A 114,853-nucleotide genomic window follows, 5' to 3' on the forward strand; every position below is an offset into this window, starting at 1 on the left:
CTGGAAATTCGGAGGAAGAAGCTGTTTCGCGCCTGGTTTATCTGTAGGTAGCGCAGAGGTACGACGATGCTGTTTTCCCCAGCGATGAAAAACCCGTCCGAAGCTACAACCGCGTAGTCCCACCGATCCTTCGTGCCGATCACCACGTTGCGCACTTCACCCACAATCTTGTCATCTGAACTGCGAACCTCGGAGCCCACAATCTCATCCACGCGCAGGCCGGGTCCAAGTTCATCGATGCTGGTGCGTTAGGATTTGCCGCGGGCAGATCGCACCGGGTCGACAACTTGTCGATCGCACACACCGCGCGGCTTTGAGCACTATATACTGGGTTAGCGGACGAGGCCGCGTCAGTGGAGGATGGATGCCGAAGATCAAGGGCCAGAATGCTCGCGACAAAGAGCAGGCAAAGACGGCGAAGCTGCTAAAGAAGGTGGGATATACGACCCTGAAAGAGGCCGGGATCAAATCGACGCGGCCCAGCATGCCGAATCTGAAGGTCGAGAAGCGAGGCAAGTAGGCGGCTATGCGCAATGCGTTGCCACGGGACCATGGCTTGCCGTTGAGCAAGGACGCTCATTGCGCCTTTGCTAGCGCGCATTGAACCTTCACGACGTCTCTTCATGCGCAGTGACTGATGCGGAGTTGAACAAGGAAATGATCGTGATTGAACCGAGCCGCGAGGCAACACTGATCGCCTTGGGCTGGTCCAGCTTCTTTGGTGACCAAGTCAGCGAGGAAGAGGCCGGCCTCGTGCCCGTACGTATCACCCATATTCACCGCACACGAATAAGCGGAGACTCCGCCAATGGTCCGGTCGAACTCATGCTGTCGCCCAGCAGCACAAGCGGCGACTATGCGGTTGGCGACTTCGTCCTTGCAGAGCCCGACGATTTCCTTGTACGGCGGCGCCTCGCGCGCACCTCGCTGCTCGTACGGCGGATGAGTGACCGTAGCACTCAGCTTTCCGGCGCCAATATCGACGCGCTGTTTATCGTCACTTCCTGCAATGGTGATTTCAACGTTCCGCGGCTCGAACGCTACCTGGCCATGGCAGCACAGTGCCAGATCGCCCCGGTTCTGATTCTGACCAAGGCCGATGCAACGAAGGATTTGGGTTCCTTCATCGCGCAGGCTGCCGCGCTGGCGCGCGACCTGCCAGTGGTTGTGGTCGATCCGCGCCAGACCGACGCGCTGACCAAGCTGCGGCCCTGGTTTGGCTTGAGCAAGACCGTGGCACTTACCGGTTCCTCGGGCGTGGGCAAGTCTACTCTCGTCAACACGCTGGCGGCCAATGGCGCCGGCACCGCACAGCTCACCGGCGCCATTCGCGCCAGTGATTCCACGGGGCGGCACACGACGACCGCCCGCTCCCTGCATCGGGTCGCCGGCGGCGGCTGGGTTCTGGATTCTCCCGGCATACGCTCATTGCATCTGGGCGAGATGGCCGACGGTCTCGACGTGGTTTTTGCCGAGATCGCCGAACTCGAGTCCCAGTGCAAATTCCGCAATTGTACGCACACCCACGAACCATCCTGTGCCGTGCTCACCGCAGTCGGAGACGGGCGTATCGATTCCGAACGCTTCTCGCGTTGGCGCAAGCTGCACAGTGAGAACGCAGCTCTCGGCGCACTCAGGCCAAGCCGCCGCTGAGTCTTGCCTCATTGCTGCGCAGCCGCATGGCATATGGGGGAGGTTGTCGAGCTGACCACCTAAGCTTCTTACAAGAAACGCGGATCGCCGGGATGATGGCCTGCCTGCCGGGTCGCCGCCAATAATGGAAAATGCGATTGCGGCGCTTGAAACCATCCAGATAATATCCAAATACCATCCATATGGATGGAGAATAAGATGTCGGATCATGCAGGCAGGCTCCGGGACCGAGGCGGCGAGACGGAGAAGATCACCATCAATCTCGGCTATGTCGACCTCGGACGCGTCGACCTTCTCGTTCAGGAAGGGTTTTACTCCAACCGGACCGATTTCATACGCACCGCGATCCGAAACCAGCTTGCAGTGCAAGCCGATGCCGTCTCGCAGTCGATCGTCAGGCATACACTGGAACTGGGGCTTCGCGACTACAGCAGGGCTGACCTGGAGGCGGTGAAGGCCGCCGGCCAAAGGCTCCAGATCAAAGTCGTCGGGCTTGCTCGCATAGCGCCGGACGTTTCTCCCGAACTCGCACTGGCCACCATCGACTCCATCACCGTCCTGGGAGCACTGCAAGCCAGCGCGGAGCTGAAATCGGCGCTTGCCGGACGCATCCGATAGGGCAGTCTGCCCGACAAAAGGAAATGAACATGAACGAAAAATTTGTCGCAGCCATGCGCCGTGCGACGCTCTCCACACGCGCCTCGAACCTAGCCGAGGCCACGCGTGTGATCCAGGGCGCCCTGTTAGGGCATGCGATCTCGGAAGAGCGGGATGCTGGTACCGCCGACATCGTGCCCCCACCGGCGCGATCTCAGTCGAAGACCTTTCTCCTTGATCCAGATGCCGAACTTGTCGAGCCGTCCGAAACGTCACTGAAGGCGTCGGGCCGGCGAGAAATACCGCCCACATCGGACCGGTTGCGCAAGCCGTTGGGGGAAACCATCGGCATCCTGCGCCAGGGTCGCTTCTCGACCGACGCGCCGGCGTCTCTTGCCGGTATGGGGCTGACAGGTTTAGCCGGACCGGCTGCTCTTTCCGCGGTGCCGGAGGGAGCTCGGTTCGAGGCGCGATCCTTCACCTGCGCGGCGGGAACGCGAAGCTTTCGCCTTTACATACCCTCCTCGGCGCCCAGACCCCCGCTGGGCCTGATCGTCATGCTCCATGGGTGCAAGCAGAACCCGGACGACTTCGCGGCGGGTACCGGCATGAATGCAATCGCCGAGGCAAACGGGCTGCTGGTCGCCTACCCGGGACAGACGGGCGCGGACAACGCCTCGTCCTGCTGGAACTGGTTCCGACCCGGCGATCAGGCGCGCGACCGTGGCGAGCCATCGATCATCGCCGGCATCACGCGGGAGATCATGTCGGAGTTCCGCCTCGAGCGTGGCCAGGTTTATGTCGCAGGTCTGTCGGCCGGCGGTGCCATGGCTGCTGTCATGGGCGAGACCTACCCGGATATCTACGCTGCAGTCGGAATTCATTCCGGGCTGCCCTGCGGCGCGGCCAATGACGTCATATCAGCCTTTGCCGCCATGCGGGGAGAAGCCGGTCTTCCGCCCCAAAAGCCCTTGCGCACGGCAGCCAGTGCTTCAGGCAAGGTTCGCACGATCGTCTTTCACGGGACCGCAGACCGTACGGTCCATCCCTCCAATGCCAAAAGGATCGTGGCTGCTGCCTCACCGAACCGCGCTGACCTCACTGTCAGCGAGAAAGCAGATTGTACTGCTGGGGGGCGAACCTATACTCGAACGGTCATCGCGGACCCAGCGGGCTCGACGATGGTTGAATACTGGATGGTCGACGGCGCTGGTCATGCCTGGTCCGGGGGGCAGTCAGCCGGTTCCTACACCGATCCGAAAGGTCCGGATGCGTCCAGCGAGATGGTGCGCTTTTTCCTCGGCCAACAGAGCTGATTACTCCCCAAGTGTCGAAGCGCTCGACGCGAAGCTCCTAGGCCTGTGGAAGCGAAGAGCAGCATTTTCAATCAGTCAGAAGTAGGATCGGCACGCGCGATCATGACGTTGCGCTCAACTGTCGGACTATTGAGTGCCGCGATGTGATGCTCATCAAAGCGGCCGCTGCCGTAGGATAGACGGTCTTGCGCCGACGGCGATATCGAGAGCATCGAGCCTCAAGACATCGCATCGCTTCGGGTCGCTGCCACGATCTGTGGCGGCGAGATCACCTATGAACGCAGCACTGCGTAGTCAGCTTTTATCGTCGCGCGATACGACTGAGGCACATACCGAGGCGTCATAGGAATGAATCTGGTTGAACTGACCTCGTTTTGAATTTCTGGCGAGTCTTCGGCTTCGGTCGAGCCAGGCAGAAACCATTCGACGCCCAACCCTCGCTGCTGGACAACGAGCCGACCTGATCCGCGTTCTCGCGGATGGCGCATCGGCGTATGGACGCCGGAGTATGCGCTGTGGGCGAATTCTGGCTCAGTGAACGGGAATGGAGGCCGAAGACTTGTCAGGTCGGTGCATCCGGCGCCCTGCGCGCGGGCAGAATGCGATCGAGAACAAGCCTCGCCTGTTCGTTTCGCAGGTCTCGCCGTAGCACCTTTCCGTACGCGTTCTTGGGCAATTCAGGAACAAAGAAGATGTGCTTGGGTTTCTTGAACGAAGCAAGGTTGGCCCTGCAATATGCAAGGATTTCGGTCTCGCCAAGGTTCGCATCCTCGACAACCAACGCAACAGCCACACTTTGCCCCCACTCATCGTCTGGCAAGCCAAACGCGATCACTTCGCGAACGCCAGGACAAGCAGCGAGAACGTCCTCGATTTCCTTTGGATAGATGTTGGTTCCACCCGAAATTATGGTGTCGTAGCGACGGTCAAGGATGCGCAGTCGCCCCGCCGGATCGAAGCGGCCAATGTCGCCGGTACGAAGCCAGCCGCCACGCAGCGCACTCGCGGTCGCCTCCGGATTGCGCCAGTAGCCCTTCATAACGACGTCACCGCGTACGCAAATCTCGCCATCTTCACCATCTTGCACATCATTGTCCGCCTCATCGATAATGCGGACTTCGACGCCCGATCGTACATATCCCGCTGAGCCAAGCGTCTCATCGTCCGCATCAAGATGGTCAGGGCCCGGCAGGTAGGAGATGGTCATGGGTGCTTCCCCTTGCCCGTAAAGCTGGTGGAAGATCGGGCCGAAACGCGCGACGGCCTCTCGAATGTGCTCGAGGTGGATCGAGGCGCCACCATAAATGACGCCCCGCAGGCTTGCGATATCGATGCGCGGGCTGGCCTCGAGCAATCGGACGATCATCGTCGGCGCAACGAACGGGATTACCGAGATGGACATGTCAGCCACAGTCTCGAACACTTCATCCGCACGAAACCCGTCCCGGTCGTAGATAATGTTTTCCGCGCCGCGGACGAGCGAGGGGATCAAGTAGAGACCGCTGCCGTGAGACAAGGGTGCCACGTGCAGGACGCGGTCGCAGCCCTGAAATGAAAATACGTCAGCAAGACAGTTCACCGTCGCCGCGATCAGATTGCGATGACTGAGCATCGCCCCCTTCGGTTTGCCAGTTGTGCCAGAGGTGTAAAAGATCCACGCAGCATCATCGGGGTCAACATTCGCCGTAATTGAGCGCGCGGCTTCCGGCTGCGGCAAAGCGAAATCCTCTATCGCGATTATCGCGCAGGAATGACCCTCCGGCAGGTTTGCCCTCAGTTCGGCAACATGTTCGCGATGCGTGAATATCAGGCGCGGCTCTGCATTGCCCGCGATCCAGGCCACCTCGCGCGGATGCAGTTTGGCGTTGGTCGGCACGACCACCAACCCCGCCCGCATCGGGGCCAGCAGGAGCACCGGAAACTCGAAGCAGTTGCGTAGAAACAAGAGCACGCGATCGCCACGCGCGCACCCTTGTTGCATGAACCATTCCCCCAACGCAGCGCACACGCCATCCAGGCCGTTATACGCCATCGCCTTGTCGCCGCAGCGAACTGCAGTCGCATGTCCGCGACGGCGGACCGCGTCGGTAAGCATGGAGTAGATGTTCATGTTCGCAACCTGCGCATGAAACGGCCGGGGCGCATCGCGCCTTCGACCATCTAAGAACCGATTTTCGCTATGATGATTTTCTGGTCAGCACGCGATTGCGAAGAATACCGATGCCTTCGACCTCCAGCTCGACGACATCCCCATGCGCAAGGAATCTCATCTGTTCCAAGCCACAGCCATTGCCGACCGTGCCGGAGCCGAAGAACTCGCCCGGAAAGATCGTCTCTGACTGCGAGATGTGGGCCAGCAGGTCCTCAAATTTCCAGTGCATGGTCGAAGTGTTGCCGCGGCCCCATTCTTCGCCATTCACGCGGCACACCATCGTAAGATTGTAGGGATCCTTCATCTCGTCGGCGGTCACAAGGCATGGCCCCATGGCGTTGCCGGAGTCGAAATCCTTTCCCTTGGCCGGACCGAGTTGACCGCCCATCTCCTGCGTCTGCGCATCTCGAGCGGAAAAGTCGTTGAATATCGTGTAGCCGTAGATGTAGTCGCGTGCATTGTCGCGGGCGATGTCGACGCCCTTCTTGCGCACGTAGAAGCCGAACTCCAGTTCGAAATCCATCAGCTTAGAATAGCTCGGCCACAACACATCATGGTCGGTGCCGATGACCGAAAAGCGGTTGGCTTTGTAGTAGATCGGTTGCTCGTAGAAAGTCTTGGGAACTGCAAAGATGCCTTTCTCCTCGAATTCTTTCATTGCCGCCTCAGGGTCGGCCGTCGCATTGGCGCGAACGCGTCGCACGGCGTTGAACGACTGCTTGAGATGCGTTTCAAAGCAAAGGCAATCGCGCATCTGGATCGGCACTGGCACGGGCGCGAGGAGGCGCACGTCGTCTTTGGAAAAAGCGTTCTTGGCGCCTTTCTTTACCGTCTCGTAGGCGCGGTCGAGCGTGGCGTCTCCGCCTTCGATCATCGCCTGCACAGAAGAAAAGGCGGCATGCCTTTCGCCAAACACCTGTTCGTGGGCGCCTGCCAGATCAACGATCCTGCCGTCGCCGTCGACAAGTGCGCCAGAACGCTGTTTTCCATTCTGTTCATAGGTGACGAGCTTCATCGGTGTCCTCCCTTGGATTGGCTCACTCCGGCTCCTCTTGCCGGTCAGGCTGTTTCGGCGTCGACGGCACGCGGCCATAAAGAAGCGCCGCTTTCATCAGCGAGACCAGATGGGTTGACGTCACCATCTCGTCCTCTGGATCGCACAGCCCCCCGGACAGCCGACTGATGCGGCCGGTATCGGCCATCGTGTAGACCATCACCCCGAGCATCGCCTGGTAGCCCCAGTTGATCTCTTCAAGCGACCTGTCTGGCAGTGCTGCATGCAACGCCTCCATGACCTTGTAGGCGACGGGGTCGAAGAATTCGGCAACGACCATGCGGTTATGCGATTTCGGGTCGGAGACCTCGCGTGCAAGAATTCGTGCATAGCTGGAATTCTTGTCCGTGCTGCGCATGTGCAGGCTCGGCACCAGTACCGCCTTCACGATCATCTCCACCTTGCGCTCGGCGTCCGGCTCCATTTCCGCCAGCCTCAATCCTGCAATGCGCTGGTCGATGATCATCGGTGCGCGCATTTCAAAGATGGCGCGATAAAGCCCTTCCTTGCTGCCGAAATGGTAGTTGACCAGGGCGACCGGCACTTCGGCACGCAGCGCGATCTGGCGCACCGTCGCACCATCGAAACCGTGATCCGCGAACTCGGCCTCGGCTGCATCCAGAATGCGTGTGCGCGTCAGCGCCGCGTTTCTTTGCGTCGGCTCGATCGCTACGACCTTCTGACCCTGCTCTGTCTTTCTAGCTCTGCCCATGTCTGTCGCCAGCTGCGGGAAGCACATCTGCGCGACCCTATGAGCGTCGAGTTGAACGACATATCAAAACTCTTGTCAACATGTTCAAATCCCGCTAGCGTTTCCCTATCGAGCACGAGGCGTAGGAGTGAGCCTCTAGTTCAAAAAGGGAGGAACGACATGTATCGCAAGGCTATTTGGGCTGGCGTCGCCGTCATGGCGCTTGGCTGTGGAACCGCACCGGCACTATCGCAGGAAACCCTCAGTCTCACCGCAGCGACGGGGCACCCCGAAGTGTTTCTCTGGGTGAAGCACATCAAGGAGACGCTGATCCCGACGGTTGATGCTGAGCTGGCCAAGACCGGAAATTTTGAAATCAATTGGACCGAAGGCTATGGCGGCACCATCGTCAAACTGGGGTCGGAGACGGAAGCCTTCCAGCAAGGCATCATCGACGTCGGCCAGATGAGCGGTGTCTTCAATCCCTCGACCATGGGACTTCTCAACCTGACTTACGCCATGCCGTTCGGTCCGGCCGACGCACGCGGCGTGACCGAGGCAGTCGAAAAGGCGCTGAGCGAAACACAAGGCGCCTTGGCCGCACTCGAGGAAGCCACGGGCGTCGTCTATATCGGCGGCGGTATCGCCATCGACGATTACAATATCGGCTCGACCAGAGAATTCACCACAGTTGCCGACATGGATGGGGTGAAGCTTGGCGGCGCCGGCCCGAACCTCGCCTGGCTGGCTGGCACCGGCGCAGTTGGCGTGCAGGGGTCTTTCGTCACGTTCTACAACGACATCAAGACCGGGGTCTATGATGGCTATATCGGCTGGATGACCGCCGGTGTTCCGGCCAAGCTCTACGAAGTCGCGCCGAACTGGAATCAGACCCATTTTGGCGCGATGTATATTGGTGGTCTGGGCGTTTCCAAAATGCAGTGGGATACGTTCGACGACGAGGTGAAGCAGGCCTTTCGCACCGCAGCCACGGCTTACACTGTAGCCTATTTCGATGAGCAGGAAGCCCGGTATGAATCGGCGAAGAAGACCATGCTCGACGCGGGCGGGAAGATCGTCGAGTTCGATCCTGCCGAGCGTTCGGCCTGGATCGAGGCGCTGCCCAACCCGACGACGGCCTGGGCCGACGCTGCTGAGGCACGTGGCGAGCCGGGCCGCGCGGTGCTGGAGGCCTATCGCGATAACCTCGAATCTTCCGGCTTCACCTTTGAGCGCGATTACCTGACGGAGTGATCCTCCCCGGCCTTCGCCGGACCGCCGCTGGGTCTTCGCCGCATAGTGCGCGGCGAAGACCCAGAATGAAGAAATGCCGCATCACCGGAGTCTTCCGTCATGGCCGACGACGCTGCAATACCGCGCGAAGACGCGCCTCCTCCTCCCGTACCCAGCGGTCCATTTGCCCGCCTCATCGGCGCGATGAACGCGGTCGGAACACTGTGGATCATCGGTCTGATGATCCTCATCAATGCCGATATCGTCGGCCGCAGCTTCCTTAGCCGCCCTATCGCGGGCGTGCCCGAGCTCGTCGCGTTCTCGATCGTCGGGATCGTGTTCCTCCAGCTCGCGCACACGCTGCGCTCCGGCTCGATGACGCGATCGGACGTGCTGCTCAATGTCCTGGAGCGTCGCGCGCCGCGCGCACGCTTTGCACTACTGACGCTCTTCCATCTCATCGGCGCCCTGCTGCTCCTCATGATCGCCTGGAAGTTTTGGCCGAGCGTCGTCGGCGCGTGGCAGCACCCGGAACGCAATTTCATGGGCAATCCAGGCTTTTTCACTGTCCCACAGTGGCCGCTCTTTATCCTCATCTTCCTCGGCATCATTGCCACAGCAATCCAGTTTCTGCTGCTCTCCTGGAGCGATCTTGGTGCCGCACGGGGTATCGCGCGATGAGCGGCGTTGAAATTGCACTCCTCTCCATCGTGATTATGTTGCTGCTCATCTATTCGGGCGTGCATGTCGCGATTGCGCTCATCCTGCTCTCGTTTGGCGGCGTCTGGCTTATCCGCGGCAATTTCGACATCGCGTCAAACATGCTCGTTCTGGCCTTCAAGGACTCCATCAGCGACTACATATTCGGCGTCGTGCCGCTCTTCGTGCTGATGGGCCTGCTGGTTGCCATCGCCGGTATCGGGCGGGATACGTTCGAAGTCGCCGCGCAGGTATTCCGCAAAGTGCTGGGCGGCCTTGGCATTGCCACGGTGGCAGCCAACGCCGTGTTCGCAGCGATCACCGGCATCTCCATCGCCTCGGCCGCCGTGTTCACCAAAGTGGCCGTGCCGGAAATGATGCGCCATGGCTATACACCGCGATTTTCCGTCGGTGTCGTTGCTGGGTCGTCTGTCCTCGGCATGCTGCTGCCGCCAAGCCTGCTGTTCATTCTCTACGGCGTTCTCACCGAGCAATCGGTCGGCTCGCTGTTCATAGCAGGCATTATTCCAGGCATTCTTCTGTCGCTGATCTACTGCGCCGGAATCATGGCAATGGGCCGTTGGTGGCCCTCATTCATTGGCGGCGGCGGTGCGGCCAAGGGCGATCCAGTTCATGATATGGGCATCGGCGAAATGCTGAGCAAACTGGCGCCAATCGTCATTCTCATAGCTCTGGTGCTCGGCGGCATTTATGGCGGGTTCTTCACGCCCACCGAGGCTGGGGCGGCAGGCGCTCTGGGGGCGCTTTTGATTTCGCTCGCAAAGCGGCGGCTTTCCTGGGCGAGCTTCTGGCAGGTGCTCGTTCAAACTGGCCACACAACGTCATCGATCTGCTTTCTGATCGTCGGCGCCAGCCTTTACTCCCGCATGCTGGCCATGTCCGGCATGCCCGGGTGGCTCGGCTCCGCCGTTATCGATTCCGGCATGGGCGTCACCGGCATCATCATCGCATTGCTGCTCGTCGTCATCCTGCTTGGAACCATACTCGACTCTGCCTCGATCCTCCTCCTGACGCTGCCAATCGCCGTTCCCATCCTTGTGGGCCTCCAGGTCGACCTGATCTGGCTTGGAGTGCTGATGATCATCGCAGTGGAGATTGGTCTTTTGACCCCCCCCTTCGGCATAGCCGTATTCGTTGTGAAGGCGACCCTCGGTCCTGACAGCGCGGTCACGCTTAACGACATCTTCTTTGGAGCGGCGCCGTTCGCGCTGATGATGCTCCTCGTTCTGGTGCTCATCTTCCTTTTCCCGTGGCTCGCCACGGCACTCGTCTGACTTGAAGGAGTAGTTCCGATGGCCAAATGGCAATTCACCAAAGGCATGCACGACCTCGGCAACGGCTGCTACGCATACCTACAGCCTGATGGAAGCTGGGGCTGGTCGAATGCCGGGCTGATCGTCGACGGCGACGCAACGTTGATGGTCGACACACTCTTCGACTTGAAGCTGACGGCCGAGATGCTTGCCGACTATCGTGCCTCGATCCCGGCAGCAAAGGATATCGGCATCCTGGTCAATACCCATGCCGACGGCGACCACACCTTCGGCAATCAGCTCGTCGACGGTGCACGCATCATCGCCACGCAAGGAACTGTCGACGACTTTGCACGCTTCGATCCCACCGTGGTGCAGAAAATCGTCACCAATGCCGAGGAGTTTGGCAGTGCGGGCGTGTTCATGCGCGAGTGTTTCCGCCCATTCGACTTCGCCGGCATCCAGCTGACGCCTCCGACCGAGACCTTCTCGGGTACAATTGACATCATGGTCGGCGAAAAGAAGGTCCAGCTGATAGAGGTCGGGCCGGCGCATTCGCTCGGCGATGCATTGATCTACGTGCCCGAAGACAAGGTCGTCTTCACCGGCGACATCTTGTTCAACGGCGGTACGCCCATCGCCTGGTATGGGCCGGTGAAGCGCTGGATCGACGTTTGCGACATGGTGATGGACATGGATGTCGAAACCATCGTCGCCGGTCATGGACCCATCTCCACGAAAGACGACGTGCGCGAGATGCGTGATTATCTGCAGCATGTCTCAGATGAGGCGCGGCCGCTCTGGGAGGAAGGTCTCGACTATCTTGCCGCGGCCTACAAAATCGAGCTGGGTCCGTATCGCGACCGCAACGATGCCGAGCGCGTCGTCGTCACCCTTCAGACGCTGTTCGACGATTTCGGCAATGCCCCCGAGCGACCGGTGCACGTACCGATCCCGTATTTCGCGGAGATGAAAAGCTTTCGGCACCACCTCAATCGCGGGCCGGTGCACGAAGCCTATTGCAAGGCTTGCGGGCTGAAGCACGACGCCTACTGACGCCCGGCCCTCCACCACTCGAAAGTACCTCTACAGCTCACCTGAGTTCGAACGTCATCAAACAAGGATGCCGGAATGCTGGTTCTCTATCACGCTCCAATCTCGACCTGCAGCCAGAAAGTTCGGCTCGTGCTCGCTGAAAAGCAGCTCGACTGGGAAGGCAAGTCGATCAATTTCGGCAAGGCCGAACACCTGACCCCTGACTATCTCAAGCTCAATCCAAACGGTGTCGTGCCGACGCTGGTTCACGACGGTGATCCGATTATCGAGAGCAGCGTGATTACAGAATATCTGGACGAGGCCTTTCCCGATCATCCAGTAAGGCCAAAGGATTTCAAGGCGCTTGCACACATGCGCGCATGGCGTCAGTACATTGATGAAGTGCCGACACCCTCGATCCGGCCAATCTCGTTCAACACGTTCTTTGTGCCGATCTGGTCCCGGATGAGTGAAGAAGAATTCTGGGATTACACGGAGCGCCTGCCACTGAGGAAACATTTCTACAGAAAGATGGGGCGCTCTGGCTTCTCCCCTCAGGAGATCGAAGAGTCCCTCGACCGACTCGCCCAGGCGCTTGCAAGAATGGAAGACGCGCTCCAACGCAGCCGCTTCCTGGCCGGAGACCAATACACCCTTGCGGACGTCAACATGACGCCGACCGTCGTGCGGCTGGAGGATTGCGGCCGCACGGATCTTTGGGACCGCTTGCCAAGAGTGGCGGACTGGTATGAACGGATCAAGGCGCGGCAAAATTTCGACATCGCCTACATGCCAGGATCGCGAGATCTCGGTGCACACATCTGATCTGAAACCCACCAGAACGAACAGGCGTGCCTAGAGTTCTGCGGGAAAATTGTTCATGGAGAGACTGCCGCCGTCGGCATGCCGACCGACCTCCGTCAGTTGGTTTGCCGCAAGGAGGACGCAGGTTCTTACTGGTTGATAGTGGAACCATGTGCAACGGCCACTCTCTCCGCCATCGGCATTCGCCGGGCGGCGGCTCTGTCGGCTAGGGGATCGTCATGCGGCGATCCTGAAATACGCTCCTGGGAAGCAGCGTTGGCGGGGCGGGCATGGTGATAGCACCATCGTCGTTCGTGAACGCATGCGGCATTGATGCCGCGATCGCGGGGGTTGGGATGCCCGCTCCATCTATCCTGATACCCGGCGCTTCCAGTCGGCGATGAGAAAAGGTTCACCATCGTCGACCGGTGGGATGATGACGGCCTCGACAATGGCGCGCCTTGCGCTTCCGGTAGCCTCGGCTGCGATCGACACGCGAAAGACGGTCGGCGGGTCGATCGAGAAGAATTGTGCGCTTTCTGCAAGTTGGGAAAGTAGCGCGGTCAAGACGGCCGGGTCGGTCACGTCCCTGGCGCTGTCGATGAGCGCCATCCGGGTTTCGTCCATGCCTTCGAGCGCCGCGACCAGTCGGGGCTCGGCCGCGGTGAGCGACAATCTGCCGAGCGGATTGAAGACGGTCAGCAAGCCGCTCAAAGCCTCGATGTCCGTCACCGACACCCCGAGCACCCAACGCAATTCCTCGATGGAGGCAAAGGCACGGTTGCCGGGCCCGAACGGCAAACCCGCTGCCCCATAGTCCGCCTGCTCCGCGCCGCCGGGCGATGGCGTATCATCTGCATCGCGCCAGTCGATAATGCGTGCTGCAAAAGTCTCCGGTTCCATGGCCTCGAGACCGGAGGCACGATACGCCGCCGCCAGGACCAACCTGTCGGAGCCATTGAGATCCGCCTTGCCTGCATCGGAGCTGACCCCCAACCGGACGACTCCACCGTCAAGACGGATTTCCTGCCCGTCCACGGCGGCAAGAGTTCTGCGCAAGACCACGAGTTGATACCCGGCCATGTGCAGTCCGGCCTGCAGGAGCGCGTTGTCGGCCAGGTCCGCCTGGGTGGTGGCAATGCCTTCGACGCTATTGCGTGCCGCAATGGAAATGGTGACGAAGACCGTCGAAAGAAGGGCCACCATGCCCAGCACGGTGTAAAGTATGAACCCGTCCGATCGCGCATCACTGCGCATAGCGCATCCAGCCTAGCGGATCGTCGGGATCGATGGGTTCAGCGGCATTGCTGTCTGGCGACGCGACCTGCACGGGAGCAAGCGTACAAAAACGACTGCCGGATATGGCACATGCCGGTTCTGCATTTACCCGCAATGGGATGCGAAGCGAGGTCGTGTTTTCCTCTGATGCGAACGAAACCAGCACGGCGTCCGGCATCGCCGCGCCGTCCGACCAGCCATCGCGTATGGCTTCGCCGCCCGCGCTCGCATCCACATAGGCGAAACGCGGCAGCGCCCGCCCGATGAAGAGAGCCTCCGGCTGCGCGAAGCGCAACTCTTCCACACCGCGGGCGGAAGGAAGCAACGGCGCCTCGCTGCGCGACAAGACCGCATTGCTGCCGTCCAGGCGGACCTGGAGGCGGACGACGCGCATGTCGGGCCGTTCGCCGGCCCGTGTGAGCGTTTCCGCGTAGATCAGATCGCCGGGCGTTCCGGAGAAGATCAGCGGTGCGTCCTCGCCTGAGAAGCTGATGCGCGCGGCTCCCTGGATATCGCGCGCCAGCGCAGCCAGCACGCGGCTTTGGGATTCCAATGCTCCGGTCACGGTCGTCGCACGTTCAAGGGCGCGGAATGTAAGGCTGGTTACCGAGGCGAGCCCGAGCAGCAACATGGCACTGATGGCCATCGTGATCAAAGCCTCGACCATCATGAAGCCGGCGTCGTGCCTGCTTCTCCCGCGACAGAATGTGCGGGAAACGGTCATGGCGCCGCGGTCCGGACGAGGCGTATCGTCTCGGCCTCGGCAAGCAGCCTTGGCGTTGCGGCGCGGCGTATCTCGATGGTGACGCGAACGGGCACCCATGGGGGGGCGTTGGACGCGTCCTCTGCCTCCCCGGACAGCGGCTCGAAGCGCATCTCCCAGTCATATCCGTCCATGCTGCCGCGCTGCGGGAACCCACCGGCCTGCCCGAGGGGAGCCTCAAGCAGCGACTGCGCCGCCATCTCGGCGCCGAAACGGTCCTTGGCACGCGCCGCCACGGCCAAAGCTTCCGACATTCCCCGCTGGACCGTCACCGTGATCAGGGCAAGCAGGACGAAGGCAACCAGGACCTCAACCATGGTGAAGCCGGCGCGGCGTGCCCGTGGCTCGCGTCCTGGCATCACCGTGCGATGTCCACGGTCGCGGTTCGACTGTTGACGACGATGCGCAATGCCTGGCTCGACGAGCGCACCGACAGGCCTCCTCCGCTCGACCGCCCGTCGGCGAAGAACAGCAACCCGCCCTGGCTTGCCGGCAACATGTCGATTGCAAGCGTGTCGGGAATGCCCACGACACTGCGCCCCGACAGGACCGCGCGCGCGTCGGCGTCCAATGTGACGGCAACGGTTTCTCCGGAAAGCAGCGCAGAGTTGCGCGCCGACCGCAGGAGCGTCGCGACCTCGACGGTCTTGGTGCGCAACAGCGCCGTACCGCGCTGCGTGGAAAACAGAGGCAGGGCCAATGCCGCCAGCAACGCCAGGATCGTCAGGGCCAGCATCATTTCCACCATGACGAAGCCCGCGCCGGCATTCCTGGCGCGGCTTCCCTGCGCGACACGGTCAGTTGCTCGTGATGTCCGCATCGGAATCCGAGCCTCCGGGCTGTCCGTCCGCGCCAAGAGAGGTGATCGTGTAGGGTGTGCCGTCGCCCGGTGCCACATAGCGGTAGGGGTTGCCCCAGGGGTCCGCAGGTACCTCCGACTGCTGCAGATAAGGCCCCGCCCACACGCCGACACCAGCCGGCTGAACGACGAGTGCGGGAAGCCCCTGAGTGGTGGTGGGATAGCTGCCGGTGTCGAGAAAATACAAATCCAGCGCCGATTTGAACGAGGTGATCTGCAGCGCTGCGGCACGTTCCCGCGAACTCGACAGATATGACAGCACGCGTGGTCCGACGAGGCCCATGATCAATGCAAGAATGACCAGCACCACCAGCAATTCGACAAGCGTGAAGCCGGCATTGCGATCGCGCTTTCGCGTGGCGCGTCGCTGACCCGCAGTGTGTTGTTGCAGCCAATGTTTCATTCGCGCCTCATATCAGTAGATCATTGATGCTCATGAGGGCACCCATCACGGAGATGATGAGCCATCCGACCATGACGCTGACCAGCATCATCAACGCCGGGCCGAGCACTGCGGTCAGTTGCTTGAGCGCAGTGTCGAGCTTGACCTCATAGAATTCCGCGATGCGATCACCGCTCTCCGCCAGATTACCCGCGCCCTCGCCGACGCGAAGCATCTGCACGACATGGGCCGGGAAAAGCGTGCTTCGTGCAAGGGCGTCGGAAAGCCGGGCGCCGCTGCGCACGTCCGCGATGATCTCGTCGAACTTGCGCTCCGCACCCGGCAGCGAAATCGTGTCCCGGATAAGGCCGAGCGACGTGGAAATGTCGACGCCGTTCCGGTTCAGCATGGCGAGCATCGCGCAGAATGTGAGGGTAAGATTGTAACTCACGATGCGGTTGACGAACGGGGCCTTTGCGATCAGCGCCTGTCCGACGGAGGCGCGGCCTGCGATCCGCTTGGCAACGATGAAGACGACGAGCAGCAGCGCCATGCCGATCAGCACGACGTCGAGATTTTCCCGCAGTCCCTCCGACAGGCGGAAGACAAAAAGCGTGGAGGGCGCGAGACGATCCCTGAACCCAGCAATCGCGCCCTCGAACTGCGGAATGATGTAGAGCAGCACGAAGAACATCACGCCTGTCGCAGCCACCGCGAGGAAGCCGGGATAGGCCGTTGCGCTGATCAGCCTGCGGCGCAGGGCTTCCGAGCGCTGGCGCTCGCGGGCAATCGCGGCCAGCGCATGCTGCAGGCGCCCGGATGCCTCCGCTGCCTGCACCATCTTCACATAGAGCGGCGAAAAATAACGTGGATGCTCGGCCAGAACCGACGAGAAGCTCTTTCCCGCCGCCAGTGCAGTTTGCAGGTGTCTGGTGAGCGTGACCAGCCAGCGTCGCGTTTCCATCTTCGCGACCACCGACAGCGCCTCGTCGAGCGAGACACCGCCGCGCAGCAGCATCGCGAGATCCTGGGTGAAACGGGTGATGTCGGAACTGGGCGGTTCCGGTGTCAGCCGCTCTCGCCAGGTCCTGGCGCCGCGAACGATCTGGCGCGCCGACAGCATGATCATTCCGGCGCGATCGAGCTCAATTCGAACGTTCTCGGGCGAGACACCGTCCATCGTCCCGGTATGGACCTGGCCGCTGTCGTCAATCGCTCGGTATTCGAACACGGTCATCCGATCTGCCCGGACCCATCCAGGAAATAGACTTGCTGGAGCCACATCAGCCAACTCGCTGGCGCGAGCAACGCCCCAAACGGTATACGATCAAAACGCATGTTGGGTTTCATCGCGCGCACCACGACGACGACCAGCAGCCCCAGCACGCTGGCCAGCAGCAGGGCCCAGGCGAAGCCGAACGTGCCCAGAAGGAGAGCCGCCGCACCCGCCAGCTTCACATCCCCCAGCCCAATTCCATCCGCGCCCCGCGTCCGGAAATAATATTCGCGCAGAAGCAGCAGGGCTCCGCCGCACAGGACGAAGTCGAGCACGAGAGCCAATGATGCGTCCACCATCATCAACGGCGCGGCCTGCAGGGGAATCCGCAGCAAGATGCCGAGCAAACCGAGAGCGACGACGGCTCCGTCCGGTATCGTCCAGCTTCGCAGGTCCGACACCACGATCCACGCAGCGAGGCCGCCAAGAATAACGGCCAAACAAAAGGCGGAGTTGCCTGGGACGAGGAATATCGCCAGCGCGCCCAGTACGATCGCACCGCACGATCCTATGAGCCCAAGATGCTGCATGAGGCTATTTGAAGGGAACCCGGCGGGAGCCCATCGTCCGCATGTTGGCCCGTATCTCGGCCGCCACATTGCCTGCATCCTGCGCATCCCGGATCACGACCGGTCTGATCAGCACGATCAGTTCCGTGCGGTTCTCGGTCTTCTCGCGCTTGCCGAACAGGTCACGCACGATCTCGATGCGGTTAAGACCTGGAATGCCCTTTCGATCGTCAGCACGTGTCGCGCTTATCAGGCCGGCGAGGAGCACCGTTTGCCCATTCGCCACGGAAATCTCGCTCTCGACGCGCCGCTTCGAAATGGTTGGCGTCAGGGTCTCCGCAGACGACGTGACATTCGAGATTTCCTGCATGATCTCCATGGTCACCTGATCGTTCTGACCGATGCGCGGCGTGACGTTCAGGATGATACCGGTGTTCTTGAATTCAACCTGGTTGATGATCGGCGCCAGCTCGCTCTCGGCGCTTTGCGATTGCCGGGTGGTTATCGGTACCTCGTCGCCCACCTGCAGGGCGGCGGTCTGGTTCTCGACCACCACGACCGAGGGAGAAGACAACACCTCGACATCGCCGATCGCATCAAGGGCGGAGATGACAACATCAGGGTTGGCGGCAGAACCGAGGACGACGTTCAGGCCCGGGATCTGCTTTTGAAGGACGTTTGCGGCGGTATCCATCAGGCTGACGGAGCCATTGTCCACACCAAGCCCCAGCCGCTGCGAATTGACGAAATACTGTACGCCGTATTTCAGTTCGTCGGTCAGCCGCACCTCGGCGATCGTCACGTTGATGGCGACCTGCGCGGGCGTTGCGTCGAGTCGCTTGAGCGTTGCCAGTATCTGGGCTGCTTCTTCGGATCTCGAATAGACGACCACGGAATTGTTGGAGGCGTCCGCACTGATACGCACGCCGCTATCGCCGGTTCCGGACTGCCTGAAATCGAGGACGTTGGGGGACCCGGCGACCCCGATGCCCATGCCGCCAGCCGGCTCGTCGAACGCCGATGCGATGCGCGTATCGGCCGCCGATCGTACAGCGCCGGTGGTGCTTTCGCCATCGACGACGGGGATGGCGTCTGGATCGGTGTCGCCACCGAACCCGCCACCATCTGTTTCAAAGGATGCGGAACTGCCGTTGCTACCCACGAACAGGTCGGAGATCACGCGCGCAAGTTCCGTCGCCTTGCGGTAGCGCGCCTTGTAGACAAAGACGTTCTCGCCGGCGCTGGAATTCTGCTGATCCAGGCGGCGGACCCATTGTTCGGCCCGCCTGAGCAGTCCGCCATTCTTCGAAATGGCCATGATGCCGCGAATACGGTTCACCGGACGGAACTGAATCAGCGTGTCATCGGCCGTGGTCGCGAATATCCGTTCCAGTTCCGGAATCAGCACTTCGGGTCTCGATTGGGTCAACCGGTAGATCGCAACATACTGGTCGGCCATGAAGTCCGCATCGAAGGCGGCTATGGCCTGAACCACCTGGGCACGCTCTGGACCTGAACCACGCACGACGATGGTATTCTTGGATTCCGAGATGCGGAGGTTTTCGCTCTCGCCCACGAAGCCGGAGATGAGTTCCAGCATGGTGGCCGCCGGCACGAAGTACAAAGGCACCACTGAGACGCCATAGCCAGGCGTCGTGCGCGAGCCGCGATCCAGAACCCCGACGCCGGAACCGCCAGGCGCGATGATGTATCCCTCGCCCTGCTGCGACATTCCGAAGCCGAGCGCGTCGAGCGCCGATTCAAGAGACGAAAGCAGCGTTTCGCGGCTGACCGGGTGCGATGAAGCGATCGTGACAGGCCCCGACAAATTGCCGGTGATGGTGTAGTTGATCTGCAAAGCGTCGGTCAGGATCGCGCGCACGACATCCCTGATGTCGGAGTTCTCGAAATTCAGCGCATATTGCGCGGGCCCCGTTTCGGATTGCGCATTGTAGCGAACGATTCCGCCATCAGGGCCGAAATACTGCGTTGAAGGCGCGGAGCCACCCGCTTCGGAGCCGGTGACGCGATACCCCGCATCTTGAACGGTCTTGCCGGACCCTTGCGTGTTCATGTCGCCGAAAACGTTCCAATCGGCGAACAGGGATCCATCACCTTCTGCCGAGGACTGGCAGCCAGCGAAAAGTACCAACGCGACCAACACCAAATGTCTCAAACCGATACGCATAAATCAGCCTAAGCAGGAAACCGGGGGAGTGTCCATTCAACCTGCGGCGATTCAGACGGTTACCCGACGCGCTGTGCGATTTATGCATCGATTGGGGCGCGATCCAATTAATACTCAGATGTCAACCGAAAACCGATGTTAAACCGGCCGGTTTCGCCATCACAATTTTGTTATCCGAAAAGTGATTTTTGTCCGGAACGCGGCGAAACTTATTTGGTCCGGCCCTCGTTCCTTTCACCTGAGTACGAAAATACTGGGCTTCCCGGGAAGCCATCAATTCGCGCTCGGAAACAGTGGACGGGGGAGCCAAGTCCAACTCAACAACACGATTAGTACGCATTTTGAAAATCCTTTTTTTGAGGAGATCTTCGTGCGCGCTGTTCGATCTGAAATAAACCCACGGAGGTTAGAGAAATATGGCTACTATTCAAGGTGTATATCTAGCACTATTCGGGAGGCCGGCTGACCCCTTGGGATTGGAGTTCTTCAATACGCAGACCGGAGGCGGTGAAGATCTCACCGCGATCGGTAACCTCGCGGGAACAGCAGAGTATCAGGCGCGTTTCGAGGGACTTTCCAACACCGAGGTGATCAACAGCATCTACCTTAGTCTTTTCGGGCGCCCTGCTGAAGGCGATGGCGCCGATTTCTGGGCCGGCGAACTCGAAGCGGGCCGCGTGACGATCAACGATATCGCAATCGCCATTCTCGATGGCGCGCAGAACGACGATCTGGTGATCGTGCAAAACAAGCTCGTGGCATCCGACCTCTTCACCACCCGACTCGACCTGCCGGCTGAGGTTGATGACTATGTAGGCTCCTTTGCTGCTGAAGTGGGTCGCGACTTCCTCGATGGCATCACGACTGATGCATCGACGATCCCGAATGCCGAGGTCACAGACCTGCAGATCGCTTTCCTCGACAGGGACGCATCCGAGGTCATGGTCGTCGGCTCAACGTCCGATGCGGACATGTTCTAGAGGCTGACCCGAAAATCTGCCTAAATCATTGATTCCACGAAAGGATTTCCACCGTGAAACTTCCAGAGCAAAAGACCGTCCTCGGCATTACCCCAACCGCGCTCGACAATGGCCGCCGCGCATTCATCCGTTCGGCGGGCCTGATGGCCGCCGGCGCAACCGTTCTCGGTGTCACTGGCTTCCCGGAAGAAGCAGAGGCGCAGGCGATCACCGACCCTGTTGTCCTGAATTTCGCTCTCAACCTCGAATATCTCGAAGCCGAGTTCTATCTCCGCGCCGCCTACGGCCGGGGACTGAACGCCGCTGACACGTCCGGCTCAGGCACGATGGGCGCGGTGACGGGCGGGCGCCAGGTAACCTTCGCTACTCCGCTGGTCGAAGGCTACGCCAAGGAAATCGCCAATGATGAAGAGGCGCACGTCAAGTTCCTGCGCTCGGCGCTGGGCGGGGCACGCGTCGCTCGTCCCGCAATCAACCTCGAGACCAGCTTCACCGCTGCCGCGCAGGCCGCCGGGCTGATCGGCGCCAACGATACCTTCGACGCGTTCGCCAACGAGGACAACTTCCTGCTCGCCGCCTTCATCTTCGAGGACGTCGGAGTGACGGCGTACAAGGGTGCCGCGCGCCTGATTTCGAACAAGGACTTTCTCGAGGCGGCGGCCGGCATCCTGGCGGTCGAGGCCTATCACGCGGGCGAAATCCGCACCCTGCTCGCGGGTGCCGGATTCTTCGCCCAGGCTAATGCCATCTCCGACGCACGCGATTCGCTGGATGGATCGAGTGACCTCGACCAGGGCATCGGCTCGGAAACGGCACCGAACATCATCCCGACCGACGGCAACGCCATTGCCTTCAGCCGTACGCCGCAGCAGGTGCTCAACATCGTCTATCTCGGCCAGAGCGCCAGCCCGGCAAGCTTCTTCCCGAACCAGCTTAATGGCACCGTGAAGTAAGCCTACGCATTCCAGATGGATGCAGTGCGAAGGGATCCATCCCCGGATGGGTCCCTTTTCAATAGAATGTCGCGTATCATGACGCGTCGAGGCACGTTTCGAATGAATGTCGTCGAAGGGAGTTCCGCAAGAATGACGGCGAACGTTGCCACCGTGCACCACGAAGTGATCGTGAACGACTTCGTTGCCCGCTTTCCCCATGCCGATACGGGAAGCCTGTTGCGCGGTGAGGGCCTCATCGGAATCTGGAAGGATGGCATCGTCGGGCCCGATGAACTGGCGGATTTTGCCGCAGATCACTACGAGGTTCCGCGCGGCACGTTGCCGACCATCAAGCAATGCAAGCCGGCGCTTGGCGAACTTTCCCACCGGTACCTGCGTGATTCTCACGTCTATCCCTTTGACCGCGACGGCACGATCTGTCTCGCGCTGGCGGATCCGGGGCGCCGCGACACGATCCGCGCCGTTCGTCTGGCGCTTGGCTCGGATGCGCCGCTCGTCGTTCTTTCCTTCGAGGAGATCGATTTACTGTTTGAAGGGGTTGCGGAAGCTGCACCGCAGGCGTTCGATCCCGTCGTCGAGACAGGGGCTGGCGCGGTCGATGTCGAATCCATCGACAACCTCCAAGATCTCGCGCGTGGCGCGCCCATCGTGAGGCTGATCGACGGCGTTTTCGAACGTGCGGTTCAGGCGGGCGCGACCGACATCCACTTCGAGACCGAACGCGATCATTTGCGTGTGCGCCTCCGGGTCGATGGTTTCCTTCGCCAGGATCAGCGTCTGCCGCTTCATCTTGCCCCGGCCGTGCTGTCTCGCATCAAGATCCTGGCAAATCTCGACATAGCCGACCGCCGCTTGCCCCAGGACGGGCGCTGCAACGTGCGCGTCGGATCCATGGAAGCGGATCTGCGCGTCGCCGTGATGCCCACGATGCATGGCGAAACCGCCGTGCTGCGCATTCTTTCCCGCGACACGCGCTTGCTGGACTTCGCCCGGATCGGGATGGCCGACCATGACCGGCATTCCGTTCATTCCCTGCTCGACGAGCCAAACGGCATCGTCATCGTCACGGGTCCAACCGGCAGCGGCAAGACAACCACGCTTGCCGCAGCACTTTCCATCCTCAACGACCCTTCCCGGAAGATCGTGACAATCGAGGATCCGGTCGAATATCAGATCCCCGGGGTCCACCAGACGCAGCTCAAGTCGTCGATCGGGCTGACCTTCGCGTCCGCTCTTCGGTCCTTTCTGAGGCACGATCCGGACGTGATCATGGTGGGCGAGATGCGCGACCACGAAACCGCAAGCGTAGGCGTCCAGGCAGCGCTTACGGGCCATCTGGTCTTGACCACGCTGCACACGAATTCCGCCGCGGATGCAGTCATTCGCCTGATGGACATGGGCGTCGAATCCTATCTGCTCGGCGCCAGCCTGCGGGGCGTCATCGGCCAGCGCCTGGTCCGACGCCTGTGCGATCGGTGCAAGGCCCCCGACGAAAAGATGACGCAGGATGCACGGCAACTGGCGCAAAGTCGCAATATTCCCGTTCAAGGCGATGCGGTCCATTTTGGACCCACGGGCTGTGACGCATGTGGACAATCAGGCTATCGTGGGCGGATCGGAATCTTTGAAGTCATGCGTGCCGATGAACCGTTGCGCAGCCTGATCCGCGACGAGGCGGATACCCCGGCTCTTGTGGCGGCAGCGCGCGCTGGGGGCATGTCGATGATGCTGGAGGACGGTTTGCGGAAATGCGCGGCCGGCCAGACTTCGCTCGGCGAGGTCTTGCGGGCGACAGGCTAGACGATGGCATCGGCATCGAACCGGCACACCGCTTCGAGCGACGGGCTGACTGGAACGGTGAAGGCCGTCTACGAGGCGTTCATCGACGTCGTCGAACCGGTCTTTTCAGCTCGTTCGAAGCGGCGGCGGCCCATCGTCGTCGAAGATGGTGATGGGAGGCTCGCTCTTCACGAACGAGGCGCGGAGCGGGCCATGCCTCTGGCGGAGCGCGCCGAGGATGGATCAATCAAGACGGCGAAACTGCGCGAGGCCGAGCTGCGCATCTCGCCCGACCATGTGGTATCCGCAACGATCAGGCTTCCAACGGCCGCTTCCAAATATGTCGAGCAGGTCGTCGAGCACCGGCTGGACCAGTTGACGCCGTGGCGACCGGAGAACGCTCTGTTCGGCTTTGCAGTGGTGGACGACAAGGATGAGCAGACGGAAATCAGAATCGTCGCGACGTCGCGTGAACTGGTTGCAGGGCTCACGCATCGAATGGCGGATGCCGGGCTGCGCCCCGTCGCGCTTGGAACCGCGCCTTTGGGAACACCGATCGATATCGATCTCCTGCGTGGCAAGACCCATCGCCCCGGGGAGAATCGCCGGCGGATCATAGGGCGGACGGCGATTGCGATTCTCGTACTGGCAAGCGTTTCCTGGATGGCGTCTGGCTGGTTTTCAACCCGTTCCGAGACCCGTCTGACGACCCTTCAGGCCGATACGGCGATCGCTCGTCAGGCATTGATCGCCGATACCGCCAGCGGCCGGGACGAGCTTGCCGATCAGCTCCTTTCGACCAAACGTCCCGAGGCCGCCGTATTCGTGCTGCTTGACCAGTTGGCGGCAACAATACCGGACACCACCTATCTCGACCGCCTCGAGGTAGGCCCGGCGGAATTGCGCCTCGTCGGAAGCTCGACAGATGCCTCCAGCCTGCCGGAGATCATCCAGTCCAATCTCCTGCTCATCGACGTCAGTTTCGCTGCCGCCGTGGTGCGGCAGGACAATGGGCGCGATCGATTCGAGATCACCGCCAAGCGCCCGGAAACCGGCCCGGCTCAATGAACACCACGCTCAATCGCCTTGTCGGATTGCTGGTCTTCCTGGCCCTGCCAGCATTGCTGCTCGGTTTGGCGACGCTCAATGTTGTCGACGGCATGTCCTTTCGCGAGCAGGCTGCGCAGCAGGCAGCCATTCTCGAACGACTGAACAATGGAGCCCGCTCTGAAGCGGGTAGCGACACCGTCGACCGCAACAGTATCTATGTCAGGGGGGAAACACCGTCGCTCGCCGAGGCCGTGCTTCGCCAACTGGTCGTCGACGCCGTCGCAGCGGCGGGCGGTACGCTGATCGAGACGAGGAATGCCGCGCTACCGCAGGTCGACGGATCGGCGGCGTGGGTGGCGCTGAGCGCCAGTTTCGAGATCCGCAATGAAGGGTTGGGCAAACTCATGCGTTCACTCGAATCCGACCTGCCGTTGCTCGTGGTCGATGGTCTTTCGGTGAGCCGCAACGCCCAGGCGGGCGAAGAGGATGATCCCCTCTTGCAAACCGAATTGACGGTGCGCGGCGCGCGCCGGATAGAAGCCAGATGAAACTGATCTGTACCTGCATCCTGATCGCCGGCGTCACGGCAATACCGTCATCGCCTGCGAAAGCGCAGAACGCGACGCCCGAGACCGAGGCGCTGAACCCGCTTGCTTCGCTCGAGGGCGGGCTGCTGGACGCATTCAACGCGCGACCGCTTTTCGAACCCGACCGAAAACCGCCGGTGCCGGTCGAGGAGACTGTAGTGTCGGTCGCAGAGCCGCAGACACCCGAGATACGGCTGCTGGGTGTCCTGACCACCCCTCGGGAGAGAGTCGCGCAGGTTTTCAGCGAAAGCGACGGAGCGAGCTATTCGCTGCGTGTCGGCGACTACATCGCCAATTGGCGTGTGGCGGAGATAGGCGTTCGTTCGATCGTGATGGAACTCGAAGAGCGTGAAGTGCTCCTCGAACTCGGCGAAGCGGCCGCCGGCTCAAGCGAGTAAGGGCGGCAGCGAGGGTATCCGCCACTTCGGCTTCTGCGGACATAAGAACGCGAGGTGTCCTGGCACGCATCGAAATTTGCGCGATGGGCGGAACCAAGGATGCCGAACTTCGTATCGCGTTATGGTCCAAAGCAAGAAGGGGCGCGATCCATGGCCTATGATCATCCTATCTACGGGAGGGAGCCCGCATTCTACCCCGTTCACGCTGCGCTGCTGGCGTTTCCGGTCGCGTGCTTCAGCCTGACGCTGGTGAGCGACATTGCCTATTGGCGCACCCTCAACCTGCTGTGGCTGCACTTCTCCGAATGGCTCCTGCTGGCCGGCCTGGTGTTCGGCGTGGCGGCGTGGGTCGCACGCATGCTCGACCGCGTCGTGCGCAGGATTTCGCCCTCATGGCCGGCAGCGATCGGCGGCGTCGTCGTGCTGCTGCTGGCGACCCTCAACAGCTTCATCCACACCGCCGACGGGTGGACGGCGGTGGTCCCCTATGGACTCGCGGTGTCCTTCCTCACCGTCATTGCGATGATCATCACCGCGTGGCTCGGACGCAAAGGAGCCTACCATGCGTAATGCAACCCCTCTCGCGATCTCGGTGCTCGCCGGCGGCTGCCTTCTCCTGGCCGGGTGCAGCAACGAGGAATTCGACATCGCGCAGCAGTACGGACCCGACCCCGTGCTGCCGCCGCCGGAAAACAGCCTGTGGCCCGACCTCAAGGTGGCAGAGGTCGTGGGATGGCAGGAGGGGCAGACCCCAACTGTGCCAGAGGGCCTCGTGGTCACGCCATACGCCCAGGACCTGGCCAATCCGCGAACCGTCCACACGCTGCCAAACGGCGATGTCCTGGTGGTGCAGTCCAAGGCGCCGCCCGGCAAGCCGCTGAACAGGCCGAAGGACTTCATCCGCAACTTCATCATGGGGATGGCGTCCGGGGGCGGCGGAGAACAGCCGGAAACGAATCTCATCACGCTGTTGCGCGACACCAACCGCGACGGTGAGGTGGACGAGCGCAGCGATCTCCTGACCGGCCTTACGTCGCCATTCGGCGTTGCCTGGCATGAGGGGACGCTCTATGTCGCGGCCGCCGATGCGATCCTCGCCTATCCGTACGAACTGGGACAGGCGGAAATCGACGCGGAACCAACGATTCTGACGCCGCTTCCAGGCGGCCCGATAAATCATCACTGGACCAAGGACCTGGCACTCAGCCCCGATGGTCGCTTCCTGTATGCGTCCGTCGGCTCCAATTCGAATGCCGGCGAGCGCGGGCTCGAAGCCGAAAAGGGGCGAGCGGCGATCTGGCAGGTGGATCGCGAGACCGGCGCATCACGCGTCTTCGCATCGGGCCTGCGCAACCCCAACGGGCTGACCATCCATCCCGAGACGGGGGAGTTGTGGACGGTCGTCAACGAGCGCGACGAGATCGGCCCCAATCTGGTGCCCGACTATATGACATCGGTGCAGGAGAATGGCTTCTACGGATGGCCCTGGAGCTATTTCGGCCAGCATGTCGACGAGCGCGTCAAGCCCGCCCGTCCCGACCTGGTCGAGACGGCGATATCGCCGGACTACGCGCTGACGAGCCATGTGGCGGCGCTGGGACTGGCCTTCACCAATGACTCGGCGATGCCGGATGCCTACGGCAACGGCGCCTTTGTCGGCAATCATGGCAGTTGGAACCGCAACGCGTTCAACGGCTACAAGGTGATCTACATTCCGTTCGAAGACGGACGGCCGTCGGGAATGGCGCAGGACGTTGTGACCGGATTTCTCGAGGGCGACCAGGCGCGCGGCAGGCCCGTCGGCCTGGCGATGGATGGCACCGGCGCGCTGCTGATCGCCGATGATGCCGGCAACACTGTATGGCGCGTGGCGGCGGCGGACGGCACGGTCACGCCGGAGCCCATCCCCACCGATCGAGTCGAGGCCGGGCCGGAAGACGCCGGCGCCGTGGACGGCGCCACGGCTCCTGCGCCGGCGAGCGAAACGGGCGAAACGGGTAATGCTGCCGCCCCGGGAACGGATGCGCCGGCCGAACCCACGCCATCGGACATCGCGCCGGCAGTCGGACCGGAAGACGGCGCGCCGGCGCCTGAGGCGGACGAGTAGTCGCACTGGAGGCAGGGCGATGAGTAACGCAGGCTCCGTAGTGCACGAAGGCGGTTGCCTGTGCGGTGCGGTGCGCTACGAGGTGCGGGGCGCGCCGGTCCGCTCCGGCCTGTGCCATTGTCTCGATTGCCGGAAGACAAGCGGCTCCCTTTATGCCGCGTTTGCCGTGTGGAAGGCGGACGACTTCAGCAGCCGCGGAGAGATAGCGGTTTATGGAAATCGCGGCTTCTGTCCGCGATGCGGCAGCCGGATCGCATGGGTGAACGACGGCGAGGCGGAGGTAAGCCTTGGTTCGATGGACGACGCGCCGATCGACATCCTCCCTGATTACGAATTGTGGGTCGGCCGACGGGAATCGTGGCTTCATGCATTGCCGTGGGCCGACCAGTTCGGGGGCGATCGCACTGATGCCGGCGGCGAGCCGATCCCGCCATTGGGGGCCCCGCGCGTCAGAAAGCCCGGGTGAGCGTTCTATTTGTCGAGGATCGTTCTGACCTTCTCGGCCAGGTCCTCGATCGTGTAGGGCTTCGACAGAAGCTCGGTACCAAAATCCAGCGTTCCATTGTGGACAATGGCGTTGCGGGTATAGCCGGTGGTGTAGAGTACCTTGAGGTGCGGCTGTAGCTGCATCACGTGCTCGACGAGCTCCCGACCGGACATTTCCGGCATCACCACATCGGTGAACAGCAGGGACGGCACCTGGCCGCCTCGAATGGCCTCCAGCGCCTCGCGGGGACCGCGCATCTCGATCACCGAATAGCCAAGGTCCCGTAGCGCCTCGGATGCCATGGCGCGGACGCGATCCTCATCCTCGACGACCATGATCACCTCGCTCGCCAATCCGCCATGAATGGCGGTACGGACGGGAACAATGTCCTCCGGCGCACCTGAATAGGAACGCGGCAGGTAGACCTTGATGGTGGTGCCCACCCCCTGCTCGGAATAGATCTTGACGTTGCCTCCGGACTGGCGAACGAAGCCATACACCTGGCTCAGGCCAAGCCCCGTGCCCTTGCCGACGCCCTTCGTGGTGAAGAACGGGTCGAAAGCCTTGGCGATGACGTCGGGCGGCATGCCGGCTCCGGTGTCGGTGACCCCGAACAGCACGTATTGCCCCTCCGGGATTGCATATTCGCGGGCGTAGCGGCCATCGACGTGGGCATTTGACGTTTCTATCGTCAGCTTGCCGCCATTGGGCATCGCATCGCGCGCGTTGACGGAAAGATTGAGCAGCGCGCTTTCCAGTTGTGCGGGATCGACCTCGACCTGCCACAGGCCGGCACCAAGCACCGTTTCGACCTGGATCGTTTCTCCCAGTGTGCGGGTCAGCAGGTCGCTCATGCCACTGACCAGCCTGTTCGGGTTGAGGCGCTTGGGCGCCAGAGGCTGCTGGCGGGAAAATGCGAGCAAGCGTTTCGTCAGCTCCGCGGCGCGCTGGGCGCCCTCGACGGCACCCTCGATGAAACGCTGGACGTCGGTCTCGCCTTTGGACAATTTGCGCTGGACGAGATTGAGCCCGCCGATGATGACCGCGAGCATGTTGTTGAAATCGTGCGCGATGCCGCCGGTAAGCTGGCCGACCGCTTCCATCTTCTGCGCCTGGCGCAGATGTTCTTCGGCCTTGGCACGTTCGGCGACCTCTTCCAGCACCCGCTGCTCGAGGGTGGCGTTGAGCGCCTGGAGCGCTTCTTCCGCGCGCCGACGGTTCTCGATTTCCTTCTTTGACGCGGCAAAGAGACGGGCATTGTCGACCGCGGTTGCCGCGTGGCCGGCAATGCCGAGCAGTGCGGTTTCGTGCTCCGCGCGGAAAATGCCTGGCTTGGCATGGCCGAAAAGGAGACCGCCCAGTACCTCGCCCGATCGCGAGATCACCGGAACCGCAAGGTAGGACCGCACCGGCAGGTGGCCATCCGGCATTCCCTTGTGCGGGGCGTTCTTGGCATAGCGAGGATCAAGGAGGATGTCGTCGGACCGCACCACGCCGGTTCCAAGGAATGTCGGCTCGAACACTGCGGTGGCCCGGGGCATCGGGTAGGTCTCGAACGCGGACCGGGGAGCTCCGGACAGGGCGTAGAGCATGTAGCTTGCGCCCTGGTCGTCGAGGACGTTGTAGAAAAAGGCGCCGAACTGCGCGCCTGAAAGCTCGACGCCGGCATCCGTGACGATCTGCACGATTCGGTCGATATCCAGTTCGGCGGCGACAGCCACACCGGTATCGTTCATGATCTGCAGATGGCGTTCGACGCGCTTGCGGGACGTGATGTCGATCACTGTACCGATGAAGCGCACCGCCCGGCCGTCCTCGAAATAGGCGCTGCCCGTCGCCGCGATCCAGCGCTCGACGCCATCGCGCAATCCGATCGTTCGGTATTCGATGTCGAACTCGGACGGAGCCTCGGGCGACAGCGCCTGGCTGACCGCTTGGTGGGCCCGCTCGCGATCGTCGGGATGGAGGCCGGCGAGAAATGCGTCCTCGTAGCTTATCTCTGCGTCCGGCGGCAGGCCGAACAGCGCCTTGCACTTGTCGTCCCAGCGAAGCTGCGTGGTGATGGGATCAAAATCCCAGGTGCCGATCGCGGCCGCATCGGTGGCGAGACGAAGCCGTTCCTCGCTGGCGCGCGCCGCCTCCTCGGAGCGCACCCGTTCGATGTGGGCCCAGCAGCGTTCCGTGACCTCCGCAAGCAGGGCCTGCTCCTGCTGCGTCCACTGCCGCGGCTGGCTGTCGTGGATCGCCATCAGCGCCGTCAGCCGGCGCTGCTTGACCAGCGGCATGCAAACGGTAGCGGCGACACCGATGTCAAGGAAGGCCTGGGCCTCTTCAGGCACCAGGTCGGCGCGATTGTCGCAGATCACCAGAGGCAGCCCGGCACCGAGCCGGGACACGGCGAGGCTGCCGAAATCGGCGAGACTGTAGTACCCGACGATGCTGGGCGCGCCCGCTATGCTCCAGTCGCCGCGAATGGTGAAGTGGTCCCCGTCAGGCTCCATGTCGGCATAGGCGCAGACCGACACGCCGAGATGCTCGCCAAGCAGCCTTGTGGTCGTCCGCATCAGTGCATCGGCGTTGGTCGCCGTGGCGGTTTCCTTCGCCAGACGATCAAGGAATGAAAGGCGCTCGGCGTTCTCGCGCAGCGCTCTTTCCGCGCGCAGCCGCTCCACCGCCGTTCGCGTGCGCTGGGCGACTTCCGAAATCAGCGCAAGTTCGTCGTCGCTCCAGAACCGGGGCGTCGCGTGGTTGAGATACAGCAGCGCGACGAACCCGCCATGTTCAGTGACCGGCATGTTGACGAATGCCTGCGCGCTGATGGCCTTGAGTGCGTCCCCGCCCGGCGCCGCGCGCGGATCCGTCTCCGCGTCGGCGATGACGACGGTGTCGCCCCGCTTCAGATCCTCGATATACGAACCATAGTCTCGGAAGTGGAGCGTTCCGGCCAGACTGGCGATCCCCGGCGCATTCCAGTCGCGCTCGATCGTGATCGTCTCGAGTACGGTATCGATGGTGCCGTAGCCCGCGCGGCTGACATTGAGCGTACGCCCGAGCAGTTCGGCAGCCGCGTAGGCCAGTTCGTCGGGATCGTCGACTTCGCGAATACGATCTCCAAGCGCCACCAATACACTGGCATGCGACAAGAACTCTTGACGTGCAGGATCGATCGTTGCGCTCAAGAAAGCCCCCTCTGCTTTGCGCGACACCCTTAAATGCGTGAGCGACGGAAGGGTTCCATCTGCGCGTGCATATTGCCGGGATCGCGGGTGGCCTTGTCGGCGTCGTTGATGGATTGTGTAGCCGGCGGACGGACGCAACACGTATGGCAGGATTGCGATGGATTCACTGATCACCGCTGCCGCGCATTGCCTGGCAAAGGGCGATCCGCTGGGCGCGCTGAAACGGGTCGCATTGCGCGAGGACCCGCCGGCACTCGCCCTGCGAGGCATCGCCATGGCGCAGCTCGGCGACCGGGGGCGGGCCAAGGATTTGCTCAAGCGGGCCGGGCGGGCCTTCGGGCGGCAAAGCACCGTCGCGCGCGCAAGATGCGCCATTGCCGAAGCCGAAGTTGCCCTGGTGTCGCGCGATCTTGCATGGCCCGCTGCGCGGCTCGACGGCGCGCGCGCCGAGCTTGAACGTCGCGGAGACCGGGCGAACGCCGCGCATGCAGGATGCCTCGTGGCGCGCCGCCTGCTGCTGATCGGCCGCCTCGACGAGGCCGAGCGGGTACTGCGCCGGACCGACCCCAGCCCACTCCTGCCCGCGTCGCGTGCTGCCTACGAACTCGCATCAGCCGGCATTGCGATCCGCCGCCTGGACACGAAGACGGCGCGTGCGGCGCTCGCTCGGGCAGCGCATTCGGCGCGGACTGCCGGCATTCCGGCATTGAGCGCCGAGGTGGAGGGAGTCGCCCTGCTGATGAGCGAGCCCTGCGCGCGGCTCGTGACGCGTGACGAAGAACGCCCGTTGGTACTGGAGGATGTCGAGGCGCTGCTGGCATCCGATGCGCTCGTGGTCGATGCCTGCCGCAACGTGGTCAGGCACCGCAACACCGTCGTGCCGCTGATGACGCGCCCGGTGCTCTTTGCGCTGGCACGGACCCTGGCCGAGGCATGGCCCGGCGACGCATCGAGGGAGACGCTCGTCCAGCGCGGCTTCCGCGCGCGGCACGCCGATGAATCGCACCGCGCCAGGCTCCGCGTCGAGATCGGCCGGCTGCGGTCGGAGATCGCTGCCCTGGCCCAGGTGAACGCAACCGACCGCGGATTCGTCCTGACGCCGCTGCGAGACCATGCGATCGTGTTGCTGGCGCCACCCGCCGACGAGGAACACGCATCGGTGCTTGCCCTGTTGGCCGACGGCGAGGCGTGGTCCAGCTCCGCCCTGTCGATCGCGCTCGGCATCAGCGCCCGCAGCGTCCAGCGGGCGATCGAGCAGCTCGCGCGCAATGGCAAGGTCCAGCCCGTCGGCCAAGGCAAGGCTCGCCGCTGGATGACCCCGCCGGTGCCTGGTTTCCCGACAACACTGTTACTCCCTGGTCCGCCGCCGGGGGGCTAGAGTCCGGTGACTGCAAACATCGGAGACCAAGCAGATGAAACATTCCAAGGCAGAAATTCTTCGCGAATACGGTCCCTTCCCGGATGCCGAGCGGATTCATGGCGTCACCTACGACGGGCAGCGGATCTGGTTCGCCACGGGCGACCGGCTGAACGCCCTCGACCCGGAAAGCGGGGCGATCGAGCGGACGATGGCGGTCGCGGCCCATGCCGGCACTGCCTATGACGGCCGCCACCTATTCCAGATCGCCGAGGATCGCATCCAGAAGATCGATCCCGATTCCGGAACGGTGGTGTCGAGCATTCCCGCACCTGGGGGCGGCGAGGATTCGGGCCTTGCCTGGGCCGAGGGGACGCTGTGGGTCGGGCATTACCGCGCCCGGCAGATCCATCAGATCGATCCGGACACCGGGGCGATCCTGCGCACGATTGAATCCAACCGCTTCGTCACCGGCGTAAGCTGGGTCGACGGGGAACTCTGGCACGCGACGCTGGAAGGCGATGAAAGCGATTTGCGGCGCCTCGACGCCGAGACCGGCGAGGTGCTGGAGACGCTCGACCTTCCGCCCGACGTGATGGTGTCCGGACTGGAATCGGATGGCGGCGCGCAGTTCTATTGCGGCGGCGGCAGCAGCGGCAAGATCCGGTCCGTAAGGCGGCCTCAGCGGTCCGCGTGACCGATAGCGCCGAGCGTCCAGTCAGATGACCGCACGCTCGGCGAAACCACGCAGTTCCGCCTCGCTGTAGCCAATGCCGCGAAGGATATCCTGCGTGTCCTGGCCAAGCGTCGGCGGCGCGTTCGTCGGCGCGATGACCTCGCTGTTGGCCTTGAAGCCAAGCGTGGGAAGGTGAATGTCGTTGGGTTCGCGGGCCCAATGCATCGTGTGTGCAATGCCGCGCGTTCTGGCCTGCCCCTCGGCAAGCACTTCGTCGAGCGAACGCACCTTCGCGGCGGGAACACCGGCTGCGTCCAGGGCAGCTTCCCAGTGAAGTGCCGTGCCGGTGCGGAAGATCGCCACGAACTCCGCCCGCAGCGAAGCCGCGTTCGCCTGGCGCTGCCGCGGTTCGCGCCACCGCTCGTCGGCCAGTATGTCGGGCCGGCCAAGCCCGGCACACATCGCGCGGAACTGCTTGTCGTTGTTCGCCGCGACCATCAACAGCCCATCCTCGGTCTCGAACGCGCCGGAAGACGGGCTCTGGCTCCAGGCCTCGTTGCCGGACTGCACCGGCATCCAGCCGCCGGTGAGATGGCTGGTGACCAGCGACGCCATCAGGAGCATCGACGTGTCGAGCATGGCCACGTCGAGATGCACCGCCTCGCCCGTGCGCCGGGTCTCGTGCAGGGCGGAAACGATGGCGAAGGCGGCATTGAGGCCCGTTGCATAGTCGACATAGGGCGCGCCGACCTTCTGCGGACCCGTATTCGGCGTTCCGGTGGTCTTCATGATGCCGCACATGCCCTGGATCACATGGTCGTATGCCGGACGATGGCTCAATTCGCCGTCCTGGCCGAAGGCCGATATCGAGCAGTAGACGATCTTCGGATTGATCGCGCGGACCACCTCGAAGGGCAGGCCGAGCCGGGCGATCGTGCCCGGCCTGAAATTTTCGATGAAGACGTCGGCGCCTTCGATCAGGCGCTTGATGATGGCGAGGCCTTCCTCGGACTTGAGGTTCAACGTCACCGACTTCTTGTTGGCGTTCTGGGTCAGATAGCTGAGGCCCATGCCCTCGCCGTTGAGGTGCGGAATGTCGCCCTTCTCGCGCGACCAGTCGCCTCCGTCCGGTGTCTCGATCTTGAGTATCTCGGCGCCCATCAGGCCAAGCTGGTAGGCGGCGTAAGGACCGGCGAGGACCTGCGTCACGTCGATGACGCGGAGACCAACGAGGGGTTGAAACATCAGAACGCTCCTGCGGGAAAGGCGGGCATGACGGCTACTTGCTCCTGAACAGGAGCCGGCAATCGCCGATGCTGTTATCGATGGATGCGAGCCAGATGCGCGCGGCTTCGCTGCCACGCAGATGCTCGTCGAGGAAGGCGAGCGTCATCTGCTTCACCGCGTCCTGCTGGCTTGGCACGGTTGCCTGGATACCGCGATCGGTGAAGCCGCCAAGGAAATGGTCGGCTTCCTCAAGCACGGCCAGATATTTTTCGCCGGGCGGGGCAAGTTCGAACGGCTCCGACTTCCAGCGCCAGTCGCCGCCCTTGGCGCCGCGATCAAGCGTGCCGGTGACGTTCAGCATCGGGCACCCGATCGCATCCCATGAGCCGTCGCGAAGGCCCTGCTGGTCGCGCCCCTGGGCACTGAGGAGGACGGCTGCCCGAAAGCGCTCGTCGCGAAACCGATGCGCGCGCCCATCCGGCATGTCAATCTCCGCGCCGGCAAGAAGCTGCGCCGTGTAGGCGCCGAAAGAATGACCGGCGATGGCGGCTGGAAGCGGCCCGACCTGTCGCCCACAGGTGGCCTCGAGGATCTGCGGCAGCGCGGCCATGACCGCACGCACGAGATCGAGGCGGGAAAGCCAGTAGTCGGGAGAATGCAGGATTTCGTGCAGGCGCGCCCGCACCTCCGGCATGGTGGTCCAGCGCGACAGATCGGCCTGCGGCTCGAACCGCTGTAGCGGCTCGTCGCGCGCCACGGCATCGATCGAATCGCGGAATGTCGGATGAACCACCAGATAGCCGTGCCCGGCCCAATGCTGTGACAGAGCGGCATATTCGAGCCCGCTCGATCCCAGTCCATGGCAGAACAGGACGAGGCCCGCGGGTGGCCCCCCAACGGGCCAACGGCAGGTCAGCGGACGCTGGGCGCCCACCACGGGATCGTCGGCGAGAACGTCATGGATCTCCACCGTGTCGCGGCTTCCAGCATCCGAGACGTAGGCTGCACCGGCACTCATGCCGCCCTCCCCGTGCCGTTCTTCGGCGCTTCGACGTGGTCGGCATAAAGGAAGCAACTGGCCGTGCCACCACCGTCGATCTCATAGACCGGTGGCATCTCCGCCTGGCATCGCGGCATGGCGCTGGGGCAGCGGTTCTTGTAGGGGCAGCCCGTGGCCGCCATGCGTGGCATCTCGTGCGCAGGCGCAGCCTTGCGGGCCTCGCGCCGATCGCGCTGCGCTTGCGGATCGAGCAGCGGCACCGCGTCGAGCAGCGCCTTCGTGTAGGGATGGGCCGGCGCCTTGTAGACGCGGTCGGAGGGGCCTTCCTCGACGATATGGCCGAGATACATCACCGCGATTCGATCGGAGATGTGATGCACCAGCGCGAGATCGTGGGCGATCAGCAGATAGGCGATGCCGAGCGCGTCGCGACGCTCGTAGAGCAGGTTGATGATCTGGTTCTGGGTCGAGACGTCGAGCGCGCTGACCGGCTCGTCGAGCACGATCAGCTTCGGCTGCAGCGCCAGAGCCGAGGCGATGGCGATGCGCTGCCGCTGGCCGCCGGAAAACTGGTGTGGGTGGCGCTCGAGATGCTCGCGCGAAAGCGAGACGAGTTCCAGCAGTTCGATCGCGCGATCGCGCCGCTCGCTGCGGTTCATGGCGGTGTGGACCCGCAGCGGCTCGGTGACGATATCCTCCACCGTCATCGACGGATTGAGCGACGAGTAGGGATCCTGGAACACCGCCTGGATCTGGTTGCGGACCGCAGACGGATAGCGCATCCGCAGCGATGCAAGGTCCACATCGCCGAAACGCATCGAACCGCTGGCTGCAGGCACGAGGCCGAGCACGGTGTTTGCGATAGAGGATTTGCCGGACCCCGACTCGCCGACGAGGCCCAGCGTTTCGCCGGCCCTGATCGAGAGGTTGGCGCCCTTCACGGCATGGAATGGCTTGCCCGCCAGGCCGAGCAGAGAACGCCCCCAATAAGTGACCCAGAGGTCGGTGATCTCGAGAAGGGCTTTGTCGCTCACGACGCGGACTCCAGTTCGAGTTGATCGGCGCGAACGCAGCGCACAAGCCTGTGGCTTCCTTCCAGCGGAACCCGCCGGTCGCACATCGCCATGTGGAAATCGCAGCGATTGGAGAAGCGGCAGCCTGCCGGCCACGAACCCGGCCGGGGGACGTTGCCACGAATGGTCGGCAGGGGCGGATTGCGGTCGGACGCATGCGGCATGGCGGAGAGCAGGCCGCGCGTATAGGGATGGCGAGGGTTGGAAAAGAGCGCGTCGACCTGCGCCATCTCCACCATCTCGCCGGCATACATGACGCTGATGCGGTCGCAGATGTCAGCCGCCACGGCGAGATCGTGGGTGACGAACAGGATCGCCATGCCGAACTCGTCCTGCAGGTCGCGGAATAGATCGAGTATTTCCTGCTGCACGGTGACGTCGAGCGCGGTCGTCGGCTCGTCGGCGATCAGCAGCGACGGGTTGCAGCTCAAGGCACGGGCGATGGCAATGCGCTGGGCCATGCCGCCGGACAGTTCGTGCGGATAGGCACGTGCGCGCTCCTCCGGTCTCGGGATGCCGACCCGGTCGATCAGTTCGACAACGCGCGCCCATGCCTGCTTCTGCGACAGGCCCTGCTTGGTGCGCAGCACTTCGGCGATCTGGCTGCCGACCGTGAAGGCGGGATTGAGGCTGGTGGTCGGGTCCTGGAACACCATCGCCACCTCGTTGCCGCGCACCTGCTCCATCTGCCTGCTGGTGAGCGAGCGCAGGTCGGTGCCGTTGAGCATGATCGACCCATGCGTCGTGCGCAGGGGCTTCGACATCAGGCCGAGGATCGCAAGGCCGGTCAGCGTCTTGCCGCTGCCCGACTCACCGACCAGCCCGACGGTCTCGCCGCGCGATATGCCGAGCGAGAGATCGGTGATGACCGGCACCTCGCCGCCCCCTGCCCCCGAGGTGACCATGACCTGCAGACCCTCGACGCGCAGCACCTCATCCTTGAGCGCGGGACGCACCGGCGCGTCGCCGGCAGAAGCGGCAACTCCCGCGTCGTAGCGTATGGCGGGTGCTTCCGGGCTGACCCCGGTGGCAATGCCACGTCCGACGGAATCGCGGATCACGTCGCCGAGCAGGTTGACCGAGAGCACCGTGACGATGATGGCGATGCCCGGCGGGATCGCCAGGAACCAGTTGAGGTCCATGTAGGCGGCGGCCGTGTTGAGCATCGTGCCCCAGCTTGCGTGCGGCGGCTGGACGCCGAGGCCGATAAAGCTGAGGCCGGCTTCCGACAGCAGCACCGCACCCACGGTCAGCGTGACCTGCACGATCAGCGGCGGCGCGATGTTGGGAAAGATGTGGCGCAGCAATATGCGCCGGTCGGATGCGCCGATCACCCGGGCCGAGCGGACATAGACTTCCTCGCGCTCGGCGAGGACAACGCCGCGAGCCAGACGCAGGAAGGACGTCGAAAAGAGGATGCCGAGCGCGATCATCGCGCGGTGCAGGCCGGGGCCAAGCAGTGCGATGATGACGATCGCCACCATGATGCCGGGAATGGACACGATCGCTTCGACCACACGCATGACCGCCCAATCCCACCAGCCGCCGCGATAACCGATGAAGAGGCCGATCGGCACGCCCAGCAGCACGGCGAGCGTCGTTGCTTCGGCTGCAGCGATGACGGCGATGCGGCAGCCATAGATCAGCCGGCTGAGAACGTCGCGTCCCAGATCGTCGGTGCCGAGCCAATGCTCGGCCGACGGGGACTGGAGGGACTGGATGAGATTTTGGCGCAGCGGATCATAGGGCACGATCCAGTCGGCGAATACGGCGAGCAGGGCAAGCGCGACAAGGAAGGTGCCGGTGAACGCCACGATGACGGTCGTGGCGTTGAACTGCCAGCGGACGCGGCGCGAAGGGCGGGCCGGATGGTCTGAGGTCTGAAGGTTCACGACGGACGCGCTTTGGGATTGAGAAGGCCGTAGACCACATCGGTTGCGAGCTGGACGATGACGACCAGCGCGACCATGACGAGCACGAGCCCCTGGAGCATGGGAATGTCCTGCTGGCGCACCGCCGCAATGGCAAGCGTGCCGAGACCGTTGATCGCGAAAACCTGCTCGACGATCAGCGCACCGCCCAGCAGGACCGTGATCTGGAAGGACAGCACCGCGACGACCGGCACCATCGCATTGGTAAGCGCATGCTTGAAGATGACGCGCCGGGCCGAAAGACCCTGGGCACGCGCAGCGCGGATGTAGTCCTGCTGCATCACGCCGACCATCGCCGAGCGAACCTGCCTGGCGATCGCCGCGCTCGACGACAGGCCGAGCGCCACCGCCGGCAGGGTCACGCCGCGCAGCCATTGCCATGGCGACTCCGAAATTGGGGTGAAGCCGGTGGCGGGGAACCAGCGCAGACTGACGGCAAAAACCGCCACGAGGATCAGTCCGAACCAGAAATTGGGGATGGCCTGGCCGATCGTCGCGCCAAGCGTGGCGAAACGGTCGACCCAGGAATGCGGCCGCAACGCCGCTGCTATTCCCGCCGCGACACCGACCACGATGGCGATCAACGCGGAGACAAAGGTCAGGGAAAGGGTGACGGGCAGCCGCTGCAGCACGGCATCCGTCACGCTGACGCTGTTGAAGAAGGAAGTGCCGAGATCCCCGTGCACCGCCCGTCCGAGCCACTGGAAATACCGCACCACCACGGGCTCGTTCAGGCCCATGCGCTCACGCAGCATCTCGTGCTGTTCCTGCGTGCCCGTGTCGCCGAGGATCAGGTCGACGGGATCGCTCGGCAGCAGCGCCGTGAAGGAAAAGGTCAGCACCGATACGATGAACAGCAACGGCAGCAGCGCCAGAAGCCGGTGAGCAATGAGCCTGAACATGGACGATCAGCCGGTCAGTCGTTCGCTGTCAGACCGCGAAGATTGATGGAATCCTCGCCATAGCGATAGACCACGGTGGGATTGGCGTCGGTGCTCTCGCTCGCTCCGATCAGGATCGGCGCGTTGGTCACGAAGATCAGGAACGCCTCCTCCGCAAGCTGCGCGGCCATCTCCTTGTAGACCGGCGCGCGCACGTCGGTCTCGACCGAGGTCAGGCCCTGTTCGGCGAGCGCGAGCAGTTTCTCGCTCGGCTTTGCCTTGAAGGGATTGTAGGCGGCGTCCTCGTAGATGTAGCGCAGCGCCAGGAATTTCGGGTCGGTGATCGTGTTCCATACGAGGTTGGTCGCGGGGAAATCGGTCGTGCGGCTGCGGCGCGCGAGCGTGCCCGGTTCCACCGGCACGATGTTCATCGTGATGCCGATCTCCTGGAAGAACCCGGCGAGCGCTTCCAGCCGCGACTGATAGATCGGAATGGACGGCATGTCGAATGTGAAGCCGTCGGGGAAGTTCGACTCGGCCATCAGCTCGCGGGCCTTGTCGAGATCGTATTCGTAGACACCCTCCAGGGCCGGGTCATAGGCCCAGTCGCCCTTGCCGTATGGTTGGAACGACTGCGCCGCAAGACCGAACTGGATCGCCTTGTTGAAGGCTTCGCGATCGATCGAATGCGCCATCGCCTTGCGCACCAACGGGTCGGTGAACGCGGGAACGACCGTTCCCTCCCGGTCGGAGAGGATGACATGGTAATTCAGGCCGCCATTGTTTCGCACGAGCTTGAGACCGGGCGTGCGGTCGATGATGGCGGCTTGCGGGTTGGACAGCCAGTTGCCGGCGTCGATCTGGCCGGTCTTCAGCGCGTTGAGGCGCGCGGTGTCGTCGGGGATTTCCCACACCTCGTAGCGGGCGAGGCCGATCTTGTCCTTGTCCCAATAGGTCGGATTCGGCGTGTAGACGCGCACTTCGCCTTCACGCGACTCCGCCTTGTCGTAGACATAGGGACCGGTGCCGATCGGATTGCGATCAAGCGCGGGATCGGCCATCGCAGCCGGCGCGAGCATCATCCCGCCGGTGTAACAAAGAGTGGATATGATCGCGGGATCGAACTCCTTCAGCTTGATCCTCAACGTGTACTCATCAGCCGCTTCGGCGCCCTCGACGGTCTTGAGCCCCTCGACGATCCCCAGCTCGACGCCACGGTTGATGTTCGCCGCAGCCACTTCAGCATTGAATGCTTCGCCGTTGCTGAAGCTGACGCCCTCGCGCAGCGTGATGGTCACGTCAAGCCCGTCGACCTCATAGTCCGTGGCGAGCAGCGGCAGGTTCTCGCCATCGGGACCCTTCTCGAAAAGCGATTCGTAGACCGGCCGCAGGAACGGCACACCGCTGCCACTCTGCTGCTGCGGGTCCATGGTGATGAGCTTTACCTGCTCGGCATATCTGAAAATGCCCGGCTCCTGCGCCCAGGCCTGGCTTGCGCCCAGCACAACCGCCAGCGCACACGACAACAATGATCCCTTGAACCACTTTCTCATCTCGGCCCTCCCAGCCTGATTTGAAGGCACGGCACGATAGCCGAAACCCGTTTCCTCCCTCAATCGAAAGCTCGTTTCGATTGTGATTTAGTTCTAGCACTTTATCACTATGATGCTATAGCTACAACGAGTTTTTTGCGACTGGCCTCGACGTGGCGAGCATTGCGTGCGCTGGCCGTCATGCAATAACGGAAAGGTACGAGTCGCGCCAAAGGGGATCATTGCCATTGTCGAACGCTGCCGAAAGCAAGCAGATGCTGCGGGAAGACGGGACGCCCTACTACGTCCAGTTGGCCGCGATCATCCGCCGGCAGATCTCCGACCAGACCTGGCTCGTCGGAGACAGGTTGCCGACGCTGAAGCAGATGGTGGCCACGTTCGGCGTTTCGCCAATGACGGTGCGCCACGCTCTTGCCGGACTCGAGAAGGAAGGGTTGATCAGCGCCGAACGCGGCCGCGGCACCTTCGTCACGGCCAAGCCGGAAATCACCGAGTCGATACCATACATGCTGACCCAGTCGCCGGGACGCCGGGCCAACGAACTCAGCTTCCGTGTCGTTGCCTCGCGCCCGGCTCAGGGCGAATTGCGGATCGGAGCGGAGGATGGCGAACCGCTCGAACCATATCGCTACATGAAGCGCGTCTTCTCGCGCAATGGCGGACCATTCATCGTCGGTGAATACCTGGTCTGCGAGAGCGCATATGATGCCGTCCCAGAGCGGCTATGGGCCACCGCCCTCATCAGCACGCTGCTTTACGACACGAAGCAGATCGGGCTGACAAACGTCCGCCAGACCTTCCGTGTCGTCGCCTCGATGCCCCAGGAAGCAGCCGAACTCGACATTCGCGTGCACGATCCTGTCGTTCGCGTGCGGCGCATCTTCCAGAATGCACGCAAGGAAGTGATCTGCCTGGCGCAGCTCGTCTACCGCACCGACGGCGTCGTCTTCGACATCAACATCGACATCGAGGACCGCAATCGCCTGCTGGAACTGGGCGGTTTCCCCGAATCGTAAGTCTAAGAGGCGCGATTGCGCACGCCGAGGCGAGCGGGTACTTGTCTAGCCGGACGCCGGCTGGCGCGACGGGAAGCGAATGAAAACCTGATGCTCGTGCATGTCGGCAAGGACCGCAGTGTCCGGATCGATCTTGGTCTGGCAGCGCTCCTGGCGCTGATCGCAGGCGCGATCAATGCCGCGGGCTTCCACGCCGTCGGCTATTTCTCGGCCAACATGACGGGCAACGTCTCGGCGCTGTCGGATTACGCTGCGTCGGGCCAGTGGCTGCTGGCGGGGCTTATGATCGCGCTGCTGACCCTCTACATCGCCGGATCGTTCGTCTCTGCCCTGTTGATCGAGATTGGACGCAAGCGGCAGATACGCGCCATCTACGCGATCGCCATCGCCGCGGAAGGGGTGCTGCTCGCGGCGCTCGCGCTGAGCGACCTCGTGCTGGCGCCGGCCCATAGCAGCCCGATCCTCGTCCTCGGCCTCAGCTTCCTGATGGGATTGCAGAACGCGACGACGACCCGCATCTCGGACGCCCGGGTCCGCACCACCCATGTCTCGGGAATGGCGACCGACATCGGCATCGAACTCGCGATCCTCGCAGGCAAGGCCAAGGACGGCGACGAGCGGCCGGTCGTGCGCTCGCGCTTCATGCTGCACGCCCTGACGCTTGCCGCATTCCTGTGCGGCGGCGTGATCGGCGTGCTGGCCTATGTGCAGATCGGCAGCGTCATGCTGCTGATCGTATCGCTGTTGCTGCTGACGATCGCCGTGCCGGAAATCCGCAAAGCGAAACACATCCTGTAACGCGGCAGATCAGGCGACCTTGTCGCCGATCGTCACTGTCAGCGAGCCGAGATTGTCGATGGTGCCGACGAGCACGTTGCCGGGCACGACCGGGCCGACGCCGTCCGGGGTGCCGGTCATGATGATGTCGCCGGGCTCGAGTGAGAAATAGCACGACAGGGTCGCAATGATCTCCGGCGTCCGCCAGATCATCAGGCCAAGATCGGAATCCTGCCGGACGGCGCCGTCGACCTCGAGCCGGATGCGGCCCGCAGACGGATGTCCGACCCGTTCCACCGGGTAGATCGGACCGCATGGGGCAGACTGGTCGAACGACTTCTTCAGCTCCCACGGCAGGCGCGGCGAGTCCGGCGTCTCCAGCAGCGTGCGTCGGGTCATGTCGAGGCAGATGCCGTAGCCGAAGATGTGCGAGAGGGCGTCGTCCTCGGCAATGTTGTAACCGCCGGACTTCATCGCCACCATCAGCTCCAGCTCGTAGTGGAAATTGTCGGTGCGCGGGGGATAGGCAACGGTGCCACCATCCTGCACCACGGAATCGGCCGGCTTCTGGAAGATCAGCGGGAAGTCGCGCGTCTCGTCGCCACCCATCTCGCGGACGTGCGCGACGTAGTTGCGTCCCACGCAGTAGATGCGCCGGACTGGAAACCGCGCGTCGGAGCCGACGATCGGCAGGGTCGATTGCACGGGGGCGGGTACGGCTAGGCTTGCGGCGTGGGTCATCATCGATTCCGTGGTTTCAGTCGAGCAATCATATGCACGATTATGAAGCTGTCCATATTAATATGCAGATTATGCGCGAAAGATCATGAATATGAATTTATGTTGACACCCATTTTGGTTGGTGCATCCTGCCCTGCGTCGCAACAGACGAACCAAGGGGAATCAAGAATGTTGAAGCGTAGAGAGTTCATGGCAGTCGCCGCCGCCGCGGCGCTGTTCGTGTCGTCCTCCGCCGCGTTCGCGCAGGATACGAATCTCACCATCGCGCTCCCAAGCCCCGGCGGGCTGGGCTATTTCGCGATCTACAACGCCATGGGAGAAGGCTATTTCGAGGAGGAAGGCCTTACCGTCGAGACGCAGAGCGTCAACGGCTCGAGCCAGGTTATCCAGGCTTTGCTCGCCGGCCAGGCTGAACTCGGCCACCCGGGTCCCGGACCGCTGCTCAATGCGCGCGAAGGCGGCGCAGACCTCGTCTACATCTTCAATTATTTCAGCCGCAGCCAGTTCAACCTCGTCGTTCCCGAGGACTCCGAATTCCATTCGCCGACCGATCTCAAGGGCAAGGTGATCGGCGTCGGCACGTCCGATGGCGCGGAAGTCGCATTCGTCCGCTCGATCTTCGATGCCGAGGGCATGACGGAAGGCGAGGACTACACATTCGTCACCGTCGGTGAAGGCGGCATGGCCGTTGCCGGCTTCATGCAGGAGGCGATCGACGCCTACGCGTCGGACACGTCGGGCGTGGCGACGCTGCAATTGCGCGGTGTCGACCTGCGCATCCTCACGCCTCCCGAGTTCCGCGGCTATTTCGGCAATGGCTACGTCGTCACCCGTGAATTCATGGAAGACAACGCCGATGTCCTCGAACGTTTCGGCCGGGCGCTGGTCAAGGGGCTGCGGTTCGGACAGGATCGCGACAATCTCGAAGCGACGCTCGAACATGCCAAGCTCGGCAATCCGCAGCAGCTCGAAGACATGGATTTCGCCCGCGCGCTGATGGGTGTCTATTATGACCTGACGGCGGCGACGAACCCGGACATGGGCTATGGCTACATGGATCCGGCGGCGTGGGAGCGCTGGCAGCAGACGCTGGTCGATTCGGGCGATCTCGATGCGCCGCTACCAGACATCACGCAGGCCTACAGCAACCAGTTCATCGAAGCCTGGAACGCCGAGTGATGCCATCGGCAACGCAGACGGCCGGGAGCGATTCCCGGCCGACGCCCATCTACGAATTGACGGGCGTCTCGAAATATTACGCCGCCGGGGATGTGGTCGCCCTGGAAGGCGTCGACCTGACCATCCGCAAGGGTGAGTTCCATTCCGTCATCGGCTCGAGCGGGTGCGGGAAATCCACGCTGCTGAAGATCATGGCCGGCCTGACGCCGCCGTCCAAGGGACGCGTGATGCTGGCCGGCACTCCGGTGATGGGCGCACGGCCCGATATCGGCATGATGTTCCAGCAGGCGACACTGTTTCCCTGGCGCACGACGCTCGAAAACATCCTGCTGCCGATCGAGGTGCGCGAAGGCAAGGCTGCGGCGGCAAGCGCCCGGCCGCGCGCCAACGCGCTTCTCGAACTCGTCGGGCTCAAGGGCTTCGACCAATCCTATCCGTCGCAGCTTTCCGGCGGCATGGCGCAGCGCGCGGCGATCTGCCGGATGCTGGTCACCGAGCCGGAAATGCTGCTGCTCGACGAGCCTTTCAGCGCACTGGACGAGATCACGCGCGACTTCATGAACATGGAACTGCAGCGGGTGTGCGCCGAGCGCAACGCGACTGCCTTCCTGGTGACGCACTCGATCTCGGAAGCAGTCATCCTCTCCGACATCGTCCATGTCATGTCGGCACGCCCGGGCCGCGTGGTCCGCACGGTGGAGATCGACCTGCCCCGCCCGCGCACGCTCGACATGGTGACGCTGCCGCAATTCGGGCAGTATGTGACCACGATCCGCAATCTTCTCGACAAGGGGGCGTTCCTATGAGCGAACTCTCGGCCGCCGGCAAGGCGGTCTCGCCCGAGGGCGACACGATCTGGACCGAGCGGGTATCGCTAGGCTCCAGAATCCCGCGCTGGCTCGCGATGGTGGTGCTGCTCTTCGTCTTCCTCGGCCTCTGGCAACTCGTCACCTCGGCCGGCATCGTCTCGCCGCTGATCCTGCCGACCCCGACCTCGACGATCGCCGATCTCGGCTTCGTCGGGCGCGGGCTCCTGTCTGGAAACTACATGGTCGCCGCGTTCTGGGTCACGACCCAGGAGGTGATCTGGGGCTTCGTGCTGGCCCTGACGATCGGGGTGACGCTTGGCGTCATCGTCGGCGAGACGTCGCTCGGCGAGCGCGCCGTGATGCCTTATATCGTCGCCATCGACACGATGCCCAAGCTGGCCTTCGCACCGCTTTTCGTCGCCTGGCTCGGCTTTGGGATTTCCTCCAAGGTGGCGCTTGCGGCCTTCATCTCCGTGTTCCCGATCGTCGTCGGCACCGCTGCCGGCCTGCATGCGGCCGACGAGAACGCACGCATGCTGTTCAAGAGCATCGGTGCATCGCGGCTGCAGACACTGGTCATGCTGAAGATCCCGACCGGGCTGCCGCAATTCTTCACCGGGCTGAAGATCGCGGCGATCAGCGTCGTGTCCGGCGCCATCGCCGGCGAGTTCCTCGGCGGCGGCCGGGGCTTCGGCGAGCTCATCCGCGTCGCCGCCGCCCAGCTCGACACGCCGCGCGTCTTCTCGCTGATCATCTATCTCAGCCTGCTCGGCCTCTTGATGTTCGGCATCGTTTCCTGGATGCAGTACAAGTTCGTGTTCTGGCATCGTCCGGGCACCAATGCGAATGGCAAGGCAGCAAGATAGGCCTGGATCAGAGACCTGAATGTCCAAACCGAAAGACAAGACCACGCTGGCGACGACGGTCTACCAAAAGCTGCGCTCCGACATCATCCGGGGCGCCTTCCCGCCCGGCGCCAAGCTGCGCATCGAGTCGATCGCGGATCTCTACGAGGTTGGCAGCAATGCAGTGCGCGAGGCGCTTTCGCGGCTGTCCTCGGAGCGGCTGGTGGATCGGCACGAACAGCGCGGCTTCACCGTGCCGCCTATTGCCCTCGACGACTGGCGGGTGCTGGTCGATACCCGGTGCAGGCTGGAGGCACTGGTGCTGCGCGAATCGATGCAGCGGCGTGACGACCGTTGGGAAGAGGCGATTGTTGTCGCTTTCCACCGGTTGTCGCGTCTTAGCTCGGAACGCTCCGAAGACCGTGCTGCCTGGGACGACGCGCATCGCAACTTCCATCGCGCGCTGCTCGCCAACAGCGCGTCGCCATGGCTGCTCGAATTCTGCGACATTCTCGCCGACCACGCGGCGCGCTACATTTCGGTTTCGAACGCCTATCGCAAGATTCCGCGCGATGGGCAGGCCGAGCACGAAGCGCTGATGAAGGCCGTGCTGAACGGGACCGACGACGACGCGTGTGCGCTGTTGGTTGCGCATTACACTAAGACGCTGCGCATGATCGAAAAGACATTCGAGCACGCGCGGGACGCCATGGCATCGGGCGGTGCCTTGGCTGACCTGACCTCCACGCTGCCCCCGCGAGCCACCCCTTGACCTATCAATTCACGCCGAAATACCCGTCGCGACGCTCGCCCGTGATCGCGCGCAACGCCATCGCGACCTCGCATCCGCTGGCAACCGAGGCTGGGCTGAACATGCTGCGCAAGGGAGGCAACGCGCTCGACGCAGCACTTGCCGCGGCCATCACGCTGACGGTGGTGGAGCCGACGGGCAACGGCATCGGATCGGATGCGTTCTGCATCCTGTGGGATGGCAGCGAACTGCACGGCCTCAATGCCTCAGGGCGCTCGCCGGCTGCATGGACGCCGGAACGCTTCGCGGGCAAGACCGCGATGCCGCAGCGCGGCTGGGAGAGCGTGACCGTGCCCGGCGCGGTTTCGGCCTGGGTGACCCTGTCGGAACGTTTCGGCAAGCTTCCGTTCGAGGCTCTGTTCGAGCCGGCGATCGACTACGCGTCCAGGGGCTATCACGTCACGCCGATCATCGCCGAGCTCTGGCGGCGCGGTGCGGAGCTGCTACATGCGCAGCCCGGCTTCGCCGAAGCGTTCATGCCCAACGGGCGCGCGCCGGCCGCCGGCGAACTCTTCCGCAGCGAGGCGATGGCGAACACGCTGCGCCTGATCGCCGAAACGAAGGGCGAGGCTTTCTATCGCGGCGAGCTGGCGCAGAAGATCGCTGCCTTTGCGCAGGAGCACGGCGCGGCGCTGACCGCCGAAGACATGGCCGCACATGCGAATGACTGGTGCGGCACGATCAGCAAGGATTCCGGAAAATCCTCGCTGCACGAAATCCCGCCGAATGGACAAGGCATCGCGGCACTCATGGCGCTCGGCATGCTCAAGGGCAGCGGCATCGAGGCGCTCGACCCCGACAGCCCCGAGGCGCTGCACCTGCAGATCGAGGCGATCAAGCTTGCCTTCATGGACATCCACACCTATGTCGCCGACCAGTTGCACATGGACGACGTCAAGGCGTCGCATTTGCTCGACGACGCCTACCTGGCCTCGCGCGGACGGCTGATCGACCGTGACAAGGCATCGCTGCATCCTGTGGGCGCGCCGAAGAATGGCGGCACGGTGTGCCTGGCAACCGGCGACGCGGACGGCATGATGGTGTCGTACATCCAGTCGAACTATGCCGGCTTCGGATCGGGCGTCGTGGTGCCGGGTACCGGCATCAGCCTGCAGAATCGCGGCTTCGGCTTCACCCTGGAGGACGGCCATCCCAACCAGGTCGGTCCACGCAAGCGCCCCTTCCACACAATCATTCCCGGCTTCATCATGGGCGCGGACGGGCCGGACATGGCATTCGGGCTGATGGGCGGGCCGATCCAGGCGCAAGGCCACCTGCAGATGATGCTGCGCACGCAGGTCTGGGGACAGGATCCGCAGACGGCGGCAGATGCGCCGCGCTGGCGCGTGATCTCCGGCCTCGACGTGGCGATCGAGGATAGTGTCAGCCCGCGGACCATCGCCCACCTGGAGCAGATGGGCCACGTGATCGCCACCGAAAGCCCGGATTCCAGCTTCGGATTCGGCGGTGCGCAGCTCGTGCGCCGCGTCGAGGGCGGCTATGCCGCGGGCTCCGACCCACGCAAGGACGGTTGCGCGGGAGGCTTCTGACGCTCGAACAGAGCGCGTTCGATGCCCCGTGAGGGCCTCGGTGAACCATTGTGGAACATAGTTACGGAATTCATCGGAAAATCAGTAAAATTTAAACTATTGCGGAACACAACTGGAACAGATAGTGTATGTTCTGGTTTTGTTTGCACTCTGATTCTCCGGGGCTTGCCATGCTGACGCGAAAGCAACACGAATTGCTGCTCTTCATCCACGAACGGATGAAGGAGACCGGCATCCCCCCCTCATTCGACGAAATGAAGGAGGCGCTCGACCTCGCCTCCAAGTCCGGCATCCACCGATTGATCACCGCGCTCGAGGAGCGCGGCTTCATCCGCCGCCTGCCGAATCGTGCCCGTGCACTCGAAGTGACACGGCTGCCGGACTCCATCGCGCCCGGGCTCAACCAGGCGCGCAAGTTCTCGCCGAGCGTCATTCAGGGCAGCCTCGGCCGTGCGCCGGAGAAGCCGCGCCTGCAGGCGACCGGCAATGACGACGATGTCGCGGCATCGGTATCCGTACCGGTGATGGGCCGTATCGCGGCCGGCGTGCCGATCAGCGCGATCCAGCAGAAGACGCATTCGATCAGCGTGCCGCCGGAGATGCTTGGCGGCGGCGAGCATTACGCGCTGGAAGTAAAGGGCGACTCGATGGTCGAGGCCGGCATCTTCGACGGCGACACGGTCATCATCCGCAATGCGTCCACGGCGACACCCGGCGAAATCATCGTGGCGCTCGTCGACGACGAGGAAGCGACGCTGAAGCGCTTCCGGCGCAAGGGCGACTCGATCGCCCTCGAAGCGGCCAACCCGGCCTACGAGACGCGCATCTTCGGACCGGACCGGGTCAAGGTGCAGGGCAAGCTGGTGGGGCTCATTCGGCGCTACTGAGGGCTTATAGCGTGACAGGGGTTGGCGTCGAACCGCATCGGCGTCAGAACACCACCGGATGGGTTTCGCCGGTCTGCACGTTGACGAGACCTTGGGGGGCATGGTCGCTCGGCGCGACGAGCACCCAGCGCCATGGCGCGCAGGTGAGCGTGGCGAAAGCCAGACGTTCGGGAAAGCCGGGACCCCAGCGGGGATGGAACGACGGCTCGAACATCCAGTCGACCTTTTCGCCCTCGGCGTAGAGCGCCTGCATCTCGGCGTGCAGCTCCTCAGCCGAGCGGCAGGACATCAGCCCCGCAACCTCGTAGCGAACGGTGGCAACCACCTCGCCTTCGCGCACCAGCGCCCAACCACCGTCATTTTCGGCGAGCGCGTTCACGGCCATGGCCATCGCCGCGTCCGACGAGCCGACGCACCAGACATTGTGCTTGTCATGCGCCATCGAACAGGCGAGCGCGGTCTCGGGCGTGCGCGGGCCGCAACCGAGCCAGAACATCTTCGACACGGCCCCCATGCCCGAGAAGCGATCTACGATCGCAAACTTGGTGATGTTGCGGGCCTCGTCGCGCTGGACAAAGCCGTCTGCCACGGGAAGTTCAAACGTGAGGAAGTCGTCGGTCCAGTGGAAGGGCCGCAATACGGCCGCCTGCATCGTTTCGCGGCCGGGTTCGGCTGCAATGTGGAAATCTTGAGCCGTCAGCGCCCGGCCGATATTGATCGTCTTTGTCGCCCATTCCGGCCAGTCGATCTTCGGGACCTCGGGCAGGTAGTCCTTGCCTTGCGAGACCTGGCGCCCGTCTGCCCAGACCCTGGCGATCTCAAATCGCTCGACGTCCGAAAGAAGCACGATGTCGGCATAGCGGCCCGGTGCGATCGATCCGACCCACGGCGTCAGCCGCATGTGGCGCGCCGGGTTGATCGTCACGCACTGGATGGCGATTTCGGGCGCCAGCCCCGCTTCGATCGCGAGACGCACATTGTGGTCGGTCGCGCCGAGCTTGAGGGTGTCGGAGGCGCTGCGGTCGTCGGTGGTGAGCGCGACCTGCGACCAGTCGGCAAGGCCCCTGTCGAGGAGCCCCCGGATGACCTCAGGCAGGCTGTGCGGACGGAGTTCCATGAACAGGCCGTGGGTAAGCTTGTCCCAGAACTCCTCAACCGTCCACGCCTCATGATCGGAGGCGAGGCCGGCTGCGGCAAACGCGTTGATGGTCGGCATGTCGCGGATACCCGCCGCGTGACCCTCGACGACGCCCCGTTGTTCGAAGGTCGCGCGGATCATGCCCCACAGGCGCTCATGGGAAGGGTTCTCCGGATTCCACACGGCTGGCCAGTCCATCACCTCGTCGAGGCCGGCGGTCATCAGGCTCTGGCGGAGAAAATCGCGCTGCTCGTCATAGCCGAGCCAGCCGCCACCGTGCTCGTAACCGGTTGGCGGCACGGCCGAACCAGGCAGCGGGAAGATCTTCAGCGGCGAGCCGGCGGCACGTGCCTTGAGCCAGAACTCCAGCGTCCGGGCGCCATTGACGTTGGAGAACTCGTGGCTCGCCTCGCAGGTCCAGGTGTTGCCGCGCGGCAAGACCAGGGCGGCCTCCCATTCGGGCGTCAGGTGCGAGCTCTCGATGTGCTTGTGCACCTCGCCGAGACCGGGCACCGCCGCGAGGTCCGGTTCGTGCACGCGCCGGCCGACCTCGCCCGGATAGCTGCCGGCGTCGCCGACATACGCGATGCGCCTGCCCTTGATCACGATCTCCTGATCGTCGCGCCATGTACGGGTCGCGACATCGAGAAGGCGCCCGACACGCAAGGCCACGTCCGCAGGCCGCTTTCCGAGCGCGACCAGCGTCAAATCCTGCCGGATGGCGACCTCGTTTCCGGCATCGAGGGAAATATCGTCTGGCAGCTTCGTCATCGGTCGGCGTCTTCCATCAAGTAGCGGAGCACAGGGTATGCACTCCGAAAGGCGCGACCTGCAAGGCCGGCGAACCCGCGCACGCGTATCCGGCGCACTCTGTGCAAATCCATCTTGCCGGCCTATAGGAGCGCGTCCAGACAGCCAAGCGGAGCAGGTGCATGCACAAGGTGATTTTCGATACCGATCCGGGGATCGACGATGCGATGGCGCTCCTGTTCCTGCACCAGCATCCCGACATCGACCTCGTCGGCATCACCACCGTCTTCGGCAACGGCACCATCGACACGACGACGCGCAATGCGCTCTTCCTGAAGGACGTGTGGAACATCGATGCCCCTGTCGCCAGGGGAGCCGGCGCACCGCTCAATCCGCTGCGGACATATGGCGCGCCGCCGGCGATCGTTCACGGCGACAACGCGCTCGGCAACATCGCGCTGCCGGACGAGATCCCCGGTACTGTCGACCCGCGCCCGGCACACCGTTTCATCATCGAGACCGTGCGTGCCGATCCCGGCGGAGTGACGCTCATCGCGGTGGGGCGCATGACCAATCTGGCGCTGGCGTTGCGCGAGGCGCCGGACATTGCCGGGCTGGTCAAGCAGGTCATCATCATGGGCGGCGCCTTCACCGTGCCGGGCAATGTCAGCCCGGTTGCCGAAGCCAATATTCTGGGCGATCCGGAGGCGGCGGATATGGTGGTGACCGCACCGTGGAAGACCATCGTCGTCGGGCTCGACGTGACGATGAAAACCATCATGTCCACCAGCACGCTGGAGCGTCTGGCCGCGCAAGGCGGGCCGCGTGCCAGGCTCCTGTCGGACATCTCGCAGCATTATATCGGCTTCTACTCCCGCTTCGTGGATGACGGCATGGTGATCCATGACAGTTGCGCCTGCGCGTTTCTCGTCGCGCCGCATCTGTTCGAAACCCGCAGCGGCGCGATGCGCGTCGTCAGCGAAGGCATCGCCGACGGACAGACGATCCAGAAGCCCGACGGCCGCTTCTTCCCGCCCGGTGCCTGGGACGGAAAGCCCAGCCAGCTCGCCTGTGTCGACATCGATGCCGACGCGGTCCTGCGGCTTATCGGCGACACGATCGTCGCGGAGCCGGCTTCAGCCTAGGCGCGAAGACAGTCTGTTCAGGAACGCGACCAGATTTGGGGGTGCGGCGCGGCGGCCGGGCGCCTAAATACGGCCGACACGTTAAAAGGCTGTTGAGACATGAAGAAGATAGGCTTCCTTTCCTTCGGGCACTGGTCGCCCTCGCCGCAGTCGGGCACGCGCTCGGCCGGTGACGCGCTGCTGCAATCGATCGACCTTGCGGTCGCGGCCGAGGAACTCGGCGCCGATGGCGCCTATTTCCGTATCCACCATTTCGCCCGGCAGCTCGCCTCGCCCTTCCCGCTGCTGGCGGCAGCCGGCGCCAAGACCAGTCGCATTGAGATCGGCACCGGCGTCATCGACATGCGCTACGAGAACCCGCTCTACATGGCGGAAGATGCGGGTGCTGCCGACCTGATCGCCGGCGGGCGCCTGCAGCTCGGAATCAGCCGTGGCTCGCCTGAACAGGTCATCGATGGCTGGCGCTATTTCGGCTATCAGCCGCAGGACGGCATGAGCGATGCCGACATGGGTCGCCAGCATGCCGAGGTGTTTCTCGACGTCATCCAGGGCAAGGGCTTCGCGCAGCCCAATCCGCGCCCGATGTTTCCCAACCCTCCCGGCCTGCTGCGCCTCGAGCCGTATTCCGAAGGACTACGCGAGCGCATCTGGTGGGGTTCCGGGTCCAACGCGACCGCCGCATGGGCGGCGAAGCTCGGCGTCAACCTGCAGAGCTCGACCCTGAAGGACGACGAGACCGGGCAGCCTTTCCACGTCCAGCAAGCTGAACAGATCCGCCTGTACCGCCAGGCATGGAAGGAAGCCGGCCACCAGCGCGAGCCGCGCGTGTCGGTGAGCCGCAGTATATTTGCGCTCGTCGACGAGCGCGACCGCGCCTATTTCGGCCGGGGCAACGAGGGTGAGGACAAGATCGGCTTCATCGACGAGAACACGCGGGCGATCTTCGGGCGAAGCTACGCGGCCGAACCCGACGTGCTGGTCAAGCAACTGGCCGAGGACGAAGCGATCGCGGAGGCGGACACCCTGCTTCTCACCGTGCCGAACCAGCTCGGCGTCGAGTACAATGCGCATGTGATCGAGAGCATTCTGAAACACGTGGCGCCGCAGCTTGGGTGGCGCTAGGCGGTCCCCGCTCTGCGGATTCGCCGGAAAGATGTCATAACTCAGTAGACGGCGACGAGCCGGCCGGCGATGGGGTGCACCGACACGTCGACCTCGTAGATCGCGCTCAGCAGGTCGGGTTTCATGACGTCTTCCGCTGTGCCGTGCTGCATGACGCGGCCGTCTTTCATCACCAGCAGCCGGTCGCAATGAGCGGCGGCCATGTTGATGTCGTGCAGCACGACGACGATGGTCTTGCCGAGATCGGTGGACGCATCGCGGACCAACCGCATGATCGCATTGGCGTGCTTGATGTCGAGATTGTTCAGCGGCTCGTCAAGCAGCACATAGTCGGTGTCCTGGCACAGCACCATGGCGATGAAGGCGCGCTGGCGCTGGCCGCCGGACAATTCGTCGAGGAACCTGTCGGCGAGGTTGCCAAGGTCGAGATAGTCGATCGCAAGGTCGACATGGACCTTGTCGTCCGGGGTATAGCGACCTTTGGAATAGGGGAACCGGCCGAAGGTAACGAGATCGCGCACTGTCAGGCGCGCCGTCATGTGATTGTCCTGGCGCAGGAATGACAGGCGGCGTGCGATGACGTCTCCGGCGGTATGCGCAAGGTCGAGCCCGTCGACGGAGACCCGCCCGCCATCGGCCTTGAGCACGCGCCCGATGATCGACAGCAGCGTCGACTTGCCCGCACCGTTTGGCCCGATGATCGCGGTGACGCCGGATCGCGCTATTTCGATGGATACGGCGTCGAGCACCACCGTTTCACCGTAGGATTTCGACAGGGATTCGACTTCGATCAACGTGCGGCTCCACGGATGACGAGAAGGATGAACACAACGCCCCCGATGAACTCGATGACGACGGACAGCGCGGTGTCGAAGGCGAAGACGCGTTCGAGGATCGTCTGCCCGGCGATGAGGAAAATCATCGCGACCAGGGCGGCGGCCGGCAGCAGCACGGCGTGGCGCGCGGTCGGCAACAGCAGATAGGCGAGGTTGGCGACCAGCAGCCCGAAGAACGCGACCGGCCCGACCAGCGCGGTGGAAACCGCAACCAGAAGCGTGACCAGCACAAGGGTGACGGATACGGCTCGCTGATGGTCCACTCCCAATGCGATGGCGTGATCGCGGCCGAGTGCCAGCACGTCGAGCACCGGCAGCATGCGCCAGACGGCTGCGCCGCAGGCCAGCACGATGACCGTGGCAATGAGAAGCAGCGACTGGTCGATGCCGTTGAAGCTCGCAAACATCCGGTCCTGCAGGATGAGGAATTCGGACGGATCGATAATGCGCTGGAGAAAGCCAGAGATCGAACGAAAAAAGACGCCGAAGACGATGCCCACGAGCAGCAGAAGGTGCAGGCTGCGCACCGTCGCCGAGAACAGCCAGCGATAGAGCAGGCCGGCGAAGACCAGCATCAGGCCGGTTTCCACGGCAAAGATCACGCGAGGATCCATGGCGGACACCCGGATCGCTCCAAGGGTGAAGACCAGCACGGTCTGGATGAGCGCGTAGAGCGCGTCGAAGCCCATGATGGCGGGCGTCAGGATGCGGTTGTTGGTGATGGTCTGGAACATCACCGTCGAGATCGCGATCGCCACCGCGACGATGACGAGGCCGGCGAGCTTCACGCCGCGAAACGGCAGGACGAAGCTCCAGTTGCCGCGCGCGCCCAGCGTCATGAAGGCGACGACAGCAACGGCAGTCGCGGCCAGGAGAAGCGCGAAGGCGAGTGTGACTCGGCGGCGGCGAGCTTCAGGCGACACGGGCCCTGCTCCGCAGCAAGAGATAGAGGAAGCAGGCGCTGCCGATCACGCCCATCGTCGCTCCGATCGGCAGTTCGTACGGGTAGATCACGATGCGGCCGACAATGTCACAGGCCAGCACCAGCCCGGCGCCGAGCAACGCGACCAGGGGAAGCGTGCGGCGCACATTGTCGCCCGCGACGAGGCTCACCACGTTCGGCACGATCAGACCGAGGAACGGGATGACGCCGACAGAGACCAACACGGCCGCGCTGACGAGCGACACGATGACGAGGCCGAGTGCGACGACGCGCCGGTGATTGACGCCGAGATTGGTGGCGAAGTCCTTGCCCAGGCCTGCCACGGTGAGGCGGTCCGCCACGAAGTAGGTGGCCAGCACCATCACGCCGGAAATCCACAGCAGCTCGTAGCGTCCACGCAGCACGATCGAGAAGTCACCCGTCGTCCAGGCGTTGAGCGACTGGAGCAGATCGTAGCGATAGGCAAAGAAGGTGGTTACTGCGCCAATGACGCCCGACAGCAGGATGCCGATGAGCGGCACCATCACGATGGAACGCAGCGGCACGGCGCGCAGGAGTTGCAGGAACAGTGCCGTACCGGCGAGCGCGAAAAGCGAGGCGACAAGCATCTTGCCGATGACGGGCAGATCGGGCGCGAACAGCGCTATCAGCAGCATGCCGAAGCTGGCTGCCTCCATGGTGCCGACCGTCGATGGCTCGACGAAACGATTGCGCACGAGCATCTGCATCACCAGGCCTGCCACCGCCATGCCCGCGCCGGCCAGGACCAGCGCCAGCGTGCGCGGCAGCCTGCTGACCAGCAGGATCTGCGCCGTCCTTCCATCCGCCCCTTCCGACCAGAGCGCCGAAAGCGAAACATCGCTGACGCCGAAGAACAGGCTCGCCACCGCGAGCATCAGCAGCACGGCGATGGCTGGCAAAAGGCTGGCGCGCGGATCGAAGGTCAATGGGCGTCCCCGGACATGGCAAGGCCGGCCATGACGACCGGCTCTGTCTTCCCGATTAGAGAAGAAGTCAGTCTTGCGAAACCGCCTCGGTGAGCTGCTCGATGCTGGTCTTCATCGCAGTCAGCCCTCCACCGACGATGTACCAGCTCACCGGATCGAGATAGACGACCTGGTCGTTCGTCCACGCGGTCGTCTGGCGAACCAGTTCGTTGTCGAGCATCTGGTTGGCAGCCTGACCCTCGCGGCCGATCGCGGCATCGCGGTCGACCACGAACAACCAGTCGGGATTGGTCTCGAGAATGAACTCGTTGGAGATCGACTGGCCATGAAGCCCCGTGTCGAGCTGCTCGACAGCGGGGGTGAAGCCATACTCGTCGTAGACGACGCCGAAGCGCGAGCCGGGACCATGCGCGCTCATGCGGCCGCCGGTCGTCAGGATGACGAGCACCGTGCCGGCGCCTTCTGACGCCTCGCGCAGCTTTGCCACTGCAGCATCGAGTTCGGCGACCGCGGCCTCCGCTTCGGCCTCCTTGCCGAAGATGCTGCCGAGGGTCTCGGCGTTCTTCTTCGCGCTGGCAACGAAGTCGCCGCGGTCGATCGACAGGTCGATGGTCGGCGCGATTGCCGCGAGTTCGGCATATTTGGGCGACGAGCGCCCGCCGACGATGACGAGATCGGGCGCCATCGCGGCCACAGCCTCGAAATCAGGCTCGAAGAGGGAGCCTATCGGGGGCAGGTCGGCGTCGCGGTATTTTTCCAGGTAGGCGGGAAGGTTGATGGCCGGGATGCCATCCACTTCCACACCCAGCGCGTCCAGCGTGTCGACGACGGCGAGGTCGTAGACCAGCACTGTCTCGGGGATGCCGTCGATTTCCGTTTCACCCTGCGCATGGGTGACCGTCATGGCGTGGCCGGGAGCGGAAAGGAAAAGCGCAAGCCCGAATGCGGACAGCAAGCTCTTGATGCTCATCGTTCTGGTTCCGTACGGTGTTTGAGGCAGAGGCCGCTGGCGTCAGGCTTGCGGCATGCGTTTGATTTCAGAACCTCGCGGTGGCTGACAGGAAGTAGGTCCTGCCATTTTCCTTGAAGTTCGATTCTGCCTTCGGCTGGCTGTCGAAGACGTTGTTGACGCCGAACTTGGCCGAGAAGCTGTCGTTGAAATCGTACTTCGCGGCGATGTCGACAACGAAGTAGGGCGAAACGTTCTGCGCCGTCAACGTCTCCGGTGTCAGCACGTAGTCGACCTGCTTGCCGTAATAGTTGAGCGTGGTGCTGAGAATGAGCTTGTCGGTGGCCTGCCAGGCGACATTGGTGTGCAGCGAGACCTCGGGATCGGCCGAAAGCGGCATGCCTGTCTCGAGGTTCTTCGACTCGATGAGATAGGTGAACGAGTTCGTCCACGTCACGTCGGAATGGACGGGCACTGTGAGGAAGCCCTCGACACCCTGGCTGCGCGCGCGGTCGACATTGACCTGCTGGACATATTTCGTGCCGTCCTCGGTGATGAGCGAGGCGACGCGCGCCGAGGTGATCTTGTCTTCGATGACGTTGTAGAAATAGGTCAGCCCGCCGTGCCATGCACCATCATCATAGATGAAGCCGGCCTCGAAGCTGTCGCTCGTCTCGGGCTGCAGATCCGGATTGCCGACCATTTCGCAAGGCCCGCCCACCGCTCCGCAGCCGCGCCCACGCGACGTAGTCACCCAGTTGGGGTTGAGCTGGCGCAGGTTCGGCGCCTTGAACGCCCTTGCCCAGCCCGCCTTGAAGGTAACGGCGTCGGTCAGGTCGTAGTTGAGGTAGGCCTTGGGACTGAAATGCGAGCCGAACTCGTCATGGTAGTCGTAGCGCAGACCGCCCGTGAGCTTGAGCCGATCGGTGACGTGGATCTGGTCCTCGACGAACAGGGCCGCCGTCAGGCTGTTGGCGATCGGCGATCCGGTCTCGCCGGTAACGGTGTTGGGCTTGCCGAGATTCGCCGGATCGTTCAGCTCTTCGTGGCGTATTTCGCCGCCAAGCGTCAGGTCCTGAGAGAACATCATGTCGATCGGCATCGCGATCTTGCCGTCGAGCGCGTAGTTGCGCAGCGTGATGCCGTCGCCAAGATAGGCGCCGCCTCGATCCAGGATTTCGTATTCGTTCATCACGTCCTCCATGAAGGCCGTCACGGTGGAGGTGCCGATGTCCCATTCGCCGACATGGCGCAGGGAGGCCGTCGAGCGCTTGATCGTGCGCTCGGTCTCTTCCTCGAACGGTTCGTACCGTTCGCGGCCATGGGCGAGATCGAGGTCGAAGACGTGATCGGCGCTCGGTGTCCAGGTGAAACGGCCGTTCAGATCGAAATCGTCACTGCCGCGCGGTGACTGGATGTCGCCGGCCAGCACCGGATCGTCTGCGGCCTTGCGTGAGATGTTGCCGAAACCGGTGAAGGACAGCACGTCCTTGATGATCGGGCCGCTGACGAAGCCGTTGAGGCGTTGCGTGCCACCGGTCGCACCGCTCTCCGGTATCAGAAGCTCCGTTGTGACCGAACCGGACCACACTTCGCCACCCTTCTTGGTGATGATGTTGATGACGCCACCCAGCGCATCCGACCCGTACAGCGTCGACATCGGCCCACGCACCACCTCTATGCGCTCGATTGCTTCAATCGGGACCCAGTCGAGGTCGCCATTGTAGTGGCGCAGCATCGACAGGCCGGCGTTAACGCGCTTGCCGTCGATGAGGATCAACGTATAGCCGTCGCCGAGCCCGCGAATGCTGATGCCCCGCGTGCCGTCGCTGCCGAAGCCGACACTGACGCCAGGCGCCGTGCGAATCGCCTCGGATAGATCGGCGATCGCCTTTTGCTCGAGACTCGTCTGATCGATGACGGACACGCTCGCGGGGGCGTCGCGCACATCGGTCGCGATCGAAGACGCGGTTACGACCAGGGTCTGCAACTGGGTGATATCGGCTGCGGACGCTTCGTAGCCGGCGTCCTGCGCCTGGGCCGCCGTCGCCAGAAGCCCGCTGAAACAGGTTCCGAGAATGAGTGCCCGCCGCATGGCGCCGAGACGACCGCGATCGATTGAAGGATAAGTGATCATTTGAACCCCGCCACCGCTTTAAACTTGACTGGCAAACTCCTATTAATGTCCGCCAATGCGGGCAAGACCTATGTTTCAGAGCGATTCCAAGTTCAGTAAAATGCAACAAGCGAGCGGAGGCGGCCGGATGGATGTCGAGTTGCCCACGTCGCCGTTGGGCCGGTTGCGGTTGCTCGTGGCCCTTGATGCCCTGCTCGTCGAAGGAAGCGTGACAGCGGCCGCGCGTGCGCTGGACATGGGCGTGCCAGCGATGAGCCGGCTGCTTTCGCAACTACGCGCGCTTTATGACGACGACCTCGTGACCCGGACCGGCCGCAAGCTGGTGCCGACGCCCTTTGCCGAGACGTTGCGGCCGCGCGTGCGGGCACTGGCGGCCGAAGCAGCCGAACTCGTCCATCCCAAGGCCGTGCAGGAGCGCGAGCGGCGCGCTGGCGGTTCAGGGCTCAAGCCGCCGCTCGTGCAGCACGCGCCACTGGCCATGAAGCCGACCCCGCTGATCGAGGGTCAACCCGACCATGGTGTCATCGTGCGCAGGCTCGCAGGCATCGACGGCGCCGCCGAGCCGAAGCAAAGGCTGGCGCGCTACATAGCCACCATCGGCGCCGGCGTCGGGCAGACGCGGCCGCTTACCCAGGACGAAGCGCAGGATGCCGTTGGTATCGTGCTCGAAGGCGAGGCAGATCCGATCCAGATCGGTGCGCTTTTGGTGGCGATGCAATATCGTGGGGTCACAGCCAACGAACTGGCTGGCATGGCAAGCGCGGCACGGCGTAATTTCATTGCTATCGGCACCAGCTCTCCTGCCGCTGATCTGGACTGGCCGGCCTACCTCTCGCCGCGCAATACCAATCCCCCATGGTTCCTGCTGGCCGCGCTGCTCGTTGCGCGCGCCGGGCACCGCGTACTCCTGCATGGTTTCGGGCGCGGACTCGGCCCGCTTCATGAAGCGCTGGACGCCACTGGTATCCCGCTTTGCCTGTCTGTCGACGAGGCAGCGACCACCTTGCGGGGCGGCGGCATCGCCTACATGCCGTTGTCGGCGGCGGATCAGCAGCTACAGGCCCTGATGTCGCTTTATCGCCTGTTCGAAATGCGCTCGCCGCTGAACATGGTCGTTCAACTGCTCAATCCGCTGGCGGCACCGCGAACGATCGTGGGGGTGCCATCTGCCGCCGGGCGCACACTGCAGCGCGACGCCGCCGCCGCACTCGGCTGGCCGGGACTGCTGGCTGTCGGCAGCAACCGCGACGTCGCCCAGGCGACGCCGTTTCGGGCGATGCCGCTGGCGCTGCTCGAAGCGGGGCACACAAAGGAACTTTCAGTTCGTCCGGTTTTGCCACGGCTCTCGAGCAAGGCGCGCAGCGGCTTCACTGCGGCCGAATATTGTCTGGGATTGTGGGACGGCCGGGTCCGCGACGACTACGCACTGGAAACCGTGATCGCCACGGCGGCACTCGCACTGATGATTTGTGGCCCGCGAGATTCCGATTTCGATCAAGCACGAAGACTGGCGCGCGACTTGTGGTCTGACAGGAACAGCAAATTGACGTAACTGATGCTGATTAAAGGCTATATTGGCCCTGATCCCGCGATTAGTAATCTCTAATATAATCCGCCTTTCCTTGTACATTTATTCTCTCTAACAAACGAATGTATTCTCGATAAAGTTACTCTTGCCATTAACAATCTATTAACTCACTATGACTGTCTCGTTATCAGACAAGCGTATGTGTCATGAGTGTTATCAGCGGCGAAGGCCATCGTTCTGTTTCGCACCATCGAAACAGTGTTGGCGTGCAGAACGCGTTGGAACACGATATTGCCCCGCAGCCTTTTGATCTGCACGGGTCGCTGAATTTTCTTCTTCGTCAGATCAAGCTGATCGTTTCAACGATCATCGCCGTGATCGGTCTTGTTGCTGTCGGCCTCTTCCTGACAACTCCGCTCTACAGTGCGGCGACGCTGGTTCTCGTCGACCCTAACAGGAAAAGTCTTCTCGACCCCGCGCTGCGGGGCATGGATGCGTCTGCGGACAACGCCCGCGTCGGCAGCGACGTGGAGATCATGCGTTCCGACAGGGTGCTGCTGAAGGTGATCCGAGACCGTGACCTGGCGAGCGACGGCGAGTTCGGGTCCAGGATCGGACTGGCGGACCGGATCGGCAGTCTGCTGGCGCGTCGTCCGCCGATCGAATCGGGCAGCCAGCAGGAATTGGCCGATGTGCTCGACAATTTTCGCGAAAAGGTTTCGGTCCGACGTCGCGGACTGACCAATCTGGTGGCAGTTACCGTCCGGTCCGAGGATGCCCGCAAGTCGGCGGACCTTGCCGACGCGATCGCGCGCGCGCATATCGCGCTGGAGGTTCAAGCCAAGATCGATGCAACGCGTTTGGAGCGCAGTGCCATCGAGGCGCGGATTATGCATGCCAGAACCAACCTGGTGGAGGCGGAGACGGCGCTCTCGCGCTACGTGGCGGACCATATGAATCGCGCCGTGGGATCTGCCGGCAACGCGCAGTTGACGGCCTTGCGTGACGAGATCGCCGCGCTGAGAGAGCGGAAGGCTGAGATTTCCAACTCTCTTTCACGTCGCGACGTCAGCGCTGACCGGAACTCGTTTTCCGTCCGCGAACCCGTGCCGGGACGGTTCGGAGGGACGGCCGCCGACGCGACCGGCATGATCATGACGGCTAGCCTTCGCGACGAAGTCGGGGACATCGACAGCCGGCTCGCGATTGCGCAAGAAAGTTTCGCTGCGGCGTTCGCCAATATCGATCTTCCACCGCCCATGCTCGCGGATCTCCATGCGGCGCGCGAGACCGCGGCCAATGCGAAGCGTCACCTCGAGACCTTGCTTTCCCGCCGACTGACCCTCGAAGCGGAGGCGGTCCTGCAGGTGCCCGACAGCCGGATAGTCTCTGAGGCAACGGCTGCGGCGCAGCCGAGCTTTCCAAGCCTGCCCCTCATCGCCACGCTCGCCGGCTTCGCCGCATGCGGGATCGGCGTCGGCGCGGCATTTCTGCGCGAAAACTATGTCGGCGGCTTCACCACCGTGGGCCAGCTTGCCTCGGTCGCCAAGCGCCGCGTCGGTGCCGTGTTGCCGAATGAACCGAAACGACGCGGGTTCTCCACACTCGCCGATGCTTACGTCGCCGCTCCGTTTTCGGGCTTCTGCGAGGGGGTACGGCGGCTGAGGGCGGCCGTCGATACGGCGTTGAACGCAGACGAGCAGCAACGCTCGGCTCATCAAACGTGCGGCAAGGTCGTCATGGTGACCTCAGCGCTGCCGGAAGAAGGCAAGACCACCGTCGCGCTTTCACTGGCCAGGGCCTACGCGCTGTCGGGCCGCAGCGTGATCCTGCTCGACTGCGACCTGCGCAAGCCCGCTTTGCACAGCCACCTCGCCGTGAAGGACTCCACCGGTCTCGTCGACGTGCTGACGGGAAGGGTGGCAGATAGCGACCTGTCGCGAATTCTCGTGGCCGATCCAAGATCGGACCTGACGTCGATCGTCGGGGGGCGCCATGCCGATATTCCGACTGATCAACTGTTTGCGACGCGATCGTTCAGCCAGATCATCGCGTCGGCGCGCGCGAGCTTCGACTATGTGGTCATCGATGCGCCGCCGATCGAGCCCGTGGTCGACGGCATGTATCTCGCGCGTCATGCTGACGCGATCGTCTTCGTGGTTCGGTGGGCACGAACGCCACAACGCGCGGTTGTCCACGCACTCGACCAGTTGGCGTTGATGATTGGGGCGTCAACCAAGGTGGTTGCCACCCTCAATGGACAAAAGATTGGTTTGAGCGGCTACAGAAGGGGCTATGCGGGAGGCGAAAGGAACGCGCCAGCCTGACGCACGCCATTGCAGGAATGATCTGCCCACCGGGTGGCCATCGGCCTACGCGGCGAATACCCATTACTTGATAATATAAATCCGCTCATTGAGATAAATATATTCGCTTTTCTGTATTCTACGTCTTTTTGAATGACGACAGTTGCATTATATAGTGACGCGGTTGAAATTTTATGTTTGTATATATTATGTGATTACAGGGCGCAGGGCTGAGTATGAGTTACCTATCGGATATCCATGGAGCTGGAAGCTTCACGCCGCTCGCCTGCCCTTCCGAGCCGCCGCAGCACCGCCATCAGGTAGAGGAGGTGGATCAATCGGGGATTGCTTTGTGGTTCTCCGGAGGCGGACCCATCTCGCCGCGCATGACGCGGTGGCGAAACTGGCGGCTTGCGATCAAACGCATCGCGGACATCGTCATCAGCCTAGCGGTGCTTCTGCTCGCGCTGCCATTCTTGGTCGCCATCGGCCTGGCAATCCGGGGTACCAGCGCCGGCGGAGCAATATTCCGGCAACGGCGCGAGGGCCTTGGAGGCCACCCGATCGAGATCCTCAAGTTCAGGTCGGTCTACAGCGAGCATTGCGACGAGGCCGGCCTCTGCCAGATGTCACGAAACGACCCGCGGGTCACGCCGCTGGGCCGCTTCCTGCGCCGCACAAGTCTCGATGAGCTGCCTCAGCTCGTAAACGTGCTCAAGGGAGAAATGTCTCTCGTCGGACCGCGGCCTCATCCTGCCGGCTTGATGGCGGCCGGCCAACGCTATCAGGACCTGGTGCCCTTCTACGAGGCGCGTCTGGCCATGAAACCCGGCATCACCGGCTGGGCACAGGCGCATGGCCTGCGCGGGCCAACCTGCGATCCCGAGATGGCCCGGCGGCGTGTCGAGCACGACATCGCCTACATCCAGAATTTCACGCTCGCGCTTGACGCACGGATAGTGGCGCGAACGTTCGTCAACGAATTCTTACGTGGCTCAGGGGGCTGAGCGGGTTTCAGGGGGAACCTTCAAATCACTGACATCCAGTTGTGGTCGAATCATCGCGATCCGAACCCGGATTCCGGCCCGAATCGCGGCCGATCTTCGACCTCGAGCGGCTGCGAAGCCCCGAACTGATGGAGTTGAGATGATGCATATTGCCGTACTCGGCTCCGGCTATGTCGGCCTTGTCAGCGGAGCATGCCTTGCGGATTTCGGCCACCGCGTGACATGCGTGGACCTCGACGCCGGCAAGATCGCTCAGTTGCGCGCTGGCCGCATCCCGATCTTCGAGCCCGGGCTCGAGCAACTGGTGGCAAGCAACGCCGCCAGCGGCCGGCTTTCCTTCTCGACCGCCATAGAGGATGCGGTGGCGGCGGCCGACGTGGTCTTCATTGCGGTCGGGACGCCTTCGCGGCCGCAGGACGGTTCCGCCGACCTGTCTTATGTGTACCGCGCGGCTGAAACCATCGGCACTGCGATGCGCGGCTTCACGGTCGTCGTCACCAAGTCCACCGTCCCGGTGGGCACGGGCGACGAGGTCGAACAGATCATCGCGCGCAGCAGCAGGGGCGGCGATTTCGCGGTGGTGTCGAACCCCGAATTCCTGCGGGAAGGCATGGCCATCCATGACTTCATGCAACCCGACCGGATCGTGATCGGCACCGAGGACGCGCGGGCCCGCGCGGTGATGGCCGCGATCTACCAGCCGCTGGGCGGCTCCGTGCCGATCCTCAACGTCACGCGTCGTACCTCCGAGCTCATCAAATATGCCAGCAACGCGTTCCTGGCGATGAAGATCACGTTCATCAACGAAGTGGCGGATCTGTGCGAGGCGCTCGGGGCCGAAGTGCCGGATGTCGCGCGCGGCATCGGGCTTGACCAGCGCATCGGGCCGAAATTCCTCAATGCCGGCCCCGGCTATGGCGGCTCCTGTTTTCCAAAGGACACGCTGGCCCTCGTCAAGGCAGCGCGCGACCACGGGGTACCGGTGTCGCTGATCGACACGACGGTGGAGGCGAATGCCGCGCGCAAGCAGGCAATGGCGCGCAAGGTCGTGACCGCATGCGGCGGCAGCGTCAAGAACAAGAAGGTCGCCGTGCTCGGCCTCACCTTCAAGCCCGACACAGACGACATGCGTGAATCACCGTCGCTGGCGATCATCGACGCGCTGCAGAAGCAGGGCGCGTCGATCACGGCGTATGATCCCGAAGGCATGGCCACCGCCGCGCGCCTGCTCTCCAACGTCGAATATGGCCTTGACGCCTATTCGATCGCGGACGGCGCCGATGCGCTGGTGATCGTGACCGAGTGGAGCGAGTTTCGCGCGCTCGATTTCCCGCGCCTCGGCGCGATGATGAAGAGCCGCATCCTGGTCGACCTACGCAACATCTACGACGCGGACCAGCTTGCGGAACACGGCTTTCTTTACACGTCGATAGGCCGGCAGGACCGGGTGCAGGCGGGGCAGATAATGCAAGCGGCGGAATAGATTTTCCGCACGGTTCCGGGCGTGCCGCCGGGACCGTTGACGTCCAGTCCGGCACGGTGGTGAAGCGTAATGAGTTCCAACGCCAAGCGTATCCTGGTCACCGGCGGCGCCGGCTTCATCGGCTCGCATCTGTGCGAGCGGCTGCTGGATGACGGCGCCGACGTGCTTTGCGTCGACAATTTCTTTACGGGCCGGCGCGACAACGTCGCTCACCTTATCGGGCGGCCCGGCTTCGACATCCTTCGCCACGACATCACGCTGCCGCTGAGTGTCGAGGTGGACGCGATCTACAATCTCGCCTGCCCGGCTTCTCCGGTGCACTATCAGCACGATCCCATCCACACCACCAAGACAAGTGTGATCGGCGCGCTCAACATGCTGGGACTGGCCAAGCGGCTGCGCGCGCCGATCCTGCAGGCATCAACCTCCGAAGTCTATGGCGACCCCGCCGTGCATCCGCAGGTCGAGGACTACTGGGGCAACGTCAATCCGGTCGGCCCCCGCTCCAGTTACGACGAAGGCAAGAGATGCGCCGAAACCCTGTTCTTCGACTATCGCCGCCAGCACGATCTTTCGATCAAGGTGGTGCGCATCTTCAATACCTATGGGCCGCGCATGCATCCGGATGACGGGCGCGTGGTCTCCAACTTCATCATGCAGGCACTCGAAGGCAAGGACATCACCGTCTATGGCGACGGCAGCCAGACGCGCTCGTTCTGCTATGTCGACGACCTCGTCGATGGCCTGGTGCGCATGATGCACACCGGCCATGACACGACCGGGCCGGTCAATCTCGGCAACCCGGAAGAGTTCACCATCACCGGACTGGCCGAACTCGTCGTGGAGATGGTGGGCTCGCCTTCAAGGATCGTCCACCGTCCGCTTCCCACCGACGATCCGCGCCAGCGCCGGCCGGAGATCGCGCGCGCTGCGGACCTCTTGGACTGGCAGCCCAAGGTGGAACTGAGACGCGGCCTGATGAGGACGATCAACCATTTCAGGCGACTGACAGCCTCAAAAAGCGCGCGGCCGAACGGGGCTATGCGCCCCAACACAGCGATGGACCAAATGGAGATCTGAGAGCCAAGGGGGGCATGAATGGGGGTCGCGATCGTCACCGGTGCGGGAGGCCTGGTCGGGTCGGAAGCCGTGGATTTCCTGGTGGAGCAGGGGCTGGACGTCGTCGGGATCGACAACGACATGCGTGCCCGCTTCTTCGGCGCCGAAGCCTCGACCCGGTGGCGCGTGGAGGAACTGTGCCGCCATCCGCGCTTCCGTCACGAGGGCGCGGATATTCGCGATTTCAACACTGTGGACCGTATCATCAGCGATGTCGCCGGAGACCTGAAGCTCGTCGTTCACGCAGCGGCACAACCCTCGCATGATTGGGCGGCACGCGACCCCTTCACCGATTTTGGTGTCAACGCACAGGGCACGCTGAACCTGCTGGAGGCGGTGCGGCGACACGCGGCGGGGGCTGCGTTCGTTTTCCTGTCGACCAACAAGGTCTACGGCGACACGCCAAATCGCCTGCCGCTCGTGGAACTGGAGACCCGCTGGGAACTCGACCGCGCCCACCCGTTCTTCCAGCGCGGCATCGACGAAACCATGAGCGTCGACCAGTCGACGCACTCGCTGTTCGGGGCGTCGAAGCTGGCCGCCGACGTGCTGGTGCAGGAGTATGGGCGCTCGTTCGGGATGAACACGGCGTGTTTCCGGGGAGGTTGCTTGACGGGGGGAAACCATGCGGGAACTGCGTTGCATGGCTTCCTCGCCTATCTGATGAAATGCACCGTGCAGCGACGCGGCTACACGATCCACGGGCATGCGGGAAAGCAGGTGCGCGACAACATCCATGCGCGCGATCTCGTCTCGGCCATCTGGTGCTACGCGCGGGCGCCGCGCCCGGCCCGGGTCTACAATATCGGCGGCGGCCGCTTTGCCAACTGCTCGATGCTGGAGGCGATCGATCTGTGCCAGGAGATCGCCGGCAGCCGTCTGGAGTGGACCTATGATCCGAGGCCACGCCACGGCGACCATATCTGGTGGGTGAGCGACAGCACCGCATTCTCGATCGACTATCCCGACTTCAAGCTGACCCGGGACATCCAGGCCATTCTCGAAGACATCCATGACAAGGGGCGCACGCGATGGCTGGCGGACGCATGATGCAATCAGCAATGGCGGGCTCTCGATGAAGCTTCTGGTGCTCGTCAACCATTACGCGCCGGATCGCGGCGGCGGTGGCGCTGCCTATACGGATCTGTGCCGAGGCCTTGCGCAACGCGGCATCGACGTGACCGTCGGCTGCCCCTACCCGTTCTATCCCGAGTGGCGAGACAAGAGCGGACGCAACGGGATGCGCCTGTGGCGCTACGAGGAAGGCGGCGTCAAGATCGTGCGATACGGGCTCGCGATCCCGCGCGACCCGCGTGCGCTGCTGCCACGGCTGGGCTTCGAACTTTCGCTCTTCCTTTCCGCGCTGCGGCTCGTACCCGAAGCCAGACAGGCCGACTGCGTCATGGTCTACTGCCCCTATTTCGGCATGGTTGCGGTCGGGGCGCTGATCCGTCTGCTCTACGGCACACCGTGCTGGCTGAACGTGCAGGACGTGATGAGCGATGCCGCGCGATCGACCGGAATGGTCCGCTCGCCGCTGCTGTCGCGCCTCATGGCCCGGGCCGAGCGCTTCGCCTTCAACCTCTACCCAGTGTGGAGCAGCATTTCACCTGTCATGGTCGAACGGCTCGCCGCGATGAGCCGAGGCAGACAGGAAATCGTATTGCTGCCGAACTGGCTCGACGGCGAACTGCGCGGCGAACTCGAAAAGCAAGAGCCAAGAACCCCTCCCGCCACGCCGGTCAGGCTGCTCTATGCCGGCAACATATCGCGCAAGCAGGACCTACTGCGGCTCTGCCGGTTTCTGGCCGACAGCGACATCGACTTCCGGTTTCGCCTGTTCGGCGATGGCGGAGAGGCCGAAGCGGTGCGCCGATGGGTGGAGACGGCCGGTGATGCGCGATTTTCCTTCGGCCGGTTTCTGGATGCGCCGGGACTGGCACGCGAACTTCGTGCGGCGGATTTCCATGTGGTGACAGAGAGATCGGGGGTGGGGGCTTCATTCTTTCCCAGCAAATATGTCGGCGGAATCGCGGCCGGCACCCCGATCCTTGCGATCTGCGACCGGGCCGGACCACTGGGCCGGGAAGTCTCGCGCGCGCGAACCGGCGCGCTGGTCGAATGGGCGGAACTCGACGATCTTTCTCAAATCCTACGTCAAGCCGGAACCGATGCGACTGACTGGCGGCTCTGGCAGCGGAACTGCCTTCTGCGAGCAAGGCATTTCGATCGGGACACGCTGTTGGACGACCTCGCCAACAGGCTGCATCGAATGGTGTCGAGCGGCACGCAGGCGGCGACGGCGGCCGCGCGGTGATCGTCGACCTGCATTCACGACCTCCTCCGCAAGACAATGAGATCGTCATTGTCGGCTCAGGCGCCGTCGGACTCAGCATGGCGGTCAACCTGTCACGGCGTGGCGTGCGGGTAGCGCTGCTCGAAGCAGGCCCGGAATTGCCTGACGAGACATCACAGGCGGTGTTCGGGACGGCCACCGCTTCAGGTCGCCCGCTGCCGGGACTTCATTGCGGCCGTACGCGGGCGCTTGGCGGAACGACCAACCGGTGGGCCGGGCAGATCGTTGCGATCGACCCGCATGTCATCGGCCAACGCCCCTGGATCGATTCTGACGGATGGCCGATCGCCCATCATGACATCGCGCCGTATCACGACGCGGCGCTCTCGCTTCTGGAAATGGAAAACACGCTTGCAGACAGTGCCGTCTGGAAGGCGCTGAACGTTGCGCCACCAGCGGCAACCGGCGACGTCGTGCCGTTCCTCACCCGGTGGACGCCGACGCCGCGCTTCGCCAAGCTGTTCAAACCGGACATCGTCCGATGCGCTAATCTCCGCGTCTGCCTCAACGCGCAGGCGACCGCATTGCGGTCGGCCGATGGCCGCTTCGTCGAGGGCGTCGTGGTGGCCAGCGGCACCGGCGCCACCTCCCTTGTCGGTGGCCGTCATGTGGTGCTCGCCTGCGGAACCGTCGAGACGGTACGCCTGCTGTTTCAGCCGCTGGCGGATGGGCGCCCGGCGCCATGGAGCGGCAATGCCTGGCTTGGCCGGGGCTTCATGGATCATGTCGATTGCACTGCCGCCACGGTCACGCCGCTCGATGCGCCCCGCTTCGCCGATTTGTTCGAGGCCGCCGTCATTGGAGGCCACAAATATCTTCCGAAGCTGAGACTTGGTCCTTCGGCACAGGAGCGTATGCGGTTGCTCGACGTGGCGGGCCACTTCGTCCACCACAGCCGATACGACGACGAAATCGAGGCGATCAAGGCTCTGGCGGGTGGCGCGCTCCACCTTGGACCGGGCCGGCGGCGGCGGATGGCGCTGTTGAGATCCGCAGTCAGCGGCTTCCGCTTCGTTCCTCCAATGGCGATGCGGTACCTTCGGCGCAGCCGGATCAAGGCCTTTCACGACCAGGGCATCACGCTGCGGCTGACTGCCGAGCAAACGCCGCAGGCCAACAGCCGGATCACGGCGAGGGACGACCGCGACGGGCATGGAATGCGCACGATCGACGTCGACTGGCGCGTGGCCCCCACACAGATCGAGACATTGGCCCGGTTCTCGGAACTGGTGCGCGACTACCTCGCAGCACAGCGATTGGCCACGACGACGATCGACACGCGGTTGGCCGCAAGGAACCCGGATTTTCTCGCCATGATCGATGACGCCAATCACCATATGGGCGGCGCCCGCATGGCAAACGCGCCTTCGGACGGGGTCGTCGATTCAAATCTGAAGGTCTTTGGGACGCACAATCTTCATGTCGCCGGCGCGGCGGTCTATCCGACGTCCGGCTTCCAGAACCCGACATTCACCGCCATCGCGCTGGGACTGCGGTTGGCCGACTCGCTCGCGGCGGGGATAAGGCCATGACTGTCCTCCCCCACGCCGCGTTCGAGACGACGAGGATCGGCGTCGGTTGCGCCCATCTGACCCAGGGGATTTCGTGCCGCTACGACAACCGGATCATCCACGCCGCACTGGATGCCGGGGCAAGGCACTTCGACGTCGCGCCGCAATACGGCCTGGGCACGGCGGAAGCGCTTCTCGGGCGCGCGCTGCGAGGGCGGCGAAACCAGGTGACAATCGTTTCGAAAGTCGGCATTCCGCGGCCCGAAGTGCCGCGTGCAATGTTGCAGGTTCGGGCGGTGGCGGCGCCGTTGCGATGGCTCATACGTCAATCCGGCTTGCTACCGCCCCGACGCGCTGCAACGCGCGACTTCAGCCTGAGCAATGTACGCGCAAGCGTGCGTGACAGCCTCCGCGATCTTCAGACGGACCACCTCGACGCGCTTCTCCTGCACATGGTGACGCTGGACGAAATCAGCGACGAGCTGCTGGACCATCTGGACAGGCTGCGGCAGGCCGGCACGGTCGGTGCGATCGGGCTTGCCACCACCCGCGCCGAGACGGCAAGGATTCTTGGCGCCTTTCCGCGCGTGTTCGACGTCGCGCAGCATGGGTGGAGCGTCTTCGATCCCGTGCCTGTCATGGATGACGGCAACGCCCTTCTCGTCACTCACGGCGCGCTGAGGGGCGCGTTCCATTCCTTGAGCGCCCGGATCAGGCGGGACAGCGGCTTACGCGAGCAGTTAAGCGAGGCAACCGGAGACGACCTTGGCGATCGTCGCCTGCTGGCCGCGCTGATGGTGGGAGCCGCGGTCGCGGCCAATCCTCACGGAATCGTCCTGGTGGCCTCCCGCTTCCCGCAGCGCCTCTGCGCGAATATTGCCGCTGCGCAGGACGATCGGATCGTGCTTGGGGGACGTCGGCTTGCTGCAGCGCTTCTCGAAGAGCGTGCCATCGGGACACCACGCCCATGAGGATCGGGCGGCGCGCTTCCGATGCATCGGAGTTGCTCCAGGGCGCCCAAACGATGGCAGCCTCGCAGGCTCCCATGGGACGCGTGATGAGGGGCGTCGGCGCGAACGCCTACGACAAGGCCGCAATCCTCGTCGTGCAGCTCCTGTCGATCCCGCTGCTGTCGCGTGAATGGGGCGCGGAAGGCTATGGCATCTGGCTGATGCTGATGACCGTCCCCGTCTACCTGCAATTGACGGATTTCGGCCTCGGCGCCGCCGCCACCGTAGAGATGACCAGAGGCATGGCGCGGGGCGACAGGGCGACGGTGCGGCAGATCTTCCAGTGTATCTGGCTGATGGTGACGGGAGTATCCCTTGCCACGGCAGCCATCGTCATCGGAATTGCCGCCGCCGTGGAAAGCAGCGGCGCGCCTTTCGGCGCCATCGTGCTCGTCACACTCTACGGGCTGCTGGTAATGCAGATCAACATGCAGATGACGGTCTACAGGGCGATCGGCAAATTTGCCACCTCGGTGGTCTTCACCGGGACCGTGCTGCTGGTCGAAGGAATCGCGGTGGTCGTCATCGCCGCCGGCGGGGGCGGCATCGTCGTGGCAATGGCGGCATTGCTGGTGCTGCGCGCCGCAGCATTGACCGGCTTTGCCATCCATCTCCATCGGGTCGAACCCTGGGCAAGACCCGGCCTGCGGGCCGTGAGCGCGGCAACGATGCGGTCGCTTACGCGGCCATCGCTTGCGGCTTTGTCGTTGACCCTGGCCGGCGCGGTCGTCCTGCAAGGGGCCCTGCTGACGCTCGGCTGGGCAGCCGGCCCCGCGACGGTCGCTATCTTCGGCGGCGCGCGGACCGTTTCGCGCGCGCCGTTGCAATTTGCCGGACTGTTCACGCGCGCCAGCCTGCCGGAGCTGACACTGTCGCAGGCGCGCGGCGACGTCGCGACGATCAGCCGGCTCAACCGGCTCAACATGCTGATTGCCCTTGCGGCCACCATCCCGTTCGCACTCTTGCTGGCGGGCTTTGGCCCGCAAATTCTTGCCGCGCTATCGGGCGGCGCACTGAAGGCCTCGACGTCGCTGTTCGCCCTGCTTGGCGCTGCCGTCATCGCCAATGCTGTCTGGATGGCCGAAGCCGCGCCGCTGATCGCGCAGAACCGCCAAGGCGGGTTCGGCTCCGTCTATCTGTGCACCTGCCTCTGCGTTGTGACCATGCCGTTGATCACACCGGGCGATCCGATGGGCGTGCTCGCCGGCGCCATCCTAGTCTCAGAGATTTTCTGCTGCCTTTCGGTCGCGGCCTCCAGATCGCGCGTGAGACGGGACCGTTGCCGCTTCCCGGGAGGGGTTCGATGATCGCGTCGCTGCTGGTTGCCACGATGCTGATCTGCGGCGCGCGCTGGCCGGGCGTGTTGGTCGCCGGCGCGCTGTTCACCTATCAAGCCAGCGTGCTCTCCGGATACCCGGGAATGACGCCAATCTATACGATCATAGCCCTGACGATCGCGGTCTGGAAGGCACGTCATGCGCTGGGGCGCCTGGTGCCGTCCTCGCTCGACATCACCTTTGCGCTGTTTCTCGCTGTTCATTGCTGCTCGGCGGCCTATGCGCCATCGCCGCCGGAAGCGTTCGCCGGCCTGCTCCGATTGGGTCTGGCGGCGGGTTCCATGTTCCTGCTTGGCCGGCTATGCGCGCTCGCCGTCCCGCCCGGTCGCATGGCTGTCGAGATCGCCGGAGGCATGATGATCTTTGGCGCCGCCTTTGCCGGCGTTTTCCTGCTGGGATCCGTCGGTTCTGCCACGCTGCGGTTGCAGATCGACGGTGCCACGGCTGTCGGGACGGCGCAGCCATTTCCTCTGGTGCTGACGGCGGGTTTTCTTGCGATGGTGGCCGCGCTCTCTCAAGCACGGCCGGCCCTTTTCATGATCTCGTGCGTGGCAACGCTCATATGCCTGCACGCGAGCATCGTCAGCGGCACGCGCGGCATCTTTGTCGCGCTCGCCGCCGGATTGATGATGATCGGTTGGCTCGGCGCCCGACAAATCCGGGCTTGGCTGGCAGCCGCCCTCGTGATCCTGGTGGTTGCCGCTGCGGTGCCGATGATGCCGCTTGTCGGCGGCGCTGAGCCGTTTCGCGCCGGCCTCGCCCGGCTGCTGGTCAATTTTCACCAGTCGGGAATCATGGCCGCTGATGTCTCCGGAGTGGTGCGGATGGAGCAGCTTTCGATGGGGCTGACACTGTGGGCAGACCATCCGCTGCTGGGCGTGGGGCTCGGCGGATATTCCGTCCTGACAGGACGCGACTATCCGCACAACATCTTCGTCGAGGTCGCGGCGGAATCGGGTGCTGTCGGGCTCGCGCTGCTGTCGATCCACCTTGCGACGCTGGCGTGGTTCCTGTCCCGCTTTCCCGGTCCGGCGGCTCGGCTCCTGCTGAGCGGGCTTCTCGTCGCCTGCCTGGTTCACATGCAATTCAGCTATTCGTTGTTCATGGCCAAGCCGCTTTTCCTGCTCACCGGCATCGCCGCTTCATGGAGCGGCATGCGGCGGGCTGCCGTGCCGCCTGTGTCCGGATTGCCGCGCACGGTGTTCTCGTGAGCGCGCCGATCGCCATATTCGGCTACAACCGACCCGCTCACCTGAAAGCGATGCTGGGCTCGCTCTTTCGCTGTCGCGGCATCGATGATGCCCCCCTCGTGATCTTCTCCGACGGACCGCGTGGCGACCAGGACCGGGGCGCGGTCCAGGCAGTTCGAGCGATCCTTGCAGAGCTACCGCGCGGTCGCGTCGAACTCGTCCTGGCCGAACAGAACAAGGGCCTGAAGCAGTCCATCTGCGATGGGGTGAGTGCTGTCACCGCACGATATGGCCGTGCCATCGTGCTCGAAGACGACCTGATCCTTTCACCAGCGGCGCTCGACTACTTCAATGCAGCGCTTGACAGATATGCGAGCGAACCGCGCGTGTGGAGCGTATCCGGCTACGTCCATGACGTGCCGGCGCTTAGCCATCGCGACCGTGCCTTCTTCCTGCCCTTCGCACAGCCCTGGGGCTGGGCAACCTGGGATCGCGCCTGGTGCCGGTTCGATCCGCAGAAGCCCGTTCCGGACGCTCTGCTCGCCTCGCCGGCCTTCCGCCAGGCGTTCTCGGCAAATGGCATTTCGGACTACGCGACGATGCTGAAGATGGCACGTGACGGCCAGATCAGCAGTTGGTTCGTGCGCTGGTATTTCGCGATGTTCAGCGAAGGCGGTCTCTCGCTGTTTCCACCAGCGACGCTGGTCGGCAATCGCGGTGTTTCCGGTGGGTCGGGTTCGCATGGCGGAAGGTTCAACCCGTATGACCTTCTGGTGAAGCCGATCTTGCCGTGCGACAGGACGTTCCAGCTTCCCGACGAGGTTGCCGTCGATTTTCAGGCGCTGGACGCGATCCCGCGCTGCTGGGAAGCCTCCGTGCTCCGCTTCAATCACCGGGCCGGTGCGATCAAGCGGCGAGTGCTTCGGACGCGAGCACGGTGATGCTCGACCGGGTGACGAAGTTCCTTCGGTTGCTGCGGCATCCCTTGTATCGCAAGGGCCTGCGCCACGGCATCGCGGCGGCGATCGAACATGAGCAGGCACTGCGCCGGCTGAGCATCGCGTCGATCATCGACGTCGGCGCCAACAAGGGCCAGTTCGCGCTGCTGGCGCGGGCCCTGTTCCCGGAGGCCATAATCCATGCTTTCGAGCCTATTGATGAGGAGGCCGCGCGCCTCGCTTCCTTTTTCGACGGTGATCGCGCGCTGACATTGCATCGTCTGGCCCTGGGCGAAGACACGGGATCGGCGACCATCAACATCTCGGCCCGCGCCGACAGCTCCTCGATGCTGCCGATCACACCGCTGCAGGAGCGGATTTTCCCGGGAACCGCGTTGATCGCGAGACGCACGATTGCGATGGCACGCGGTGACGACGTGTTGCGCGACACGGATTTCGAGCGCCCATTGATGATCAAGCTAGACGTTCAGGGATACGAGCTCTGTGCACTGCGTGGGTTGCGCGACACGCTGGCGGAGGCCGACTTCGTCCAGGTCGAGGTTTCGTTCGTTGCGCTTTATCAGGGTCAGCCGCTCGCGGACGAGGTCGTCGCGTTCCTGCGGCTGCATCGTTTCCGCCTCGCCGATATATACAACCTCAAGTCCGGCCCAAAGGGAACGGCGATTCAGGCCGACATGCTGTTCGAGCGGATGCCGGCCTGGAACTGACCTACGCCGCTCGCGCGACGCAGGACCGAAGGAAGCGGCCGCCAAGCGCCGCAGGATCGAGCGACACGTCGCCGGACAGGCCTTCCATTGCCTGGTCTGCGGCATCGTCGAAGCCGAGGGTGAGATCATGAGTGCCTGCTGGCAGGTGGATCTCGAGCTGGTCCGCCTCGCGCGTGACGGCCGCCCCTGGGTCGCCAAATATCCATTCGGTCGTCCCGCCACCGTCGGCAACCATCGCTCCCAGTACGTCGACATATTGGCCGAAGGTGTCCGAGCGTGGCGAGACGCCCAGCATCCAGTTCGTTTCGCTCGCGCCCGCGATGAAGTCGGCCTCGACTTCATGGAGTCCATCACCGAGGTCGGTGTTCGTCGCGTCCGCCCAGCCGCCGGCCGATGTGGTGGTCGCGACAAGATTGCCCACCGGTCCCTGGAAAAGCGATGCGGTCCCGCCGGTCTGCATGTAAATGCCGAATTGACCGGAGGTGCCGGCGCGGTACCGGACCTTGATGCGCACCGTCTGCCCGGTCGCAAGCTCCATCGGGCCGGAATTGCGTCGCGCAAACAGCGTGCCGTCACTACCGATCCTGCATGGGCTCGGGAACGCGCCGTCGGCACCAAGCACGGCTAGCACGGTCGCGCCCATGGCCGTCCAGGGCGAAGCACCGATGGCCAACGGCGCGAATGATAACCGCGTGCGCGCCTGCTCGAGACACAGGCCCCGGTCGACGAGGCGCATGTCGCCATCGCCGAAGGCGTGCACCGCGCCGGCGCTGTCGGTCGCCCATCCAGCGCCGGTGCGTGAATAGGCAAAAGCAGCGCCACCGGCGACGTGGGCGCCACCGCGCATATAGCGGCCCGTTACGAAATCAGCGGCTGACGTCGCATCGGCGGGCCACCAGCCAAGCGCGGCTGACGGCCGTGTCGCGAGATCGACACCGAGCATCAAACCAGCCCTACGATGCCGGTTGCCGTCGTCCCGGTTGCAAGCACCTTGGCGGCGCGCAACGGCAAAACAGTACCGCCGGCGACGCCGGACAGGGTCACTGACGCACCCGAAGAGAGCACCAGCGCGACGGCACCCGCCGACCCGACATAAAGCGCACGGACCAGTTCGGGCAATTCGCCGACATCATCCGGCGTGATCTCGAAGCCATGGGTAACCGGGGATTCCAGCCCGGTGGAGAAAGTCTCGTATCTGTCCTGCATCTGACGCTCCTTTGAAGAGGTGGTGATGCAGCACAGTCTACGGGCGCCCTGAGCCCCGGGGATAAACCGTACAGAACGGCTCAGCGATGCGACTGTCCCAGTACCATGTCGCAGACGAATTGCAGCTTGCGGGCGATCGGATCAGACAGCACAAAGGGATACAAATCGGGCTGACCCATGCTGCGATTGACGGCGTTGATCGCAACGGTCATGGGCACCCATGCCGACAGCAGCCGCGACACGTCGCGTGTACGGTAAGGGTCGAATATGTCACTGGCTTCGAGCCCATCCGGGTGCGTGACCGTCATGCCGAAGGCTGCGGCGGTCTCCAGCGTATCGACGATATGGAGATAGTGGGCCCAGGTCTCGGCAAAGTCTTCCCAGGGGTGGGTCGTCGCATAGGCGCTGATATAGGAAAGCTGCCAGCCGGCTGGCGGACCGTTTTCGTAGTGGCGCTGCAACGAAGCCGCGTAATCCTCGCGGTCGTCGCCGAAAAGATCACGGAAGGCATCGAGATTGCCGCGATCGCGGACAAGCCGGTCCCAATAATAATGGCCGATCTCGTGGCGGAAGTGACCGAGCAAGGTGCGATAGGGCTCGCCCATCTGCGCGCGGCGGCGTTCGCGCTCCGCATCGTCGCCTTCCGCCACATTGATGGTGATCAGCCCGTTCTCATGACCGGTGAGCACCGTCTCCACCGTGCCATCGGGCATCTGGTTGTCGGCGAGGAAGTCGAAAGCCAGCCCTTCATCCGGATCCTGGTTGCGGTCGGGCATCGGCAGCCGCCAGCGCATCAGCGAATAGAACAGGTGCCGCTTTGCCGCTTCGATCCTGCGCCAGTTTTCTGCCGCGTCCGGCATGGACAGGTCTGGCACGGTGCGATTGTGCCGGCATGCTGCGCAGAACTCGGCGTCCTCGTGCACCGGCACCAGCCAGTTGCACGCGTCGTGCGCCGCGTTGGCGCAAAGCCGCCAACCGTCACTGCCCGGCGCAAGCGCCAGCATGCGCGCCTGCTCCGGGTCATAGCCAAGCCGCATGCCGCAATGTACGCAGACAGTATTGTCAAAATAGGCGGCGTTGCCGCAGTTCCCGCACTCGAAGACTTTCATCGCACCACCGGTTGTTTCGCAACAGGTTAGAACGGCCCGCGAGCCGCTTTGTTGCAACGCGTCTCGTCAGTCGAGCGGGATGACGTCGACGGCCTGACGGGTTGTTTGCGAGCCTGCAGTCCACAGCACGCCCTTGACTGGCGCGACATCGGAGTAGTCGCGGCCCCTCGCCACGACGATATGATCGCTCGAAACACGCATGTCGTTGGTGGGATCAAATTCGATCCAGCCCAATTCGGTCCCACACCAGGCACCGACCCAGGCATGCATCGCGTCCGCGCCTTCAAGCCTCGGGCGTCCCTCAGGCGGCTTCGTTCGTAAGAATCCACTTACGTAAAGCGCTGGGATGCCGACCTCCCGCAGGCAGGCGATCATGATGTGCGAAAAATCCTGGCATACGCCATGACGCGCCGCGAACGCCTCGTCCATGTGGGTCTCGACGGTCGTTGCCTCCGGATCATAGCGCATATCGGCATGGATGGCGCAATTGATCGCATCGACACTGTCGAGAACCGACCCGCGACCGGCGACGATGCCGCGCGCATAGGCGCCAATCGCCGGGCTTGGCGACACAAGTGGCGACGGCGCGAGGAAATGGTGCGGCGCATCCGCACCCAGCGACCGGTAGCTTTCGACCTGCGTCCTCAGTGCATCGAGCGGCGGCGACACGTCCACGGGCGCTGGCGGCGCCTTGCGCTCGACCCTTGCACGGACGACGAACTCGATCTGGTCATGCGCCTCCGCGAAGACCACACCGGTGGTGCGGTTGCCGAAGAAATCGACATTGTCATACCGCTCGCGCGGCTGAGGGCTGATCTCGAGCACGCCTGCCACCATGCGTTGGACGGACGAGATTTCGGATGGCATCAGCCGCAGCAGATGTCGTCCGCCCGCAGCAGAGCGAGCATACTCATAGGTGGTCTTCATTCTCACTTCGTAGAGCATGGCCCCGCCTACCGCAGATACGCGTCTGAGATGAGATCGGAGAGATGCGCGATGTCATGGCCGCATTCGGCGAGGTCGCTGCTCGCCACCTCTTCAGGCGTGCGCACGGCCAATCCGGCGTGAAGCTGCAGGATCGCGCGTGCGAGCGGAGACGCGCGGCCGGGGCTGGACCGGTCCGGCAGGACGTCGATCTGTTCGTGCATCTCGCCCAGATGATAGAGGATCGAACGCGGATTCATCGTATCGAGCGCGAGCAGGTCGATCACCGTTTCGCGCGTGGTCGAGACCGCGAACCGGCGGCGGTGCGACATGGCGCTGTCACCGACTTCGACAACGAAGTCCAGTGCCCCGTCGGGCGCGGTTGCGTCCGCGAAATCGGCAAGAAGCGATGCCATGGCATAAGCACGCTCCAGAGACCGGCCCACCGTGAGGAAGCGCCAGCCGGTGAAGCGGTACATGTTTTCGTGGACGAGACCGGAAAAGCCGGTGATCTTGCGCAGCAACACGCTCATCGCGCGCGCGGCATCTTCGCCTGGCTCGACAGTCGCGGACATGCGCGCGGTGGTTCGGGCAAGATCGTTCAGCGCCATCCACCCATCGATCGAGAATCGGTCGCGCACCTTGCCGGCGGCGATGATCGCGGATTTCAGCATACGCTGGAGGGCAGCCGGCACCGGCTGCTCGACATCGACGCCTTGTGCCTTGAGATGCTCTGCGGCGAAGGCGAGAAGCGGCGTGTCGGGATGGCCCGTCTCGGCAAGCCTGCCGTGCCATGCACGCAGAAAACGCATCGTTTCTTCGGCACGTTCGACATAGCGGCCCAGCCAGAACAGATTGTCGGCTGCACGGCTTGGAAGCGTGCCGGGGTCAGGGCGGATGTACGGCGCGCTTGCCGCCGGTAGCATCGTGACCGAGTCGACGCTGCGGTCACTGACGATCCAGACGTCTGCGACCGCGCCGCCGCGCTGCATCGCCAATGCCGAGGGCTCATCGCTGCGCCCGATGCGCGCATAGCCGCCGGGCATGACCCGCCAGCCGTCTCGCGAGCGCGCCAGAAACACGCGTAACGTGGTGGCGCGGGGCTCCAAGCGGCCCTCGGCGTAAGCCGGCGTGGTCGACAGCGTCACCGCTTCCTGGCCGACGAGAAGGTGGCCGTCGAGGCGCAACCGATCCGCGATCGAGTCCTCGGGCGTTGCGCGCGCCCAGCCTGAGGTTTCCTCGCCGATCGTCTCGAAGGATGGCCGCGTCGACAACGCCGCGCCAATCGTCATCGCCTTTGCATTGGCGAGCACGTGTTCGCAGGCGCCGGGTTCCCCGCACCACCAGGTCGCGACGTTGGGAATCGCCAGTTTTTCGCCGTTCAAGGTCTGGCTGATGCGCGGCAGGAACGCCATCAGCGCACGGGTCTCCAGGATTCCGGTGCCGAGCGCATTGACGATCGCGACATTGCCGCGCCGTACCGCTTCCACGAGGCCAGCCGCGCCAATCGACGACGCTCCGTTCAGTTCGATCGGATCGGCCCAGGCGGAGTCGAGCCTGCGCCACAGGACGTTCACCGGCTGGGGCCCCGATACGGTGCGGACCATTACCCGGCCATCCTCGACCATCAGGTCCTCGCCCTCAAGCAGCATCATGCCGAGATAGCGGGCGATATAGGCATGCTCGTAGTAGGTGTCGTTCATCGGGCCGGGCGTGAGAATCGCCGCACGTCCCTCCCCTTCACCGCCCAGCGAGGCTAGGGTATCGCGAAACGCGCGAAAGAAGCCGGCGAGACGGTGGACATTCGCTTCGGCATAAAGATCGGAAAAGACCCGCGCCGTCGCCACCCGGTTCTCAAGAGCAAAACCAGCGCCAGACGGAGCCTGGGCGCGGTCGGCGAGCACCCACCAGCGTCCATCCGGGCCTCGACCCAGTTCGAACGACAGAAAATTGAGGAAGTGACCCGAGCGGGGCGCAATGCCGACCATCGGCCGCAGCCACTCCGGGCTTGCCGCGATCAGGCTGCCAGGCAGGTGCCCCCCGGCGACAAGCCGTTGCGGGCCATAGAGATCCGACACCACCATTTCGAGAAGATCGGCACGCTGGACCAGCCCAGCGGCGATGGCGCGCCATTCATCCTCGTGGATCAGCACGGGGACATGGCTCAGCGGCCAGTCGCGCTCCGGTGAATCGGTGTCGCCGTATTGGCGAAAGAAGACGCCCGCGTCCCGCAGATATTCGTCGCCGCGGGCGAAGCGCTGGGCGATGTCTTCCGCGCCAAGCGAGGAGAAATGATCGATGAACCGCCGCCACGCAGGCCGAACGCGGCCGCTCGCGTCCATCAGTTCATCGGGCACACCGGGGCGTGGCCGATATCCCGCCAACGGATCGCCCGCCAGATGATCGCCATTTGCCAGCGGCTTGATCGCCATGTCTCAGAGCCCTGCCGGGCGACGAAGGTCCAGCGTCATTGGAAACTCCGGATGCGGCGTTTCCGGCAAGGGCCGATAGGCGCCGGCTGTATGGCCGTTCGCCTCGAAGCGCGCCAGCCGCCGCGCCTCCGCCTCATTGCCATTGACGGGAAAGGTCTCGTAGCTGCGGCCGCCGGGATGCGCGACGTGGTACACACAGCCGCCGATCGACCGGCCGCTCCAGGTGTCGAAAACATCGAAGGTGAGCGGTGCATCGACCGGCAGAACCGGATGCAGCGCCAGTGCCGGCTGCCATGCCTTGAAGCGGACGCCGGCGACGCTTTGGCCATTGCCGACCTTCTGCATCGGCAGCGTGCGGCGGTTGCACGCGACAAGGTAGCGCTCCGGGTCGCTCGCCGCCGTCAGCCGTGCCTGAAGCCGTTCGACGGAAGAATCCGTGTAGCGCACCGTGCCGCCGATCGCCCCCGTCTCGCCCAGAACATGCCACGGCTCGAGAGCCTGGCGGATCTCGAGACGGACGCCGTCGAATTCGACCTCGCCGCAGAACGGGAAGCGAAACTCGGTCTGTGCTTCGAACCACTCCGGGCGCAACGTGAACCCATGCGCCGAGAGATCGGCGAGGACGTCGAGGAAGTCGCGCCAGATGAAATGCGGCAGCATGAAGCGGTCATGAAGTGCCGTGCCCCAGCGGGTGAGCGGCCCTGAAACGGGGGCGTCCCACAGCCGCGCGATGATGGCGCGGATGAGGACCTGCTGGGCGAGGCTCATGCGCGGATGCGGCGGCATCTCGAAGCCACGGAACTCGATCAGGCCGAGCCGCCCGGTGGGCCCATCCGGCGAATAGAGCTTGTCGATGCAAATCTCGGCGCGATGGGTGTTGCCGGTGACGTCGATCAGCAGGTTGCGGAACAACCTGTCGACGAGCCATGGCAACGGCTGGTCGCCCTTGCCGGGATCAGGCACCTGCGACATGGCGATTTCAAGTTCGTAAAGGCCATCGTGACGCGCTTCGTCGATCCGCGGCGCCTGGCTGGTCGGCCCGATGAAAAGGCCCGAAAAGAGATAGGACAGGCTCGGATGGCGCTGCCAAAAGAGCACCAGGCTGCGCAGCAGGTCCGGCCGGCGCAGGAACGGACTGTCGAGTGGCGTCGCGCCGCCGACCACGACGTGATTTCCACCACCCGTGCCGGTGTGGCGACCGTCGATCATGAACTTGTCTGCGCCGAGCCGACACAGCCGCGCCTCTTCGTAGATCGCCTCGGTCGTGGCGACGCACTCGTCCCAGTTCGCGGCGGGATGGATATTGACCTCGATGACGCCCGGGTCCGGCGCGACGCGAATGACGTTGAGCCTCGGATCGTGCGGAGGCGCGTAACCCTCGATATGAACCGTAAGTCCCTGCTTACGCGCGGCGGCTTCCGCCGCCGCCACGAGTTCCAGATAGTCCTCGACCCGCTCCACCGGCGGCATGAAGACACACAGTCTTCCGTCACGCGGCTCGACCGACATGGCGGTGCGCACGGCGCCGTCCGCGTCGGACAGCTCCTGCTGGACGAGCGTCTGGGTGGGGGCCGCCTCGGTGAAACTTGCCACTGCCTGAGGCGGATGCGGGCGTTCGACGTCCGGAAGCGCGCCGCGCATTTCGGTCGGGTCGGCCGGGTGCACATACGGATATTGCGATGGCGGCACGTAGGGCAATGCGCCAAGCGGCAGGCGGAAGCCGACCGGACTGTCACCGGGAACCAGGAACAGCCGCCCGCGACGAAGCTTCCAGGCTTCGGACTGCCAACCGCCGCCGGCTGCTTTCGCCTGCCAGCGCTGGATCGGCAGGACGTAGCCGCTGGGCTCGGTCAGCCCGCGCTCGAACACCCGCGCCAGGCGCGCGCGTTCCTCCGGGTCCTTGAGCTTGGAGTTTTCAGGCGTGACGTTTTCGGGAAGGTTGCCTTCCTTGATCACCCACTCGGCGGTGTCTTCGAACGCGGGCACGACGAACCCCGCATCGAGGGCCAGTTCGCCCGCGATGGCCTGCAGCAGCGTCTCCGCTTCCTTCGGCCCGGCGCCGGTGTCCTGGCCTTCCTCCGCTATCAGCGACGCGTCCTGCCAGATCGGCTTGCCGTCGCGACGCCAGTAGAGCGAAAACGTCCAGCGTGGCAGGCTCTCGCCGGGATACCACTTGCCCTGGCCGTAATGCAGGAAGCCGCCGGGAGCGAAACGGTCGCGCAAGCGGCGGATCAGCGTATCGGCCAGTTCGCGCTTCTGCGGTCCGACCGCATCGGTGTTCCACTCGGCGGATTCGAAGTCGTCTATCGATACGAAGGTCGGTTCGCCGCCCATGGTCAGGCGGACGTCGCCCTCCTGCAACCGCTGGTCGACCTGTCGACCCAGCGCATCGAGTTCGTCCCACGCCTCGTCGGAGAACGGCCTTGTGATCCGCGGATGCTCGGCAACCCTGTGCACCTTCATGTCGAAGGCGAAATCGACCTCTGCATAGCTCGCCATGCCGGTGATCGGCGCGGCGTTGCGAAAATGCGGCGTCGCCGCCAGCGGAATATGGCTCTCGCCGGTCAGCAGGCCCGAGGTCGGGTCGAGGCCGATCCAGCCGGCTCCGGGCACATAGGCTTCCGCCCAGGCGTGCAGGTCGGTGAAATCATGGTCGGTGCCCGCCGGGCCGTCTATCGCCTTGATGTCGGGCTTGAGCTGGATCAGGTATCCGGACACGAAACGCGCGGCGATGCCGAGATGGCGCAGCGCCTGCACCAGAAGCCAGCTCGAATCGCGGCAAGAGCCGGTGCCGCGTGAGAACGTTTCCTCTGGCGTCTGGACACCGGGCTCCATGCGAATGACATAGCCCACTTCCTGCGCCACGCGGGCATTGAGCCCGACCAGGAAATCGACCGTGCGGGTGCGCTCGCGCGGGATCGTTGCAAGGAAAGCGTCCAGATGCGGCCCGGCCGGCTCTGGCTGGAGATAGATCGACAGGTCCGGGCGAATGTCCTCGGGGTAGGTGAACGGCCAATGCTCGGCCTCTTCCTCGACGAAGAAGTCGAAGGGATTGTACACCGTCATGTCAGCGACCAGATCGACCTCGATCTTCAATTCGCGCACCGGGTCCGGGAACACGAAACGCGCCATCCAGTTGCCGTACGCATCCTGCTGATGGTTGACGAAATGGTTTGCCGGCGAGACCTTGAGCGAATGCGAGATGACGCGCGTGCGGCTGTGCGGCGCCGGCCTCAGACGAATGATCTGAGGGCCGAGCGTCACCGGCCGGTCATAGCTGTAATGCGTCAGGTGATGGATGCTGGCCTTGATGGACATGCGTAGGTGAATTGATCCCGTTGTTCCATGACAGGGTTTCACAAAACGCTGCAGCGCACCATAGCAATCGTCGTTCAGTCCACCTTGACCGCAATCACCGCGGCGCAGTCCCCGGCCTTGACCAGACCGGGAAAATGGCGTGCCGCCAGTATGCCGTCCATCCTGGCGCGGATTTCCTGAGGTGCGGTGCCCGTGCGACCGGTGCCATGTATGCGGGCGATCACCATGCCGTCTTCGACAGGGTCTCCGAGGTCAATCATGGTTTCGATCATGCCGTCATCCTCAGCGAAGGAAAAACAATCGTCTGAAGGCATGTCGAGCCACGATGTCCGGGTCTGCTCGATCTCGCCGTCGAGAATCCCGGAATGGCGCAGCAGGTTGGCGATGCCCTTGCGGGCGATACGCACCGTGCGTGCGCGAGACGTGCCACCCCCGCCGAGCTCCGTGGTGACGAACGTCTTGCCCATGTCCTCGGCGGCGGTATCGAGCATGCCGACAGCGTCGATCTCCAGCATCTTCACCGAATAGGGCGCCGAGAACGCCTCGACGGCCGCGAATGCCCGCGCTTCCTGCTCCTTGTCGCTGAGGATATGGGCCGCGCAGAACGGGACGAAGTCGAGCGTGCGCCCGCCGGAGTGGAAATCGAGCACGATATCCGCGCGCGGCAGCAGATGGCGCATCACGTAGTCGGCTATCTTTTCGGTCACCGTGCCATCGGGTCTGCCCGGAAACAGCCGATTGAGATTGCCCTTGTCGATGGGCGAGGTGCGGGTGCCGGCGCGGAACGCCGGATAGTTGAGCGCCGGCAGGATGATCACGGTGCCGGCGATGTCTTCCGGCTTCAACGTGCGCGCGAGCTCGTAAAGCGCAAGGGGGCCCTCATACTCGTCGCCATGATTGCCACCGGAAAGCAGCGCGGTGGAGCCGCGCCCGTTGCGGATGACGGCAATCGGCACCATCACGGAGCCCCAGGCGGAATCGTCTCGGCTGTAAGGCAGGCGCAGGAACCCGTGCTGCACGCCCTCGGCATCGAGATCGATGGTGGGCACGACGGGCGAAGGCCGAAGATGCTGGTCGAGCATGGTGCTCAGTCCTTGACGAAGAGCTGCCGCGGGACATTGGCGAGGCATTCCACGCCGGTGTCGGTGATGAGGATCGATTCCGTGATCTCGAGGCCCATATCCTCGAGCCAGAGGCCGGTCATGAAGTGGAAGGTCATGCCAGGCTCCAGCACCGTGCGGTCGCCGGGGCGCAGGCTCATGGTCCGCTCGCCCCAGTCCGGCGGATAGGACAGGCCGATCGGATAGCCGGTGCGGTTGTCCTTGACGATGCCATACTTCTTCAGCACGGCGAAGAATGCGTTGGCGATATCCTCGCAGGTATTGCCGGGGCGCGCGGCTTCCAGCCCCGCCTCCATGCCCTCCAGCGTGGCTTTCTCCGCGTCGAGGAACGCCTGCGTCGGCCTCCCGAGGAACACCGTGCGCGACAGCGGGCAGTGGTAGCGATGATAACAGCCGGCGATCTCGAAGAAGGTGCCCTCGCCGGCCTTCATAGGCTTGTCGTCCCATGTCAGGTGCGGCGCAGAGGCGTCCACGCCCGACGGCAGCAGCGGCACAATCGCCGGATAATCACCGCCGAAATCGTCGACGCCGCGAATGCCGGCATCGTAGATCTCCGCCACGAGATCGCATTTGCGCATGCCGACCTCGATCCTGTCGACGATGCGCGCGTGCATGGCCTCCACGATGCGGGCCGCGTTGCGCATGTAGCCGATCTCGGTCGGGCTCTTCACGGCACGCTGCCAGTTGACCAGCGCCGTTGCGTCGACGAAACGCGCGTTGGGCAGGCCCTTCTGCAAGGCGGCGAAGGCGGCGGCGGAGAACCAGTAATTGTCCATCTCGACCCCGACCACGAGGCCGTCGAGCCGGCGATCGCGCAACACATGCGCCAGATAGTCCATCGGGTGGCGTTCGGTGGACTGCACGTAATGATCGGCGTAGCCGACGATGTTTTCGTGCGCGAGATAGGCGGTGCGCTTTGCCCCGTTTGCATCCTGGCCGCGCCCGTACCAGATCGGCTCGCCTTGCGGCGGCACGATGACCGCCTGATGCACGTAGAACGACCATCCATCGTAGCCGGTCAGCCACGCCATGTTCGACGGGTCGCTGACAATCAGCACGTCAACGCCGCGCTGTTCCATTGCGCGGCGCGTCTTCGCCAGCCGCTGGGCGTATTCCTCACGCGAGAACCTGAGAACGGGCGCGTTCATTGATGGGTGTTTCCTCGTATCAGCTTTCGAAAATCGTGCCTGCCCGCGCCGTCGCCGCCCGGTCGCGGGCAAGCGTGGCAATTGCCGTGTCCTGGACGCCAGTGCCGGTCAGGTCGCAGACGCTGATGCTGGTCGGCGTGACGCGGCCGGGGATGAGTTCGGCCACGATCTGGCCGAGCTCGGGAAATTCATCGTCGGGCCTCACCAGGCGCGCCTTGATGGCATGGTGCAGCTCGCCCAACAGCCGCGTCTGCCTGAGGCTGTCGGCGACGTAGAGTTGGGCCCGCTTCACCAGCGCCGGATCGAGCTCGTTCTTGTGCTCGGCATCCGAACCCATGGCGGTGACGTGCTGCCCCGGGGAAACCCATTCCGCCTTGAACAAGGGCGTTTCGCTCGGCGTGGTGGTGACGATCACGTCGGCGCCCGCGATCGCCTTCTCGGGGTCGGTTTGCACGTGCACGACTATGCCCAAATCTTCGCGCACCGAGCGTGCGAGCGTCTCCGCCTTTGCGGCGTCGCGGGCCCATATCCGCGCCTCTTCGATCGGGCGGACAAGCGCCAGCGCCTTGAGCTGCAAGCCGGCCTGCACGCCGGCGCCGAAGATGGCGGCGACGGAAGAGTCGCGGCGCGAAAGGTACTTTGCCGCGACCGCGCCGGCGGCTGCCGTGCGCACGTCGGTTAGATAGCCGTTGTCGAGCAGCAGGGCCTCCACGAGGCCGGTCTTCGCCGACAGGAGCACCATCATGCCGTTGACGCTTGGCAAGCCGATCTTCGGATTGTCGAAGAAGCCCGGGCTGATCTTGATCGCGAAACCGTCGACGCCGGGCACATAGGCCGTCTTGACGTCAACCTCGCCACGATGTTCGGGAATGTCGAGCCGCAGGATCGGCGGCATCGCGACCTTTTCGGTTGCGAGGGCGCGAAAGGCGTTCTCGACGCATGCCACGGCCTCGAGATCGAGCGGAACGATCCGGCGCAGTTCGGCTTCGGTCAGGATGGTCATGCGGCTCATGCTGCACGCTCCTCGGCCATCGGATTTTCGCCGCAGACGATTCGGCGGTGCAAGTCCATGTCGATGTTGCGGCCGGACAGGATGACGACGGTGCTGCCGGACGGCTTCACATGCCCGGCAAGAAGGGCCGCGATGCCGACGGCACCCGCGCCCTCGACGATTTCCCGTTCTGCCTCGTAGGCGTGGACGATGCCCGCCGCGATCTCTTGTTCAGAAAGCACGACCACGTCGTCCAGCAGGTCGCGGCACATCGCGAAAGTGAGGTGGTTGTCGAGCCCGATCCCGCCGCCGAGTGAATCGGCCAGCGTCTGTTCCTCGCGTACGAGCATCGGCCTGCCGGCATCGAGGCTGGCCTTCATCGCCGCTCCGCGCGCCATCGACACGCCGATGACCCGCGCATGCGGGTTGATGCCCTTGACGGCAGCCGCAACCCCTGCCGCCAGCCCGCCGCCGGAGAGTTGCACGAGAACCGTGTGCAGGTCCGGGACCGCCTCGGTGATCTCGAGCCCCAGCGTGCCCTGCCCGGCGATGACGCCGGCATGATCGAACGGCGGCACCGCCGCCAGGCCTTCTTCGGCGACCAATCGTTCGACCTCGACCTGCGCATCGTCCTGGCTTTCGCCGACGATGCGGATGTCAGCGCCCAGCCGTTCGATCTCGTCGAGCTTGTTCTGTGGGACGAGCCGCGACATGCAGATCGTCGCACGCAGGCCTTCGAGCCTTGCGGCGTACGCCAGGGCGCGGCCATGATTGCCGGTCGACGCCGCCACCACGCCGTGCGCTTTCTGCGCATCGTCCAGCATTGCGACCGCATTGGTCGCGCCGCGCAGCTTGAAGCTGCCGGTCACCTGACGATGTTCGAGCTTGAGATGGACAGGTATCCCGAGGCGTTTCGACAAGGACGGCGATGGCGCGATCGGCGTTCGCTCGATCCTGCCGGCGATGCGCCCTGCCGCTGAACGGATGTCTTGCAAGCTGACGGTCATGGCCGATCACGCTCCCAGCGGCAGCGTCATCAGCCGCCCACGCTCGGGGCGCGCCGTTTCGTCGCCGCACAGCCGCAGGCACATCCATGCGCTGGCCTGATTGCTGGTGACGACCGGGCGGCCGATCGCGGCCTCGATCTCGGCGGCAACGCTTGCGGCGCGCAGCGCCGTACACGAGACGAACAAGGCGTCGGCGTCCTGCGCCGTCGCCTCGCGCGCCAGACGAACCAGTTCCGCCGGCGCGATTCGCGCCATTTCGCGGTCATCGGACAAGCCAAGGCATGTGACGCTGGCGAGATCGAAGCCTTTGGCCAGAAAATAGTCGGCCATCGGACGCGTGGTCTCGACAGTGTATGGCGTCAACATACTGATCCTCCGCGCACCGAGCGTCTTCAGGCCCCTCGCGGCAGCAGCAGCGGGCGTCACCACCGGGACCCCCGGCTTTCCCGCCAGCAGTGCCTGCTGCACCACCTCGTCGCCGATGACCACCGACGCCGAGGTGCAGGAATAGCAGAGCGCGTCCAGCGGCTCGTCCGGCAATATCAGCCGCGCCGCCTCGCTTAGCGACGGCTGCATGGCGCGCAGGTTTTCCGGCGTCGTCGGATTGGCGTATGCAACGCGTGCGACGTAGACTCCGATGCGGTCCGACGCCACCAGACGGCGGAAATCCACCTCGCTGGTGTGGTCCGTCGCCAGAATGACGAGCCCGACGCGCCGCTCGAGCGGCCGTTCGTCGAGAGCGACCGCGCCGGACGCCACCTGGACCTTGCATGTGGCGGACGAGGCACTGTTGAGCGGCACCGGCGTATCCATTGTCAGGTTATTTCACCGTCAGGCAGGGGCAGGACGCCAGGCTCGTGACCTTGTGCGAGACACTGCCGAGAAGAAAACCTTCGACATCCCCCAATCCCCGGCTGCCGAGCACGATGAGGTCCATACCTTCGTCACGCGCGATGTTGACGATGGTGCGCGCCGGTGGCCCGCGCTTCACCAATGTGCGGGGCTTGCTTGCCCCGAGCTTCTCGAGTTCTTCCGCTGCAACGCGCACCACCGCGCGCGCGTGTTCCGAAAGAGCCTTGTCTGGCGGGGAAGGGTCTCCTGACCGCACCATCGACAGCGAACTCTCAAGCGGGCTGTGATGGCGATAGACGCACAGAACCGCAATCTCCGCATCGTAGCGGCCGGCAACGTCAGCCGCGACCGCCAGCGCGCGCATCGCCGGCTCCGAGCCATCGACCGGAAGCAGTATCTTCTTGAACATTCTCTCTCCTCTCCGTCTCGCCGCGTCAGCGGAACGCCAGGTCGCGCAGGAACAATGCGATCTGCGGGAAGAAGATCAGTGCCACCGAGACGCCGAGCAGCATGATGATGAAGGGAGGCGTCCCCCTGACAACCTCGATATAGGGCCGCTTGAAAACCGCGATCGCCGTGAAGATGTCGCAACCGAATGGCGGCGTGGCGGAGCCGATCGCGACCTGAAGCGTGATGATGGTCCCCACCAGCACGGGATCGAGGCCGACGGAGTCGACCACCGGGGCGAAGATCGGCACCAGCACAAGGATCACCACGATCGGATCGACGAACATGCAGCCGATGAAGAAGGCGATGGAGATCACGAACAGGACGCCGATCTGGCCCATCTCGGAAATGCCCACAGAAGCGAGGACCTGCTGCGGTATCTGGGCAAAGGATATAACCCATGAAAAGGCCGCGCCAGCGCCGACCAGGATGAATACCACTGCCGTTATGAGACCGGTGGACTTCGCCGTTGCGTAGACTTCCTTCAAGCCCATCGAACGGAAGATCACCAGTTCGAGCAGGAGGGCGTAGAGCACGCATGCAGCCGCGGCTTCGGTGGGGCTGAAGACGCCACCATAGATGCCGCCGACGATGATTGCCGGAAAGCCAAGTGGCCACAGCGCCTGCTGGACAGCCTGCGCGCGCTCTCCCCATGATGCCTTTGGCTCGGTCGGCACGTTGTGCCGCGTGGCATAGATCACCGCATAGATCGAGAATATGACGAGGATCAAAAGACCGGGTCCTATGCCGGCAATGAAGAGTTCGGCGATGGAGGTCCCCGAGACGACGCCGTAGATGATCATGCCGATTGAGGGCGGTATCAGAAACGCGATATCGGAGGAATTGACGATCAGAGCCAGGACGAAACTGTCCTTGTAGCCAGCCTTGAGCATCCGTGGCCTCAGCGGCGTTCCTACCGCGACGACCGTCGCCTGGGTCGACCCGGAGACCGCGCCGAACATCGTGCAGGCCGCCGCGGTGGAGACCGCCAGGCCGCCGCGGACATGCCCGACGAACGCCATCACCATGTCTATGAGGCGCCCGGCCGAGCTGCCCCGCGTCATGATGTCGGCGGCGAAGATGAACATCGGCACCGCGATCAACGATGCGGGTCGAATGCCGGCAAGCATCTGCTGGATCATCGTCTCGAGCTGACCGAAGCCGCCGAACAGAGTGAAGAAGCCGACGAAAGCAGCGGCGATCAACGGGATCATCATCGGGAATCCGGCAAGCAGAAGCACGATCATGATGAGGAAGATGGTGAGCGCCATGTCTGGGTCCTCAGAGCGGGTCGGAGTCTTCCTCGTAGCCCTCGAGCACGATCGTCGAGAGCCAGATGTCCTTGTCCGTGAGGTTTTTCACGGCGGTCAGGGCGTACTGCATGCCTGTCATGAAGAACCCCACCGGCACCCAGACATACATCCACCACACGGGGATCTGCAGCGCAGGCAAGAGCCGTCCGCGTCCCGCCTGGGTTATGATGTAGCCGGCTGCATACCAGCACAGGCCGAACATGAAGATCGCGGTCACCACCGCGATCAACACCATCATCGTGCGCCGCGCAGGCGTCGGCAGCTGGTCGAATATGGCCGACATGCGGATATGCCGACCGTGCCGGGCGGCATAGCTGATGCCGGCAAAGGTGATCAGCACGATGAGTATCGAATTGAGCTCTTCGGAGAAGTAGATGCTGCTCTGGAGCACGAACCGCCCCACGACGTTGGCGACCGTGTTGGCCGCCATCAGCAGCACGCCGGCGGCGAGCATCACCGCCTCGATGCGCGCAATCGCCGTATCAACGATGCCCAGGACGCCGGGCAGGTTGGATTCGGCCGGCGTTGCGGAAGCAGGGATCTCGCTCAACGGCGTAACTCCAGGTTAGAGGCAGGAAAGGGGTTGCGCCGGGATCGCGGACATCCGGGGCCGGATACGTGCCCGGCGCAACAAATCGCCTCTAGTCTACCGCTTCAAGATCGGCCTTCATCTGATCGAGTATTTTCTTGCCGCCTTCACCCGTCATTTCGAGGAAGGTGGCTTCGACTTCGGCTGCCGCTTCCATGAACGGCTGCCTCTCTTCATCCGTTAGGATGTTGATCTGCATGTCGGGCTTGGCTTCCTTGATCTTTTCGAGCGACTCTTCCTGCAGACCCTTCTGATAGTCCAGAATGTAGTCGAATGCGGACTGGATCGCGCTCTGGACCAGCTCCTGGTCCGCTGCCTCCAACCCGTCAAAGAAGTCCTTGTTTGCCATCACCGCGGTGGTGAAGTTGTTGTGACCCGGGCAGGTGATGACGTTGGTGACCTCGTACATCTTGGTGGATTCAAGGAAGAAGCCCGGATTTTCCTGGCCCTGGATGATACCGGTCTGCAACGCGCCATAGACTTCGCCCCACGGCAGCGGCGTCGGCGTTGCACCCCATGCCGCATAGGCCTCGACGAGGAGCGGGTTGGTCATCACCCGGAACTTCACCTCGTTGAGATCCGCTGGCGTCTTCACCGGCTCCTGGGTGGTCAGGCAGACCTCACCTTCTGGGAACATGGTGAGAAGCTCAAGGCCCTGTTCGGCGTAGAGTTCGGGGAACATCTCGTTGATCGCCTTGGATGTCCGGAAGAACTCGAAGAGTTTCTCCTCGTTCTGGGGAAGCAGATAAGGCACGAAGAAGACCTGCGCTTCGGGAATCAGCGCGCCCGTGAAGCCAGGCGACTGATCGACGAATTGCAGGATCCCCGCCTGTGCCTGCTCCATGATGTCGGCCGACTCGCCCAGAGTGCCAAATGGGAACAGGGTCACGGTGTGATCCGAGTTCTCCTCGATGTATTCCTTGAACTTGGTCGCGTAGACGCCCTGAACCTCCGTGAGAGCCTCCTCAAAAGCGTAACGCCATTCGTCGGCGTGCGCGGAAAGCGACATCGCCGCCAGCGCGGCGCCCGCCATAAGGCTGCGTGAGATTGTCTTGGAAATGTTGCGCATGGAGTTCCCCTTTTTTGGCCGAATGTCGCCCCGTTCAGCTCGGGACGCTCGCATCGGCATGCCGACCGAGACATGCCTTACTTCAGGGAACTTTGGAAATCATGTCAATCAAAAAATAATATCATGACAATTGCCCGCAATCAGCACAAATGGGAGGCAGCCACGCCTATATTGCAAGCAGCAAATGTTCGGGGCTCGACACGAGCAGCTTGGCGACGACGCCAAGCCCAGTCCGCAGTTCCTCCTCGCTGGTGGACCCGAGCGATATTCTCACCGCGGGCATCCAGGGCGCTTCCGAGGTGCGGAAGGATACGCCCGGCGCGATCGCGACGCCCTGGAGGCGCGCCTGCGAGACGAAGCCGTCCTCGGGCCGGCCGCCAGGCAGAGGGAGCCATATGTGCAGGCTCTCCGGCTGCGAACGGAAGTCAATTCCGGCGAGCACTTCGGCGGCGATGGTCTGGCGGCGGCGTATCGCCTTGCGCTGCCACTCGACCAGTTGCATCGCCGTCCCGTCCTGCACCCATTTCGTCGCGATCTCGGCGACCATCGGAGTCGCCATCCAGTTGGACACCAGGTGGCGGTTGGCGACAGCGGCAACGTAGCGGTCGGGCGCGACGAGATAACCGATGCGCAGGCCAGGCACGGTGATCTTGGTGAAACTGGTGACGTAGAGCGTGCGCTCCGGCGCCAGTGCTGCGACAGGCTGTGGGCGATCGGCAATCAGAGGCCCGAGCACGTCATTCTCGATGATCGCGATGTCATGCCGGCGCGCGACCTCCACCAGTGCCGAGCGGCGCGTGGCGCTCATCAGCGTCGCGGTGGGATTGATGACCGTTGGCTGGAGGAACACCGCGCGGATGTCGGCGCGCCGGCAGGCCGCGTCGAGCGCGTCGGGAAGCAGTCCGTCGCCATCGACCGGCAACCCTTCGAGATGGAACCCGAGATAGGTGGCAAGCGGCACCAGCGTATGATGGCCTATCGCTTCGGTGGCCACAGTCGAGCCGGGAGGCGCAGCCGCCATCAACGCCACCGTCATGCCGGCCGTGGCGCCATTGGTGACGCTGACATTCAACGGAGAAATGTCCAGACCGCACTGCCTCAACCATTCAACCGCAGCGACGCGGTGCCGCGGGAAGACATTGTTGGGCCGGAAAGACAAAGCGGCACCGGACGGCAGGTTGCCGCCGAGCCATGTCAGCGCTTCCTTCAGCCTGTCGAGATGCATCGCCTCGCAGACCGGCTTGAGGATCGACAGGTCGATCACCTCGCCAAGGCGTTCGGGCAGGTATGGCGGGTCCGGTTCGGGTTTTCGTGTCTGCACGAACGTGCCGCGCCCGATCTCGCCGGCGACGAGCCCGCGACGGATGAGTTCCTCGTATGCCCGGCTCACGGTCTGGACCGAAAGCCCGAGGTCGTCGGCCATGCCGCGATGCGTCGGCAGCCTCGTTCCGTCGTTCAGCCGGCCGTCATGAATGGCGCGGGCGATCTGGTCGGCCAGCGACAGATAGGCAGGCCGCCGAATCGAAGCGGCATCTGGGCGCCAGATTGTCATGATTTCATCATTGCCGGCAATCATGGCAATTGACAATCCAAATTCGACACCATCAAGGTGCGCCCTCCACCTCCCGGATCACGATGACCGCAGCGAAGCTCGACGCCATAGACCTGAAAATCCTCGACGCGATCCAGCGCGAGGGCCGCATTACCAAGCTGGCCCTGGCGGAAAAGGTCGGGCTGTCGCCGACGCCATGCTGGCTGCGGCTGCGGCGGCTCGAAAAGGCGGGCATCGTCAGCGGCTACCATGCCCGCGTCGACATGCGGCTGGTTGCGCCGGTGGCGAGCGTGCTCATGGAGGTGACGCTCGGCAACCACCGGCAGAGCGATTTCGACCGTTTCGAGCGGGCCATCAGGGCCGCGCCGGAGGTGGTGGCCTGCTGGTCGGTGGGAGGCGGCATCGACTATATGCTGAGGATCGCGACTCGGGACATCGACGCGTACCAGCGTTTCGTCGACGCGTTGCTGGAGCGTGAAATCGGTATCGACCGCTATTTCACCTATATCGTCACGCGCACCGTCAAGGACGAGGTCGCCATGCCGGTCGCGGACCTGATGCCGTCATCTTAGAGAGACTCTCTCTCAACCAGGCAGGACCGAGACAGATTCTCTATCCCTGTGGCGGCAAACAGTCACCTTCTCTCGTCTCTATCCGTACGCTCAGGACAGATTCACTCGGGAGGCCAGGACATGTCTGCCCAGCTTGCACGCACCATACGCCATGAAGCGCTCGACGGTCTCGCCGACCGTCGGCTGCACCGCGAACTTGCCTATGTCGGAGGAAGCTGGACGGCGGGAAGCGCCGGAGAGAGCTTCGAGGTGACCGATCCAGCGACCGGCGCCGGGCTTGCATGGGTGGCGTCACTCGGCGCCGCGGAAACGGCAAGCGCCATCGACGCGGCGCAGGCAGCCTTTGCCGCGTGGCGGACGCTGCTGCCACAGGCTCGGTCCGCCATTCTGCGCCGCTGGTTCGATCTGATCGTCGCTGCCAAAGACGATCTGGCGCTGATCATGACGCTGGAACAGGGAAAGCCATTGGCCGAATCGCGCGGCGAAATCGACTACGCTGCGTCGTTCGTCGAGTGGTACGCTGAAGAAGCCAAGCGCGTGAACGCGGAAACCGTCACCAGCCATTTGCCCGGCACGGAGATGATCGTGCGGCGCGAGGCGCTGGGTGTGGTCGGGCTTGTCACGCCGTGGAATTTTCCATGCGCCATGTTGACCCGCAAGGCGGCGGCTGCCCTTGCTGCCGGCTGCACCGTCGTGGCCCACCCCTCGTCGGAAACGCCGCTGTCGGCGCTGGCATTGGCGGAGCTCGGCGAACGCGCCGGCTTTCCCGCCGGCGTCTTCAACGTCGTCACCGGAGATGCCGCGTCGATCGTCGGCGCGTTGTGCCTCGACCCCCGTGTGCGTGCCATGAGCTTCACCGGCTCGACGGAGATCGGACGCCTGATCGCGGGGCAATGCGCCCCGACGATGAAGCGCCTCGTGACGGAACTTGGTGGCCACGCGCCGTTGATCGTCTTCGAGGACGCCGACATCGACAAGGCGGTGAAGATCGCCATTGACGCCAAGTTCGCCACTTCCGGGCAGGATTGCCTCGCGGCCAACCGCATCTTCGTGCAGCGGCCCCTCTACGACCGCTTCTGCGACGCCTTCGCCAAGCGTGTATCCGGCCTGAAAGTCGGGCACGGTCTGGAGGAAGGCGTGGAAATCGGCCCGTTGATGCATGAGCGCGCGCTCGTCAAGGTCGAGGAACAGGTGGCTGACGCAATCGCCAAAGGCGCCCGCTGCCTTGCCGGCGGAGCGCGCCAGGGCGGTCGCGATAGCCTGTTCTACCAGCCCACGCTCTTGGTCGACATCGGCGACGAGGCGCGCATCATGCAGGAAGAAACGTTCGGGCCGGTTGCCGCCGTGACGGTTTTCGACACGGAGAACGAAGTCGTCGCCCGCGCCAACGACACCGAATACGGCCTCGTCGCCTATGTCGTCACCGAGAACGGCGCGCGGCAGTTGCGGCTGGGTCGGGCGCTGGAATACGGCATGGTCGCCGTCAACCGGGTCAAGATCACCGGCGCGCCGGTGCCGTTCGGCGGCCTGAAGCAATCCGGCCTCGGCCGCGAGGGTTCGCGCCATGGGCTCGAAGCCTTCACCGACCTCAAATATCTCTGCCTGGACGCAGCCTGAAAGGAACATACGATGCTCGACCGCTCCAACGAACTGAACGCCTGGGACCGCGATCACTTCTTCCATCCCTCGACGCACATGGGAGCGCACGCACGCGGCGAGACCCCGACGCGGGTGATGGCGGGCGGCGACGGAGTGTGGATCACCGACACGAGCGGCAAGAAGAGCCTCGATGCCTTCGCCGGCCTCTACTGCGTCAATGTCGGCTACGGTCGCACCGAGATCGCCGACGCCATCGCCGCGCAGGCGCGCGAACTCGCCTATTACCATGCCTATGTCGGCCACGGCACGGAAGCATCGATCACGCTTGCCAAGATGATCATTGACCGCGCCCCGCAAGGCATGAGCCGCGTCTATTTCGGTCTCTCCGGCTCGGATGCCAACGAAACCAACATCAAGCTGATCTGGTACTACAACAACATCCTCGGCCGGCCCGAGAAGAAGAAGATCATCTCGCGCTGGCGTGGCTATCACGGCTCGGGCGTGATGACGGGCTCGCTGACCGGGCTGGAACTGTTCCACAACGCCTTCGACCTGCCACGCGCGCCGATCCTGCACACCGAGGCGCCCTATTATTTCCGCCGCGAAGACCGCTCGATGAGCGAAGCGCAGTTCTCGCAGCATTGTGCAGACAAGCTAGAAGAGATGATCCTCGCAGAAGGCCCCGATACGGTCGCGGCGTTCATCGGCGAGCCGATCCTCGGCACCGGCGGCATCGTGCCGCCGCCGGCCGGTTATTGGGAAAAGATCCAGGCAGTCCTTAAGAAATACGATGTGCTGCTTGTGGCCGATGAGGTGGTGACGGGCTTCGGCAGGCTCGGCACGATGTTCGGCTCGGACCATTACGGCATGAAGCCCGACCTCATCACCATCGCCAAGGGGCTGACGTCGGCCTATGCGCCGCTGTCCGGCGTGATCGTCGGCGACAAGGTGTGGAACGTGCTGGTGCAGGGGTCCGACACGCTCGGCGCGATCGGTCATGGCTGGACCTATTCGGCGCATCCAATCTGCGCGGCGGCGGGCGTCGCCAATCTCGAGCTCATCGACAAGATGGATCTGGTCAGCAACGCTGGCGAAACCGGCGCCTATTTCCGCAAGGCCCTTGCCGATGCGGTGGCAGGGCACAAACATGTCGGCGACGTACGCGGCGACGGGCTGATGGCGGCGGTGGAGTTCGTCGAGGACAAGGACGACCGCACATTCTTTGACGCGTCGCGAAAAATCGGCCCGCAGGTCTCTGCAGCGTTGCTGGAACGCGGCGTGATCGGACGCGCCATGCCACAGGGCGACATACTCGGCTTCGCGCCGCCGCTGTGCATGACGCGGGAGGAAGCCGACGTCGTCGTGGAAGCGACGGCCGACGCGATCAGGAACGTTTTCGCCAACGCCTGACGCACGGTGACAAGCCGGCGGTCAGGCTATCGCCGCCGGCTTTCGCTGCAGCGCTTCGATCAGAATGCGGATGAAGGCTTCGCCCGCATCTTCGAGCGCCCCATCATTGTCGATGACGGTGCAGTTTACGCCGAATCCGCGATAGTCCGCATTCCGGGCAATGCGGCCTGCAATCTGCTGCGCATCTTCGCGTCCGCGCGCTGCAAGCCGCGCGGCCATGACCGCGTCGGAAATAGAGACCAGCACGGGCACGACGTTGACGTATCTCGCCTGGGCGTCCGCCACGCTCGCCCTCGACAGGTTGGCGACGACGACGCCCCCCTCCCGGACCGTGTGGTCGACATTCGCGGGTATGCCGTAGCAAAGTCCATGCGAGCGCCACGAGAGCGCAAATGCCCCGCCTGCCTCCGCGTCGGCGAACGACGCTTCATCGAGCGTGTCGTGCGGCTCGCCATGAGGATCGGAGGAGCGCGTCACGACGCGTCGTGCAAACAGGATGTCGGATCGAGAGCCCAGCCGATCCCTGGCGTATGCGATGATGGAATCCTTGCCGGCGCCGCTAGGGCCCACCACGGGCACGAAGACGCCAGGCCCGACAGGCGCCTTCATCATGCGACGCGAACGCCCTGGCGCCAAACGCCCCGAACGACGGGGACGCCGCCTTGCCAGCGCACACGGACGAGGTCGGCACGCTTGCCGGGCGCGATCGAGCCGCGATCGTCAAGGCCGACCGTGCGGGCGGGATTTTCGGTAACCAGGCGCAGCGCGTCGGGGAGCTTGATCGCGTCGACATCCTCTGCGAGCTTGAACACGCCATGCAGCAGGCTGCTGGGCACGTAGTCGGACGACAGCACATCGAGAATGCCGGCCTCGGCCAAATCGCGCGCCGCGATATTTCCGGAATGCGAGCCGCCGCGAACGATGTTCGGCGCACCCATCAGAACGCTCAAGCCTGCATCGTGGGAAGCGCGCGCGGCCTCCACCGAAGTCGGGAACTCCGCCAGCCGCACGCCGTCCTCGATCGCCTCACCGACGTGATCGAGCGTCGCGTCGTCGTGGCTCGCCAGCGTGATCCCATGCGCACGGCAGTGCTCGGCAATCGCCTTGCGGTGCGGCGCCGAATAGCGCGCCGACTGATCCTGGCGCTTGGCAACGAACACGGCAAATGCGTCGTCGGTCAGGCCGCGCTTGATCTTGTAGTACAGCGTGTACTGCTCCATCGTCTGGAACTGGCGCTGTCCTGGCGCATGGTCCATCAGGGATGCAAGCTTCACCCGGCCTTCGTGGTGAAAATCCTCGAGAGCATGGAGGACATCGGGTGTCGAGACCTCGCAGCGCAAGTGGATGAAGTGCTCGGCGCGCAGGCGCCCCTCGTCGGATGCCAGCTCGATCGCGTCGGCGAGAACGCGCATTTCGCCCCGTACGAAGCCCTCGTTCTCGTCGGACCCCAAGCGCAGGCAGTCGAACACCGTGGTGATGGCGGAGGTGGCGATCTGGGCATCATGCGCCTGTACGGCGGCCAGCGCGTTCCAGCGCACGCCCGGCCGCGGCGAGAAGTGCCCCTCCAGATGGTCGGTGTGCAATTCCACGAGGCCGGGGATGAGGTAGTCGCCATCCATGTCCTCGCCAGACGCCGCGCCGCCGTGGTCGATGCCGGCAATTGCTCCGTCGCGCACGAGAAGGCTGCCGTCGACGATCTCGTCGGCGAGCACGATACGGGCGTTACGGAAACTGGTCTCGGCAGGCATGGTCAGGCAAACTTTCTCTCGGCGCGGGCGCCGAACTCATGGAAGGAACGAACGACAAACGGGGCCCCGGGCTCATGTTCGAGGAACAGCGCAAGCGATGCAATCTCGACTTCCTCTTCCAGAAGCGGGCCAAAATGATCCTCGATCGCGCTCTGGACGCGCGCGGCATCGGCCTCGTCGACGCGGCCGGTCAAGGTCATGTGGAAACGGAAATCCTCGAACAGATAGGGATAGCCCCAGCGCATCAGGTTGCGAAGCTGCGATGGCGTCAGATGCGCCGCGCCACGCCGCGCCTTCTCGGATTCCGCAAGCGGCGCGCGGAAGCGGTGGAAGGCGATGACAACATCGCGGGCGAGGCCGCCGAGGTCGGGTCCCTGCACCTCGGGCATCAGGGCGAAAAAGCCATCGAGCCGGCGCAGGATGAGGCGGGGCAGCGAGAGAGGCTGCATGGTCTCGCAGAACACATCGAGCGCACCGATCAATTCACGTTCGCTCTCGGCCTCGGCGAGGGTGAACGGCGCCATCAACGTGGCATGGAACCCGTAACGCCGCGCGGCTGCGGTGTGATAGGCGATTTCGGCCGCCGAAAGCCGGCCCACGGCCCGCGGGGCCTGGGATTCGTCGGTGAATGCAGAGCGCCCGAGCCAGCCTGTGGCCGCGCGGGTCAAGGGGTCGTCCTGGGCCGGGCTGTAATAGATCGCGTAGCGCATGGTCATCCTCGCAGGGCGACCGAATAGGTGATTTGCATGACAGTTTAACGACCTACGAACGGTTCAATGGGCCCGCTCGCCGATGAACCGCTGGCGAATTTTCTTCGAAAACCAGTCGATGACGAAGATGCAGACGAGCACGTTTACCACGACGAACGTAACCTGGTCGAACAGGTTGGCACGGAAACGTTCGATGATGATCATGCCGATGCCACCCGCGCCGACGAGCCCGAGAATGGTGGCGCTGCGTGTTGAGGATTCGAAGAAGTAAAGCGACTGCGAGATGAAGATGGGCAGGACCTGAGGCAGATAGCCGTAACGCACGACCTTGATGGGGCCAGCGCCTGTGGCGCGCACGCCTTCGACCTGCTTGCGATCTATGTTCTCGATGGCCTCCGAATAGAGCTTCGAGAGCGTTCCCGTGTCGGAGACGAAGATCGCGAGCACGCCCGCCAGCGGTCCGAGCCCCACCGCGCGAACGAAGACCAACCCCCATACGAGCTGGTCTACGCCGCGAAGCACGTCGAGAATGCGGCGCACGAGATGCCGCACGGGCGAGATTGGCATCGTGTTGCGCGCGGCGAAGAAGCCGATGAACAGGGCCGCCACGGAGGCAAGCATGGTGCCAAGGAAAGCCATCGCCAGAGTCTGAGCGATGGCTGAATAGATATCGAAATATCGCCATGTCCCCATGTCCTTCCAGATGAACATGGAAGAAACGAGGCGCCAGACGCGATCCGAAGCGGTGGCAAAGCGCCATACCTCGAAATACCACAGCGACCCGGCCGTATAGAGAACCAGTACCGCCCACAGCGACCACATAGTCGCCCACCGGGAGACGGTCGGAAAGATCGCCGGATGCTCGCGGCGTGCCGCCTCGATCTGCGTGGCGTGGATCTCGGAGAATGGCAGGGCGCTCATCGGAAATTCTCCTTGCCGATGAAGTGCGTTCGAAGCCGCTCGGAAAACAGGTCGATCATCGTGACGAGGATGACCACGAGCAACAACACCGCCACGACGCGATCGTCGGAATAGAGACTGATGACGCGGTTGAGTTCCTGTCCGATGCCGCCGGCGCCGACAAAGCCAACGATGGAGGAAGCGCGCACGTTGATCTCAAAGCGCAGCAGCGTGTAGGAGGCGAAATTTGGCATCACCTGCGGCACGACGCCGTAGCGCATCTCCTCGAACCAGGTGCCGCCGACACCGCGAATGCCCTCGACAGGCCGCATCGATGCGTTCTCGTTCACCTCGGAAAAGAGCTTTCCCAGCGCACCGGCGGTGTGGATCGCAATAGCGACCACCCCGGCCAGTGGGCCGATGCCGACCGCAAAGACGAGGATCAGCGCGTAGAGGATTTCCGGCACGCCGCGGCAAATCTCCATGAACCGGCGCGATATCCAGTACACGATGGTATTGGGCGCCAGGTTGCGCGACGCCGGAAAGCAAAGCAGGAACGCGGCGGCTGCACCGAGTATCGTCGCTGTCAGCGCCATCAGGATCGTCTCGAAGATCAGGCGCACATACACCCAGAAATCCGAGTACCAGTAGACGATCGAACCCGCCACGGCGCGGCCGTCATCGCCGCGCCCGACGAACAGCTTGTCGAGCTCGAGGTTCGGCATGATGGTGCCGAAATACTCGAAGATTCTCGGGAGGCCGGAAGCCAGCCTGTCGGGATAAAATCGCGAAACGTAGATCGACGCGACGGTAGCGGCGGCAAACAGGGCGATGAAGAGCAGGTTCATCGCGCGGCGCGACCGGATGAGTTCCGCGCGATGCTGCTCGAACGTCGTGACGGCGTCGGACTCACCCGAACGCGTGGCAAGCGTGGCGTCTGTCATCGGATCAGCTCGCCGCGAAGCCGAGTGGCGAGCGCTGGGCGATATCCGCCTCGGTAAGGCGTTCCTTTGCGGGCTTGCCGCCGAGCGACGTCGAGGTCAACCCCTCTGCAAAGGCATCATCAGCCTCCGCACCATAGATTTCGCGCGCGGTTTCCTGCGTCAGCTTGGCCGGAACGTCGTCGAACACCAGTACACCGTCCTTCAGGCCGATGATGCGGTCGCAATAGCTTCGCGCAGTATCAAGCGTATGCAGGTTGCAGATGACGGTGATGCCGTCCTCGCGGTTGATCGTGCGCAACGCATCCATGACGACCTTGGCGTTGAGCGGGTCGAGCGACGCGATCGGCTCGTCGGCAAGCATGACACGCGGTTCCTGCACAAGCGCACGGGCGATCGCGACGCGCTGCATCTGGCCGCCCGAGAGCGTGTCGGCCTGCTGGAGCGCGGTGTGTGCCATGCCCAGTCGGTCGAGCGCGCGGATCGCAAACGCCCTTTCGGCTGCGGAGAACATCTGCAGCATCGAGCTGGCGAAGCCGTGATGGTAGAGCCTGCCGGTCAATACGTTGGTGATCACATCCAACCGGCCCACAAGGTTGAACTGTTGGAACACCATCGCGCAGGTGGCGCGCCATTCGTAGAGCGCACGGCCCTTGAGCGCCGTCACGTCGCGCCCCTCGAAGGTGATGCGTCCGCTGGTCGGTTCGGCCAGCCTGTTGATCATGCGCAGCAGCGTCGACTTGCCCGCGCCCGAGCGTCCGATGACGCCGACCATCTGCCCTTGCGGGAACGACAGCGAGATGTCGGATACCGCGTTGCGGGTGGCAAAGCTCTTGGTGAGAAGTTCGGTCGTCAGCATGGCATGCTCCATCGCAATGGCCGATACGAAGACGACCGCCGTCCCAGTTGCTGGAACGGCGGTCGAATGTTCAGGTCGTATTAGCGGGAGCCTTCGAGCTCGCGGCGACGCATTTCCACGACGTTTTCGAAGAAGCTGTGGTCGACGCGCTTGAAGCCCTGACCTTCGCCGGCCGAGACGTCGACATAGCACTCGTAGTCGGTGTCCTTGAGGTTTTCCATCCACTCGATCGCAATCTGCTTCGGCTCGTCGGCAAGCGACTTGCGTACCACCCATGGGCCGTTCGGGATCAGGTTGGATTGCCAGATGATACGCAGATCCTTCATATCGAGAAGATCCTTGTCGACCATCGAACGAAGCGCGCCGCGCGAGAAGCCTTCCGCCTCCTCGCCAACGCCTGACGTCCAGGTCACGCCGGCATCGTACTGGCCGTTGAGAACGGCGACGACGGCCTGCTCATGGCCACCACCGAAACCCGTCGAAGAGAAGTATTCCTCAAGGTTGATCTCCTGCATTTCGAGATCTGCCTTCGGAACGAGGTAGCCCGAGGTCGAGTTTGGATCGGCGAAGGCGAGCGACTTGCCGCGCATGTCGTCGATGCTCTCGATGCCGGAATCGGCGCGCGTATACATGACGGAATAGTAACCGTCCGAACCGTCGTTCTCGAGGGCCACGAAGACCGGCTCAACGGCCTCTGGATCCTGGAGGTAGATGCCGGCATAACCCGATGCGCCGAGCTGGGCCGCGTCGAGCTGACCCGCAACCAGACCCTGCATCACGCCGGCATAGTCGGATGCCGGATAGAGTTCGACCGGGACGCCGAGCTTCTCGCCGAGCTGCTCGACCATGCACTCGTTCTTGCGCAGGCGATCGGCTTCGTTCTCGCCCCCGAGCAAGCCGATGCGGAAAGCGGGGAGGTCGGACTTCCAGTCCTGGGCGAGCGCCGGAGTGGCGAGAGCCGAAACGGCGATTGCCGCGGCGGCGGTCGTGCGGGTCAGAAGAGCAAACATGAAAGGCTCCATTCGCTACAAAGAGGAAACTTGTGAGACGCGGCCGGATGCTTTTCCGACCTGCCGGGAGCGAGCCCTAATGACCTTTCGCGACAATGGGATTACGCTTTTGCCAAGCTTTTGTGACGGTCCACGACGTTGCGTGGCAAAGATGCCCAATCGTCAGGCAGACGCCTGATTTTCGTACTTTTCCAGGAACGCTTCTGCCGAGAGCGAACGGAAATCGTCGAGCCCGGCGCGAAGACGCGCGTGGTCCCAGTCCCACCAGGCGAGCGCCATGAACCTCTCGGCAATCGCGGCCGGGAAGCGCTCGCGGATCGGACGGGCGGGAACGCCGCCGACAATGGTGTAGGGCGCGACGTCCTTGGACACCACCGCGCCGGCACCCACGACCGCGCCGTCGCCGACCGATACCCCGGGCAGGACGGTCGAGCCATGGCCGAACCATGTGTCATGACCGATCGTCACGGCGTTGGAGCGCCGCCAGCCGAAGAATTCCTGCTCCATGTCGGCGTCGTCCCAATAGCTCGCCGCCCGATAGGTGAAATGATGCAGCGTGGCGCGCCAGGTCGGGTGGTTGGTCGCGTTGATACGAACGGCAGCGGCGATGTTAGAAAACTTGCCGATGGTGGCGCACCAGATGTCGCTGTCCTGCATGACGTATGAATAGTCGCCGAGCGTGGTTTCCTTGACCCGGGCGCGATCGGCCACCTCTGTCCAGCGGCCGAGTGTGCTGCCGGCGACATCCGCCGTCGGATGAATGGTTGGTTCTTCGGCAAGCCTGGTCATGCGGCCTTCCTCGGTGCGAATGCGGTTACGTCGATGACGACATCGGCCACAGCCTCACGCACATCGGCATCGTGGAAGATGCCCAGTAGCGCCACGCCGGCCTGCTTCTTCTCGGCGATCATGCCGATGACGACTTCGCGGTTCCTGGCGTCGAGTGACGCGGTCGGTTCGTCGAGAAGCAGGATCGGGTGGTTGGTGATGAAGCCGCGCGCGATGTTCACGCGCTGCTGCTCGCCGCCGGAGAAGGTGGCCGGCGGCAGCGACCAAAGGCGCTCGGGCAGGTTGAGGCGCGCCAGCAATGCGGCAGCCTGCGCGCCAGCGGCCTCGGGCGTTTCGCCACGCGCAAGCAAAGGCTCAGCGACGACGTCGATCGCCCTTACGCGCGGCACGACGCGCAGGAACTGGCTGACATAGCCGATCGTCTCGCGGCGAATGCCGAGCACGGTCCGTGGGCTGGCTGTCGCGACGTCGACCAGCGTGTCGCGATGCTGCACGATGATCTGGCCCGTCTCGGCTGCATAATTGCCGTAGAGCATCTTGAGGATCGAGCTCTTGCCCGCGCCCGACGGGCCGCCAAGCACGGCACACTGGCCGGCCTTGAGCGCGAAAGACACGTTCTCGACCACCGGCAGCCGGATGCCACCCTGAAGATGCATGGTGAAGGTCTTGGCGAGTTCGGAAACCACGAGTGGCGTCGGCATGATCACACCTGCAGGATCGAGGAGACGAGGAGTTGGGTGTAGGGCGCCTGGGGATCGTCCAGCACCCGGTCTGTCAGGCCGTGTTCGACGACGCGGCCATCCTTCATCACCATCATGCGATGCGAGATCAGGCGCGCGACGGCGAGATCGTGCGTCACCACGATCGCCGACAGGCCAAGGTCGGCGACCAGCCCGCGCAACAGGTCGAGCAGCCGCGCCTGTACCGAAACGTCGAGACCGCCGGTCGGCTCGTCCATGAATACCAGCCGCGGATGCGTGACGAGGTTGCGCGCGATCTGGAGCCGCTGGCGCATGCCGCCGGAAAATGCGCGCGGTTCGTCATCGACGCGATCCTCGGCGATCTCGACACGGCCCAGCCAGTCGATCGCCGTGCTGCGGATATTGCCGTAGTGCCGGTCACCGACTGCCATCAGGCGCTCGCTGACATTGGCGCCAGCAGAGACCGTCATGCGCAGTCCGTCAGCGGGGTTCTGGTGCACGAAGCCCCAATCCGTGCGCATCAGGAAACGCCGTTCGGCCTCGCCAAGGCGATAGATGTCGCGGAACGAGCCGTCACGCATATGGTAGGAAACCGATCCGGAGGACGGCATCAGACGCGTCGACAGGCAGTTCAGCAGCGTCGTCTTGCCGGAGCCGGACTCGCCGACGATTGCCAGCACCTCGCCGGGCCACAATTCGAAGGCCACATTCTCGCAGCCGATGCGCGATCCGTAGAATTTCGACAGGCCCGCGACCTTGAGAAGAGGTTCGTTGTTGTCCTGGGTCATCGTCCTGTCTCCCCGGCCTGCCAGCGTTGCGCTCTTCTCATCGGACGTTCCCTCCCTGTGCTGGCGGCTGGTTCCCACCACTGCTGGCATCGCGCTGTTCCTCGCAATGGTCTGTATCCGAGCAGACGAACATGCGGCCGCCGCGATCGTCGAGGATCACCTCGTCGAGATAGACGCCCTTCGAGCCGCACAGGGCACAGGGCTCGGTGAAGCTCTGGATCTCGAACGGGTGGTCCTCGAAATCGAGGCTGACGACGTCGGTGAACGGCGGCAGCGCGTAGATGCGCTTCTCGCGGCCGGCGCCGAAGAGCTGCAAGGCGGGCGACATGTGCATCTTCGGGTTGTCGAATTTGGGCGTTGGCGACGGATCCATCACATAGCGCCCCTCCACCTTGACCGGATAAGCATAGGAGGTGGCGATGCGCCCGTGCTTGGCGATGTCCTCGTAGAGCTTGACGTGCATGAGACCGTATTCCTCGAGCGCATGCATCTTGCGGGTCTCCGTCTCGCGCGGTTCGAGGAAGCGCAGCGGCTCGGGGATCGGCACCTGGTAGACCAGTACCTGCCCGGCCTGCAGAGGCGTCTCCGGAATGCGATGGCGCGTCTGGATGATGGTAGCGTCGAGCGTGTGCGTGGTGACCGCGACCTTGGCCACCTTCTCGAAGAAGGCGCGTATCGAGACGGCGTTGGTGGTGTCGTCGGCTCCCTGGTCGATGACCTTGAGCACATCGTCCGGACCAATGATCGATGCGGTCACCTGCACGCCGCCGGTTCCCCAGCCATAGGGCATCGGCATCTCGCGGCTGGCAAACGGTACCTGGTAGCCGGGTATGGCGATGGCCTTGAGGATGGCGCGCCGGATCATGCGCTTCGTCTGCTCGTCGAGATAGGCGAAGTTGTAGGCGGCGATCGACGCCGTGGATGATGCAACACTAACGGCCATGGGGCGTTTTCCCTGCTGAAAGGAGATCGAAATGGACCTTGTCGTGATCCCGGTCATTCTGGCCTTGTTGCTGACGGCCTATCTCATCTATCGAGGCTATGCGGCCCGCGCGCGTGGACAAAAGACGCCGGACCAGGAGCTCTGAGCCACTCATTCGGCCGCCTCCCTCTCTTCTGATTCGCCTTCGGCGGGAGCGGCACGCATGCGCCGGACCAGATCCAGCTCCGCCTGGAAGTCGACGTAGTGCGGCAGCTTGAGGTGCTCGACGAAGCCTGTCGCCTGGACGTTGTCCGAGTGCGAGATGACGAACTCCTCGTCCTGCGCCGGCGCAACACGGTCCTCGCCGAATTCGCCGGCGCGCAGGGCGCGGTCGCAGAGCGACATCGCCATCGCCTTGCGCTCCGACTGACCGAAGACCAGACCATAGCCCCGCGTGAACTGCGGCGGCACCTTGGACGAACCCTTGAACTGGTTGACCATCTGGCATTCCGTGACCCGGATGGTCCCGAGGGGCACCGCGAACTCCAGTTCCGGAACCTCCAGTTCCAGCTCCACCTCGCCGATGCGCACTTCGCCAACGAAAGGATGCGACCGGCCATAGCCGCGCTGCGTCGAATAGGCGAGCGCGAGAAGGAACCCTTCGTCGCCGCGCGCCAGCGACTGGAGGCGCGTATCGCGCTCCATCGGAAATTCGAGTGGCTCGCGCGTGATGTCGCCGGCGCGGTGATCCTGCGGCAGCTTTCCATCGGGCTCGATAAGGCCCTCTTGCGCAAGAATTTCGGAGACCCGCATGACCGGCTGGGCAGGCGTATCGCGCCGCTCCGCTTCCTGCACCGGCGCGTCGCCGGCGAGTTCGGGATCGAGCAGGCGGTGGGTGTAGTCGAATGTCGGTCCCAGCAGCTGGCCACCCGGCAGGTCCTTGTAGGTGGCGGAGACCCGGCGTTCCACGCGCATGTCGCCGGTTTCGACAGGACGCGTCGAGCCGAACCGCGGCAGCGTGGTGCGATAGGCACGCAGGATGAAGATCGCCTCGATCATGTCGCCGCGCGCCTGCTTGATCGCCAGCGCCGCCAGTTCGGGATCGTAAAGTGACCCCTCCGCCATGACACGATCGACCGCCAGCGCAAGCTGCTCGACGATCTGCTCGAGACCCAGCGCAGGCACGTCACGGTCGCCACGTCGACGGTCCGCGAGAAGCCGGTGTGCGTTCGCGATGGCGGCTTCGCCACCCTTGACGGCAACATACATGGTCAGAGCTCCTTCGGCGTGATGCGGGTTGTGCGCGGCAGGCAGGCGATGGCCCCGGGAGCAGCCAGGATCAGGTCCACACCGCGCGGGAACCGGGCATTGTTCTGGCGCCACTGCTCGACGAAATGCCGCGGCATCGAGGTCGGCGCGAGATGGGCGACCGTCTCGATGCCCGGCCCTTCTAGGATCAAGCCCGGTCCATCAGTCAGGCTTTCCACCTGCAGGATGAGCGTGACGGAGCGGTCCGGATAGTCCTGCGTTCCCTGCGCGAAATTTTCGAGCGCGATGAGCCCGGCGGGTTCCGCGACGAGAGCGAAATGGGCGTCGGCGGGCGTGTGCGCCAGCGGCGCGCCGGAATGGAACCCCAGCCACGACAGCACAGGTTCCGCTGCTCGCAAGCTGGCATCCAGCCATACCGGCGTGTCGTGGTCGCAGAGCGTCAGGGCCACGGCGGCAGCGGTTGCCAAAAGTGGCAGCGGCGGTTTCGACGTTCCGACAAGGGACATCACCTTGCCGGGCTCCGCCATCGCGCCCATGACCACCCGGAACGTCTCCTGGGCGTCGATTACCGGTGAGGCGAAACCGCCTTCGATCGCATGTGCAAGCATCAGTCTTCTCCCCGTACCATGGTGAAGAATTCGACCTTGGTGGCCGCAGTCTCCGCGCGCTGGCGCTCGCGCGCTTCGTCGAGCGCAACGCGTAGTGGCGCAAGCACACGTGCCTCGATCTCCGCGGCATCGCCCGGCCGCTGAAGGACCGCGTCGATGGTGGCTGCAAGCACGGCCTTGTCGCCATCGCGACCGAGCGCATAGGAATGGCCGATCTCGCCGGTGCCGAGCCTGACCGTCGCGCGGGTCACTGTGGCCTCGCCGAGATTGAACGCATCGCCGCCACCGCCGATACGTCCGCGAACCATCACCAGCCCCGTCTCGGGTCCGCGCACGGTCTCGCTGGTGATGTCCGGCTCGGCCGCAGCCCACAACCTAGCCAGTTCGGCGGCCGGGGCGTGAGCCATCACCGCCATCGCGGCCTTCCGTTGCGCATTGAGGCCACTGCGATCCGCCTGCCGCATTCTTGATCTCCTTGTTGTCTATTTATCTAGACAAATATACAAATATTGGTTTAGGGTTAGCCTGCATATGTGACCTGATGATGACAGGCGGGGCAGTACCATGGAAAACAGGGCAGCAACGATGGAGCGCGGCAGCGGCGTTGCCCTGTGGCGACAGATCGCCGACCTCATTCGCCAGGGCATCGCCGAAGGGCAGTTTCCGGAAACCGGACGACTGCCGCCGGAAGTGTCCCTGGCGGAACGCTATGGCGTCAACCGGCACACCGTGCGCGGCGCCATCGCGGCGCTGGTGCAGGAAGGCGTGCTGCGGGCCGAGCAGGGCCGCGGAACATTCGTGGAGCGGGCGCCACGCATCTCCTATGCGGTGGGCCGGCGCACACGCTTTTCCGACAACCTCGAAGGGCAGGCGCGCGAGACACGGGGCCGCCTCCTAGCTTCGTCTACCGAAACCGCCAATGCACGCCTGGCAAGGGCGCTGGAACTCGATCCCGGCGCGGCGTTGCTGAGGCTCGACGTGGTCAGCGAAGCGGATCGCCGGCCCTTGTCACGCGCGACGCATTGGTTCGATGCAGAACGCTTTCCGGCCATGGCAGAAAGATATGTTGATACGGGATCGATCACCGCGGCGTTCGCGGCCCACGGAGTAGCCGATTACCTGCGCCGCTCGACGATCGTTTCGGCGCGCCATGCCGACGGTCAGGCGCTGGCGGAACTGAGATTGTCGCCAGGCGCGATCGTGCTTTCCACCGTCTCCGTCAACGAGGACCTCGCGGGCCATGCGATCCAGTTCTCGGAGTCGCTATTTGCGGCCGACCGTGTGGAACTCGCGGTCGGCTGACGCCTCACGTCCTGCGGATGATCGAGATCCAGGAGAATCCACGATGCAGCCGCCTGTCCTCGCTGGTGCCGCCGATGGCGCGGGCGACCTCGCCTGCAACGTCGAAGAGATCGGCGCGCGGCGTCACATGATACCAGCGCAGCCACGTATACATGGCCGACTTCGTCATCGGAGGAAGTCCCGCCATGTCGCCAAACTCGGCAATGTGCATCTCGCCGCCGGGCGCCAGCCTGCGCGCCGCCTCGGTAATGACCTGGCGCCATTGCGGGATCATCGAAACGGCATAGGACATGAAGATGCGGTCGTAGCTGTCATGACCGAAGGTCCTGGCAGGATCGAAGGTCACCGCGTCGGCCCAGGCGAGGCGCACACGGCTGCGCAACCCGGCGCGCGCGATCGCGCTTCCGGCAGCGGCCAGCATCTCGCGCGAGATGTCGACGCCATGGAAATCCACCTGGGGATAGCGGCGCGCGGCGTGCACGAGATTGCGGCCGGTGCCACAGCCGATCTCGAGTGCCCGACCACCGGCCGGCGGCTCCAGTCCTGCAAGCATCGGATCTCGCGCGACAAGGTAATATTTGCGGGTGGCGTCGTAGAAGCCGAAGCGGCGCTGCCAGCGATAGACGCGATCCATCAAGGCGCCGTGTTCAACCGTGCCGTCCATCGCTTCAGTCCCTCAACGCCAACAGGTGGAATCCGCCGTAGATCGACGAGCGGTCACGCGCATGCAGCGCGCGCGATTCTGCCTCCCGGTAATCCCAACGTGCGAGGATGTCCGCATCGACGCGACCGGGCAGAAGATTGTGTTCGGCGGCGGTTCGGAAGATGACGCGTGCGCCGGGAGCCGCTGTGCGCGTGATCTGGCGCCAAAGCGCGTTGAGCTGGACGTCGGACATCCAGTCCTGGGCATCGAGCAGCACGACGCGATCGACGGACGATTCCGGTTTTTGCGCCAGAAGTTCGGTGATCGAGACATTCTCGATGGTCATCCGATCGGCGCGCGACCTGACTGCGTCGAAGTTGCCGGCGAGAAGGTAGGGAGGCAGCGGCGCGTCGTGCGCATCGCCATAGCCGCGCCCGAAGGCCTGCCAGGCAAAATAGTTCTCCGAGAGCGGAAAGCCGCAGGCGAGACGTTCGAGCCGCCCGCGCAGCACCGTTGCCATGTCGCCGGATGGCCCGGCGCCGGCCAGCGCCTCATATTGCTGCGGGGGAATGCCGAGGCCGAAGAGCGACGATTTGCGGCCGATCGTCCAGCGTATCAGGCGCTTGTCGAACAGGGGCGCGATAGTCTCGTCGAAGAAGCGACGCTGCTCCTCCATGGTGCGCGCGTTCAGCAGGCCGCGCGGGTCAGCGCCGTAGAGACGGGCGACGCGGTGGCCCCAGCCGATGAAGTGTCCGAGCAGACCGTGACGGTAGAGATGGCGGTGGAACATCGAGATGCGCCTGCGCCCGGAGGGTGAGCGACCATCCCAGTAGGCCCGCGTGGACTCATCGAGCGCGGGCCGCACGAAGCGGCGATACGCCTCGACATTGTCGGGGTCGTCGGTCCGCACGTAGAAGCGATGAAAGGACTGATAGTCCGGCAGCCCCCGGAGCGCCGCGAGCTTGAGCCTGTTGAACGCGACATGGGTGGGGTTCAGATCGACGGCCTCGATGCGCTGCGGGTCGGCGATCAGATAGGAAAGCGCGTTGCAGCCGCCGGACGCGATCGTCACGATGCGATGACCCGGGCGGATGGCCAGCGCCTCCATGTCCACCTCGGGATCCTCCCATATCTGGGCATAGACCAGCTTCTGAAACAGGCGCGAGAAGACATATTCCGAAATGCCGGCAGGCGAGAAGACCGGACTGCGTCGTACGGCCTCGCGAAGCCTTCGGCCGGGGCTCTCACGGGTGGACGCGATCGTTGCGCTCATGCGGTCCTGCCTTCCTGCCCGAATGGCATCGTCGCTGCCGGCATCGGCTGGTGGAGTGGACGAAGATGGCCGAGGAACTGGCGCGCGCATTCGGCCCAGTCATAGGTCTGCGCCTTGGCGCGCGCCGCATCGCGCGAGATGTCGAGCGCCGCAAGCGCGGCTTCACGCAAATCCGGCGAAACGACGCCGCCATCACCGTCACCGAGAATGTCGATCGGTCCGGTCACCGGGTAGGCTGCGACCGGCGTGCCGCTTGCAAGGGCTTCGAGGATAACGTTGCCGAAGGTGTCGGTGCGGCTGGGAAAGACGAAGACATCGGCGGAGGCATAAATCTCCGCCAGTTCCTCGCCCCGGCGCGTCCCGAGGAATACCGCGTCCGGATAGCGCGCCTTGAGATGCGCCATGTCCGGGCCGTCGCCGACGATGACCTTTTTGCCGGGCAAGTCGAGATCGAGGAACGCCGGAAGGTTCTTTTCCACCGCAACGCGCCCGACGCACAGGAAGATGGGGCCTGCAAGGCCGAGATCGGTGCGCCGGCGTGGATGGAAGAGTTCTGTGTCGACGCCGCGCGACCAGAGCCTGATATTGGCGAAGCCGCGCTCGTGCATCTCGCGGCCCAGCGACGGCGTCGCCACCAGCATGCCGTCGCCCGCATTATGAAACCGGCGCAGCCAGTGATAGCTCCAGCTCTCCGGCACCGGCAGGCGCGCACGCAGGAATTCCGGAAAACGGGTGTGGTAGCTGGTGGTGAAGGACCAACCGCGCGCAATGCAGACCCGTCGCGCCAGGATGCCGAGCGGCCCCTCGGTGGCGATATGGATGCTGCCGGGTGCGGCTTCCGCGATCCGGCGGGCAACCTGCGATCGTGTCGACAGCACCACCCTGATCTCGCGATAGCTTGGCAGCGGCACCGTCAGAAACCCGTCCGGGGTCAGGAAATCCACCGCCACGCCCATCGCCGCCAGCGAGGCGGCGAGCTGCTCCAGCGTGCGCACCACGCCGTTGACCTGAGGCTTCCACGCGTCGGTGACGATCAGGACGCGCATACCCGCGCCTCAGGCCACGCGCCGTGGCAGGAGCGCCACGGCGGGCGCACGGCCGGCATTGAGCACGGCGCTGAAGTTCTGCCACTCGATCAGTTCCATGCGACCGTCATGGTGCTCGACGACCGCCGTGCAGCTTTCCACCCAGTCGCCGGTGTTGATGTAGGTCAGTCCGTCGAAGTCGCGCATCGCCGCGGTGTGGATGTGGCCGCAGATGACGCCGTCGACGCCGTGACGCTCGGCCTCGGCGGCGAGCGTCTCCTCGAACCGGCCGATGAAATTGACCGCGTTCTTCACCTTCGCCTTGGCCCACGCCGACAGCGACCAGTAGGTGAAGCCGAGCCTGCGTCGCACCACGTTGAGCCTCGTGGAGACGGCGAGCGCAAGAACGTAGGCCCAGTCGCCGAGGAAGGCGAGCCATTTGGCGTGGCGCACGACCATGTCGAACGCGTCGCCGTGAATGACGAGATAACGCTTGCCGTCGGCTGCCTCGTGCACGATGGTCTCGGTGACTTCGATACCGCCGAAATGCGTGCCGCAGAACTCGCGCAGGAATTCGTCGTGATTGCCGGGCACGTAGACGACACGCGCGCCCTTGCGCGCCTTGCG

General features: G+C 63.8%; 106 protein-coding genes and 1 pseudogene (2 of these 107 only partly in view). 47 read left to right on the forward strand and 60 right to left on the reverse strand.

The genetic code is table 11. From position 1 onward, the window contains the following. Positions 1-242 (reverse strand): annotated as a pseudogene (locus AAFN84_RS10365) (PRC-barrel domain-containing protein); its annotated part reaches 160 nt to the left of the window's first position; the annotation flags it as partial. Positions 243-364: 122 nt separating this feature from the next. On the opposite strand from AAFN84_RS10365, the gene AAFN84_RS10370 reads away from it, so the two are divergent. The 4 genes from AAFN84_RS10370 to AAFN84_RS10385 all read left to right on the forward strand — a co-directional run bounded on the left by AAFN84_RS10370 (position 365) and on the right by AAFN84_RS10385 (position 3,566). Beyond that, complete coding sequence (locus AAFN84_RS10370) at positions 365-520, forward strand: hypothetical protein (protein ID WP_347514472.1); 156 nt, start codon at positions 365-367, stop codon at positions 518-520. Between the two features lie 125 nt (positions 521-645). After that, positions 646-1,653, forward strand: a complete 1,008-nt coding sequence (gene rsgA, locus AAFN84_RS10375) for a ribosome small subunit-dependent GTPase A (RefSeq protein ID WP_347514473.1) — start codon at positions 646-648, stop codon at positions 1,651-1,653. Positions 1,654-1,851: 198 nt separating this feature from the next. Further along, a complete protein-coding gene (locus tag AAFN84_RS10380; RefSeq protein WP_347514474.1) occupies positions 1,852-2,271 on the forward strand; it encodes a CopG family transcriptional regulator in 420 nt (139 codons plus the stop codon). A gap of 29 nt (positions 2,272-2,300) precedes the next feature. Further along, positions 2,301-3,566: a PHB depolymerase family esterase gene (locus AAFN84_RS10385; RefSeq protein WP_347514475.1), complete on the forward strand. Its 1,266-nt coding sequence runs from the start codon at positions 2,301-2,303 to the stop codon at positions 3,564-3,566. Positions 3,567-4,128: 562 nt separating this feature from the next. Here AAFN84_RS10385 and AAFN84_RS10390 read toward each other — a convergent pair. From AAFN84_RS10390 to AAFN84_RS10400, 3 genes are all read right to left on the reverse strand, one after another. Continuing rightward, a complete protein-coding gene (locus AAFN84_RS10390; protein ID WP_347514476.1) occupies positions 4,129-5,676 on the reverse strand; it encodes an AMP-binding protein in 1,548 nt (515 codons plus the stop codon). Between the two features lie 67 nt (positions 5,677-5,743). Continuing rightward, positions 5,744-6,733 (reverse strand): fumarylacetoacetate hydrolase family protein, encoded by a 990-nt coding sequence (locus tag AAFN84_RS10395; protein ID WP_347514477.1) that lies wholly within the window; start codon positions 6,731-6,733, stop codon positions 5,744-5,746. A 22-nt stretch (positions 6,734-6,755) separates the two neighbouring features. Continuing rightward, positions 6,756-7,484 carry a TetR/AcrR family transcriptional regulator gene (locus tag AAFN84_RS10400; RefSeq protein WP_347514478.1) on the reverse strand — a complete coding sequence of 243 codons (729 nt, stop codon included), beginning with the start codon at positions 7,482-7,484 and terminating at the stop codon, positions 6,756-6,758. 51 nt (positions 7,485-7,535) lie between these two features. Between AAFN84_RS10400 and AAFN84_RS10405 the strand changes: the two genes are divergently transcribed. From AAFN84_RS10405 to AAFN84_RS10425, 5 genes are all read left to right on the forward strand, one after another. Beyond that, on the forward strand, positions 7,536-8,717 hold the full coding sequence (locus AAFN84_RS10405; protein ID WP_347514479.1) for a C4-dicarboxylate TRAP transporter substrate-binding protein: 1,182 nt from the start codon (positions 7,536-7,538) through the stop codon (positions 8,715-8,717). 99 nt (positions 8,718-8,816) lie between these two features. Then, positions 8,817-9,377 carry a TRAP transporter small permease gene (locus AAFN84_RS10410; protein WP_347514480.1) on the forward strand — a complete coding sequence of 187 codons (561 nt, stop codon included), beginning with the start codon at positions 8,817-8,819 and terminating at the stop codon, positions 9,375-9,377. Further along, positions 9,374-10,690 (forward strand): TRAP transporter large permease subunit, encoded by a 1,317-nt coding sequence (locus AAFN84_RS10415; protein ID WP_347514481.1) that lies wholly within the window; start codon positions 9,374-9,376, stop codon positions 10,688-10,690. The genes AAFN84_RS10410 and AAFN84_RS10415 overlap by 4 nt, the downstream gene beginning before the upstream one ends. Positions 10,691-10,708: 18 nt before the next feature. Continuing rightward, the gene (locus AAFN84_RS10420; protein ID WP_347514482.1) at positions 10,709-11,725 is read left to right on the forward strand and encodes an MBL fold metallo-hydrolase; all 1,017 of its coding nucleotides are present in this window, start codon (positions 10,709-10,711) and stop codon (positions 11,723-11,725) included. A 75-nt stretch (positions 11,726-11,800) separates the two neighbouring features. Further along, a complete protein-coding gene (locus AAFN84_RS10425; protein WP_347514483.1) occupies positions 11,801-12,529 on the forward strand; it encodes a glutathione S-transferase family protein in 729 nt (242 codons plus the stop codon). 348 nt (positions 12,530-12,877) lie between these two features. On the opposite strand, the gene AAFN84_RS10430 is transcribed toward AAFN84_RS10425, so the two are convergent. Genes AAFN84_RS10430 through gspD form a run of 8 tightly spaced genes read right to left on the reverse strand, consistent with a single transcriptional unit; the run spans position 12,878 to position 19,649 of the window. Next, the gene (locus AAFN84_RS10430; protein ID WP_347514484.1) at positions 12,878-13,765 is read right to left on the reverse strand and encodes a hypothetical protein; all 888 of its coding nucleotides are present in this window, start codon (positions 13,763-13,765) and stop codon (positions 12,878-12,880) included. After that, positions 13,755-14,510 (reverse strand): hypothetical protein, encoded by a 756-nt coding sequence (locus AAFN84_RS10435; protein ID WP_347514485.1) that lies wholly within the window; start codon positions 14,508-14,510, stop codon positions 13,755-13,757. The genes AAFN84_RS10430 and AAFN84_RS10435 overlap by 11 nt, the downstream gene beginning before the upstream one ends. After that, a complete protein-coding gene (locus AAFN84_RS10440; RefSeq protein WP_347514486.1) occupies positions 14,507-14,908 on the reverse strand; it encodes a type II secretion system protein in 402 nt (133 codons plus the stop codon). The genes AAFN84_RS10435 and AAFN84_RS10440 overlap by 4 nt, the downstream gene beginning before the upstream one ends. Continuing rightward, entirely contained in the window at positions 14,908-15,369 is a 462-nt protein-coding gene (locus AAFN84_RS10445) for a GspH/FimT family pseudopilin (protein ID WP_347514487.1), read from the reverse strand. The genes AAFN84_RS10440 and AAFN84_RS10445 overlap by 1 nt, the downstream gene beginning before the upstream one ends. Continuing rightward, positions 15,347-15,811 (reverse strand): type II secretion system major pseudopilin GspG, encoded by a 465-nt coding sequence (gene gspG / locus AAFN84_RS10450; RefSeq protein ID WP_347514488.1) that lies wholly within the window; start codon positions 15,809-15,811, stop codon positions 15,347-15,349. Before gspG ends, AAFN84_RS10445 begins: the two co-directional genes overlap by 23 nt. Before the next feature lie 7 nt (positions 15,812-15,818). After that, on the reverse strand, positions 15,819-17,027 hold the full coding sequence (locus AAFN84_RS10455) for a type II secretion system F family protein (RefSeq protein ID WP_347514489.1): 1,209 nt from the start codon (positions 17,025-17,027) through the stop codon (positions 15,819-15,821). Next, positions 17,024-17,596 carry a prepilin peptidase gene (locus AAFN84_RS10460; RefSeq protein ID WP_347514490.1) on the reverse strand — a complete coding sequence of 191 codons (573 nt, stop codon included), beginning with the start codon at positions 17,594-17,596 and terminating at the stop codon, positions 17,024-17,026. Before AAFN84_RS10460 ends, AAFN84_RS10455 begins: the two co-directional genes overlap by 4 nt. 4 nt (positions 17,597-17,600) lie before the next feature. Beyond that, the gene (gspD, locus tag AAFN84_RS10465; RefSeq protein ID WP_347514491.1) at positions 17,601-19,649 is read right to left on the reverse strand and encodes a type II secretion system secretin GspD; all 2,049 of its coding nucleotides are present in this window, start codon (positions 19,647-19,649) and stop codon (positions 17,601-17,603) included. A gap of 584 nt (positions 19,650-20,233) precedes the next feature. Here gspD and AAFN84_RS10470 point away from each other — a divergent pair. The 9 genes from AAFN84_RS10470 (at position 20,234) to AAFN84_RS10510 (ending at position 28,086) form a co-directional block, all read left to right on the forward strand. Continuing rightward, positions 20,234-20,743: a DUF4214 domain-containing protein gene (locus AAFN84_RS10470; protein WP_347514492.1), complete on the forward strand. Its 510-nt coding sequence runs from the start codon at positions 20,234-20,236 to the stop codon at positions 20,741-20,743. A gap of 53 nt (positions 20,744-20,796) precedes the next feature. After that, entirely contained in the window at positions 20,797-21,696 is a 900-nt protein-coding gene (locus AAFN84_RS10475) for a ferritin-like domain-containing protein (protein WP_347514493.1), read from the forward strand. Positions 21,697-21,828: 132 nt separating this feature from the next. Beyond that, the gene (locus AAFN84_RS10480; protein ID WP_347514494.1) at positions 21,829-23,499 is read left to right on the forward strand and encodes a GspE/PulE family protein; all 1,671 of its coding nucleotides are present in this window, start codon (positions 21,829-21,831) and stop codon (positions 23,497-23,499) included. Between the two features lie 3 nt (positions 23,500-23,502). After that, entirely contained in the window at positions 23,503-24,546 is a 1,044-nt protein-coding gene (locus AAFN84_RS10485; protein ID WP_347514495.1) for a PilN domain-containing protein, read from the forward strand. Continuing rightward, complete coding sequence (gspM, locus tag AAFN84_RS10490) at positions 24,543-25,076, forward strand: type II secretion system protein GspM (protein WP_347514496.1); 534 nt, start codon at positions 24,543-24,545, stop codon at positions 25,074-25,076. Before AAFN84_RS10485 ends, gspM begins: the two co-directional genes overlap by 4 nt. Then, positions 25,073-25,513: a hypothetical protein gene (locus AAFN84_RS10495; RefSeq protein WP_347514497.1), complete on the forward strand. Its 441-nt coding sequence runs from the start codon at positions 25,073-25,075 to the stop codon at positions 25,511-25,513. The genes gspM and AAFN84_RS10495 overlap by 4 nt, the downstream gene beginning before the upstream one ends. 150 nt (positions 25,514-25,663) lie before the next feature. After that, the gene (locus AAFN84_RS10500; protein ID WP_347514498.1) at positions 25,664-26,083 is read left to right on the forward strand and encodes a DUF2231 domain-containing protein; all 420 of its coding nucleotides are present in this window, start codon (positions 25,664-25,666) and stop codon (positions 26,081-26,083) included. After that, positions 26,076-27,620: a PQQ-dependent sugar dehydrogenase gene (locus tag AAFN84_RS10505; protein ID WP_347514499.1), complete on the forward strand. Its 1,545-nt coding sequence runs from the start codon at positions 26,076-26,078 to the stop codon at positions 27,618-27,620. Before AAFN84_RS10500 ends, AAFN84_RS10505 begins: the two co-directional genes overlap by 8 nt. 19 nt (positions 27,621-27,639) lie before the next feature. Next, entirely contained in the window at positions 27,640-28,086 is a 447-nt protein-coding gene (locus AAFN84_RS10510) for a GFA family protein (protein ID WP_347514500.1), read from the forward strand. A 5-nt stretch (positions 28,087-28,091) separates the two neighbouring features. Here AAFN84_RS10510 and AAFN84_RS10515 read toward each other — a convergent pair whose 3' ends face one another. Next, positions 28,092-31,286: a GAF domain-containing protein gene (locus AAFN84_RS10515; RefSeq protein WP_347514501.1), complete on the reverse strand. Its 3,195-nt coding sequence runs from the start codon at positions 31,284-31,286 to the stop codon at positions 28,092-28,094. Between the two features lie 157 nt (positions 31,287-31,443). Here AAFN84_RS10515 and AAFN84_RS10520 point away from each other — a divergent pair, with 157 nt between their 5' ends. Together AAFN84_RS10520 and AAFN84_RS10525 are read left to right on the forward strand one after the other, a co-directional pair. Further along, positions 31,444-32,664, forward strand: a complete 1,221-nt coding sequence (locus AAFN84_RS10520) for a helix-turn-helix domain-containing protein (protein ID WP_347514502.1) — start codon at positions 31,444-31,446, stop codon at positions 32,662-32,664. A gap of 34 nt (positions 32,665-32,698) precedes the next feature. Next, positions 32,699-33,340 carry a glutamine cyclotransferase gene (locus tag AAFN84_RS10525; protein ID WP_347514503.1) on the forward strand — a complete coding sequence of 214 codons (642 nt, stop codon included), beginning with the start codon at positions 32,699-32,701 and terminating at the stop codon, positions 33,338-33,340. Between the two features lie 21 nt (positions 33,341-33,361). Here AAFN84_RS10525 and AAFN84_RS10530 read toward each other — a convergent pair whose 3' ends face one another. From AAFN84_RS10530 to AAFN84_RS10555, 6 genes are read right to left on the reverse strand one after another with little or no spacing between them, the layout of a single operon-like run. Then, complete coding sequence (locus AAFN84_RS10530) at positions 33,362-34,564, reverse strand: CoA transferase (RefSeq protein ID WP_347514504.1); 1,203 nt, start codon at positions 34,562-34,564, stop codon at positions 33,362-33,364. A gap of 34 nt (positions 34,565-34,598) precedes the next feature. Beyond that, on the reverse strand, positions 34,599-35,564 hold the full coding sequence (locus AAFN84_RS10535; RefSeq protein WP_347514505.1) for a hypothetical protein: 966 nt from the start codon (positions 35,562-35,564) through the stop codon (positions 34,599-34,601). Continuing rightward, positions 35,561-36,580, reverse strand: coding sequence for an ABC transporter ATP-binding protein (locus AAFN84_RS10540; protein WP_347514506.1), 1,020 nt, complete (start codon positions 36,578-36,580; stop codon positions 35,561-35,563). The genes AAFN84_RS10535 and AAFN84_RS10540 overlap by 4 nt, the downstream gene beginning before the upstream one ends. After that, positions 36,577-38,511 (reverse strand): dipeptide/oligopeptide/nickel ABC transporter permease/ATP-binding protein, encoded by a 1,935-nt coding sequence (locus AAFN84_RS10545; RefSeq protein ID WP_347514507.1) that lies wholly within the window; start codon positions 38,509-38,511, stop codon positions 36,577-36,579. Before AAFN84_RS10545 ends, AAFN84_RS10540 begins: the two co-directional genes overlap by 4 nt. Further along, entirely contained in the window at positions 38,508-39,452 is a 945-nt protein-coding gene (locus AAFN84_RS10550) for an ABC transporter permease (RefSeq protein WP_347514508.1), read from the reverse strand. Before AAFN84_RS10550 ends, AAFN84_RS10545 begins: the two co-directional genes overlap by 4 nt. Positions 39,453-39,466: 14 nt before the next feature. Further along, positions 39,467-40,984: an ABC transporter substrate-binding protein gene (locus tag AAFN84_RS10555; RefSeq protein WP_347514509.1), complete on the reverse strand. Its 1,518-nt coding sequence runs from the start codon at positions 40,982-40,984 to the stop codon at positions 39,467-39,469. 227 nt (positions 40,985-41,211) lie between these two features. On the opposite strand from AAFN84_RS10555, the gene AAFN84_RS10560 reads away from it, so the two are divergent. Then, on the forward strand, positions 41,212-42,000 hold the full coding sequence (locus AAFN84_RS10560) for a GntR family transcriptional regulator (protein WP_347514510.1): 789 nt from the start codon (positions 41,212-41,214) through the stop codon (positions 41,998-42,000). A 90-nt stretch (positions 42,001-42,090) separates the two neighbouring features. After that, the gene (locus AAFN84_RS10565; protein WP_347514511.1) at positions 42,091-42,798 is read left to right on the forward strand and encodes a YoaK family protein; all 708 of its coding nucleotides are present in this window, start codon (positions 42,091-42,093) and stop codon (positions 42,796-42,798) included. Between the two features lie 9 nt (positions 42,799-42,807). Here AAFN84_RS10565 and AAFN84_RS10570 read toward each other — a convergent pair whose 3' ends face one another. Continuing rightward, positions 42,808-43,518, reverse strand: coding sequence for a fumarylacetoacetate hydrolase family protein (locus tag AAFN84_RS10570; RefSeq protein ID WP_347514512.1), 711 nt, complete (start codon positions 43,516-43,518; stop codon positions 42,808-42,810). A gap of 168 nt (positions 43,519-43,686) precedes the next feature. On the opposite strand from AAFN84_RS10570, the gene AAFN84_RS10575 reads away from it, so the two are divergent. The 6 genes from AAFN84_RS10575 (at position 43,687) to lexA (ending at position 49,599) form a co-directional block, all read left to right on the forward strand. Continuing rightward, positions 43,687-44,697, forward strand: a complete 1,011-nt coding sequence (locus AAFN84_RS10575; RefSeq protein ID WP_347514513.1) for an ABC transporter substrate-binding protein — start codon at positions 43,687-43,689, stop codon at positions 44,695-44,697. Beyond that, entirely contained in the window at positions 44,697-45,503 is an 807-nt protein-coding gene (locus tag AAFN84_RS10580; RefSeq protein ID WP_347514514.1) for an ABC transporter ATP-binding protein, read from the forward strand. Before AAFN84_RS10575 ends, AAFN84_RS10580 begins: the two co-directional genes overlap by 1 nt. Then, a complete protein-coding gene (locus AAFN84_RS10585) occupies positions 45,500-46,372 on the forward strand; it encodes an ABC transporter permease (protein ID WP_347514515.1) in 873 nt (290 codons plus the stop codon). Before AAFN84_RS10580 ends, AAFN84_RS10585 begins: the two co-directional genes overlap by 4 nt. A gap of 19 nt (positions 46,373-46,391) precedes the next feature. Next, on the forward strand, positions 46,392-47,123 hold the full coding sequence (locus tag AAFN84_RS10590) for a GntR family transcriptional regulator (RefSeq protein ID WP_347514516.1): 732 nt from the start codon (positions 46,392-46,394) through the stop codon (positions 47,121-47,123). Further along, positions 47,120-48,712 carry a gamma-glutamyltransferase family protein gene (locus AAFN84_RS10595; protein ID WP_347514517.1) on the forward strand — a complete coding sequence of 531 codons (1,593 nt, stop codon included), beginning with the start codon at positions 47,120-47,122 and terminating at the stop codon, positions 48,710-48,712. The genes AAFN84_RS10590 and AAFN84_RS10595 overlap by 4 nt, the downstream gene beginning before the upstream one ends. A 170-nt stretch (positions 48,713-48,882) precedes the next feature. After that, positions 48,883-49,599: a transcriptional repressor LexA gene (gene lexA, locus AAFN84_RS10600; RefSeq protein ID WP_347514518.1), complete on the forward strand. Its 717-nt coding sequence runs from the start codon at positions 48,883-48,885 to the stop codon at positions 49,597-49,599. A 43-nt stretch (positions 49,600-49,642) separates the two neighbouring features. On the opposite strand, the gene AAFN84_RS10605 is transcribed toward lexA, so the two are convergent. Continuing rightward, complete coding sequence (locus AAFN84_RS10605; RefSeq protein ID WP_347514519.1) at positions 49,643-51,508, reverse strand: adenine deaminase C-terminal domain-containing protein; 1,866 nt, start codon at positions 51,506-51,508, stop codon at positions 49,643-49,645. A 161-nt stretch (positions 51,509-51,669) separates the two neighbouring features. On the opposite strand from AAFN84_RS10605, the gene AAFN84_RS10610 reads away from it, so the two are divergent. Beyond that, the gene (locus tag AAFN84_RS10610; protein ID WP_347514520.1) at positions 51,670-52,632 is read left to right on the forward strand and encodes a nucleoside hydrolase; all 963 of its coding nucleotides are present in this window, start codon (positions 51,670-51,672) and stop codon (positions 52,630-52,632) included. Between the two features lie 99 nt (positions 52,633-52,731). Next, positions 52,732-53,754: an LLM class flavin-dependent oxidoreductase gene (locus AAFN84_RS10615; protein ID WP_347514521.1), complete on the forward strand. Its 1,023-nt coding sequence runs from the start codon at positions 52,732-52,734 to the stop codon at positions 53,752-53,754. Positions 53,755-53,795: 41 nt separating this feature from the next. On the opposite strand, the gene AAFN84_RS10620 is transcribed toward AAFN84_RS10615, so the two are convergent. The 5 genes from AAFN84_RS10620 to AAFN84_RS10640 form a co-directional block, all read right to left on the reverse strand. Next, positions 53,796-54,548: an ATP-binding cassette domain-containing protein gene (locus tag AAFN84_RS10620; protein WP_347514522.1), complete on the reverse strand. Its 753-nt coding sequence runs from the start codon at positions 54,546-54,548 to the stop codon at positions 53,796-53,798. Continuing rightward, on the reverse strand, positions 54,545-55,462 hold the full coding sequence (locus tag AAFN84_RS10625; RefSeq protein ID WP_347515105.1) for an iron chelate uptake ABC transporter family permease subunit: 918 nt from the start codon (positions 55,460-55,462) through the stop codon (positions 54,545-54,547). The genes AAFN84_RS10620 and AAFN84_RS10625 overlap by 4 nt, the downstream gene beginning before the upstream one ends. A 40-nt stretch (positions 55,463-55,502) precedes the next feature. Next, on the reverse strand, positions 55,503-56,429 hold the full coding sequence (locus AAFN84_RS10630; protein WP_347515106.1) for an ABC transporter permease: 927 nt from the start codon (positions 56,427-56,429) through the stop codon (positions 55,503-55,505). 118 nt (positions 56,430-56,547) lie between these two features. Then, positions 56,548-57,450 carry a siderophore ABC transporter substrate-binding protein gene (locus AAFN84_RS10635; protein WP_347514523.1) on the reverse strand — a complete coding sequence of 301 codons (903 nt, stop codon included), beginning with the start codon at positions 57,448-57,450 and terminating at the stop codon, positions 56,548-56,550. A 67-nt stretch (positions 57,451-57,517) separates the two neighbouring features. After that, positions 57,518-59,566 carry a TonB-dependent receptor gene (locus AAFN84_RS10640; protein ID WP_347514524.1) on the reverse strand — a complete coding sequence of 683 codons (2,049 nt, stop codon included), beginning with the start codon at positions 59,564-59,566 and terminating at the stop codon, positions 57,518-57,520. Positions 59,567-59,693: 127 nt separating this feature from the next. Here AAFN84_RS10640 and AAFN84_RS10645 point away from each other — a divergent pair, with 127 nt between their 5' ends. The 13 genes from AAFN84_RS10645 (at position 59,694) to AAFN84_RS10705 (ending at position 76,079) form a co-directional block, all read left to right on the forward strand. Continuing rightward, complete coding sequence (locus AAFN84_RS10645; RefSeq protein WP_347514525.1) at positions 59,694-61,118, forward strand: glycosyl transferase family protein; 1,425 nt, start codon at positions 59,694-59,696, stop codon at positions 61,116-61,118. Positions 61,119-61,372: 254 nt separating this feature from the next. Next, a complete protein-coding gene (locus AAFN84_RS10650) occupies positions 61,373-63,421 on the forward strand; it encodes a Wzz/FepE/Etk N-terminal domain-containing protein (RefSeq protein ID WP_347514526.1) in 2,049 nt (682 codons plus the stop codon). A 215-nt stretch (positions 63,422-63,636) separates the two neighbouring features. After that, a complete protein-coding gene (locus AAFN84_RS10655; RefSeq protein ID WP_347514527.1) occupies positions 63,637-64,407 on the forward strand; it encodes a sugar transferase in 771 nt (256 codons plus the stop codon). 142 nt (positions 64,408-64,549) lie between these two features. Then, positions 64,550-65,890, forward strand: a complete 1,341-nt coding sequence (locus tag AAFN84_RS10660) for a UDP-glucose/GDP-mannose dehydrogenase family protein (RefSeq protein ID WP_347515107.1) — start codon at positions 64,550-64,552, stop codon at positions 65,888-65,890. A gap of 69 nt (positions 65,891-65,959) precedes the next feature. After that, positions 65,960-66,970, forward strand: coding sequence for a UDP-glucuronic acid decarboxylase family protein (locus tag AAFN84_RS10665; protein WP_347514528.1), 1,011 nt, complete (start codon positions 65,960-65,962; stop codon positions 66,968-66,970). Positions 66,971-66,988: 18 nt separating this feature from the next. Further along, positions 66,989-68,059: an NAD-dependent epimerase/dehydratase family protein gene (locus tag AAFN84_RS10670; RefSeq protein WP_347514529.1), complete on the forward strand. Its 1,071-nt coding sequence runs from the start codon at positions 66,989-66,991 to the stop codon at positions 68,057-68,059. Next, complete coding sequence (locus AAFN84_RS10675; RefSeq protein ID WP_347514530.1) at positions 68,022-69,326, forward strand: glycosyltransferase family 4 protein; 1,305 nt, start codon at positions 68,022-68,024, stop codon at positions 69,324-69,326. Before AAFN84_RS10670 ends, AAFN84_RS10675 begins: the two co-directional genes overlap by 38 nt. Then, positions 69,323-70,897, forward strand: a complete 1,575-nt coding sequence (locus tag AAFN84_RS10680; protein WP_347514531.1) for an FAD-dependent oxidoreductase — start codon at positions 69,323-69,325, stop codon at positions 70,895-70,897. The genes AAFN84_RS10675 and AAFN84_RS10680 overlap by 4 nt, the downstream gene beginning before the upstream one ends. Beyond that, positions 70,894-71,847: an aldo/keto reductase gene (locus AAFN84_RS10685; protein ID WP_347514532.1), complete on the forward strand. Its 954-nt coding sequence runs from the start codon at positions 70,894-70,896 to the stop codon at positions 71,845-71,847. The genes AAFN84_RS10680 and AAFN84_RS10685 overlap by 4 nt, the downstream gene beginning before the upstream one ends. A gap of 53 nt (positions 71,848-71,900) precedes the next feature. Then, positions 71,901-73,193 (forward strand): lipopolysaccharide biosynthesis protein, encoded by a 1,293-nt coding sequence (locus tag AAFN84_RS10690; protein WP_347514533.1) that lies wholly within the window; start codon positions 71,901-71,903, stop codon positions 73,191-73,193. Then, positions 73,190-74,434 carry an O-antigen ligase family protein gene (locus tag AAFN84_RS10695; RefSeq protein ID WP_347514534.1) on the forward strand — a complete coding sequence of 415 codons (1,245 nt, stop codon included), beginning with the start codon at positions 73,190-73,192 and terminating at the stop codon, positions 74,432-74,434. The genes AAFN84_RS10690 and AAFN84_RS10695 overlap by 4 nt, the downstream gene beginning before the upstream one ends. Beyond that, positions 74,431-75,354, forward strand: a complete 924-nt coding sequence (locus tag AAFN84_RS10700; protein WP_347514535.1) for a hypothetical protein — start codon at positions 74,431-74,433, stop codon at positions 75,352-75,354. The genes AAFN84_RS10695 and AAFN84_RS10700 overlap by 4 nt, the downstream gene beginning before the upstream one ends. Then, positions 75,354-76,079: an FkbM family methyltransferase gene (locus AAFN84_RS10705; RefSeq protein ID WP_347514536.1), complete on the forward strand. Its 726-nt coding sequence runs from the start codon at positions 75,354-75,356 to the stop codon at positions 76,077-76,079. The genes AAFN84_RS10700 and AAFN84_RS10705 overlap by 1 nt, the downstream gene beginning before the upstream one ends. Before the next feature lies 1 nt (position 76,080). Here the strand turns inward: AAFN84_RS10705 and AAFN84_RS10710 are convergent, their stop codons facing one another. From AAFN84_RS10710 to AAFN84_RS10785, 16 genes are all read right to left on the reverse strand, one after another. Beyond that, complete coding sequence (locus tag AAFN84_RS10710; protein ID WP_347514537.1) at positions 76,081-77,022, reverse strand: hypothetical protein; 942 nt, start codon at positions 77,020-77,022, stop codon at positions 76,081-76,083. Then, a complete protein-coding gene (locus AAFN84_RS10715; RefSeq protein WP_347514538.1) occupies positions 77,022-77,285 on the reverse strand; it encodes a hypothetical protein in 264 nt (87 codons plus the stop codon). The genes AAFN84_RS10710 and AAFN84_RS10715 overlap by 1 nt, the downstream gene beginning before the upstream one ends. Before the next feature lie 80 nt (positions 77,286-77,365). Further along, positions 77,366-78,394, reverse strand: a complete 1,029-nt coding sequence (locus tag AAFN84_RS10720) for a putative zinc-binding peptidase (protein WP_347514539.1) — start codon at positions 78,392-78,394, stop codon at positions 77,366-77,368. 66 nt (positions 78,395-78,460) lie between these two features. Next, entirely contained in the window at positions 78,461-79,339 is an 879-nt protein-coding gene (locus AAFN84_RS10725; RefSeq protein ID WP_347514540.1) for a transglutaminase family protein, read from the reverse strand. An 8-nt stretch (positions 79,340-79,347) separates the two neighbouring features. Beyond that, complete coding sequence (locus AAFN84_RS10730; protein ID WP_347514541.1) at positions 79,348-81,750, reverse strand: circularly permuted type 2 ATP-grasp protein; 2,403 nt, start codon at positions 81,748-81,750, stop codon at positions 79,348-79,350. A 3-nt stretch (positions 81,751-81,753) separates the two neighbouring features. After that, entirely contained in the window at positions 81,754-85,068 is a 3,315-nt protein-coding gene (locus AAFN84_RS10735) for a transglutaminase family protein (RefSeq protein WP_347514542.1), read from the reverse strand. A 74-nt stretch (positions 85,069-85,142) separates the two neighbouring features. Then, on the reverse strand, positions 85,143-86,150 hold the full coding sequence (gene doeB, locus AAFN84_RS10740; protein ID WP_347514543.1) for a N(2)-acetyl-L-2,4-diaminobutanoate deacetylase DoeB: 1,008 nt from the start codon (positions 86,148-86,150) through the stop codon (positions 85,143-85,145). 5 nt (positions 86,151-86,155) lie between these two features. After that, positions 86,156-87,337: an ectoine hydrolase DoeA gene (gene doeA / locus AAFN84_RS10745; protein ID WP_347514544.1), complete on the reverse strand. Its 1,182-nt coding sequence runs from the start codon at positions 87,335-87,337 to the stop codon at positions 86,156-86,158. 19 nt (positions 87,338-87,356) lie between these two features. Further along, entirely contained in the window at positions 87,357-88,349 is a 993-nt protein-coding gene (eutC, locus tag AAFN84_RS10750; protein ID WP_347514545.1) for an ectoine utilization protein EutC, read from the reverse strand. Then, positions 88,346-89,335 (reverse strand): hydroxyectoine utilization dehydratase EutB, encoded by a 990-nt coding sequence (eutB, locus tag AAFN84_RS10755; protein ID WP_347514546.1) that lies wholly within the window; start codon positions 89,333-89,335, stop codon positions 88,346-88,348. The genes eutC and eutB overlap by 4 nt, the downstream gene beginning before the upstream one ends. Positions 89,336-89,341: 6 nt before the next feature. Next, positions 89,342-90,094 carry an ectoine utilization protein EutA gene (gene eutA / locus AAFN84_RS10760; RefSeq protein ID WP_347515108.1) on the reverse strand — a complete coding sequence of 251 codons (753 nt, stop codon included), beginning with the start codon at positions 90,092-90,094 and terminating at the stop codon, positions 89,342-89,344. 61 nt (positions 90,095-90,155) lie between these two features. Beyond that, positions 90,156-90,596, reverse strand: coding sequence for a universal stress protein (locus AAFN84_RS10765; protein WP_347514547.1), 441 nt, complete (start codon positions 90,594-90,596; stop codon positions 90,156-90,158). A 25-nt stretch (positions 90,597-90,621) separates the two neighbouring features. Then, positions 90,622-91,905, reverse strand: a complete 1,284-nt coding sequence (locus tag AAFN84_RS10770; protein ID WP_347514548.1) for a TRAP transporter large permease — start codon at positions 91,903-91,905, stop codon at positions 90,622-90,624. A 10-nt stretch (positions 91,906-91,915) separates the two neighbouring features. Further along, on the reverse strand, positions 91,916-92,497 hold the full coding sequence (locus tag AAFN84_RS10775; RefSeq protein ID WP_347514549.1) for a TRAP transporter small permease: 582 nt from the start codon (positions 92,495-92,497) through the stop codon (positions 91,916-91,918). Positions 92,498-92,588: 91 nt separating this feature from the next. Beyond that, a complete protein-coding gene (gene dctP / locus AAFN84_RS10780; RefSeq protein WP_347514550.1) occupies positions 92,589-93,605 on the reverse strand; it encodes a TRAP transporter substrate-binding protein DctP in 1,017 nt (338 codons plus the stop codon). 166 nt (positions 93,606-93,771) lie between these two features. Further along, positions 93,772-95,157, reverse strand: a complete 1,386-nt coding sequence (locus AAFN84_RS10785) for a PLP-dependent aminotransferase family protein (RefSeq protein ID WP_347514551.1) — start codon at positions 95,155-95,157, stop codon at positions 93,772-93,774. An 83-nt stretch (positions 95,158-95,240) separates the two neighbouring features. On the opposite strand from AAFN84_RS10785, the gene AAFN84_RS10790 reads away from it, so the two are divergent. The 3 genes from AAFN84_RS10790 (at position 95,241) to AAFN84_RS10800 (ending at position 98,738) form a co-directional block, all read left to right on the forward strand. Continuing rightward, the gene (locus tag AAFN84_RS10790) at positions 95,241-95,729 is read left to right on the forward strand and encodes an Lrp/AsnC family transcriptional regulator (RefSeq protein ID WP_347514552.1); all 489 of its coding nucleotides are present in this window, start codon (positions 95,241-95,243) and stop codon (positions 95,727-95,729) included. Between the two features lie 120 nt (positions 95,730-95,849). After that, positions 95,850-97,346, forward strand: coding sequence for an NAD-dependent succinate-semialdehyde dehydrogenase (locus AAFN84_RS10795; protein ID WP_347514553.1), 1,497 nt, complete (start codon positions 95,850-95,852; stop codon positions 97,344-97,346). Between the two features lie 12 nt (positions 97,347-97,358). Then, positions 97,359-98,738, forward strand: a complete 1,380-nt coding sequence (locus AAFN84_RS10800) for an aspartate aminotransferase family protein (protein WP_347514554.1) — start codon at positions 97,359-97,361, stop codon at positions 98,736-98,738. 21 nt (positions 98,739-98,759) lie between these two features. On the opposite strand, the gene phnN is transcribed toward AAFN84_RS10800, so the two are convergent. The 14 genes from phnN to phnG all read right to left on the reverse strand — a co-directional run bounded on the left by phnN (position 98,760) and on the right by phnG (position 110,447). Then, entirely contained in the window at positions 98,760-99,350 is a 591-nt protein-coding gene (gene phnN / locus AAFN84_RS10805) for a phosphonate metabolism protein/1,5-bisphosphokinase (PRPP-forming) PhnN (protein ID WP_347514555.1), read from the reverse strand. After that, a complete protein-coding gene (locus AAFN84_RS10810) occupies positions 99,347-100,486 on the reverse strand; it encodes an alpha-D-ribose 1-methylphosphonate 5-triphosphate diphosphatase (RefSeq protein ID WP_347514556.1) in 1,140 nt (379 codons plus the stop codon). Before AAFN84_RS10810 ends, phnN begins: the two co-directional genes overlap by 4 nt. Positions 100,487-100,488: 2 nt before the next feature. Continuing rightward, positions 100,489-101,196, reverse strand: coding sequence for a DUF1045 domain-containing protein (locus tag AAFN84_RS10815; protein ID WP_347514557.1), 708 nt, complete (start codon positions 101,194-101,196; stop codon positions 100,489-100,491). Positions 101,197-101,259: 63 nt separating this feature from the next. Further along, positions 101,260-102,117 (reverse strand): phosphonate ABC transporter, permease protein PhnE, encoded by an 858-nt coding sequence (gene phnE, locus AAFN84_RS10820; protein WP_347514558.1) that lies wholly within the window; start codon positions 102,115-102,117, stop codon positions 101,260-101,262. Continuing rightward, a complete protein-coding gene (gene phnE, locus AAFN84_RS10825) occupies positions 102,114-103,040 on the reverse strand; it encodes a phosphonate ABC transporter, permease protein PhnE (RefSeq protein ID WP_347514559.1) in 927 nt (308 codons plus the stop codon). Before phnE (AAFN84_RS10825) ends, phnE (AAFN84_RS10820) begins: the two co-directional genes overlap by 4 nt. A gap of 4 nt (positions 103,041-103,044) precedes the next feature. Continuing rightward, on the reverse strand, positions 103,045-103,896 hold the full coding sequence (gene phnC, locus AAFN84_RS10830; protein WP_347514560.1) for a phosphonate ABC transporter ATP-binding protein: 852 nt from the start codon (positions 103,894-103,896) through the stop codon (positions 103,045-103,047). A gap of 80 nt (positions 103,897-103,976) precedes the next feature. Beyond that, on the reverse strand, positions 103,977-104,906 hold the full coding sequence (gene phnD / locus AAFN84_RS10835; RefSeq protein ID WP_347514561.1) for a phosphonate ABC transporter substrate-binding protein: 930 nt from the start codon (positions 104,904-104,906) through the stop codon (positions 103,977-103,979). 162 nt (positions 104,907-105,068) lie between these two features. After that, positions 105,069-105,695 carry a DapH/DapD/GlmU-related protein gene (locus tag AAFN84_RS10840; protein ID WP_347514562.1) on the reverse strand — a complete coding sequence of 209 codons (627 nt, stop codon included), beginning with the start codon at positions 105,693-105,695 and terminating at the stop codon, positions 105,069-105,071. Next, positions 105,692-106,396, reverse strand: a complete 705-nt coding sequence (gene phnL, locus AAFN84_RS10845) for a phosphonate C-P lyase system protein PhnL (protein ID WP_347514563.1) — start codon at positions 106,394-106,396, stop codon at positions 105,692-105,694. The genes AAFN84_RS10840 and phnL overlap by 4 nt, the downstream gene beginning before the upstream one ends. A gap of 2 nt (positions 106,397-106,398) precedes the next feature. After that, positions 106,399-107,184 (reverse strand): phosphonate C-P lyase system protein PhnK, encoded by a 786-nt coding sequence (gene phnK / locus AAFN84_RS10850; protein ID WP_347514564.1) that lies wholly within the window; start codon positions 107,182-107,184, stop codon positions 106,399-106,401. Between the two features lie 37 nt (positions 107,185-107,221). After that, entirely contained in the window at positions 107,222-108,127 is a 906-nt protein-coding gene (locus AAFN84_RS10855; protein ID WP_347514565.1) for an alpha-D-ribose 1-methylphosphonate 5-phosphate C-P-lyase PhnJ, read from the reverse strand. Positions 108,128-108,277: 150 nt separating this feature from the next. Beyond that, on the reverse strand, positions 108,278-109,375 hold the full coding sequence (locus tag AAFN84_RS10860; protein WP_347514566.1) for a carbon-phosphorus lyase complex subunit PhnI: 1,098 nt from the start codon (positions 109,373-109,375) through the stop codon (positions 108,278-108,280). Positions 109,376-109,377: 2 nt separating this feature from the next. Then, the gene (gene phnH, locus AAFN84_RS10865) at positions 109,378-109,983 is read right to left on the reverse strand and encodes a phosphonate C-P lyase system protein PhnH (RefSeq protein ID WP_347514567.1); all 606 of its coding nucleotides are present in this window, start codon (positions 109,981-109,983) and stop codon (positions 109,378-109,380) included. Further along, positions 109,983-110,447: a phosphonate C-P lyase system protein PhnG gene (gene phnG / locus AAFN84_RS10870; RefSeq protein ID WP_347514568.1), complete on the reverse strand. Its 465-nt coding sequence runs from the start codon at positions 110,445-110,447 to the stop codon at positions 109,983-109,985. The genes phnH and phnG overlap by 1 nt, the downstream gene beginning before the upstream one ends. 100 nt (positions 110,448-110,547) lie before the next feature. Here phnG and phnF point away from each other — a divergent pair, with 100 nt between their 5' ends. Continuing rightward, positions 110,548-111,285: a phosphonate metabolism transcriptional regulator PhnF gene (gene phnF, locus AAFN84_RS10875; RefSeq protein ID WP_347514569.1), complete on the forward strand. Its 738-nt coding sequence runs from the start codon at positions 110,548-110,550 to the stop codon at positions 111,283-111,285. Positions 111,286-111,289: 4 nt separating this feature from the next. Here phnF and AAFN84_RS10880 read toward each other — a convergent pair whose 3' ends face one another. The 4 genes in view from AAFN84_RS10880 to AAFN84_RS10895 are tightly spaced (at most 9 nt apart) and all read right to left on the reverse strand, a layout consistent with a single transcriptional unit that may run on beyond the window. After that, positions 111,290-111,949: a class I SAM-dependent methyltransferase gene (locus tag AAFN84_RS10880; RefSeq protein ID WP_347514570.1), complete on the reverse strand. Its 660-nt coding sequence runs from the start codon at positions 111,947-111,949 to the stop codon at positions 111,290-111,292. 4 nt (positions 111,950-111,953) lie between these two features. Continuing rightward, on the reverse strand, positions 111,954-113,201 hold the full coding sequence (locus tag AAFN84_RS10885) for a DUF3419 family protein (RefSeq protein WP_347514571.1): 1,248 nt from the start codon (positions 113,199-113,201) through the stop codon (positions 111,954-111,956). Further along, the gene (locus AAFN84_RS10890; RefSeq protein ID WP_347514572.1) at positions 113,198-114,247 is read right to left on the reverse strand and encodes a glycosyltransferase family 1 protein; all 1,050 of its coding nucleotides are present in this window, start codon (positions 114,245-114,247) and stop codon (positions 113,198-113,200) included. The genes AAFN84_RS10885 and AAFN84_RS10890 overlap by 4 nt, the downstream gene beginning before the upstream one ends. A gap of 9 nt (positions 114,248-114,256) precedes the next feature. Continuing rightward, positions 114,257-114,853, reverse strand: the 3' portion of a protein-coding gene (locus tag AAFN84_RS10895) for a UDP-2,3-diacylglucosamine diphosphatase (RefSeq protein ID WP_347514573.1). The gene runs 240 nt beyond the window's last position; 597 of the gene's 837 nt are visible here — the last part of the coding sequence; its start codon lies beyond the right edge, outside the window; it ends in the stop codon at positions 114,257-114,259.

The sequence above is a fragment of the Mesorhizobium sp. CAU 1741 genome (genome assembly GCF_039839275.1).
In the GTDB taxonomy this organism is placed as follows: domain Bacteria; phylum Pseudomonadota; class Alphaproteobacteria; order Rhizobiales; family Rhizobiaceae; genus Aerobium.

Bases quoted from the DNA above. Each gene is read 5' to 3' on its own strand.
- AAFN84_RS10370 (WP_347514472.1), top strand. From the start codon at position 365: ATGCCGAAGATCAAGGGCCAGAATGCTCGCGACAAAGAGCAGGCAAAG.
- AAFN84_RS10380 (WP_347514474.1), top strand. From the start codon at position 1,852: ATGTCGGATCATGCAGGCAGGCTCCGGGACCGAGGCGGCGAGACGGAG.
- AAFN84_RS10385 (WP_347514475.1), top strand. From the start codon at position 2,301: ATGAACGAAAAATTTGTCGCAGCCATGCGCCGTGCGACGCTCTCCACA.
- AAFN84_RS10390 (WP_347514476.1), bottom strand. From the start codon at position 5,676: ATGAACATCTACTCCATGCTTACCGACGCGGTCCGCCGTCGCGGACAT.
- AAFN84_RS10395 (WP_347514477.1), bottom strand. From the start codon at position 6,733: ATGAAGCTCGTCACCTATGAACAGAATGGAAAACAGCGTTCTGGCGCA.
- AAFN84_RS10400 (WP_347514478.1), bottom strand. From the start codon at position 7,484: ATGGGCAGAGCTAGAAAGACAGAGCAGGGTCAGAAGGTCGTAGCGATC.
- AAFN84_RS10410 (WP_347514480.1), top strand. From the start codon at position 8,817: ATGGCCGACGACGCTGCAATACCGCGCGAAGACGCGCCTCCTCCTCCC.
- AAFN84_RS10415 (WP_347514481.1), top strand. From the start codon at position 9,374: ATGAGCGGCGTTGAAATTGCACTCCTCTCCATCGTGATTATGTTGCTG.
- AAFN84_RS10420 (WP_347514482.1), top strand. From the start codon at position 10,709: ATGGCCAAATGGCAATTCACCAAAGGCATGCACGACCTCGGCAACGGC.
- AAFN84_RS10425 (WP_347514483.1), top strand. From the start codon at position 11,801: ATGCTGGTTCTCTATCACGCTCCAATCTCGACCTGCAGCCAGAAAGTT.
- AAFN84_RS10430 (WP_347514484.1), bottom strand. From the start codon at position 13,765: ATGCGCAGTGATGCGCGATCGGACGGGTTCATACTTTACACCGTGCTG.
- AAFN84_RS10435 (WP_347514485.1), bottom strand. From the start codon at position 14,510: ATGACCGTTTCCCGCACATTCTGTCGCGGGAGAAGCAGGCACGACGCC.
- AAFN84_RS10440 (WP_347514486.1), bottom strand. From the start codon at position 14,908: ATGCCAGGACGCGAGCCACGGGCACGCCGCGCCGGCTTCACCATGGTT.
- AAFN84_RS10445 (WP_347514487.1), bottom strand. From the start codon at position 15,369: ATGCGGACATCACGAGCAACTGACCGTGTCGCGCAGGGAAGCCGCGCC.
- gspG (WP_347514488.1), bottom strand. From the start codon at position 15,811: ATGAAACATTGGCTGCAACAACACACTGCGGGTCAGCGACGCGCCACG.
- AAFN84_RS10455 (WP_347514489.1), bottom strand. From the start codon at position 17,027: ATGACCGTGTTCGAATACCGAGCGATTGACGACAGCGGCCAGGTCCAT.
- AAFN84_RS10460 (WP_347514490.1), bottom strand. From the start codon at position 17,596: ATGCAGCATCTTGGGCTCATAGGATCGTGCGGTGCGATCGTACTGGGC.
- gspD (WP_347514491.1), bottom strand. From the start codon at position 19,649: ATGAACACGCAAGGGTCCGGCAAGACCGTTCAAGATGCGGGGTATCGC.
- AAFN84_RS10480 (WP_347514494.1), top strand. From the start codon at position 21,829: ATGACGGCGAACGTTGCCACCGTGCACCACGAAGTGATCGTGAACGAC.
- AAFN84_RS10485 (WP_347514495.1), top strand. From the start codon at position 23,503: ATGGCATCGGCATCGAACCGGCACACCGCTTCGAGCGACGGGCTGACT.
- gspM (WP_347514496.1), top strand. From the start codon at position 24,543: ATGAACACCACGCTCAATCGCCTTGTCGGATTGCTGGTCTTCCTGGCC.
- AAFN84_RS10495 (WP_347514497.1), top strand. From the start codon at position 25,073: ATGAAACTGATCTGTACCTGCATCCTGATCGCCGGCGTCACGGCAATA.
- AAFN84_RS10500 (WP_347514498.1), top strand. From the start codon at position 25,664: ATGGCCTATGATCATCCTATCTACGGGAGGGAGCCCGCATTCTACCCC.
- AAFN84_RS10505 (WP_347514499.1), top strand. From the start codon at position 26,076: ATGCGTAATGCAACCCCTCTCGCGATCTCGGTGCTCGCCGGCGGCTGC.
- AAFN84_RS10510 (WP_347514500.1), top strand. From the start codon at position 27,640: ATGAGTAACGCAGGCTCCGTAGTGCACGAAGGCGGTTGCCTGTGCGGT.
- AAFN84_RS10520 (WP_347514502.1), top strand. From the start codon at position 31,444: ATGGATTCACTGATCACCGCTGCCGCGCATTGCCTGGCAAAGGGCGAT.
- AAFN84_RS10525 (WP_347514503.1), top strand. From the start codon at position 32,699: ATGAAACATTCCAAGGCAGAAATTCTTCGCGAATACGGTCCCTTCCCG.
- AAFN84_RS10530 (WP_347514504.1), bottom strand. From the start codon at position 34,564: ATGTTTCAACCCCTCGTTGGTCTCCGCGTCATCGACGTGACGCAGGTC.
- AAFN84_RS10535 (WP_347514505.1), bottom strand. From the start codon at position 35,564: ATGAGTGCCGGTGCAGCCTACGTCTCGGATGCTGGAAGCCGCGACACG.
- AAFN84_RS10550 (WP_347514508.1), bottom strand. From the start codon at position 39,452: ATGTTCAGGCTCATTGCTCACCGGCTTCTGGCGCTGCTGCCGTTGCTG.
- AAFN84_RS10555 (WP_347514509.1), bottom strand. From the start codon at position 40,984: ATGAGAAAGTGGTTCAAGGGATCATTGTTGTCGTGTGCGCTGGCGGTT.
- AAFN84_RS10565 (WP_347514511.1), top strand. From the start codon at position 42,091: ATGCTCGTGCATGTCGGCAAGGACCGCAGTGTCCGGATCGATCTTGGT.
- AAFN84_RS10570 (WP_347514512.1), bottom strand. From the start codon at position 43,518: ATGACCCACGCCGCAAGCCTAGCCGTACCCGCCCCCGTGCAATCGACC.
- AAFN84_RS10575 (WP_347514513.1), top strand. From the start codon at position 43,687: ATGTTGAAGCGTAGAGAGTTCATGGCAGTCGCCGCCGCCGCGGCGCTG.
- AAFN84_RS10580 (WP_347514514.1), top strand. From the start codon at position 44,697: ATGCCATCGGCAACGCAGACGGCCGGGAGCGATTCCCGGCCGACGCCC.
- AAFN84_RS10585 (WP_347514515.1), top strand. From the start codon at position 45,500: ATGAGCGAACTCTCGGCCGCCGGCAAGGCGGTCTCGCCCGAGGGCGAC.
- AAFN84_RS10590 (WP_347514516.1), top strand. From the start codon at position 46,392: ATGTCCAAACCGAAAGACAAGACCACGCTGGCGACGACGGTCTACCAA.
- lexA (WP_347514518.1), top strand. From the start codon at position 48,883: ATGCTGACGCGAAAGCAACACGAATTGCTGCTCTTCATCCACGAACGG.
- AAFN84_RS10605 (WP_347514519.1), bottom strand. From the start codon at position 51,508: ATGACGAAGCTGCCAGACGATATTTCCCTCGATGCCGGAAACGAGGTC.
- AAFN84_RS10610 (WP_347514520.1), top strand. From the start codon at position 51,670: ATGCACAAGGTGATTTTCGATACCGATCCGGGGATCGACGATGCGATG.
- AAFN84_RS10615 (WP_347514521.1), top strand. From the start codon at position 52,732: ATGAAGAAGATAGGCTTCCTTTCCTTCGGGCACTGGTCGCCCTCGCCG.
- AAFN84_RS10630 (WP_347515106.1), bottom strand. From the start codon at position 56,429: ATGCTCGCGGTGGCGAGCCTGTTCTTCGGCGTCAGCGATGTTTCGCTT.
- AAFN84_RS10635 (WP_347514523.1), bottom strand. From the start codon at position 57,450: ATGAGCATCAAGAGCTTGCTGTCCGCATTCGGGCTTGCGCTTTTCCTT.
- AAFN84_RS10640 (WP_347514524.1), bottom strand. From the start codon at position 59,566: ATGATCACTTATCCTTCAATCGATCGCGGTCGTCTCGGCGCCATGCGG.
- AAFN84_RS10645 (WP_347514525.1), top strand. From the start codon at position 59,694: ATGGATGTCGAGTTGCCCACGTCGCCGTTGGGCCGGTTGCGGTTGCTC.
- AAFN84_RS10655 (WP_347514527.1), top strand. From the start codon at position 63,637: ATGAGTTACCTATCGGATATCCATGGAGCTGGAAGCTTCACGCCGCTC.
- AAFN84_RS10660 (WP_347515107.1), top strand. From the start codon at position 64,550: ATGCATATTGCCGTACTCGGCTCCGGCTATGTCGGCCTTGTCAGCGGA.
- AAFN84_RS10665 (WP_347514528.1), top strand. From the start codon at position 65,960: ATGAGTTCCAACGCCAAGCGTATCCTGGTCACCGGCGGCGCCGGCTTC.
- AAFN84_RS10670 (WP_347514529.1), top strand. From the start codon at position 66,989: ATGGGGGTCGCGATCGTCACCGGTGCGGGAGGCCTGGTCGGGTCGGAA.
- AAFN84_RS10675 (WP_347514530.1), top strand. From the start codon at position 68,022: ATGACAAGGGGCGCACGCGATGGCTGGCGGACGCATGATGCAATCAGC.
- AAFN84_RS10685 (WP_347514532.1), top strand. From the start codon at position 70,894: ATGACTGTCCTCCCCCACGCCGCGTTCGAGACGACGAGGATCGGCGTC.
- AAFN84_RS10690 (WP_347514533.1), top strand. From the start codon at position 71,901: ATGGCAGCCTCGCAGGCTCCCATGGGACGCGTGATGAGGGGCGTCGGC.
- AAFN84_RS10695 (WP_347514534.1), top strand. From the start codon at position 73,190: ATGATCGCGTCGCTGCTGGTTGCCACGATGCTGATCTGCGGCGCGCGC.
- AAFN84_RS10705 (WP_347514536.1), top strand. From the start codon at position 75,354: ATGCTCGACCGGGTGACGAAGTTCCTTCGGTTGCTGCGGCATCCCTTG.
- AAFN84_RS10710 (WP_347514537.1), bottom strand. From the start codon at position 77,022: ATGCTCGGTGTCGATCTCGCGACACGGCCGTCAGCCGCGCTTGGCTGG.
- AAFN84_RS10715 (WP_347514538.1), bottom strand. From the start codon at position 77,285: ATGCAGGACAGATACGAGACTTTCTCCACCGGGCTGGAATCCCCGGTT.
- AAFN84_RS10720 (WP_347514539.1), bottom strand. From the start codon at position 78,394: ATGAAAGTCTTCGAGTGCGGGAACTGCGGCAACGCCGCCTATTTTGAC.
- AAFN84_RS10725 (WP_347514540.1), bottom strand. From the start codon at position 79,339: ATGCTCTACGAAGTGAGAATGAAGACCACCTATGAGTATGCTCGCTCT.
- AAFN84_RS10730 (WP_347514541.1), bottom strand. From the start codon at position 81,750: ATGGCGATCAAGCCGCTGGCAAATGGCGATCATCTGGCGGGCGATCCG.
- AAFN84_RS10735 (WP_347514542.1), bottom strand. From the start codon at position 85,068: ATGTCCATCAAGGCCAGCATCCATCACCTGACGCATTACAGCTATGAC.
- doeB (WP_347514543.1), bottom strand. From the start codon at position 86,150: ATGCTCGACCAGCATCTTCGGCCTTCGCCCGTCGTGCCCACCATCGAT.
- doeA (WP_347514544.1), bottom strand. From the start codon at position 87,337: ATGAACGCGCCCGTTCTCAGGTTCTCGCGTGAGGAATACGCCCAGCGG.
- eutC (WP_347514545.1), bottom strand. From the start codon at position 88,349: ATGAGCCGCATGACCATCCTGACCGAAGCCGAACTGCGCCGGATCGTT.
- eutB (WP_347514546.1), bottom strand. From the start codon at position 89,335: ATGACCGTCAGCTTGCAAGACATCCGTTCAGCGGCAGGGCGCATCGCC.
- AAFN84_RS10765 (WP_347514547.1), bottom strand. From the start codon at position 90,596: ATGTTCAAGAAGATACTGCTTCCGGTCGATGGCTCGGAGCCGGCGATG.
- AAFN84_RS10770 (WP_347514548.1), bottom strand. From the start codon at position 91,905: ATGGCGCTCACCATCTTCCTCATCATGATCGTGCTTCTGCTTGCCGGA.
- dctP (WP_347514550.1), bottom strand. From the start codon at position 93,605: ATGCGCAACATTTCCAAGACAATCTCACGCAGCCTTATGGCGGGCGCC.
- AAFN84_RS10785 (WP_347514551.1), bottom strand. From the start codon at position 95,157: ATGACAATCTGGCGCCCAGATGCCGCTTCGATTCGGCGGCCTGCCTAT.
- AAFN84_RS10790 (WP_347514552.1), top strand. From the start codon at position 95,241: ATGACCGCAGCGAAGCTCGACGCCATAGACCTGAAAATCCTCGACGCG.
- AAFN84_RS10795 (WP_347514553.1), top strand. From the start codon at position 95,850: ATGTCTGCCCAGCTTGCACGCACCATACGCCATGAAGCGCTCGACGGT.
- AAFN84_RS10800 (WP_347514554.1), top strand. From the start codon at position 97,359: ATGCTCGACCGCTCCAACGAACTGAACGCCTGGGACCGCGATCACTTC.
- phnN (WP_347514555.1), bottom strand. From the start codon at position 99,350: ATGATGAAGGCGCCTGTCGGGCCTGGCGTCTTCGTGCCCGTGGTGGGC.
- AAFN84_RS10810 (WP_347514556.1), bottom strand. From the start codon at position 100,486: ATGCCTGCCGAGACCAGTTTCCGTAACGCCCGTATCGTGCTCGCCGAC.
- AAFN84_RS10815 (WP_347514557.1), bottom strand. From the start codon at position 101,196: ATGCGCTACGCGATCTATTACAGCCCGGCCCAGGACGACCCCTTGACC.
- phnE (WP_347514558.1), bottom strand. From the start codon at position 102,117: ATGAGCGCCCTGCCATTCTCCGAGATCCACGCCACGCAGATCGAGGCG.
- phnE (WP_347514559.1), bottom strand. From the start codon at position 103,040: ATGACAGACGCCACGCTTGCCACGCGTTCGGGTGAGTCCGACGCCGTC.
- phnC (WP_347514560.1), bottom strand. From the start codon at position 103,896: ATGCTGACGACCGAACTTCTCACCAAGAGCTTTGCCACCCGCAACGCG.
- phnD (WP_347514561.1), bottom strand. From the start codon at position 104,906: ATGTTTGCTCTTCTGACCCGCACGACCGCCGCCGCGGCAATCGCCGTT.
- AAFN84_RS10840 (WP_347514562.1), bottom strand. From the start codon at position 105,695: ATGACCAGGCTTGCCGAAGAACCAACCATTCATCCGACGGCGGATGTC.
- phnL (WP_347514563.1), bottom strand. From the start codon at position 106,396: ATGCCGACGCCACTCGTGGTTTCCGAACTCGCCAAGACCTTCACCATG.
- phnK (WP_347514564.1), bottom strand. From the start codon at position 107,184: ATGACCCAGGACAACAACGAACCTCTTCTCAAGGTCGCGGGCCTGTCG.
- AAFN84_RS10855 (WP_347514565.1), bottom strand. From the start codon at position 108,127: ATGGCCGTTAGTGTTGCATCATCCACGGCGTCGATCGCCGCCTACAAC.
- AAFN84_RS10860 (WP_347514566.1), bottom strand. From the start codon at position 109,375: ATGTATGTTGCCGTCAAGGGTGGCGAAGCCGCCATCGCGAACGCACAC.
- phnH (WP_347514567.1), bottom strand. From the start codon at position 109,983: ATGCTTGCACATGCGATCGAAGGCGGTTTCGCCTCACCGGTAATCGAC.
- phnG (WP_347514568.1), bottom strand. From the start codon at position 110,447: ATGCGGCAGGCGGATCGCAGTGGCCTCAATGCGCAACGGAAGGCCGCG.
- phnF (WP_347514569.1), top strand. From the start codon at position 110,548: ATGGAAAACAGGGCAGCAACGATGGAGCGCGGCAGCGGCGTTGCCCTG.
- AAFN84_RS10880 (WP_347514570.1), bottom strand. From the start codon at position 111,949: ATGGACGGCACGGTTGAACACGGCGCCTTGATGGATCGCGTCTATCGC.
- AAFN84_RS10885 (WP_347514571.1), bottom strand. From the start codon at position 113,201: ATGAGCGCAACGATCGCGTCCACCCGTGAGAGCCCCGGCCGAAGGCTT.
- AAFN84_RS10890 (WP_347514572.1), bottom strand. From the start codon at position 114,247: ATGCGCGTCCTGATCGTCACCGACGCGTGGAAGCCTCAGGTCAACGGC.